This is a genomic window from Kineosporia babensis, assembly GCF_021129305.1.
GTDB classification, from domain to species: Bacteria; Actinomycetota; Actinomycetes; order Actinomycetales; family Kineosporiaceae; genus Kineosporia; species Kineosporia babensis.
In genome coordinates this window covers 510,137-622,086 of sequence record NZ_JAJOMB010000001.1, presented here as the reverse complement: position 1 = coordinate 622,086, position 111,950 = coordinate 510,137, and the positions used below count along the sequence as shown (strand labels likewise).

The 111,950-nt window shown below is 68.8% G+C and carries 113 protein-coding genes, 1 tRNA gene and 1 riboswitch (1 of these 115 cut by a window edge); of the genes, 65 read left to right on the top strand and 49 right to left on the bottom strand.

Annotated features, from left to right (window positions below; genetic code table 11):
* The 3 genes from fliD to LR394_RS02870 form a co-directional block, all read right to left on the bottom strand.
* A protein-coding gene (gene fliD, locus LR394_RS02880) for a flagellar filament capping protein FliD (protein WP_231438741.1) crosses the window boundary here: on the bottom strand, positions 1–801 show its start. 1,104 nt of this gene lie to the left of the window's left edge; only the first 801 of its 1,905 coding nucleotides appear in the window; its start codon is at positions 799–801; the stop codon falls past the left edge of the window.
* 139 nt (positions 802–940) lie between these two features.
* Positions 941–1,756, bottom strand: coding sequence for a flagellin N-terminal helical domain-containing protein (locus tag LR394_RS02875; protein ID WP_269328482.1), 816 nt, complete (start codon positions 1,754–1,756; stop codon positions 941–943).
* Positions 1,757–1,907: 151 nt separating this feature from the next.
* Positions 1,908–2,804, bottom strand: coding sequence for a sigma-70 family RNA polymerase sigma factor (locus LR394_RS02870; RefSeq protein ID WP_231438740.1), 897 nt, complete (start codon positions 2,802–2,804; stop codon positions 1,908–1,910).
* Positions 2,805–3,146: 342 nt separating this feature from the next.
* Here LR394_RS02870 and LR394_RS02865 point away from each other — a divergent pair, with 342 nt between their 5' ends.
* The 5 genes from LR394_RS02865 to csrA all read left to right on the top strand — a co-directional run bounded on the left by LR394_RS02865 (position 3,147) and on the right by csrA (position 7,104).
* Positions 3,147–3,644, top strand: coding sequence for a flagellar protein FlgN (locus tag LR394_RS02865; RefSeq protein WP_231438739.1), 498 nt, complete (start codon positions 3,147–3,149; stop codon positions 3,642–3,644).
* A gap of 4 nt (positions 3,645–3,648) precedes the next feature.
* Complete coding sequence (gene flgK / locus LR394_RS02860) at positions 3,649–5,067, top strand: flagellar hook-associated protein FlgK (RefSeq protein WP_231438738.1); 1,419 nt, start codon at positions 3,649–3,651, stop codon at positions 5,065–5,067.
* A 4-nt stretch (positions 5,068–5,071) separates the two neighbouring features.
* On the top strand, positions 5,072–5,929 hold the full coding sequence (locus tag LR394_RS02855; protein ID WP_231438737.1) for a flagellin N-terminal helical domain-containing protein: 858 nt from the start codon (positions 5,072–5,074) through the stop codon (positions 5,927–5,929).
* 86 nt (positions 5,930–6,015) lie between these two features.
* Positions 6,016–6,444, top strand: a complete 429-nt coding sequence (locus tag LR394_RS02850) for a flagellar assembly protein FliW (RefSeq protein ID WP_231438736.1) — start codon at positions 6,016–6,018, stop codon at positions 6,442–6,444.
* A 102-nt stretch (positions 6,445–6,546) separates the two neighbouring features.
* Positions 6,547–7,104 carry a carbon storage regulator CsrA gene (gene csrA, locus LR394_RS41185; protein WP_331283036.1) on the top strand — a complete coding sequence of 186 codons (558 nt, stop codon included), beginning with the start codon at positions 6,547–6,549 and terminating at the stop codon, positions 7,102–7,104.
* A gap of 167 nt (positions 7,105–7,271) precedes the next feature.
* On the opposite strand, the gene LR394_RS02840 is transcribed toward csrA, so the two are convergent.
* Together LR394_RS02840 and LR394_RS02835 are read right to left on the bottom strand one after the other, a co-directional pair.
* Complete coding sequence (locus LR394_RS02840) at positions 7,272–9,527, bottom strand: (Fe-S)-binding protein (RefSeq protein WP_231438735.1); 2,256 nt, start codon at positions 9,525–9,527, stop codon at positions 7,272–7,274.
* Between the two features lie 124 nt (positions 9,528–9,651).
* Positions 9,652–11,130 carry an acetyl-CoA carboxylase carboxyltransferase subunit alpha/beta gene (locus LR394_RS02835; protein WP_231438734.1) on the bottom strand — a complete coding sequence of 493 codons (1,479 nt, stop codon included), beginning with the start codon at positions 11,128–11,130 and terminating at the stop codon, positions 9,652–9,654.
* A gap of 362 nt (positions 11,131–11,492) precedes the next feature.
* On the opposite strand from LR394_RS02835, the gene LR394_RS02830 reads away from it, so the two are divergent.
* Complete coding sequence (locus tag LR394_RS02830; RefSeq protein WP_231438733.1) at positions 11,493–12,680, top strand: hypothetical protein; 1,188 nt, start codon at positions 11,493–11,495, stop codon at positions 12,678–12,680.
* A gap of 187 nt (positions 12,681–12,867) precedes the next feature.
* A complete protein-coding gene (locus LR394_RS02825) occupies positions 12,868–14,064 on the top strand; it encodes a hypothetical protein (RefSeq protein WP_231438732.1) in 1,197 nt (398 codons plus the stop codon).
* A gap of 55 nt (positions 14,065–14,119) precedes the next feature.
* On the opposite strand, the gene LR394_RS02820 is transcribed toward LR394_RS02825, so the two are convergent.
* Positions 14,120–14,350 carry a hypothetical protein gene (locus tag LR394_RS02820; RefSeq protein ID WP_231438731.1) on the bottom strand — a complete coding sequence of 77 codons (231 nt, stop codon included), beginning with the start codon at positions 14,348–14,350 and terminating at the stop codon, positions 14,120–14,122.
* Between the two features lie 178 nt (positions 14,351–14,528).
* On the opposite strand from LR394_RS02820, the gene LR394_RS02815 reads away from it, so the two are divergent.
* A complete protein-coding gene (locus LR394_RS02815; RefSeq protein ID WP_231438730.1) occupies positions 14,529–15,701 on the top strand; it encodes a damage-control phosphatase ARMT1 family protein in 1,173 nt (390 codons plus the stop codon).
* Positions 15,702–15,724: 23 nt separating this feature from the next.
* Here the strand turns inward: LR394_RS02815 and LR394_RS02810 are convergent, their stop codons facing one another.
* Positions 15,725–16,375 (bottom strand): response regulator, encoded by a 651-nt coding sequence (locus tag LR394_RS02810; RefSeq protein ID WP_269328611.1) that lies wholly within the window; start codon positions 16,373–16,375, stop codon positions 15,725–15,727.
* A gap of 73 nt (positions 16,376–16,448) precedes the next feature.
* Positions 16,449–17,567 (bottom strand): sensor histidine kinase, encoded by a 1,119-nt coding sequence (locus LR394_RS02805; protein ID WP_231438728.1) that lies wholly within the window; start codon positions 17,565–17,567, stop codon positions 16,449–16,451.
* 131 nt (positions 17,568–17,698) lie between these two features.
* Between LR394_RS02805 and LR394_RS02800 the strand changes: the two genes are divergently transcribed.
* Positions 17,699–18,688: an ABC transporter ATP-binding protein gene (locus tag LR394_RS02800; RefSeq protein ID WP_231438727.1), complete on the top strand. Its 990-nt coding sequence runs from the start codon at positions 17,699–17,701 to the stop codon at positions 18,686–18,688.
* 28 nt (positions 18,689–18,716) lie between these two features.
* Positions 18,717–19,571: an ABC transporter permease gene (locus LR394_RS02795; RefSeq protein ID WP_231438726.1), complete on the top strand. Its 855-nt coding sequence runs from the start codon at positions 18,717–18,719 to the stop codon at positions 19,569–19,571.
* 54 nt (positions 19,572–19,625) lie between these two features.
* On the opposite strand, the gene LR394_RS02790 is transcribed toward LR394_RS02795, so the two are convergent.
* From LR394_RS02790 to LR394_RS02780, 4 genes are all read right to left on the bottom strand, one after another.
* The gene (locus LR394_RS02790) at positions 19,626–20,015 is read right to left on the bottom strand and encodes a hypothetical protein (RefSeq protein ID WP_231438725.1); all 390 of its coding nucleotides are present in this window, start codon (positions 20,013–20,015) and stop codon (positions 19,626–19,628) included.
* Complete coding sequence (locus tag LR394_RS43550; RefSeq protein WP_407936971.1) at positions 20,012–20,212, bottom strand: type II toxin-antitoxin system HicA family toxin; 201 nt, start codon at positions 20,210–20,212, stop codon at positions 20,012–20,014. Before LR394_RS43550 ends, LR394_RS02790 begins: the two co-directional genes overlap by 4 nt.
* Positions 20,213–20,335: 123 nt before the next feature.
* Positions 20,336–21,028: a response regulator gene (locus LR394_RS02785; RefSeq protein ID WP_231438724.1), complete on the bottom strand. Its 693-nt coding sequence runs from the start codon at positions 21,026–21,028 to the stop codon at positions 20,336–20,338.
* Positions 21,025–22,653 carry a sensor histidine kinase gene (locus LR394_RS02780; protein WP_231438723.1) on the bottom strand — a complete coding sequence of 543 codons (1,629 nt, stop codon included), beginning with the start codon at positions 22,651–22,653 and terminating at the stop codon, positions 21,025–21,027. The genes LR394_RS02785 and LR394_RS02780 overlap by 4 nt, the downstream gene beginning before the upstream one ends.
* 171 nt (positions 22,654–22,824) lie before the next feature.
* Between LR394_RS02780 and LR394_RS02775 the strand changes: the two genes are divergently transcribed.
* The 6 genes from LR394_RS02775 (at position 22,825) to LR394_RS02750 (ending at position 30,296) form a co-directional block, all read left to right on the top strand.
* On the top strand, positions 22,825–24,207 hold the full coding sequence (locus LR394_RS02775) for a cation:dicarboxylate symporter family transporter (protein ID WP_231438722.1): 1,383 nt from the start codon (positions 22,825–22,827) through the stop codon (positions 24,205–24,207).
* Between the two features lie 477 nt (positions 24,208–24,684).
* Entirely contained in the window at positions 24,685–25,812 is a 1,128-nt protein-coding gene (locus LR394_RS02770) for a hypothetical protein (RefSeq protein WP_231438721.1), read from the top strand.
* 130 nt (positions 25,813–25,942) lie between these two features.
* A tRNA-Arg gene (locus LR394_RS02765) sits at positions 25,943–26,015 on the top strand.
* 838 nt (positions 26,016–26,853) lie between these two features.
* Entirely contained in the window at positions 26,854–27,720 is an 867-nt protein-coding gene (locus tag LR394_RS02760) for a DUF4352 domain-containing protein (RefSeq protein ID WP_231438720.1), read from the top strand.
* A gap of 157 nt (positions 27,721–27,877) precedes the next feature.
* Positions 27,878–28,741, top strand: coding sequence for a chitosanase (locus LR394_RS02755; RefSeq protein WP_269328480.1), 864 nt, complete (start codon positions 27,878–27,880; stop codon positions 28,739–28,741).
* A 112-nt stretch (positions 28,742–28,853) separates the two neighbouring features.
* Positions 28,854–30,296 carry a hypothetical protein gene (locus LR394_RS02750; RefSeq protein WP_231438719.1) on the top strand — a complete coding sequence of 481 codons (1,443 nt, stop codon included), beginning with the start codon at positions 28,854–28,856 and terminating at the stop codon, positions 30,294–30,296.
* A gap of 130 nt (positions 30,297–30,426) precedes the next feature.
* On the opposite strand, the gene LR394_RS02745 is transcribed toward LR394_RS02750, so the two are convergent.
* The 5 genes from LR394_RS02745 to LR394_RS02725 all read right to left on the bottom strand — a co-directional run bounded on the left by LR394_RS02745 (position 30,427) and on the right by LR394_RS02725 (position 36,315).
* Positions 30,427–31,431 (bottom strand): TerC family protein, encoded by a 1,005-nt coding sequence (locus LR394_RS02745; RefSeq protein WP_231438718.1) that lies wholly within the window; start codon positions 31,429–31,431, stop codon positions 30,427–30,429.
* Between the two features lie 183 nt (positions 31,432–31,614).
* Positions 31,615–33,138: an arabinosylfuranosidase ArfA gene (arfA, locus tag LR394_RS02740; RefSeq protein ID WP_231438717.1), complete on the bottom strand. Its 1,524-nt coding sequence runs from the start codon at positions 33,136–33,138 to the stop codon at positions 31,615–31,617.
* 17 nt (positions 33,139–33,155) lie between these two features.
* Positions 33,156–33,995 (bottom strand): carbohydrate ABC transporter permease, encoded by an 840-nt coding sequence (locus LR394_RS02735; RefSeq protein ID WP_231438716.1) that lies wholly within the window; start codon positions 33,993–33,995, stop codon positions 33,156–33,158.
* Positions 33,992–34,936: a carbohydrate ABC transporter permease gene (locus LR394_RS02730; protein ID WP_231438715.1), complete on the bottom strand. Its 945-nt coding sequence runs from the start codon at positions 34,934–34,936 to the stop codon at positions 33,992–33,994. Before LR394_RS02730 ends, LR394_RS02735 begins: the two co-directional genes overlap by 4 nt.
* Positions 34,933–36,315, bottom strand: coding sequence for an extracellular solute-binding protein (locus tag LR394_RS02725; protein WP_231438714.1), 1,383 nt, complete (start codon positions 36,313–36,315; stop codon positions 34,933–34,935). The genes LR394_RS02730 and LR394_RS02725 overlap by 4 nt, the downstream gene beginning before the upstream one ends.
* 231 nt (positions 36,316–36,546) lie before the next feature.
* On the opposite strand from LR394_RS02725, the gene LR394_RS02720 reads away from it, so the two are divergent.
* A complete protein-coding gene (locus LR394_RS02720) occupies positions 36,547–37,563 on the top strand; it encodes a LacI family DNA-binding transcriptional regulator (protein ID WP_231438713.1) in 1,017 nt (338 codons plus the stop codon).
* Between the two features lie 4 nt (positions 37,564–37,567).
* Here LR394_RS02720 and LR394_RS02715 read toward each other — a convergent pair whose 3' ends face one another.
* The 4 genes from LR394_RS02715 to map form a co-directional block, all read right to left on the bottom strand.
* Complete coding sequence (locus LR394_RS02715) at positions 37,568–38,077, bottom strand: hypothetical protein (protein WP_231438712.1); 510 nt, start codon at positions 38,075–38,077, stop codon at positions 37,568–37,570.
* A 21-nt stretch (positions 38,078–38,098) separates the two neighbouring features.
* Complete coding sequence (locus LR394_RS02710; protein ID WP_231438711.1) at positions 38,099–39,283, bottom strand: trypsin-like serine peptidase; 1,185 nt, start codon at positions 39,281–39,283, stop codon at positions 38,099–38,101.
* Positions 39,284–39,487: 204 nt separating this feature from the next.
* Positions 39,488–41,335, bottom strand: coding sequence for a dihydroxy-acid dehydratase (gene ilvD, locus LR394_RS02705; RefSeq protein WP_231438710.1), 1,848 nt, complete (start codon positions 41,333–41,335; stop codon positions 39,488–39,490).
* 192 nt (positions 41,336–41,527) lie between these two features.
* Positions 41,528–42,304, bottom strand: coding sequence for a type I methionyl aminopeptidase (gene map, locus LR394_RS02700; protein ID WP_231438709.1), 777 nt, complete (start codon positions 42,302–42,304; stop codon positions 41,528–41,530).
* 59 nt (positions 42,305–42,363) lie between these two features.
* Between map and LR394_RS02695 the strand changes: the two genes are divergently transcribed.
* A complete protein-coding gene (locus LR394_RS02695) occupies positions 42,364–42,639 on the top strand; it encodes a helix-turn-helix domain-containing protein (protein WP_231438708.1) in 276 nt (91 codons plus the stop codon).
* A gap of 187 nt (positions 42,640–42,826) precedes the next feature.
* The gene (locus tag LR394_RS02690; RefSeq protein ID WP_231438707.1) at positions 42,827–43,687 is read left to right on the top strand and encodes a PP2C family protein-serine/threonine phosphatase; all 861 of its coding nucleotides are present in this window, start codon (positions 42,827–42,829) and stop codon (positions 43,685–43,687) included.
* On the opposite strand, the gene LR394_RS02685 is transcribed toward LR394_RS02690, so the two are convergent.
* The gene (locus tag LR394_RS02685; protein ID WP_231438706.1) at positions 43,684–44,166 is read right to left on the bottom strand and encodes a MarR family winged helix-turn-helix transcriptional regulator; all 483 of its coding nucleotides are present in this window, start codon (positions 44,164–44,166) and stop codon (positions 43,684–43,686) included. The genes LR394_RS02690 and LR394_RS02685 overlap by 4 nt on opposite strands.
* A 109-nt stretch (positions 44,167–44,275) precedes the next feature.
* On the opposite strand from LR394_RS02685, the gene LR394_RS02680 reads away from it, so the two are divergent.
* Positions 44,276–44,653 (top strand): DoxX family protein, encoded by a 378-nt coding sequence (locus LR394_RS02680; protein WP_231438705.1) that lies wholly within the window; start codon positions 44,276–44,278, stop codon positions 44,651–44,653.
* 9 nt (positions 44,654–44,662) lie between these two features.
* Entirely contained in the window at positions 44,663–45,238 is a 576-nt protein-coding gene (locus LR394_RS02675) for a mismatch-specific DNA-glycosylase (RefSeq protein WP_231438704.1), read from the top strand.
* On the opposite strand, the gene LR394_RS02670 is transcribed toward LR394_RS02675, so the two are convergent.
* The 3 genes from LR394_RS02670 to LR394_RS02660 are packed head-to-tail and all read right to left on the bottom strand — an operon-like array spanning position 45,235 to position 47,637.
* On the bottom strand, positions 45,235–45,648 hold the full coding sequence (locus LR394_RS02670; RefSeq protein WP_231438703.1) for a Fur family transcriptional regulator: 414 nt from the start codon (positions 45,646–45,648) through the stop codon (positions 45,235–45,237). The two genes, LR394_RS02675 and LR394_RS02670, sit on opposite strands and share 4 nt — an antisense overlap.
* 27 nt (positions 45,649–45,675) lie before the next feature.
* On the bottom strand, positions 45,676–46,377 hold the full coding sequence (locus tag LR394_RS02665) for an alpha/beta fold hydrolase (RefSeq protein ID WP_231438702.1): 702 nt from the start codon (positions 46,375–46,377) through the stop codon (positions 45,676–45,678).
* A gap of 48 nt (positions 46,378–46,425) precedes the next feature.
* Positions 46,426–47,637, bottom strand: a complete 1,212-nt coding sequence (locus LR394_RS02660) for an endonuclease (RefSeq protein ID WP_231438701.1) — start codon at positions 47,635–47,637, stop codon at positions 46,426–46,428.
* A 47-nt stretch (positions 47,638–47,684) separates the two neighbouring features.
* Between LR394_RS02660 and LR394_RS02655 the strand changes: the two genes are divergently transcribed.
* Positions 47,685–48,227 carry a GNAT family N-acetyltransferase gene (locus LR394_RS02655; protein WP_231438700.1) on the top strand — a complete coding sequence of 181 codons (543 nt, stop codon included), beginning with the start codon at positions 47,685–47,687 and terminating at the stop codon, positions 48,225–48,227.
* Between the two features lie 74 nt (positions 48,228–48,301).
* On the opposite strand, the gene LR394_RS02650 is transcribed toward LR394_RS02655, so the two are convergent.
* Positions 48,302–50,146, bottom strand: coding sequence for a bifunctional metallophosphatase/5'-nucleotidase (locus LR394_RS02650; RefSeq protein ID WP_231438699.1), 1,845 nt, complete (start codon positions 50,144–50,146; stop codon positions 48,302–48,304).
* Between the two features lie 146 nt (positions 50,147–50,292).
* Between LR394_RS02650 and LR394_RS02645 the strand changes: the two genes are divergently transcribed.
* Both LR394_RS02645 and LR394_RS02640 read left to right on the top strand, forming a co-directional pair.
* A complete protein-coding gene (locus LR394_RS02645; protein ID WP_231438698.1) occupies positions 50,293–50,910 on the top strand; it encodes a 5-oxoprolinase subunit B family protein in 618 nt (205 codons plus the stop codon).
* A complete protein-coding gene (locus LR394_RS02640; RefSeq protein WP_231438697.1) occupies positions 50,910–51,797 on the top strand; it encodes a 5-oxoprolinase subunit C family protein in 888 nt (295 codons plus the stop codon). Before LR394_RS02645 ends, LR394_RS02640 begins: the two co-directional genes overlap by 1 nt.
* Here LR394_RS02640 and LR394_RS02635 read toward each other — a convergent pair.
* On the bottom strand, positions 51,772–52,116 hold the full coding sequence (locus LR394_RS02635) for a MerR family transcriptional regulator (RefSeq protein WP_231438696.1): 345 nt from the start codon (positions 52,114–52,116) through the stop codon (positions 51,772–51,774). The two genes, LR394_RS02640 and LR394_RS02635, sit on opposite strands and share 26 nt — an antisense overlap.
* 97 nt (positions 52,117–52,213) lie before the next feature.
* On the opposite strand from LR394_RS02635, the gene LR394_RS02630 reads away from it, so the two are divergent.
* A complete protein-coding gene (locus LR394_RS02630) occupies positions 52,214–53,047 on the top strand; it encodes an LLM class F420-dependent oxidoreductase (protein ID WP_231438695.1) in 834 nt (277 codons plus the stop codon).
* 11 nt (positions 53,048–53,058) lie between these two features.
* Here LR394_RS02630 and LR394_RS02625 read toward each other — a convergent pair whose 3' ends face one another.
* Entirely contained in the window at positions 53,059–54,444 is a 1,386-nt protein-coding gene (locus LR394_RS02625; RefSeq protein ID WP_231438694.1) for a uracil-xanthine permease family protein, read from the bottom strand.
* A gap of 345 nt (positions 54,445–54,789) precedes the next feature.
* Here LR394_RS02625 and LR394_RS02620 point away from each other — a divergent pair, with 345 nt between their 5' ends.
* Both LR394_RS02620 and LR394_RS02615 read left to right on the top strand, forming a co-directional pair.
* Complete coding sequence (locus LR394_RS02620) at positions 54,790–55,668, top strand: oxamate carbamoyltransferase subunit AllH family protein (protein WP_231438693.1); 879 nt, start codon at positions 54,790–54,792, stop codon at positions 55,666–55,668.
* Between the two features lie 1,308 nt (positions 55,669–56,976).
* The gene (locus tag LR394_RS02615; protein WP_231438692.1) at positions 56,977–58,101 is read left to right on the top strand and encodes an IPT/TIG domain-containing protein; all 1,125 of its coding nucleotides are present in this window, start codon (positions 56,977–56,979) and stop codon (positions 58,099–58,101) included.
* Between the two features lie 93 nt (positions 58,102–58,194).
* On the opposite strand, the gene LR394_RS02610 is transcribed toward LR394_RS02615, so the two are convergent.
* The 4 genes from LR394_RS02610 to LR394_RS02595 all read right to left on the bottom strand — a co-directional run bounded on the left by LR394_RS02610 (position 58,195) and on the right by LR394_RS02595 (position 61,485).
* Complete coding sequence (locus LR394_RS02610; protein WP_231438691.1) at positions 58,195–59,958, bottom strand: hypothetical protein; 1,764 nt, start codon at positions 59,956–59,958, stop codon at positions 58,195–58,197.
* Between the two features lie 109 nt (positions 59,959–60,067).
* Complete coding sequence (gene mmuM, locus LR394_RS02605; protein ID WP_407936962.1) at positions 60,068–60,967, bottom strand: homocysteine S-methyltransferase; 900 nt, start codon at positions 60,965–60,967, stop codon at positions 60,068–60,070.
* Between the two features lie 2 nt (positions 60,968–60,969).
* A complete protein-coding gene (locus tag LR394_RS02600) occupies positions 60,970–61,245 on the bottom strand; it encodes a DUF4235 domain-containing protein (protein ID WP_231438689.1) in 276 nt (91 codons plus the stop codon).
* Between the two features lie 87 nt (positions 61,246–61,332).
* Positions 61,333–61,485 carry a hypothetical protein gene (locus LR394_RS02595; protein WP_231438688.1) on the bottom strand — a complete coding sequence of 51 codons (153 nt, stop codon included), beginning with the start codon at positions 61,483–61,485 and terminating at the stop codon, positions 61,333–61,335.
* An 80-nt stretch (positions 61,486–61,565) separates the two neighbouring features.
* Positions 61,566–61,671, top strand: a riboswitch (TPP riboswitch).
* Between the two features lie 50 nt (positions 61,672–61,721).
* On the opposite strand from LR394_RS02595, the gene LR394_RS02590 reads away from it, so the two are divergent.
* From LR394_RS02590 to LR394_RS02580, 3 genes are read left to right on the top strand one after another with little or no spacing between them, the layout of a single operon-like run.
* Complete coding sequence (locus LR394_RS02590; RefSeq protein ID WP_231438687.1) at positions 61,722–62,492, top strand: ECF transporter S component; 771 nt, start codon at positions 61,722–61,724, stop codon at positions 62,490–62,492.
* Positions 62,485–64,011 carry an ABC transporter ATP-binding protein gene (locus LR394_RS02585; protein ID WP_231438686.1) on the top strand — a complete coding sequence of 509 codons (1,527 nt, stop codon included), beginning with the start codon at positions 62,485–62,487 and terminating at the stop codon, positions 64,009–64,011. Before LR394_RS02590 ends, LR394_RS02585 begins: the two co-directional genes overlap by 8 nt.
* A gap of 8 nt (positions 64,012–64,019) precedes the next feature.
* On the top strand, positions 64,020–64,799 hold the full coding sequence (locus LR394_RS02580; protein ID WP_407936970.1) for an energy-coupling factor transporter transmembrane component T family protein: 780 nt from the start codon (positions 64,020–64,022) through the stop codon (positions 64,797–64,799).
* A 117-nt stretch (positions 64,800–64,916) separates the two neighbouring features.
* Here the strand turns inward: LR394_RS02580 and LR394_RS02575 are convergent, their stop codons facing one another.
* The 6 genes from LR394_RS02575 to LR394_RS02550 all read right to left on the bottom strand — a co-directional run bounded on the left by LR394_RS02575 (position 64,917) and on the right by LR394_RS02550 (position 70,514).
* A complete protein-coding gene (locus tag LR394_RS02575; RefSeq protein ID WP_231438684.1) occupies positions 64,917–66,167 on the bottom strand; it encodes an NADH-ubiquinone oxidoreductase-F iron-sulfur binding region domain-containing protein in 1,251 nt (416 codons plus the stop codon).
* Positions 66,164–66,775: a ferric reductase-like transmembrane domain-containing protein gene (locus tag LR394_RS02570; RefSeq protein ID WP_231438683.1), complete on the bottom strand. Its 612-nt coding sequence runs from the start codon at positions 66,773–66,775 to the stop codon at positions 66,164–66,166. Before LR394_RS02570 ends, LR394_RS02575 begins: the two co-directional genes overlap by 4 nt.
* Positions 66,772–67,779, bottom strand: a complete 1,008-nt coding sequence (locus tag LR394_RS02565; RefSeq protein ID WP_231438682.1) for an FAD:protein FMN transferase — start codon at positions 67,777–67,779, stop codon at positions 66,772–66,774. The genes LR394_RS02570 and LR394_RS02565 overlap by 4 nt, the downstream gene beginning before the upstream one ends.
* Positions 67,779–68,282 carry a hypothetical protein gene (locus LR394_RS02560; protein ID WP_231438681.1) on the bottom strand — a complete coding sequence of 168 codons (504 nt, stop codon included), beginning with the start codon at positions 68,280–68,282 and terminating at the stop codon, positions 67,779–67,781. The genes LR394_RS02565 and LR394_RS02560 overlap by 1 nt, the downstream gene beginning before the upstream one ends.
* 172 nt (positions 68,283–68,454) lie before the next feature.
* Positions 68,455–69,825 (bottom strand): HAMP domain-containing sensor histidine kinase, encoded by a 1,371-nt coding sequence (locus tag LR394_RS02555; protein WP_231438680.1) that lies wholly within the window; start codon positions 69,823–69,825, stop codon positions 68,455–68,457.
* A gap of 2 nt (positions 69,826–69,827) precedes the next feature.
* Positions 69,828–70,514: a response regulator transcription factor gene (locus LR394_RS02550; RefSeq protein WP_231438679.1), complete on the bottom strand. Its 687-nt coding sequence runs from the start codon at positions 70,512–70,514 to the stop codon at positions 69,828–69,830.
* 100 nt (positions 70,515–70,614) lie between these two features.
* On the opposite strand from LR394_RS02550, the gene LR394_RS02545 reads away from it, so the two are divergent.
* From LR394_RS02545 to LR394_RS02520, 6 genes are all read left to right on the top strand, one after another.
* Positions 70,615–71,592 (top strand): hypothetical protein, encoded by a 978-nt coding sequence (locus tag LR394_RS02545; protein WP_231438678.1) that lies wholly within the window; start codon positions 70,615–70,617, stop codon positions 71,590–71,592.
* 144 nt (positions 71,593–71,736) lie between these two features.
* Positions 71,737–73,608, top strand: a complete 1,872-nt coding sequence (dnaK, locus tag LR394_RS02540) for a molecular chaperone DnaK (protein ID WP_231438677.1) — start codon at positions 71,737–71,739, stop codon at positions 73,606–73,608.
* Positions 73,608–74,405, top strand: a complete 798-nt coding sequence (gene grpE, locus LR394_RS02535) for a nucleotide exchange factor GrpE (protein ID WP_231438676.1) — start codon at positions 73,608–73,610, stop codon at positions 74,403–74,405. Before dnaK ends, grpE begins: the two co-directional genes overlap by 1 nt.
* A 74-nt stretch (positions 74,406–74,479) precedes the next feature.
* Entirely contained in the window at positions 74,480–75,547 is a 1,068-nt protein-coding gene (locus LR394_RS02530) for a DnaJ C-terminal domain-containing protein (protein ID WP_231438675.1), read from the top strand.
* Between the two features lie 29 nt (positions 75,548–75,576).
* Complete coding sequence (locus LR394_RS02525; protein WP_231438674.1) at positions 75,577–76,053, top strand: heat shock protein transcriptional repressor HspR; 477 nt, start codon at positions 75,577–75,579, stop codon at positions 76,051–76,053.
* Positions 76,054–76,064: 11 nt separating this feature from the next.
* On the top strand, positions 76,065–76,547 hold the full coding sequence (locus tag LR394_RS02520; protein ID WP_231438673.1) for a heme-degrading domain-containing protein: 483 nt from the start codon (positions 76,065–76,067) through the stop codon (positions 76,545–76,547).
* 70 nt (positions 76,548–76,617) lie between these two features.
* On the opposite strand, the gene LR394_RS02515 is transcribed toward LR394_RS02520, so the two are convergent.
* Positions 76,618–77,136 carry a hypothetical protein gene (locus LR394_RS02515; RefSeq protein ID WP_231438672.1) on the bottom strand — a complete coding sequence of 173 codons (519 nt, stop codon included), beginning with the start codon at positions 77,134–77,136 and terminating at the stop codon, positions 76,618–76,620.
* Between the two features lie 98 nt (positions 77,137–77,234).
* Here LR394_RS02515 and cpaB point away from each other — a divergent pair, with 98 nt between their 5' ends.
* The 10 genes from cpaB to LR394_RS02465 all read left to right on the top strand — a co-directional run bounded on the left by cpaB (position 77,235) and on the right by LR394_RS02465 (position 85,862).
* Positions 77,235–77,993 (top strand): Flp pilus assembly protein CpaB, encoded by a 759-nt coding sequence (cpaB, locus tag LR394_RS02510; protein WP_231438671.1) that lies wholly within the window; start codon positions 77,235–77,237, stop codon positions 77,991–77,993.
* Positions 77,990–79,567, top strand: a complete 1,578-nt coding sequence (locus LR394_RS02505; RefSeq protein ID WP_231438670.1) for an AAA family ATPase — start codon at positions 77,990–77,992, stop codon at positions 79,565–79,567. Before cpaB ends, LR394_RS02505 begins: the two co-directional genes overlap by 4 nt.
* Positions 79,558–79,923 (top strand): hypothetical protein, encoded by a 366-nt coding sequence (locus tag LR394_RS02500; RefSeq protein WP_231438669.1) that lies wholly within the window; start codon positions 79,558–79,560, stop codon positions 79,921–79,923. Before LR394_RS02505 ends, LR394_RS02500 begins: the two co-directional genes overlap by 10 nt.
* Positions 79,914–81,230 carry a CpaF family protein gene (locus LR394_RS02495; RefSeq protein ID WP_231438668.1) on the top strand — a complete coding sequence of 439 codons (1,317 nt, stop codon included), beginning with the start codon at positions 79,914–79,916 and terminating at the stop codon, positions 81,228–81,230. Before LR394_RS02500 ends, LR394_RS02495 begins: the two co-directional genes overlap by 10 nt.
* Complete coding sequence (locus LR394_RS02490; protein WP_231438667.1) at positions 81,227–82,141, top strand: type II secretion system F family protein; 915 nt, start codon at positions 81,227–81,229, stop codon at positions 82,139–82,141. The genes LR394_RS02495 and LR394_RS02490 overlap by 4 nt, the downstream gene beginning before the upstream one ends.
* Before the next feature lies 1 nt (position 82,142).
* Positions 82,143–83,048, top strand: coding sequence for a type II secretion system F family protein (locus tag LR394_RS02485; RefSeq protein ID WP_231438666.1), 906 nt, complete (start codon positions 82,143–82,145; stop codon positions 83,046–83,048).
* Complete coding sequence (locus LR394_RS02480; protein ID WP_231438665.1) at positions 83,045–84,199, top strand: sensor histidine kinase; 1,155 nt, start codon at positions 83,045–83,047, stop codon at positions 84,197–84,199. Before LR394_RS02485 ends, LR394_RS02480 begins: the two co-directional genes overlap by 4 nt.
* A complete protein-coding gene (locus LR394_RS02475; protein WP_231438664.1) occupies positions 84,192–84,839 on the top strand; it encodes a response regulator in 648 nt (215 codons plus the stop codon). The genes LR394_RS02480 and LR394_RS02475 overlap by 8 nt, the downstream gene beginning before the upstream one ends.
* 88 nt (positions 84,840–84,927) lie before the next feature.
* Complete coding sequence (locus LR394_RS02470) at positions 84,928–85,122, top strand: hypothetical protein (RefSeq protein WP_231438663.1); 195 nt, start codon at positions 84,928–84,930, stop codon at positions 85,120–85,122.
* 17 nt (positions 85,123–85,139) lie between these two features.
* On the top strand, positions 85,140–85,862 hold the full coding sequence (locus LR394_RS02465; protein ID WP_269328478.1) for a pilus assembly protein TadG-related protein: 723 nt from the start codon (positions 85,140–85,142) through the stop codon (positions 85,860–85,862).
* Here LR394_RS02465 and LR394_RS02460 read toward each other — a convergent pair.
* The 3 genes from LR394_RS02460 to LR394_RS02450 are packed head-to-tail and all read right to left on the bottom strand — an operon-like array spanning position 85,852 to position 88,666.
* Complete coding sequence (locus LR394_RS02460; protein WP_231438661.1) at positions 85,852–86,796, bottom strand: hypothetical protein; 945 nt, start codon at positions 86,794–86,796, stop codon at positions 85,852–85,854. The genes LR394_RS02465 and LR394_RS02460 overlap by 11 nt on opposite strands.
* On the bottom strand, positions 86,796–87,386 hold the full coding sequence (locus tag LR394_RS02455; protein ID WP_231438660.1) for a hypothetical protein: 591 nt from the start codon (positions 87,384–87,386) through the stop codon (positions 86,796–86,798). Before LR394_RS02455 ends, LR394_RS02460 begins: the two co-directional genes overlap by 1 nt.
* Complete coding sequence (locus LR394_RS02450) at positions 87,374–88,666, bottom strand: hypothetical protein (RefSeq protein WP_231438659.1); 1,293 nt, start codon at positions 88,664–88,666, stop codon at positions 87,374–87,376. The genes LR394_RS02455 and LR394_RS02450 overlap by 13 nt, the downstream gene beginning before the upstream one ends.
* Positions 88,667–88,750: 84 nt before the next feature.
* Between LR394_RS02450 and LR394_RS02445 the strand changes: the two genes are divergently transcribed.
* The 13 genes from LR394_RS02445 (at position 88,751) to LR394_RS02385 (ending at position 96,681) form a co-directional block, all read left to right on the top strand.
* On the top strand, positions 88,751–89,080 hold the full coding sequence (locus LR394_RS02445; RefSeq protein ID WP_231438658.1) for a DUF192 domain-containing protein: 330 nt from the start codon (positions 88,751–88,753) through the stop codon (positions 89,078–89,080).
* A 232-nt stretch (positions 89,081–89,312) separates the two neighbouring features.
* Positions 89,313–89,603, top strand: a complete 291-nt coding sequence (locus tag LR394_RS02440; protein WP_331283034.1) for a DUF3592 domain-containing protein — start codon at positions 89,313–89,315, stop codon at positions 89,601–89,603.
* A gap of 124 nt (positions 89,604–89,727) precedes the next feature.
* Positions 89,728–90,120 (top strand): hypothetical protein, encoded by a 393-nt coding sequence (locus LR394_RS02435; RefSeq protein WP_231438657.1) that lies wholly within the window; start codon positions 89,728–89,730, stop codon positions 90,118–90,120.
* Between the two features lies 1 nt (position 90,121).
* The gene (locus LR394_RS02430; protein WP_231438656.1) at positions 90,122–90,334 is read left to right on the top strand and encodes a hypothetical protein; all 213 of its coding nucleotides are present in this window, start codon (positions 90,122–90,124) and stop codon (positions 90,332–90,334) included.
* 394 nt (positions 90,335–90,728) lie between these two features.
* Positions 90,729–91,118, top strand: a complete 390-nt coding sequence (locus LR394_RS02425) for a hypothetical protein (protein WP_231438655.1) — start codon at positions 90,729–90,731, stop codon at positions 91,116–91,118.
* A gap of 14 nt (positions 91,119–91,132) precedes the next feature.
* Positions 91,133–92,257, top strand: coding sequence for an OmpA family protein (locus LR394_RS42655; RefSeq protein ID WP_231438654.1), 1,125 nt, complete (start codon positions 91,133–91,135; stop codon positions 92,255–92,257).
* Entirely contained in the window at positions 92,254–92,871 is a 618-nt protein-coding gene (locus LR394_RS02415; RefSeq protein ID WP_231438653.1) for a hypothetical protein, read from the top strand. Before LR394_RS42655 ends, LR394_RS02415 begins: the two co-directional genes overlap by 4 nt.
* 5 nt (positions 92,872–92,876) lie before the next feature.
* Entirely contained in the window at positions 92,877–93,251 is a 375-nt protein-coding gene (locus LR394_RS02410; protein WP_231438652.1) for a hypothetical protein, read from the top strand.
* Positions 93,252–93,265: 14 nt separating this feature from the next.
* The gene (locus tag LR394_RS02405; RefSeq protein ID WP_231438651.1) at positions 93,266–94,384 is read left to right on the top strand and encodes an OmpA family protein; all 1,119 of its coding nucleotides are present in this window, start codon (positions 93,266–93,268) and stop codon (positions 94,382–94,384) included.
* Positions 94,381–94,992, top strand: a complete 612-nt coding sequence (locus LR394_RS02400) for a hypothetical protein (RefSeq protein WP_231438650.1) — start codon at positions 94,381–94,383, stop codon at positions 94,990–94,992. The genes LR394_RS02405 and LR394_RS02400 overlap by 4 nt, the downstream gene beginning before the upstream one ends.
* Positions 94,989–95,654 (top strand): hypothetical protein, encoded by a 666-nt coding sequence (locus LR394_RS02395; RefSeq protein WP_231438649.1) that lies wholly within the window; start codon positions 94,989–94,991, stop codon positions 95,652–95,654. The genes LR394_RS02400 and LR394_RS02395 overlap by 4 nt, the downstream gene beginning before the upstream one ends.
* The gene (locus tag LR394_RS02390; protein WP_231438648.1) at positions 95,651–96,250 is read left to right on the top strand and encodes a hypothetical protein; all 600 of its coding nucleotides are present in this window, start codon (positions 95,651–95,653) and stop codon (positions 96,248–96,250) included. Before LR394_RS02395 ends, LR394_RS02390 begins: the two co-directional genes overlap by 4 nt.
* Positions 96,250–96,681, top strand: a complete 432-nt coding sequence (locus LR394_RS02385) for a hypothetical protein (protein WP_231438647.1) — start codon at positions 96,250–96,252, stop codon at positions 96,679–96,681. Before LR394_RS02390 ends, LR394_RS02385 begins: the two co-directional genes overlap by 1 nt.
* Positions 96,682–96,691: 10 nt before the next feature.
* Here the strand turns inward: LR394_RS02385 and LR394_RS02380 are convergent, their stop codons facing one another.
* The gene (locus tag LR394_RS02380; RefSeq protein WP_231438646.1) at positions 96,692–97,294 is read right to left on the bottom strand and encodes an LURP-one-related/scramblase family protein; all 603 of its coding nucleotides are present in this window, start codon (positions 97,292–97,294) and stop codon (positions 96,692–96,694) included.
* Positions 97,295–97,765: 471 nt separating this feature from the next.
* On the opposite strand from LR394_RS02380, the gene LR394_RS02375 reads away from it, so the two are divergent.
* Positions 97,766–98,479 (top strand): LmeA family phospholipid-binding protein, encoded by a 714-nt coding sequence (locus tag LR394_RS02375; RefSeq protein ID WP_231438645.1) that lies wholly within the window; start codon positions 97,766–97,768, stop codon positions 98,477–98,479.
* A gap of 153 nt (positions 98,480–98,632) precedes the next feature.
* Positions 98,633–101,302, top strand: a complete 2,670-nt coding sequence (clpB, locus tag LR394_RS02370) for an ATP-dependent chaperone ClpB (RefSeq protein WP_231438644.1) — start codon at positions 98,633–98,635, stop codon at positions 101,300–101,302.
* Between the two features lie 59 nt (positions 101,303–101,361).
* Here clpB and LR394_RS02365 read toward each other — a convergent pair whose 3' ends face one another.
* Both LR394_RS02365 and LR394_RS02360 read right to left on the bottom strand, forming a co-directional pair.
* Positions 101,362–103,425, bottom strand: coding sequence for a S8 family serine peptidase (locus LR394_RS02365; RefSeq protein ID WP_231438643.1), 2,064 nt, complete (start codon positions 103,423–103,425; stop codon positions 101,362–101,364).
* Positions 103,426–103,633: 208 nt separating this feature from the next.
* Entirely contained in the window at positions 103,634–104,416 is a 783-nt protein-coding gene (locus LR394_RS02360; RefSeq protein ID WP_231438642.1) for an exodeoxyribonuclease III, read from the bottom strand.
* A gap of 241 nt (positions 104,417–104,657) precedes the next feature.
* Between LR394_RS02360 and LR394_RS02355 the strand changes: the two genes are divergently transcribed.
* From LR394_RS02355 to LR394_RS02345, 3 genes are read left to right on the top strand one after another with little or no spacing between them, the layout of a single operon-like run.
* Entirely contained in the window at positions 104,658–107,171 is a 2,514-nt protein-coding gene (locus LR394_RS02355; RefSeq protein ID WP_231438641.1) for a putative bifunctional diguanylate cyclase/phosphodiesterase, read from the top strand.
* Positions 107,132–107,704 carry an orotate phosphoribosyltransferase gene (gene pyrE, locus LR394_RS02350; RefSeq protein ID WP_231438640.1) on the top strand — a complete coding sequence of 191 codons (573 nt, stop codon included), beginning with the start codon at positions 107,132–107,134 and terminating at the stop codon, positions 107,702–107,704. The genes LR394_RS02355 and pyrE overlap by 40 nt, the downstream gene beginning before the upstream one ends.
* Before the next feature lie 12 nt (positions 107,705–107,716).
* On the top strand, positions 107,717–108,397 hold the full coding sequence (locus LR394_RS02345) for a LemA family protein (RefSeq protein ID WP_231438639.1): 681 nt from the start codon (positions 107,717–107,719) through the stop codon (positions 108,395–108,397).
* Between the two features lie 115 nt (positions 108,398–108,512).
* On the opposite strand, the gene LR394_RS02340 is transcribed toward LR394_RS02345, so the two are convergent.
* On the bottom strand, positions 108,513–109,133 hold the full coding sequence (locus tag LR394_RS02340; RefSeq protein ID WP_231438638.1) for a DedA family protein: 621 nt from the start codon (positions 109,131–109,133) through the stop codon (positions 108,513–108,515).
* A gap of 55 nt (positions 109,134–109,188) precedes the next feature.
* A complete protein-coding gene (locus LR394_RS02335; protein ID WP_231438876.1) occupies positions 109,189–109,896 on the bottom strand; it encodes a DedA family protein in 708 nt (235 codons plus the stop codon).
* A gap of 176 nt (positions 109,897–110,072) precedes the next feature.
* Between LR394_RS02335 and LR394_RS02330 the strand changes: the two genes are divergently transcribed.
* Positions 110,073–110,717: a TrmH family RNA methyltransferase gene (locus LR394_RS02330; protein WP_231438637.1), complete on the top strand. Its 645-nt coding sequence runs from the start codon at positions 110,073–110,075 to the stop codon at positions 110,715–110,717.
* Here the strand turns inward: LR394_RS02330 and LR394_RS02325 are convergent.
* Together LR394_RS02325 and LR394_RS41175 are read right to left on the bottom strand one after the other, a co-directional pair.
* Entirely contained in the window at positions 110,695–111,531 is an 837-nt protein-coding gene (locus tag LR394_RS02325) for an RNA polymerase sigma factor (protein WP_231438636.1), read from the bottom strand. The genes LR394_RS02330 and LR394_RS02325 overlap by 23 nt on opposite strands.
* Positions 111,532–111,611: 80 nt before the next feature.
* Complete coding sequence (locus tag LR394_RS41175) at positions 111,612–111,737, bottom strand: hypothetical protein (protein WP_269328477.1); 126 nt, start codon at positions 111,735–111,737, stop codon at positions 111,612–111,614.
* Positions 111,738–111,950: the final 213 nt, after the last annotated feature.

Genomic DNA, 111,950 nt, shown 5'->3' with positions numbered 1-111,950 from the left:
GACCGCGCTGCTGACCGTCACCCCGCTCTCCACCTTGCTGACGCTGAACGAGATGCCCTGGGCCACGTCGTTGAAGGTGTTGGTGGCGGAGGAGATCTCGTAACCGGCGTCCGGGTCGTCTGGGTCCGCGCCGACCACGATGGTGGCGTTGGCCCCGACCACGAGGTCCTTCATCTTGCCGGCGGTGGTGGCTCCGGTGCCGCCGGCGAAGCCGGACAGGCCGTCGAGCTCGAACTTCGAGGCCTCACCGGTGCTGCTGGAGACCACCTGGAGCCGGTAGTTGCCGGGGGAGGTCTGCACGGCCGAGGCGGTGACGCCGGCGTTCGCACCGTTGATCGCCGAGACCACCTCGCCCAGTGAGCCGGTGCCGACATTGATCTTGGTACCGGTGGTGGAACCACCGGTCTTGAGGGTGATCTCACCGGTGCTGGCGACCTTGGCCCCGGTCGAGGCGACCGAGCCGTCCGAGATCATCGTGTGCGCCCGGGCCACTGCCTTCACGTCGAAGGAGAGCGAGCTGGAGACGCCCCCGGTGGCGGTCGCGGTGACCGCGGCGGAAGAAGAGGTGGCCGCCGTCGTGGACCAGGCACTGGTGTTGGACAGCGACTTCAGCTGGCCGACCGTGGTGCTGATGCCGCTGAGCATCGAGCTGTAGGCACTGACGGCGCTGTTGCGGGTGGCCTGCTGGTCCTTCAGCAGGGTCTGCTGGTTGCCCTGGACGGCCACCAGCTGCTTGATGATGCCGGCGGTGTCCATCCCGGAGGCGATACCGCTGAACGAGACTGTGGGTGCTGATGCCATGGGAACGTGGTCTTCCTGTGCACTGTGCTAGGGCGGGGGCGATGGAGGATGGGCCGGGCAGGAACTCTGCCCGCCCGGCCCATCTCCGTTCGTGAAACGACTCCGGGCAAGACCTTTCAGGTCACTGCCCGGACCCTGATCACTGCAGCAGCTTCAGGATGTTCTGCGGCTGCTGGTTGGCCTGCGCCAGCATGGCGGTACCCGCCTGCGACAGGATCTGCGCCTGGGTGAAGCTCACCATCTCCGAGGCCATGTCGGTGGCCTGGATCCGAGCGTTGGAGGCGGTCATGTTCTCCACCGCAACGTTCAGGTTGGTCACCGTGTGCTGGAACCGGTTCTGGTAAGCACCCAGGGTGGCGCGGGTGGTGGACACGCTGTTCAGGGCGTCGTCGATGGTCGCGATGGCCGCGTCGGCGCCGGTCGCCAGATCGATCGCGTCGACACCCAGGGTTGCGGCGTCGACGTTGGTGCTGATTCCGACGGTCAGGTTCTCACCGCTGTTCGCACCGATCTGGAACGTGCCCGTGTAGGAGCCATCCAGCAGGTTCTGACCGTTGAACTTCGTGGTCGCGGAGATACGGGTGATCTCCTGCGCCAGCTGGTCGAACTCGGTCTGCGATGCGCTCGCACCGTTCGCGCCCTGCGATCCGGTGGAGGCCGCCTGGACGGCCAGGTTACGCATACGCTGCAGGATGGCCTGCGTCTCGTTCAGGGAACCGTCAGCGGTCTGGACAACGCTGATGGCGTCCTGCGCGTTACGCACGGCGACATTGAGACCACCGATCTGCGCCTGCATGCCCTGCGAGATCGCCAGGCCGGCCGCGTCGTCAGCCGCACGGTTGATGCGGTAACCACTGGACAGCTTCTCGAGTGAGCTGGCCTGGCTGGTCTGGGTCGCGTTCAGGTTACGGTAGGCGTTGAGGGCCGCAATGTTGCTGGTGACGTACATGCCCATGGTGATCCTCCTTGGTGTGGGCCGAATCCCGATCCATCCGTGGACCGGTACAGCAGCTCCATCGGCGCTCCGGCCGCGCTCTTGAAGGGTTTCCGGAGAAGATTTCTGATTCCGGGGCCGTCCGGGTTACCGCGCGCGCGGTATTGAGACCTCAGACGTCGGAAAGGGAGCTCAGGTAGCGCCCGACGTCAACTCGCCGGTTCACCGTGGAGCGCCGGGCCACGGCGTCCACGTAGGCGTCCCGCCGCCGCCCGCGCGCGCCCTGCCCGTTGGCCCCGCCCGGGCCGGCCTTGGCATCGGCCTCCAGCAGCCGCGAAAGGGCCTCGCGCAGCAGCTCCAGACCCTCGGCCCGCAGCTGCGAGACCCGCGACTGGGTCACGTTCAGCTCGGTGGCCAGCTCGGTGAGCGGCCGCTGCTCGAGGTAGTACCCGCTGACCACCATCCGCAGCCGATCCGGCAACTCGGCGATGGCATCGCGCAGGTACCCGACCCGCTCGGCCGCCACCAGAGCGTCCTCCGGCTGCGGGGCCGGGTCGCGCAGGGTCGCCGCCAGGCCCTCGCCCTCGGGCGTGAACGAGTCCAGCGACAGCAGCGAGGCCCGGTCCTGACCACCGCGGATCTCGCCGATCTCGCTCTCGGTCAGACCGGAGGCGGCCGCCAGTTCGCTGTCGGCCGGCGTGCGCCCGAGCGCCACGGTGAGGGCCTCGGAAGTGGCTGCCAGAGCCCGGGCCCGGCTGCGCAGCGACCGGGTGGCCCAGTCCCGCTGACGCATCTGGTCGATCATCGCGCCGCGGATCCGGGTGTTCGCGAACCGGGCGAACGGCACGCCCAGGCTGGGGTCGAAGGACTGCGCCGCCTGCACCAGTGCCAGTGCCCCGGCCCCGGTGAGATCGTCGGAATCCAGGTGCCGCGGCAGGCGGGACGAGGTCTCCCTGGCGATGTATCCGACCAGGGGCAGGTTCTCGCGGACCAGCGCCTCCACCTCGGCCGCCGTACGGGGCGAGGCGGGTTTGCCGGCCGGCTGGGGTGAGTTAGGAAGTTCGGCCACGCTTGGTCTTCGACCGGCACGACCTTCGGCTCGACTGTCCTACAGGGGTTTTCCGGCATTGCACCCCCTCGGAGCAACCGGCCGGACCCGGCTGGAGCAGTGCCTGTGAGCACGCTCGTGCGGCGGTTGCTGCGATTGGCTGACCCGCCGGGCTCAGGTCCGCCACCCGGATGCCGACAGGCTTTGCAAGCGTCCGGACGAACGGACCGCACCACCGGTGAAAGGGAAGCCGCCAAGCGGGTGACCGGATCACCGCCGCGGTCAGGATCCTGCTCCGGGGGCCGATCGAATACCTGAACCGCTTTCTGCCGTGCAGAAGACGCCTTCTTTGGAGATCTCCCGATGAGCCTTCCCGATCTTGCCGCGGTGCTCTGGCGCCAGCGCGAACTGATCGAACGGCTGTGCTACCGCCTGGAGTGCGAGCAGCTCCTGCTCGCGGCCGGCCGGATGAACCGCATCGCGTTCGCCGTGTCCGAGGTGGAAACCGTCGTCGAGGATCTCCAGGTGCTGGAACTGCAGCGGGGGGAGACGGCAGACCGGGCCTCGGCCGAGCTCGGTCTGCCGGCCGGCAGCGGGCTGTCCGACCTGGCCGCGGCGGCCCAGCCGCCGTGGACCGGGGTCCTGCTGGAGCACCGGGCGGCCCTGATCGCGCTCACCGCCGAGTTGCACGCCCTGGCCGATGCCAACAAGACCATGATCAGCAGCGGCATGGCGCTGGTCGAGGCCGCAATGAATTCCCTCGGTTCGCTCTCCCCGCACCAGGCGGTGGGCTACGACGCGACCGGCCATGCCGATCCAGTTACCGGGCGCATGCCCGCTGTCATCGATCGGGTGCTGTGATCACATGAGTTTCAACATCCTGGGCAACGGATTGACCGGGTTGCAGGCCTCCCAGCAGGCCCTGAATGTGGTCAGTCAGAACATTGCCAACGCCGCCACTCCCGGATATGTCCGCCAGCGGGCGATTCTGGAGAGTCAGCAGACGGCGCCGGGGACCAACGTCTACACCGGCAACAGCGCTCAGTTCATGGGCGTGAAGGTGACCGGGGTGGAACGGATCTCGAGCACCTTCAAGACGGCGGCGCTGAACAGCGCGGTGGGCAAGCAGGAAGCGCTCGAGGCCCAGGCCGCACCGCTGGACAACATCCAGGGCCTGCTGCAGGAGCCGGGGGACACCGGCCTGCAGGCCGGGATCACCGAGTTCTACCAGAGCTGGACCACTCTCGGGAACAATCCCACCACCGGCAGCTCGAACGGCGGGGCGGCCCTGAACGGCGCCGCCGCCGGGGTGGTGATCGAGGACGCGATCTCGATCGCCACTCAGCTGAACAGCCTTTCCCAGGGCGTGGCCGAGGAGTTCGGCAACCAGTACGCCAACCTGGAAGGCATCGTCGAGCAGGTCAATGCGGCCGCCACCAAGGTCGCCGAGCTGAACCAGCAGATCATGCAGGGCACGGCCGGCGGCAACAACATCAATGCCCTGCTGGACCAGCGGGATTCCGCCGTCACCGACATCGTCCGGCTGACCGGCGCCACCGCCACCCCGCTGGACAACGGCTCGGTGCAGGTGGCGGTCTCCGGCGTCACCCTGGTTTCCGGCCCGGCCACCAACACGATGACGGTGGGCGGGGCGAACACCATCGAGGAGTCCGGGACGAACCCGCCCTCGCTGATGATCGGCACGGTGAAGGCATCCCCGTCCGGGGGCCAGGCGGCCGGCGTGCTCTCGGCCCTGAACACCGACCTACCGGAGATCAGCGGTCGGCTGGACATCGTGGCGAACGGTATCCGCGACGCGGTGAACTCCGTTCACAGCTCGGGTTACACGTTCGACGGTACTCCAGGTGGGGAGTTCTTCGCCGGTGAAGGGGCCAAGGGGCTCACGGTGGCGGTCACTTCGCCCGAAGAACTAGCCATCTCGTCCCAGGCCGGAGCTTCGGTGGACGGGTCGAACGCCCTGAAGCTCGGTGACCTGGTGCGCGACAGCGAGGCCTCGGCCGCGCTCGGCGGGGCGGAGTCACCGCAGTCGCAGTACGCCCGGATGGTCACGGGGATCGGTACCCGGTTGCAGAGCCTGAACACTGCGATCGAGTCGCAGGCCGGCGTGGTCGCGACCGCTCAGGCGGCGGTCGACTCGGAGTCCGGGGTCGACCTGAACGAGGAGCTCACCAACATGATCCTGTTCCAGCGCTCGTTCCAGGCGAACTCCCGGGTGATCAGCGCGGCCAACGAAATGCTCCAGACTCTGATCGGAATGGTGTGACGACATGGCTAGGGTGACCACGCTCGGCCAGATGAACCAGTCTCTGGCCCAGATCCAGGCGAGCATGACCGCGACCAACAAGCTGCAGGAGCAGGCGGCCAGCGGCAAACGGGTCAACAAGCCCAGCGACGACCCGACCGCCGCTGCCATCTCGATGCAGCTGCGCAATCAGCAGGCCGCCAACGTCCAGTACGCCCGCAGCGCCGACTACGCCAACGGCCAGCTGGGCACGGTCGACAGCACCCTGCAGTCGATCTTCTCCCGGCTCAATCAGGTGCGCAGCAACGTCGTGGCCACCGCGGGCACCTCCAGTCAGCAGTCCCGATCGGCTCTTTCGGCTCAGGTCGAGCAGATCAAGGGCGAGCTGCAGGGCCTGTACAACACCCAGTACCAGGGCCGCTCGATCTTCGGCGGCACCTCGGCGGTCGGGGCGGTGGACGCCGACGGCAACTACACCGGTGACGGCAACGCGGTCCTGGTCCGGCTGAACGCCTCCTCCACCGTCCGGGTGGACGTCGACGGAACCTCCATCGGCGCAGGCGAGTTCAGCGCGCTGCTGGACGACATCTCGGCCGGCATCCTCGACGGCACCGCCGCCGACCGGCTGGGCGACCTCGACGGCCTGATGGACCAGGTGATCACCGCCACCGGCCGGGTGGGTGCGGTGCAGAACCGCGTCACCTCCAGCGTGAGCGCGATCGCCAAGCAGAACAACGACCTCACCGTGTCGCTGGCGCAGAACGAGGACGTGGACTTCGCCGAGGTCCTCACCAAGTTCTCCTCGCAGCAGGTGGCCTACCAGGCCGCCCTGGGCGTGACTGCCCGGATCAACCAGACGTCCCTCCTCGATTTCCTGCAGTAACCACCAGAAAGGGTGCGCGCAAAAGCGCGCATCGTTGCCGAGAGGTGCCCCGGCTCGCCCGGGCGCCAGGATGGGGTGACAGGTCCATGCATCCTGCTCTTCTCACCAACAGCAATTCCGGGACAGCAAGGACTGACGTCCCAGAGATCAATTTCGTCCGGCCGATTCCCGGGTTCAGCGATTTGCGGCACTTCGCGCTGGCCCGGATCGACGACCGGGAGAGCCTGATCTCGGAGCTGCGTAGTCTGGAGCGTCCGGATGTTCGTTTCGTTGTGACGACGCCGGCGATCTTCTTCAGCGACTACGTGGTCGAGCTCGATGACGAGGACTGCGAGCAACTGGGGCTGGAGTCGGCCGCGGACGCCTTGATCCTCACCGTGCTCACGCCCGGCGAGGACGCCAAGACCACCACCGCGAACCTGCTGGCGCCGATGGTGATCAACGCGAAGAACCGGGCCGCGGCTCAGGTGATCCTGACCGGCTCGGACTGGCCGGTGCGCGCGCCACTGGGTTGATCGGTGCTTACTATCCGCTAGCCTCTCCTCACGGCCCGAAATCGGCCGTGGTCGCGGCCCCTTGCTGTTCGCGGCCCAACGGGGTCCAGGGAGGGAGCCGCGGTGCTGGTACTGACCCGCCGAGCCGGCGAGAGCATCGTGATCGGGGACGACGTGCGAGTCGTGGTCCTCGACGTACGGGGAGACACAGTGCGCCTCGGGATCGAGGCCCCGCGCAGCATCCAGGTGCATCGCGCCGAGGTCTACGCCGAGGTCCAGGCCGCCAACGCGGCCGCGGCGTCCTCCGGGGAAAGCCTTGAGGAGGTCGCCGAACGGTTGCGCAGACTTGCGCGCCCGGTGGTTCCCCAACGGCGTAACGGTGGTTCGGGCCGGTCGTCGACGCCCAAACCCGGTCCACCGCCCGGCTCGCCATCGAACCAGCCGCCCACGCCGGGGTCAGCGGCCCCGGCCGGGCCGCCGGCATCAGGTGCAGCGTCGCGCCCGGTGCCGACACCACCTGCCCGAGGAACGAGCCAGCACGAACAGCGGGGTGTCCGGACCATGCGGGCATCACGGCCCGTTCCCGCGCCACCCCGGTCGGGGGTACCCAAACCCGGGCCGATCGGTCCGATCCCGAGGCCCGGCACACCCGCCGAGGAGACCGACGCCGAAGGCGTCTGAAGGTCATCACCTCTCGTGAACAGCAAGCCGCCCGGTCCGGGTTCTCCCGGGCCGGGCGGCTTGTTTTCACTGCTTTTGGACGGTGTGCGCACCGGTTGCTCTTGGCACACCGGTCGTTGGGGGACCGGTTCTGGAAGCCGGGCCCCCGTCAGCCAGGGGTCTGTGACCTACCCAGCCACCTCGTCCGTTGCCTTACCTCTCTGGACCGCCGCGAGCAGCATCTGCGCCACGTCGAGAACCTGAACCTCATCGCGGGCAGCGCCTTCGGACTTCTTGGCGGTGAGGCCGTCGGAGAGCATCACGTGGCAGAACGGGCAGCCGACGGCGATGGTGTCGGCTCCGGTACCGACCGCCTCCTCGGTGCGGGTGGTGTTGATCCGCTTGCCGAGCTTCTCCTCCATCCACATCCGGGCCCCGCCGGCGCCGCAGCAGAAGGAGCGTTCCTGACTGCGCGGCATCTCGCGCAACTCGATCCCGGGCAGCGAACCGATCAGCTCGCGCGGCGGTTCGTAGATGCCGTTGTGCCGGCCGATGTAGCAGGGGTCGTGGTAAGTCGCTGCACTGGTGCTGCCCCCGGCCGGCGAATCGACCGGCGCCACCGGGGTCAGCTTCTTCTCCCGGACCAGGCGGTTCAGCAACTGGGTGTGGTGCACCACCTCGTAGTGCCCACCCAGCTGCGGGTACTCGTTCTGGATGGTGTTGAAGCAGTGCGCGCAGGAGACCACGATCTTCTTGGCCTTGGACTCGTTCAGCACCTCGACGTTCTGGGCCGCCAGCTGCTGGAACAGGAACTCGTTGCCCGAGCGCCGGGCCGAGTCGCCGGTGCAGGCCTCACCGTCGCCCAGCACCGCGAAGTCCACCCCGGCCTCGTTCAGCAGGGTGGCGATCGCGACCGTGGTCTTCTTCTGCCGGTCCTCGTAGGCCCCGGCGCAGCCCACCCAGAACAGGTACTCGACCTCGGTGAGGTCCTCGATGTCGGTGCCGACCTGCTTGACCTCGAAGGGCAGCTTCTTGGCCCAGTCCATCCGCAGTCGCGGCTTCAGGCCCCACGGGTTGGCGTTCTTCTCGAGGTTCTTGAACAGGCCGTTCAGCTCGTTCGGGAACGCCGACTCGATCAGCACCTGGTAGCGGCGCATGTCCACGATGTGGTCCACGTGCTCGATGTCCACCGGGCACTGCTCCACGCAGGCGCCGCAGGTCACGCACGACCACAGCACGTCCGGGTCGATCACGCCGCCTTCGGCGTCGTACGCGCCCAGCGGGTTCTCCAGCTCGTAGCCGGTGGCCCCGATCAGCGGGCGCTCGGCGATGCTCTGGGCCGCCTTCAGCAGGTCCGGGCCGTTCTCGGCCTCCTTGCGGGCTTCCTCCGAGGCCAGCAGCCAGGGCGCCTTGGCGTAGGCGTGGTCGCGCAGCGACATGATCAGCAGCTTGGGCGAGAGTGGCTTGTCGGTGTTCCAGGCCGGGCACTGCGACTGGCAGCGCCCGCACTCGGTGCAGGTGGAGAAGTCCAGAAGCCCCTTCCAGGTGAACTTCTCCACCGCGCCGACCCCGAGCGCCGCGTCTTCGTCCAGCTCGTCGGCCTTCTCGAAGTCGAGCACCTCGCCGTTGATCGAGATCGGCTGCAGCGGGCCCAGGCTCGTGGTGCTGTCGTTGACCCGGGTCGGCGTGGGATTGCGCTTGAACCAGATGTTCGGGAAGGCCAGGAACCGGTGCCAGGCCACCCCCATCGTGGTGTTCAGCCCGATCGTGATCGCCCAGGACATCGAGATCGCGATCTTGATCCCGGCGATCAGCACGATCAGGTTCTCCAGCGTGCTCTCGGACAGGCCGGTGAAACCCGCCCCGATCAGCTGGCCCAGCGGGAAGTGCAGGGCGCTGGGGTCCAGCGCGTACTCCAGGCCGCGCAGCAGCAGGATGCAGATCACCACGCCGAGGATGACCAGCTCGACGAAGTAGGCCTGCCAGAAGGTGGAGCCGAAGAACCGGCTGGAGCGCCCCTGGCTGCGCGGGTGCTGCTTCTGCCGCACCGCGATCAGCAGGATGATCCCGGCCAGGCCGGCCACCGAGATCAGCTCGGTGACCCACTCGAACGGCAGGAACGAACCGAGCAGCGGCAGCCGGAAGTGCGGGTCGAAGATCTGGCCGTACGCGGTGACCAGGGTCAGGAACAGGAAACCGAAGCTGACCATGGTGAACCAGTGGGCGATCGCCACCACCGGCAGCCGCGCCATCCGGGTGTGCCCCAGGAACTCCCGCACCAGCGTGGTGCTGCGCGCCACCGGCTCGTTCGTGCGTGATCGGTCCGGCTCGCCGAGGCGGATCACCTGCACGAAGCGGTTGACGGCACGGGCCAGCAGAGCGACCCCCGCCACGGTCATGGCAAGGCTCACCACGATGACCGCGATCTGGAGCGGAGTGTTCATCCGGGGTGGTACTCCTGTCGGGATACGCGCCCGGCTTCCGGGCCGGGGGCGCGCGTCGGTGTGATGCGGATCCAGCTTACGGACGCCGGAACCGCGGGCATTCACCCGTACTGTGACCCAAGTCTCACATGCCGATCTGACGGTAGCGCTGCAGCCGGCGGGTCATCCGTTCGTCCGGATCGGCCTGCCGCACCCGCAGCACCTCATGTTCCAGTACGCCGCCCACCCGGCGCAGGAACGCATCCGGGTCGTCGTCCGAGAACTCACGCACCACCGTGTCCACGATCCGGTTGCGCAGCAGGTCACGCGAGCGCACCCCCTGGGCGTGGGCGAGCTCCGGCGCCCGGTCCGGGGCCCGGTAGAGAATCTGCGCCGCCCCTTCCGGCGGCAGCGGCGAGATCCAGCCGTGCTGCGCGGCCACGACTCGGTCGGCAGGCAGCAGGGCCAGCGCCATTCCGCCCGCTCCCTGCCCCAGGACCAGGCACACGGTGGGCGCGGACAAGGTGGTCAGGTCGGCCAGGGACCGAGCGATCTCCCCGGCCAGGCCACCTTCCTCCGCCTCCCGGGAGAGCGCGGCCCCGGCCGTGTCCACGATCGAGACCAGCGGCAGGCCCAGTTCCGCGGCCAGGCGCATGCCCCGCCGAGCCTCCCGCAGACCGGCCGGCCCGATCGCAGTGCCACGATCGTGCCCCAGCACCACGCAGCCCGCGTTGCCGAACCGGGCCAGGGCCAGCAGCATCGCCGGGTCGGCCTCGCCCTGCCCGGTGCCGTTCAGCGGTACCACGGTGTTGGCCGCGACCTCCAGCAGTTCCCGTACTCCTGGCCGTTGCGGATCACGGGAGCGGACGATCGACTCCCAGGCCGGTACGTCCGGTAGCTCGTCCGGATCGGACGTGACGTGTTCTGGTTGGCGGCCTGGGTTGTCGGTCTTGGGGGCGGCCAGGACGCTCAGCGCCGAGATGGCCACGGTGCGCAGCTCCTCGGGCCCGACCACTGCATCGATCAGGCCGTGGCGGAACAGGTTCTCCGCGGTCTGCACCCCCTCGGGAAACGGCTCCCCGTTCAGTGCCTCGAACACCTTCGGCCCAAGGAAACCGATCAGCGCCCCCGGTTCCGCCGCGCACACGTGCCCGAGCATCCCCCAGGAAGCCAGCACGCCTCCCATGGTCGGATTCCGGAGGTAGACCAGATAGGGCAGTCCCGCGGCACGATGTGCCGCTACTGCCGCCGAAATCTTCACCATCTGAAGAAAAGCGACCGTGCCCTCCTGCATCCGGGTACCGCCCGATGCGGGGGAGGCGATCAACGGCAGCCGGCGCTCGCGAGCGATGTCGGCCGCCGCCACGAAACGCTCGGCGGTAGCCACCCCGATCGAGCCGCCGAGGAACGAGAAATCGCCTACGACCAGCGCCACCGGCCGTCCGTCGAGCCGGCCTTCGCCGGTGACCAGCGACTCGTCCAGGCCACTGCGCTCGCGGGCTGCTTCCAGGGCCGCGGCGTACGCATCGTCGATCGTTGTGTACCGGTGATGCTGCGCCGGGGTGTCCCAGGAGGTCCAGCTACCCGGGTCCAGGATCTGCGCAATCAGTTCGTGAGCTCGCACCCGACCAGTGTGCAACCGCGCTGCACTTGCGAAAAAGCGCAAATTGTCCACTATCTGAATAGTGGACGTCCGGCATCCGGGTGGCCGCCGAACCGGACGGTAGTTCTGGGGTCACCTAAAAGAACCGGCGATCCGATGCAACGCCAGGTACTTCCGTCCGCGTCTGCAACACGCTGCGCCGAAACCTGCGAAGGAGACCACCGATTGCGGTCCGGAAAACGAACCGGCCTCGGAAACTGCCCGTTGGGCGGTAGTTGTGCCGGGCTGTCGTATCCGTCCGCTACGGTCGGGTACCGAACGGGGTGGTCAGCAGATCGGCAACGTAAGAACCGAAGCAGTAATCCAGAACAAGGGGTGGGGTAGTGACCACGCGTTCCAAAGTCATGGCATTCGCAGGCTTCGGCCTGGCGGCCGCGGTCGGGATCAGCGGCTGCGGATCGAGTTCGGGCGGTTCCGGTGACTCCGGTTCCGGTTCGGACAACGGTGGCGGCACGCCGAAGGACAAGGTGGTCTCGGCCTTCCAGGCCCTGAACGACTCGTCCAACGCCGGCTTCACCCTGAAGCTGGACAGTTCGGTGGCGGACATCGAGAAGATCAACGCCGCGCAGGACGCCGACGACAAGATCGACGCCAGTGACCAGCAGGCCATCGAGAAGGTCCTGGCCGGCAAGGTCACCATGAACATGAGCGCGCCGGACGGCAAGACGTTCGGTGACCTCACCAAGGAGTCCACGGCCAACCAGGACGCGCAGGCCCTGCTGAAGGACCCGGCCGCGCTCGAGGCCGCCCTCAAGGGTCAGGGCTCGTTCGCGATGTCGGTCGTCCTGGACGAGTCCGGCCTCTTCGAGTTCGTCACCAAGGACGGCGTGGTCTACGTCCGCGCCGACGTGGACAAGATCGCCGAACTGGCCGAGCAGAACGCCTCCGCACTGGAGTCCCAGCTCGGCCAGCTGCCGCCGGTGATCGCCACCCCGGTGCAGAAGCTGCTCGACGGTGAGTGGGTCTCGCTCGACCTGATCGCCACCGTCAAGATCCTCGACGAGCAGGGTGTGCTGGACCAGCTGCCCACCGAGACGGTGAGCCCCACCGTCGACGAGGCCAAGGTCCAGGCCTTCATCGACTCGCTGAGCGCCTCCTTCGAGGCCGACGCCACGGTCACCGAGATCGACGGCGGCGACCAGGGCGACGGCTACCAGGTCACCGTCCCGGCCAAGAAGATCGCCACCTCGGTGCAGGACGACCTGATCGCCGTGGTCGGCCAGGAGTCGGCCGACGACATCCGCGACTCCATCCAGGAGATGCCGGACAAGGACGTCAATGTCGAGGTCTTCGTCAAGGACGACAAGCTCAGCGGCATCAACCTCGACCTGATCCAGTTCCTGGACAAGCCGGTCGAGGACGCCACCTTCGCGGTCAACCTCGGGGTGGACGCGAACGCCGGCGCCGTCCAGGTGCCGGGCAACGCCACCGCGGTCGACGTCAAGGGCATCTTCAACCTGATCCCGGCCGACTCGCTCGCCGGCCTGGCCGGCGGCAGCGCCGGTCTGTAACGCCTGTCGCGGACCGGAACCCTTACGGGTTCCGGTCCGCTCGCGTTTTGCGCCGGGTCTGGCGCGGCCATGGTCAAATCGTGATCAGGGAGCATTGGGGTAAAAACGCAAACTATGTGCCAACTGTGAAAATTTTCGCTAGCGTCCGATTCAGGATCGAAACGACTAGCAAGGATGAGAATTGGCCATGCGTTCCACCCTCACGACTTTCGCCGGCCTCGGCCTGTCCGCCGCCCTGGTCCTCACCGGGTGCGGCTCGGGCTCCGACTCGGCGGACGGCGAAAACGGTTCGGGTGCCGACCAGACCACGTCCGCCGCGAGCACGCCCAAGGAAAAGGTCGTCGCTGCGCTGGACACTCTGCAGCAGAGCAACAGCATCGGCTACACGCTCGCGGTGAACAGCACGCCCGAAGACCTGAAGAAGATCGCCGCCGCGCAGCCGAAGACCGGCGAGGACGCGTTCACCCGCGCCGACATCAAGGAGCTGGAGTCGCTTCTGGGCGGTAAGGCGACGTTCGCCCAGACGCTGCCCGAAGGCAAGACGCTGGGTGACCTGACCCAGGTCAACGCCGGCCCGCAGACCGTCGCCGAGTTCTTCGACCCGGCGGTGGTGGAGAAGTCCCTCAAGGACGCCGGCTCGTTCAGCATGTCGCTCTCGCAGGACGACGCGAACCTGTTCGACCTGGCGGCCAAGGACGGTCTGCTCTACCTGCGTGCCGACGCCGAGAAGGTCGCCGAACTGGGCGAACTGGGCGACGTCAGCCAGGCGCAGGCGATGCTCGGCCAGCTGCCGCCGGTCATGGCCACCCCGGCCAAGGCCGTGCTCGAGGGCAAGTGGGTCTCGCTGGACCTGGTCGAGACGGTGAAGCTGCTCGACGAGCAGGGTCTGAGCGACATGCTGCCGAAGGAGGCCGCCACTCCCGCGGTCGACCAGGCCAAGGTGCAGGACTTCGCCGAGGCGCTGTACGCCTCGATCGAGGCCGACTCCGAGGTCACCGAGATCGACGGCAACGAGAAGGGCGACGGCTACCGGGTCACCGTCCCGATCAAGAAGGTGGCCGAGGCCACCCAGGAAGACCTGATCGCGATCTTCGGTGAGAAGACCGGCGGCGACATCCGCGACAGCATCAAGGAGATCTCCGCGAGCGACAGCGTCGACCTCGACGTGTTCGTCAAGGACGGCAGCCTCGGCGGGGTCAGCTTCGACATGACCCAGGCGCTGGAGAAGCCGGTCGAGGGTACGACTTTCACCATCGACGTGGACGTCGACCCGAAGGCCGCCCCGGTCGAGATCCCGGGCGACGCCACCGCGGTCGACATCAAGGGCATCATGGGCCTGATCCCGGCCGACACCTTCGCCTCCGGGCTCGGTAGCGGTCTCTGATCGAATCTCTCGCTGCAGGGCCGCAATCGGTGACGATTGCGGCCCTGTTCGCGTTCTACAGCAGTGGGTGCTGGTCGGCGAAGTCCACCAGCACCAGCCACAACGCGATGATCTCGCCGCACACGGCCACGAAGGCGACCGTGGTCTGCACGCCGCGCGACTGACCGGGCAGCATCGCCTTGGCCGCGGCCCGGTTGAACCGCCAGAGCTTGTTCCAGAGCCAGTTGACCATGTCGACGAAGACGAAGAACGTGTCCCGGACCAGCCTGCCCGTCGCGTCGATCATGTCCGCTCCTTCCGGTCGATCACCAGATCCTCATTCTGCGCACGCGGCCCGCCCGGCCGGGATGCACCGGCGCTGTCGAGCCGTGCGCCCGGATGGCACCGCCCCCATTGTCGCAATTTCGTGGTTCGTTCCCCAGGGCCGAAGAGCCGAGGAAACTCACAGCTGACAGGCTGGGCGCATGGACCTGGAACCCGGCGCCCCGATCGCAAAGGCACCCGTCATCACCAGTGAGGACGGCTTCCCGCACAGCGTGCTGCGCGAACGCCACCCGGAACTGCTGGCCAAGGTGCTGGGCGGCGTCCCCTATCCGCCCGAGATCCGGCTGGCCGTGAACGGCCTGGCCCAGGAGATCGAGGGCCCGATCCTGCCGCTGTCCGACACCCACGGCGATGCGGCGCAGTGGGCGGTCTGGGCGGAGCCGTACCTGGGCAAGTCCTGGTACGAGGTGCCGTTCCTCTGGGCCGAGAACTACTTCTACCGGAAGCTGCTGGCGGCCACCGGCTGGTTCGGCCCGGGTCCGTGGCAGGGCGTCGATCCCTTCGGCCCGCAGAAGGATGCCGAGCTGGCGGGTGCTGCGGTGCAGGCCGAGCTGGAGGCTCTGGCCGGGCTCGCTTCTGTGCCTCCGGCCGAGCTACTGGACTCGCTGCTCCTGGGCGCGCTCTGGGGCAACCGGGCTGACCTGGGCTTCCAGCTGCAGAGGCCTGCGGGTGGCGAGGAACGGCCCGCCGACGCCAATCTGATCTGCGACCACCGCCCAGCTCTCCTGCCGGTGCTGTCGGGCGTGGACCACCTGATTCTGGTCACGGACAACATCGGCCGCGAACTGCTGCCCGACCTGGTGCTGGCCGACCAGCTCCTGACCCTCCGGCCGGATGCGGTGGTGCATTTCCACGTCAAGCCCAGCCCGTACTTCACCTCGGACGCCACCCCGATCGATGTGCTGAAGACCGTGCAGCGCTTGGTCGAAGGTCCGGCCGCGGCGGCAGCCATCGGAACCCGGTTGCGGGAGTACCTGTCCGCCGGACGGCTCACCCTCACCGCGCACCCGTTCTACGTAGCGCCGCTGACGTTCGACCAAGCCCCGGCCGACCTTCAGAAGGCCTATGCGGCGGCTGATCTCACTGTGCTCAAGGGTGATCTGAATTACCGCCGTCTGGTCGGTGACGTGGCCTGGCCGGCCACGACGGCCTTCGAGGAAGTGACCAGTTACTGGCCGGGCCGGGTCGCCGCCCTGCGCACGCTGAAGTCTGACGTGCTGGTCGGGGTGGACCAGGCCCGGCTCGCCGAACTGGATGCTGGTGAGGCGAATTGGCGTACCAGCGGACACTACGCGGTCATCCAGATGAACTGAGCGGGTCAGCAGCCTTGCCGTCCTCACCGTTCCAGCCCGGACTGGATCGCGAACACCACCAGCTGAGCCCGGTCGCGCGCCTGCAGTTTGACCATGGCCCGGCTCACGTGGGTGCGCACGGTATCGGCCGAAACGAAGAGCTCCTCGGCGATCTCGGCGTTGGAACGACCGGTGGCGACCCAGGACACGATCTCCCGCTCGCGCTCTGTGAGATCCTTCAGCCGCGGATGCACCTGCTTCGGCCTTGACCCGGCCCCGAACTCCGCAATCACCCGCCGGGTCACCGAAGGAGCCAGCAACGACCCGCCGTCCGCCACCACCCGAACGGCCTCGAGAAGCCGCGCCGGAGAAGCATCTTTCAGCAGGAACCCACTCGCCCCGTGTCGCAGGGCCTCGAAGACGTACTCGTCCAGCTCGAAGGTGGTCAGCATGACCACGCGCACCCCGGACAACGAGGGATCCGCCGTGACCTCGGCCAGCAGCCCCAGCCCGTCCAGCACCGGCATCCGGATGTCGCACAGCACCACGTCTGGCTTGACCCGGCGAATCAGCGCCATGCCTTCGCGCCCGTCACCCGCCTCACCGGCCAGCTCCAGATCGTCCTCAGTCGCGATCAGCGTGGACAAACCCATCCTGACCAGCGGCTGATCGTCCACCAGCGCCACCCGGATCAAGAACGCCACCCCATCAACTCGGCACCGCAATCATCCCGCTCGATCGACTCGGTTCGGGCAGCGCCGTGCTCGATCAACTTGGCACCGGAATCGTCGCACTCACCACGAAACCCGATGCCACCTCGGGCGTCTCGAGATGGCCGGCAAGGTTCTCCACCCGTTTTCGCATCCCCGCAATCCCCATCCCCGCCAAAGGTTGCGCGCCTGCACGGCCCACGCCATCGTCGGCAATGGTGACCGTAAGCCGCCCACTCGAAAGCCGGAAGGTGACCACCGCCCGCTGCGCGCAAGCATGCCGCAGCACGTTGGTCAGCGACTCCTGGATCACGCCGTACACCACCTGCCCCACATCGTCAGGAACCTCCGAGGCCGACGGAATGTCCGAAGGGAGCTCAACCACCAGCCCACCCGAGCGCACCCGATCAAGCAGGCCCCGGATCTCGGCCAGCCCCGGACCAGGCGTGCGCGCGGCCTCACCCGAGCTCATCAGGGCCAACTCGCGGCGTAACGCGTCCAGCGAGTCCTGGCTGGAGGAACGGATCGCGTCCAGACTCTGCCGTAGCCGCTGCGCGTCCTGCTCCGGCAGCGAGGTCTTGTCCAGCACGTGCATGGCGACCTGAGCGTGCATCGCGATCACCGCCAGACCGTGCCCCACCCCGTCATGCAGCCCTTGGGCCATCCGCAGCTGTTCTTCGGTAGCCGAGCGTTTGGCCTGTTCAGCCCGCAGTTCCTGCCGTTCGCTCAGGCGCAGCCCGGCCAGACTGGCCCCCAGCGTCAGTGCCGTCACACCGAGCGCCTGCCAGGCCGTTATGTGGCCTGGCGCGTCGTGCAGGATCGCCCGCAGCGCCAGCCCGACAATGGTCATGATCAGCGCGGGGATGACCGCGGGCCAGAGGGTGTGCCAGCGCAGCCGTTGGGCGGCGATCAGCGCGGCCATCGGGATGACCACGAAGAGCGGCCCGTTCGGCAGGCCCAGCGCGAAGTAGGAACCCACCGCCACCCCGGCCGTGAGCATGGCCTGGCGGGGATGCCACCACGCCGCCGGCAGGCACACCGTGGCGATGCCGGCCAGGACCAGCACCGGAAGGACCTTGTCGCCCTCTTCGTGGGTGGAACCGATGGACCCGATGAACAGCAGCGCGGCAACCAATGGCGTGTACCAGGAGCCGCGTGCAGGGCCGGATTCGGTCATGAAGCGAGACTAGGTGTGGCCACCGACAAACTTGTACGCCCGAGCGCGGCCTCCGTGTACGCAGATCTGCGTACACGGAGGCCGCTGCTGGTCGGACGCTGCGAGAGATCAGCAACGAGAACGTTGGGGCCATGACGAATTCGGGTGATGTGGTCGTAGCCACCGACCGGCTGACCAAACGCTATGGCAAGGGTGAGGGAACCCGGCTCGCGGTGGACGCCGTCAGCCTGACGGTGCGCCGCGGCGAGGTGTACGGGTTCCTCGGCCCCAACGGCGCAGGCAAGACGACAACGCTGCGCATGGTGCTCGGCCTGATCAGGCCCACATCCGGCACCGCAACCGTGCTCGGACGTCCAGCCGGCGGTCCTGAAGTCACCGAGCGGGTGGGCGCCCTGATCGAAGGCCCGGGCTTCTACCCCTACCTGTCCGGCCGCGACAACCTGCGGGTGATGGCGCGCTACCGAGGCCTGTCCAGCGACGCCGCCGAGATCGCGCTGGAACGTGTTGACCTGGCCAAACGCGGCAACGACAAGTTCAGGTCCTACTCCCTGGGCATGAAGCAACGGCTGGGCGTGGCCTCGGCCCTGATGGGTGACCCGGAGCTGATCGTGCTGGACGAGCCCACGAACGGCCTGGACCCGGCCGGGATGCAGGACATGCGCCGCCTCATCGTCTCGCTGGCCGAGAGCGGCACCACGATCGTCCTCTCCAGCCACCTGCTCGCCGAGGTCCAGGAGATCTGCGACCGGGTAGGGGTGATCAATGGGGGACGTTTGTTGCGCGAATCCACTGTCACTGAACTTCGCGGGGGAACGCTTCTCCGAGTCCGCGCCACCCCGCCGGACAAGGCACTGGCCGTGGCGATGCGGATCGCCGGCGATGACGGCGTACGCCGCATCGGCCCTGTGGAAAACGGCCGCGGCCCGGTGGACGATGTGGAAACCCTGGTCCTCAGCCTGCCGCCCGCCATGGCCCCCGAGGTCGCGCGTGTCCTGATCGCCGAGGGCGCCGACATTCACGAGATCGCGCTTCTGGAGCGCAGTCTCGAAGAAGTGTTCTTCGAGATGACCACCCCGGTGGCCGCGACGCCGACGGTGCCCGCAAGCGTCCCCAATCTGTGAATAAACCTGTGGATAAGGAATTACAACAATGAACGCGATCCTGAACAGCGCCCGGGCCGAACTCCTGCGGCTGCGCAAGTGGCCTGCGGTGTGGGTGACCCTGGTCGCCTGGCTTCTCCTCGCCTCCTTGTTCGGCTACGTTTTCAATTACGTCGCCTACAAGACGGGCGGCAGTAACTTCGCCAGTGAAGAGCTCGGCAACGCGCAGATATTCGCTGCGCTGCTGCCCGAGAACCTTCCCGCTGTGCTGGTCCAGGGCATGCCGATGTTCGGCGGAGCGCTGATGATGGTGCTCGGCGCCATCGCCGCCGGCAACGGTTATGCCTACGGCAGCTGGAAAACCGTCTACACCCAGGGTCCTTCCCGCTCCGCGGTCACCGCCGGCTCACTGCTCGCTCTGACCCTCTTCGTGCTCGGCGTCCTGCTCGCCACCCTCGCCCTCTTCGCCACCTACACCGGACTGATCGCCGCCACCGAAGCCAACACCATTGTCTGGCCAGCCTTCTCCGAGGTGGCCAAGTCCTTCGGTGCCGGATTCCTCGTTCTCGAGATGTGGATGCTCGCCGGCTACTTCCTCGGCACCGTCGCCCGAGGCCCGGCCTTGTCCGTCGGCCTGGGCCTGGTGTGGACCTTGGTGCTCGAGATGCTGCTGCGCGGCGTGGGCGGTCTGCTCGGCCCCGTCGAAACCTTCACCCAGGTGCTCCCGGGCACCGCAGCCGGTTCTCTCGTCGGCGCCATCGCCAGCGGCGACCCGTCCGCAATGGACACCCCGGGCGTCCTCAATGTGCTCTCCGGACCTACGGCTGCGGTCTCGGTGGGCATTTACCTGGTCGTTCTCGCGCTCGGGACGATGCTGCTGATCCGGCGCCGGGATGTGGCCTGACCGGCGAGCAACGAAAGGGTGGGAGACATTGTGCGTCTCCCACCCTTTCGCAGCCTAGGCGTCTTTCTTGATCAGTTGCGAAACGCGCTGGGGGGATACCCCGAGCACGCGAGCAACCTCGAGGCCCGCAAGGCCGGATTGCTTCAAGGCTTTCGCTGTGTCGCGGATGGCGCGGGCAGCGACCTTCTGCGCCTGTTCCGCTTCCTCCTGCGCTCGCTTGGCGCCTTCTACCTGAACGGCCATCCCTGAGCCGGGGTCGATGCTGACCAGGTCTACGCGGACGCGCTCGGCGGGAACATCTCGCATCAGTGACACGTAGTCCCTGACCATCTCATCGACATCGCCAAGCGACTTCGCCTGGGTTACGCCATCGGCCATGCGCAGTACCCACCACTTGCCTTCGCGCTGAGCGCTCACCTCAACGGTGACGTCCACGCTGGTCATCGCAACCACCCCTTTGATCCACAAGCGATGTCGGCCCTGATGTTGTCCACGACGCCGGGTGATATTTCCCGGTGCCGCGGTACCGCCGTCTGATGACTGCCGCCGCAGCTGCACACCCAGACTGTGTGTTTGCCCCCTTCGCGGAGTACCGCGCAGCCAATTGCGCGTAAGGCTCGCTCGACCGCCCGCCTCTTCATCGACGCCGTCATAGTCTAGTCCCCCTAGATCAATCAATCTAGGGGGACTTTATTCGAAGAATGGTGGAAGGTGACGCCGGGGGCATGCGCGCTCGAACTGAACGGCGTTCGAAGCGCGGAGGCTCAGGGAGCGCCCCGCCAGCGGTACTCGATCTCCGGCCGCCCCGTACCTCCGTACCGCGAACCTCGCGTGGCCAGACCGGTTTCGACCAGATACTCGAGATATCGCCGAACCCCGACTCGTGACATCCCGATCGCCTCGGCCGCCCCAGTAGCGGTCAACGCAGCCGCGGCCGTCCGCAGCGCCCCGATCACCCGCTCCAGCGAATCCGCGCTCATCCCCTTGGGCAACTGCTGCTCGGTAGCGCCACCGCGCAGATCGCCGAGCATCCGGTCCACCTCACGCTGATCGATCTCCTCGCCCGAGCCCCCGGCCCGGCTGACCTGGGCGCGGAACTCGGCGTAGCTGGTCAGGCGGTCGCGGAGGGTGGCGAAGGTGAAGGGCTTGAGCAGGTACTGGGCCACGCCGTTGGCCACCGCGCCGCGCACGATGGCCAGGTCGCGGGCCGAGGTGACGGCGATGACGTCGGCCTCCACCCCGCGGGCCCGCATGATCCGGTGCACCTCGAGGCCGTGCAGGTCGGGCAGGTTCATGTCGAGCAGCACCAGGTCGACCGGTTGATGGGTGACCTCGTGCAGGGCTGCGGCGCCGGAGCGGGCCAGGCCCACCACGGTGAACTGCGGCAGGCGGCGCACGTATTCGGCGTGGGCGCGGGCGGCGAGCTCGTCGTCCTCGACCACGAGGGTTCTGATCATGCCGGGGCCACCGGGGGCAGGGGCAGGGAAACTTCGAAAACGGTCTCGTCCAAGTCCTCGTCGCGATACAGGGAGATCGAGCCGCGGTTGCGTTCCACGGCCTGCCGGACCAGAGCCAGGCCCAGTCCTCTTCCGGCGCCGGACTTCTCCGCCACCCCGTTCAGGCCGAAGCCCTCGGCCGACTTCGTGCTCCAGCCGCGCTCGAAGATCCGGTCCGGGTCGGTGATCGGAGGGCCGGAATTGCTCACGCGCAGCCGCAGTTCGGAAGGCGCGTCGCAGACCCGGGCGCCGACCGAGACCCGCCGCTCGCCCGGCGTCGAAAGCGTTGCCTCGAAGGCATTGTCGATCAGGTTGCCCAGCACGGTGAGCAGGTCCCGGGAAGGAAGGACGCCGTCGGGCACCTCGAGATCGGTGGGGAACTCCAGCCGGATGCCCCGCTCCGCGGCCTCGGCGGCCTTGCCCAGCAGCAGCGCGGCCACCACCGGCTCCTGAGCCTGGCTGATCACCAGGTCGGTGAGCTCCTGCACGCCGGCCAGCTCGGCGGTGGCGAACTCCAGGGCCCGGTCGGTCTCGCCGAGCTCGATCATGGTGATCACCGAGTGCAGCCGGTTCGCGGACTCGTGGGCCTGCGAGCGCAGCGACTCGGTCAGGCTGCGGGTCTGGCTCAGCTCGTCCGACAACGCAACCAGATCTGTGTGGTCGCGCAGCGTGACTACGCTGCCCAGGGTGCGGCCGTTCCACCGGGCGGGCGACTGGCTGACCACCAGCACACCTTCGCGGGTCAGCTGCAATTCGTCGACCTGCGTGTCACCCCGGCCGATCGCCTCGCTCAGGCCGTCGGGCAGCGGCAGCTCGTCCAGGCGTCGCCCGATCGCGCTGTGGTCCAGCTCCAGCAGGCGCATCGCCTCGTCGTTGATCAGCTGCAGCCGGCCCTGCCGGTCGACGATCAGCAGGCCCTCGCGCACCGCGTGCAGCACGCCCTCGTAGAACTCGAACATCCTGGTCAGCTCGGCCTGGCCCATGCCCAGGGTCTGCCGTTTCAGGCGCCGGCCCAGGGCGTAGGCCACCACGCCACCCGCGGCCAGGACCCCGGCGCCCACGCCGAACAAGGGCGGCAGCTGCTCCTTGACCAGTTCTCCGACGTTGTCGATCGTGATGCCCACCGAGACCAGCGCAACCACCTGGCCGCGATCGTCCTCAATTGGCGCCACTGCCCTGACCGAGGGGCCGAGGGTGCCGGTATAGGTCTCGCTGAACGCCTGGCCGGCGATCGCCGGCTCGGTGTGTCCCAGGAACTTCTTCCCGATCAGCGCCGGATTGGTGTGCGTGTAGCGGGTGCCGTCGGGGCTCATCACCGTGATGAAGTCGACCTCGGTGGCATTGCGGATCTCTTCCACGTAGGGCTGCAGCGGAACCGAGGGGTCCTCCTCGTCCAGGGCCTGCAGCACGGTCGGCTCCAGCGCGATCGTCTCGGCCAGCGCCAGCACCTCGTGCGCGGTCGCGTCCCGAGCCCGGTCGTGCGTCTGCAGGTAGGCGGCCACCACGGTCGATCCGACCAGCAGCACGACGGCGGCGGCGACCAGCCCGAAGGCCTGCCGGGCCACGCTCCAGTGCCGAGGGTCCATAGGCACAGTCTGCCGATGTCATCGCCTTACTCAATGAACGAAAGCGCGACCATCGCCCGATGGGCGGGCACCCTCATCGCTAGTGGCGCAGTTCACAACGGTCTGATCGCAGATCCGCAGGTGGACGTGCGCAGGTGAAAGACACCTCACTCGACGACGCAGGAGGCGGCCATGTCCCAGACCGACACCCCCCAGCCACCCGGCCCAGCAGCTCCCAAGCAGCGCAAGGACCGGACGCACTTCCTCTATCTGTCGGTCATCGCCGCCGTGATCCTCGGTGCGATCGTCGGCCTGGTCGCCCCCGACCTCGGCAAGGAACTGAAGCCGCTCGGAACCGGCTTCGTCGCGCTGATCAAGATGATGATCGGCCCGATCATCTTCTGCACCATCGTCCTGGGCGTCGGCTCGATCCGGGAGGCCGCCAAGGTCGGCAAGGTCGGGGGGCTGGCCCTGGGCTACTTCCTGGCGATGTCCACCCTGGCCCTGGCGATCGGCCTGGCGGTCGGCAACTTCCTGCACCCGGGCAGCGGTCTGGACATGACCGGCCTGGAGGGCTCCGGCGCCGAGCAGGCCGGTGACGAGCACACCAGCACCACCGACTTCATCCTCGGGATCATCCCGACCACGATCGTCTCCTCGCTGACCGAGGGCCAGGTCCTGCAGGCGCTGCTGGTCGCCCTGCTGGTCGGCTTCGCGGTGCAGCAGATGGGTGAGACCGGGCAGAAGGTGCTCGGCGCGATCAGCGTGATCCAGAAGCTGGTCTTCCGGATCCTGGCGATGATCATGTGGCTGGCCCCGATCGGCGCCTTCGGTGCGATCGCCGCGGTGGTCGGCGCGACCGGGGTGGACGCCCTGGTCAGCCTGGCCCGGATCATGATCGCGTTCTACGTGACCTGTGCGCTGTTCGTGTTCGTGATCATGGGTGCGCTGCTCAAGGGCGTCACCGGCCTGAACATCTTCTCGCTGCTGAAGTACCTGGGCCGGGAGTTCCTGCTGATCGTCGGCACCTCCTCGTCCGAGTCGGCGCTGCCCCGCCTGATCGCCAAGATGGAGCACGTCGGGGTGTCCAAGCCGGTCGTCGGCATCACGGTGCCCACCGGTTACTCGTTCAACCTGGACGGCACGGCCATCTACCTGACCATGGCCTCGCTGTTCATCGCCGAGGCGCTGGGCGACCCGCTGAGCATCGGCGAGCAGGTCTCGCTGCTGGGCTTCATGATCATCGCCTCGAAGGGCGCCGCGGGGGTCACCGGTGCGGGTCTGGCCACGCTGGCCGGTGGCCTGCAGTCGCACCGGCCTGACCTGCTGGACGGTGTCGGCCTGATCGTCGGCATCGACCGGTTCATGTCCGAGGCTCGCGCGGTCACCAACTTCGCCGGCAACGCGGTGGCCACCGTGCTGATCGGGCACTGGGTCGGCGAGTTCGACAAGGAGCAGGCGCTGCGCACCTTCCGCGGCGAGAGCCCGTTCGACGAGACCACGCTGGTTGACGACCACGCCCCGGCTCCCGCGGTGGCCAGTGGCGATCAGGAGAAGTCGCCCGCGGCGGTCTGATTTTCGGTCTGATTTTCCGGCGACGAACGGCCTGGGGACGCTTCCCCGGGCCGTTCGTCGTTTGCCGGGCCTTCAGGGGTGCATGGGTCGAACGGCCCGGTGTAGCCCTAGGTGAAAGGTTGCTCTTCCCGATGGAGCACTGCGCCCGGCGTGTCCAGTTCGTACCTTTCTTTTGTGGAACGACGTTTCAACCCGCCGCCCGGATGGCCCCGGCCACCGGAGGGCTGGCTGCCGCCACGGGGGTGGCAGCCAGACCCGGAATGGCCCCCGGCGCCGTTCGGGTGGCGGTACTTCGTCGAAGATCAAATGGGGGACGTCCCAGAGGCTTCCGAGGTCGCCGGCGCCGTTGAGGGCTCCGAGTGGCTTAAGGACGTGCGGGGTCACCGATCGCCGTCGGGTGCGGCTGACGTTGTGGTTGGAGAACCCCCGGCGGTCCAGGCAGCCCGGGCCGCACAGGTAGCGCGGCAGTGGGCAGGGTTGGACGACAAACCCCCGGCCCACGAGTTCGGCGCCGTCCGCTGGGCAGGGGAGGGTGACACCCCCGACGCCGGACTGCACCTCTCCCGCCCTGAGCCCTCCGAGTCGTGGGTAGGCGTGAACTCCCTCCCCGCCGGCGTCCTGCCCGCAGGGGGACGTCACGGCGAGCCACTCATCGCACCGCCGAACACCCCACCTGCACCCCTGGCCCCCGCCGACGTCTCCGACTGGCTGGACCGGCTCTACGGGCCTACCGCCAGCCCGGAGGTGGCAGAACACGATCTAGGCTCCCTGAGTCGCCCACCGCGCCGCGCAGGCATCCCCGCTCATGCCGCCAACGACCCCGGCCGGTTCCGCGACCTCATCGAGGCAGACCTCCCCGCCACCGACACCGGTGCGATCCCCAGCACCCCCGAGCGCCGCAACTGGCCCCGGAAGCGGATCGTCCTACCCATGGTCGTCCTGCTCGGCGTGGCCGGGTTCGGCGTAGGCCGCTCCGCCCTGCAAGCCGTAGACCCCTCAAACGCCCAAGTCACCCTCGCCGACCCGCCCCTCCTGGTGGGCCAGAAGGGCCCCAGCGGCACCCTCGTAACCGCCGCCCCAAAGCCCAAGGCGCCCCCCACGTCCTCTGCTTCTAAAACCCCCGCTGGGAAGCACAAGGCCGAAACCCCGTCCCCCGAAGCCACCAAGGCCGAACTCAAGGCCCAGGCCGAATCCACCGCCAAGCCGACCGAGCCCAAGGCAGGCGCCGAGCGCCCCCGAACCACCATCACCACCTCAACCCTGGCCAGCCCCAACCCGGTGTGGTCCAAGGCCAGCAAGGAGTCCTCCTCGTCTTCGTCGGCCAGGGACTCGAAGTCGTCCAAGTCCACCAAGGACGACGGCGAGTACGACCGCCGAGGCCGCCACCGCAAGCCCGACCCCCGCCCCAACCGCAATACCCCCTGGCAGTGCGACCCCAACTACGCCGGCAGCTGCGTGCCCATCGCCTCCGACGTCGACTGCCTCTCCAGCGGCGGCGACGGCCCGGCCTACCTCGCCGTGCCGGCCCGGGTGGTGGGCCGCGACATCTACAACCTGGACTCCGACGGCGACGGCTGGGCCTGCGAGTCCTGGCAGAACCGGTGATGCCTGCCCAGCACAGAGTGACGGCCAAGGCGATATGGACCCATCCGTCCACCCGGCGTTCAACGATTTCGTACTTGGGCGCCGGAACCGCTAAGGTAGTCATCGCTCGCCTCGGTACAGGGAAGAGCAAGCGCCCGTAGCTCAACGGATAGAGCATTTGACTACGGATCAAAAGGTTAGGGGTTCGAATCCCTTCGGGCGCACTCGTTGAGACAGCGACGCCACCGGCCCTGATCTGCGGAAACGCATCGATCGGGGCCGGTTGCGTTTGGCGGGTGCGAGGACCTGGAGTCGGACCGAGCCATATTGGACCCAGATAGTTCGGCGAACCTCTTTGAGGATTACGCCAGTTGGGTTGTTGCTCCGTGTGACCAGTGTTGGGGTTAGTAGCGGCGTCGCTTCACATCGTCGTAGGGATCCGGGTCACCCTTCCTCGGTCGACTGTCGTCCCAGTACTTGCGGGGTGCGACGCGCATGAGGACCAGTGCGGCAACGATTCCGGCTACACCGAGGGCTACGCCCCACCAATCGATCTCCATCCAGGCATCATGCCCACCGGGCAGAGGAGCGCATCTCGGGCTTATCGGTGATCGGGCCCAGGGCGCTGGCGGCCTTGGGTCTTGCCTGGTGCCGCCGAAAGTACGTGTCCTGGGCGATGCTGATCCGCCTGCGTCCGAACTGGTCGACCATCTCGCGCTCGGTCAGGCCGCCAGCTACGTGCTGACCCGAAGTCGTTCGTGGGCTACCGCGATAACGCCAATCGCTTTTCCTGGCTCTGGACTCATGGAATCTCGGGCTCGTCGAGCCGCTCCCAGAACGCGATCCTTCTACGAGGTCGAGATCGATGTCTGGCCCAGCGGCCAGTAAGGCAACGAAGTAGATAGCTGGCAGTGTCGATCGGCGTTACAAGGTTCCTGCGTTCGGCGGGCCGCGGACTGGCGACGTGACACAGCGCTGATCGGTGAGCCGCGATGAACGTTTCGCGCGCGTCCGATGGGAGGGCTGGATCTTCCATGCTTCAACATCTTTGGAACGTCCCCGATGGTTAGCCAACTCGTCGGCACAGCAGGGGGTTGGCGCATGTCGAATCAACAGCAGTCGGGTCAGTGGGGCCCACCGCAAGGAGCGCACGACCAGCAAGGAGCGCCGCAGCAGTGGGTTCCGCAGCAAGCTCCGCCGGTGCAAGGCCAGTGGGGGCCACCGCAAAGCCCGCCAGCGCAAGGACAGTGGGGCCCGCCGCAAGGTCCGCCTCAAGGGCAGCAGTATTGGGGACCGCCGCCCAAGCGGCGTCGTAGGCGAGGCTGGCTTCTGGCTGGAGCAGCGGTTCTGGTTGTCATCGTTGGTGTTTCGGTAGCGAACGAGCCTGTTGAGGACGACGCGGGCACCGCATCCGCCGCTGGCAACCCGTCCGAAGCAGCCGTAGACAAGAAGGCTGGCGCAGACAGGAAGGCCGAGGAAGGCGCGAAGGCCGGCGTAGAGAAGGTCGGTGGCTCGGGCGCTGCTGACACTTCCGCTCCAGGCATCGGCGACCCGGTCCGCGACGGCAAGTTCGAGTTCACCGTGACCAAGGTCCGCAAAGGGGTCAAGAAGGTCGGCGGGGAGTTCCTGAGTGTCGAGGCCCAAGGGCAGTTCGTGCTGATCAACATCACTGTCGAGAACGTCGGGGACGAACCTCGGGCGTTCTCGTCGATGGCCCAGACTCTGTACGACGCCAAGGATCGGGAGTTCAGCGCTGACGACACGGCGTCCCTGTACCTGGACGACTCGAACAGCTTCTACACCGAGATCAATCCCGGCAATCAGGTCAAGGGGGTCGTGGCCTTCGACCTGCCCAAGGGGGTTGCCCCGGCGCGGCTGGAACTGCACGATTCGCTATTCAGCGGCGGGGTCGACGTCGAGCTGAACTGATGCCAGGGTGCGGGGTAGGAAGGTCTTGGCCACGGCAGGTGCCCCGCCTCAGCCGGATGTACCGGACTTAAAGGGCAAAGTCATCCCCGCTTAAGTCAGCTCTGCCTAGCGTGAGGCCTTCGTTCCCCCTGAAGGAACGGAAGGAGAAGACCCAAGCATGCTCACCCTGAGAGCAAAAGCCGGGGTCCTGGTCGGTGGTGTGGCGGCAACAGCGCTCGCCGCAGGTGTCGCCATCGCCGTGGTGAACCCTGCCCAGGCCAACCCCGCCAAGACGTCCGCCTCCCCGAGCGAGAGCAGCCAGGCTGCAGCAGACCTGGACTCGCCGGCGAAGAAGGACATTGCGATGCAGCTCGTCTCGACGGCGGAGAACTCTTCGCTGGACTGGCGGGCGCAGTACGGCTACATCGAGGACATCGACGACGGCCGCGGCTTCACCGGCGGCATCATCGGGTTCACCTCGGGCACGTACGACATGCTCGAGCTGGTCGAGCGCTACACCGACGAGCACCCGGGCAACGGCCTGGAGCCGTTCCTGCCGGCGCTGCGGGCGGTCAACGGTTCGGACTCCACGGAAGGCCTGGGCGACGCCTACATCCGGGCCTGGAAGGCGGAGGCCGCCAAACCGCAGTTCCAGGCGGCGCAGGATTCGGAGCGCGATCGGGTGTACTTCGATCCGGCGGTTGCGCAGGCCAAGGAGGACGGGCTGCGGGCGCTGGGGCAGTTCGCCTACTACGACGCCATGGTCATGCACGGGCCGGGCGATGATCCGGTGAGTTTCGGCGGCATCCGGGCCACGGCCCTGCGTAACGCCACCCCGCCGTCGCAGGGCGGCGACGAAACCGCCTATCTGGACGCGTTTCTGGACGCCCGCAAGGCCGCGATGCTGACCGAGGAAGCGCACTCCGAGACCGGCCGGGTGGACACCCAGCAGCGCAAGTTCCTGCGTGAGGGCAACCTCGACCTGGATCCGCCGCTGCGCTGGACGGTGTACGAGGGCGACCCGGTCTGGGAAATCCTCTAAAGCGCCGGGTAGTCAATCGATTACGGTCAGGCTCCTGTCTGGATTGGGGTTAGTGCCCCGATTTAGGCAGGGGCCTAGCCGCGCTTAATGCTGCTCTCAAGATCATGCCGCCATGCGTACTCCCTCCACCGCAGGCGGCGGTAAGCCCTGGCGCCGGCTGACCATCGGGCTCAGCGCGGTGGCGCTGGCCGTGGCCGGCACCACCGTGGCGCTGCAGTCGGCCTCCGGCCAGCCGGCCGGCTCCAGCACCTCCGCCGAGGTCAAGGCCGCCTCGAGCGCCAGTCAGAACTCCGCCGCCAATCAAGCACCGAGCGCTGCCGACGCGGCTTCCGGGGCGGCTGAGAAGGTCCAGAGCGCCAAGGTGGTCGAGAGCTCCGAAAGCTCCACCACGGTCGCCACCGCCGCGGCCAAGTGCTCACGCACGGCGTCCAAGACCGCCAAGACCAAGGTCACCAACGTCAAGCTGCCGACCAAGGTCAAGGGCTACGGCTCCGAGGGCGACACCGAGGTGCTGCCGATGGCCATCGCGGCGGCCCCCAACGGCCAGTCCTGGCTGGCCTGGGTCGGCACCGACGAGAAGGTCTACCTGGGCAAGCTGGGCTGCAACGACAAGCTGGTCGGCAAGCCCACCAGCTTCAAGGGGATCGACCTGCAGGACGTGGCGGCCGACGCCAAGGGCGGCGCCCTGCTGATCACCAAGAAGGGCCAGTGCGGGACCGGCCCGCTGTGCGGCGGCACCTCCAGCCCGTGCAACACCATGCACCTGATCCGGTTCAACACCAGCGGCAAGCTCGTCTTCGACAAGCAGGTCACCAACCTCACCAGCTCGCGCAAGGGCTACAGCAACGGCGCCCGCTTCGTCTGGTGGTACCAGCACCACGGTCGGCTGGCCTTCGACGGCAAGAACTACGCGGCCTACTTCGGCACCGCGATCACCGTGAAGAACGGCAACTGCGTGGACATCCACCAGGGCGACCGGATGCAGGTGGTCAACGCCTCCACCGGCAAGATCGTCAAGGCCAAGAGCGTGGACGTGGGCTGCAGCCACGCCTGGAACTCGCGGATCGTCTACGACCCGGCCAAGAAGAAGTTCGTGATGACCTGCGCCACCGACAACGAGTGCCGGATCGCCCAGCCCAACCCGTACCGCACGGTCGCGGCGAGCAAGTGTGACGGCACCCTGTTCGGCGGCGACCTGGTGCTGGCCAAGGCCGGCTACTGGAACGCCTGGAGCCAGGGCAACTCGGTGAAGCTGTCCCGCTTCACCACCGGCAAGGCGAACAAGACGGTCAGCCCGGGCGTCAGCAGCCAGCACCCGCACCTGGTCAAGTACGGCAAGAACCGGATGCTGCTGAGCTGGGGCTCCGGTGCGAACACCAAGGCCAAGATTCTCAACCGCTCCACCGGCGCGAGCATCGGCTCGACCCTGACGATCAAGGTCAAGGACCACAACTACACGGCGTTCAAGGAGTACAAGGACGGCAGCGTGGCCTACCCGGCCGCGGGCAGTTCGACCTCGCACATCAAGATCGCCCGGGTTCTCCCGATGAGCTGACCACGAGCGTACGGAACCGGCAAAACCGAGGCGCCCACACCGTCCTTGATTGGAGGACGGTGTGGGCGCCTTTGGTCTGTTCAGCTCGCTTCAGGCTGCATTCAGGTTGCCTAGGGCAAGCTGGATGCGGTCAGACAGCCCGGCGGTCGGCGTTGTCCACCGCGTCGTCCTCGGCGCCCTTGCGGCGGGCCGCCACGAGGCTGGCCACGGTGGTGATGACCAGGGTGCCGACGATGACGCTGAGCGAGAGCCAGATCGGGATCTCGCCGCCGAACGGGGCCCAGTCGGCCCAGTGGTACTCGTGCAGGGCGTGGAACACCAGCTTGACGCCGATGAAGGCCAGGAGGAACGACAGGCCCAGCGAGAGGTAGACCAGCTTCTGCAGCAGGCCGCCGATCAGGAAGTACAGCTGGCGCAGGCCCATCAGCGCGAAGACGTTCGCGGTGAAGACCAGGTACGGCTCCTCGGTCAGGCCGTAGATGGCCGGGATCGAGTCCAGCGCGAACAGCAGGTCGGTGCTACCCAGGGCGATGATCACGAAGAGCATCGGGGTGATCAGCTTCTTGCCGCCCTGACGGATCGTCATCGCCCGGCCGTGGTAGTCGTCGGTCGAGGGGTAGCGGCGCTTCACGAAACGCATCAGCGCGTTGTCGACCATCTCGTCCTTCTCCTCGTGAGCGCGGTACTCACGGAAGAGGTTGACGGCGGTGTAGATCAAGAAGGCGCCGAAGAAGAAGAACACCCAGGCGAACTGCTCGATCACCGCGGCACCGAGCGCGATGAACACCGTGCGGAAGATCAGCGCCAGGATGATCCCGATGGTCAGGGCGTACTGCTGCAGGTGCCGGGGCACCGCCAGCTTGCCCATGATGATCAGGAAGATGAACAGGTTGTCGACCGAGAGGCTCTTCTCGGTCAGGAAACCGGCGAAGAACTCGCCGCCGTACGTGGCGCCGGAGGTCATCCAGACGCCGATGCCGAAGACGACGGCCAAGCCGATGTAGATCGCCGTCCAGATGCCGGCTTCCTTCATCGACGGTTCGTGGACGTTGCGCCCGATGACGAACACGTCCAGCGCGATGACGGCGATCGTGACGATGACCGTGATCGCCCAGGTCGTGGTGGAGACGTCCATGCACAGGCCTTCCGATTTGCGGGTGGTCAGGCAGCCAAAGCTGAGATGGCCGGGTAGGCGTAGCGTCCCACCCAGCCGGAACCTCAACGGTGTCCGGACACGTCAAAGTTCCGGAGTCAGGGCCCGACGCGACTCAAATCACACCGCAAATCGGAAGATTCTGTATTCGGTTGCTCGGAAGAACTATTGCGCGACGAGCCGGACGGCGTTCCAGGACACCGCCGGAAGTTCGATCTTCAGCACCCCTTCGGTCACCGAGGCCTCGTGCGACTCCACCGGTACCACCCGGTCCGGCTGCTCGGCCGTGTTGGAGGCCGAGCGGTCCTCGTCGGTGAGCGTCCACGCCTCGGCGACCGCGAACGTCCGTTGCTCGAAACCACCCAGCTCGATACGCAGGGTGACCGACTCTGTCTGGTGCCGGTTCACCGCGAACACGCTGACCTCGCCGGACTCCGGGTCGTGGGTGGCAACCGCATCCACCACCGGCACCTCGCCGAAACGCTCCGTGTCGTAGGTCGGCCCTTGCGGCTCCACCCGCAGCACCTCACCCCGGGCCAGCCGGGAGGTGATCGCGAACGGGTGGAAGATCGTCTGCCGCCAGGCCGGCCCGTTCGCCTCGCTGCGGATCGGCGCGATCACGTTCACCAGCTGTGCCTGGCACGCCGCCGTCACCCGATCGCTGTGCCGCAGCAACGAGATCAGCAGGTTGCCCACCACCACCGCATCGGTGACGTCGTACTCGTCCTCGATCACCCGGGGCGCAATCGGCCATTCCTGGGGGTCGGCCGCCTTGGCGGAGGCAGCGAACTTGCTCTGCCGCCAGACATTCCACTCGTCCACCGAGACCATGATCTTCTTCTTGCTTTTCAGCTTGGCCCCCACACTGTCGGCGGTGGCGACCACGCTGTTGATGAAGTGATCCATGTCGACGGCCGACGCCAGGAAGCTGGCGACGTCACCATTCAGCGGTTCGTAGTAGGTATGGGCCGAAATGTAGTCCACCGCTTCGTAGGCTAGTTCCAGCACCTCTGCCTCCCAGGCGGCGAAGGTGGGCATCCCGGAGTGCGAACTGCCGACCGCGACGAGCTCCAGGTCGGTGTCCACCGAACGCAGGGCCCGCGCCGTCTCGGCCGCGAGCCGTCCGTACTCGTAGGCCGTCTTGTGCCCGGTCTGCCACGGGCCGTCCAATTCATTACCCAGGCAGAACATTTTCAGACCGTACGGTTCGTCTGCCCCGTTCTTGCGGCGGAGTTCAGCGAAATGGGTACGGTCAGGCTGATTTAGGTACTCATGCACGTCGAGCGCTTCCTGGACGCCGCGGGTGCCGAGGTTCAGCGCGTACATCACCTCCACTCCCGCCTTGCCCGCCCAGCGCATGAACTCGTCGATGCCGACCTCATTCGTCTCCAGGCTGTGCCAGGCGGCATCGCGCCGGACCGGACGGTCGGCGACCGGGCCGATGCCGTCCTCCCAGCGGTAGCCGGAGACGAAATTGCCTCCGGGATAACGGACGACCGAAACGCCCATCTCCCGGGTCAGTTCCAGGACGTCCTGGCGAAAGCCGTCCTCGTCGGCGGTCGGGTGACCGGGTTCGTAGATGCCGGTGTACACGCAGCGGCCCATGTGCTCGACGAACGAGCCGAAGGTGCGGCGCGAGACCGGTGCCACGGTGAAAGCGGGATCGAGCCGGAAAGACGCCTTGAGCAAGGTTTCTCCTTCAAGAGCTACTTGAGACTGCCCATCGTCAGGCCGCCTTGCCAGTACCGCTGCAGGGTGAGGAAGGCGATGACGAGGGGGACGACCGAGACCAGCGAACCGACGATGATCAGGGTCCAGAGCGACTGCCCGCTGTTGTTGTTCGCGGTGGCCAGTTGCGACCACAGGCCGATGCCGACCGGGAGCGAGTAGAGCTTGGAGCTGGAGAGCATGATCAGCGGCAGGAAGTAGTTGTTCCAGGTGGAGACCACCGACAGCAGCAGCACGGTGATCACCCCGGGCCGCATCAGAGGGAACCCCACCTGCCAGAAGATCCGCAGCTCACCGGCGCCGTCGATGCGGGCCGCATCGATCAGCTCGTCGGGGATCGAGTTCGCCGCGTAGACCCGCATCAGGTACACCGCGAACGGGCTGAGCAGCGAGGGCAGGATCACCGCCCAGATGGTGTCGGTGAGCCCGGCGTTCGAGAACATCACGAACGTGGGGATCACCAGGGCGGTCAGCGGCACCATGACCGAGCCCAGTACCGCGGCGAAGAACACCGAGCGACCGGTGAACCGGTACAGCGCGAAGCCGTAGCCGGCCAGCACCGAGATCACCGTGCAGCCCAGCCCGCCGACCCCCGCGTAGAGCACCGAATTGCCGAGCCAGCGCAGGTATTCGCCGTTGTTGAAGCTGAACAGGTTCTTCAGGTTCTCGAACAGGTGGAAACCGTCGAACCACAGCGCGCTGGACCCGGAGAACAGGCCCTGACCGTTCTTGGTACTGGCCACCACCAGCCACCAGACCGGCAGCAGGAAGTAGCAGACCAGGGCGAGCAGACCCAGCTTTACCCCGACGCGATTCATGAGAACAGGCCTCCTCGCTTACGGGTGGCGAACATGAAGAGGCCGACCGCCAGGAACACCACGAAGCCGAGCGTGAACGAGATGGCCGAGGCGTAGTTGAACTGGGCGTAGTTGAAAGCGGTTTCGTAGGCGTAGATGTTCGGGGTGAAGTCCGGCGTGATCGAGCCGTTGGCGATGTTGCGCAGGATCTGCGGCTCGGCGAAGAACTGCAGGGTCCCGATCAGCGAGAAGATCAGGATCACCCCCAGGGCGGGCCAGACCAGCGGCACCTTGATCCGCAGGGCGATCTGCGGGGAACTGGCGCCGTCGATCCGGGCCGCCTCGAACAGGGTGTGATCGATGCCCTTCAGTGCGGCGTAGATAATGATCATGTAGTAGCCCGACCACTGCCAGGTGACCACGTTGAGCAGGCCGTAGAACACGTTGCCCTGACTGAGCAGGAACGGTGCCTGCACGTTGAACAACGAGGCGATCTGCTCCAGCGGGCCGAAGCTCGGGCTGTAGAGGAAGCCCCACATCAGCGCGCCGATCACGGCCGGGACGGCGTAGGGCAGGAAGATCATCAGACGGCTGAAACCGGCCAGCCGTCCGGTGATCTCGTCCAGCAGCAGGGCGGCCAAGAGCGCCACCAGCATCTGCAGCGGGATCACCACCAGGCTGAACTTGAGGACGAACCACAGGCCTTTGCGGAACGACGGGTCGCCGAACGCGCGGGTGTAGTTGTCGATCCCGGCGAAGGTGGTGCCGGTGGCCAGGCCCTTGGTGTAGAGGCTGAGGTACCCGGCGTACAGCAGCGGCGCCACCAGGAAGGCGATGAACACGACCAGGAACGGCAGGGTGAACAGCCAGCCGATCTGGTCACGCTTCCTGATTTGGGACGCTCGCGGCAGCCGGGTCTTTCGGGCGGGGGTTACCGGGGTGGTGGTCTGGAGATCGGTCATTTCACGTTGAAGCCTTGGCCTTTGGCGTACTTCACGATCTCGGCGTGCAGATCGGTGGCCGCCTGTTCACCGGTGACCTGCCCGGCGTTGATCTTCGCGATCTGGGCCTGCAGTTGGGCGTAGTAGTAGACCGTGAACGGGCTGTAGACGGCTCCGGCGTAGGCGTTCTCGGCCGGGACGTAAATGTCCTTGTTCGCGGTCTGGCCGTCGAAGAACTCGACCTCGGCGTTGACGAACTCGTCCGACTTCAGCACGTTCTGGTTCAGCGGGAAGATGGTCTGGGTCTTCCAGCCGTCCTCCAGCGAGGCGTCGTCGGCGTACAGTTCCATCGCCACCTTGGCCGCGGCCTCCTTGTCGCCGGTCTGGCTGGTCACCGCGAAGGTCGAGCCGCCCCAGTTCACCGAGACCGGGTTGGCCGGATCCCACTGCGGCAGTGGGGCGACGGCGAAGTTGCCGCTGTCCTTGCCCTGGCCCACGCCCTGACCGGTCAGGTAGCCCGGCGCCCAGGCGGCCGAGACGTAGGTGGCGTACTTACCGCCGACCATGCCGGTGATGTAGTCGGTGTTGAACTGGTCCTCTTTGCCGATCAGACCCTTGGCGACCAGGTCGCCCCAGTAGGTGAGGACGTCCTTGGTCGCCTGGTCGTCCAGCTTGATCGTGATGTTCTGCTTGTCCGAGAGGTCGTACTGGAACGGCTGGGCGCCCTTCTGGATCATCAGCGCGGTCACCGCCGAGGGCACGTTGCTGCCGAAGTCGCCGAAGGCCGGGCCGCCGGCGTCCTTCATCTGCTGGGCCGCCTCGGCGTACTCGTCCCAGGTCGTGGGGATCTTCTCGATGCCGTACTTGTCGAAGACGTCCTTGCGGTAGATCATCGCCATCGGGCCGCCGTCGACCGGGATCGCGTAGACCGCATCACCCTGGGAGACATCCTTCCAGGCCCCCTCGCTGAAGTTCGCCTTGACCTGGTCGGCGCCGAACGGGGCGAGATCGACCAGTGCATCCTGGATCTCGAAGCCCACCAGCTGCTCGGTCTCCAGCATGATCACGTCCGGCGCACCCTTGCCGGCCGAGATCGCGGTCTGGAACTTGGCGTACTGCGGCTGGCCCTGACCGGCGTTGGTCCAGCAGACCTGCACGTCGGTGTTGGCCTTGTTGAAGTTGTCGACGACCTTGGCCATGTTCGGGTACCAGGCCCAGACCAGGACCTTTTTGGCGTCCGGCTGCAGGATCTTGTTGGTGCAGTTGGTGGCCTCGGCGGCGGTCCCGCCCTCGGATCCGCCGCCCCCACCGTCGTCGCTGCCGCCTCCGCAGGCCGCCAGGGCGATCGCCGCGAACAGGACCAGGGGTGTGCTTGCTTTCAGGGCTTTACGCGCGGGCATGTCGATGCCTCCTTTGGTCATGACATGTCTGGCCGCCGTCGGCAACTACGCATGGTGACGCATGGACAGTGGGGCCCCTAGCGGGCCTGGTCGGGCAGTATGCGAGTTTGAGGCCGATTGCAGCGCTGCAAAGGAGTATGCCTAGAGTTTCTGGTGGGTGACAAGAGGTCACTTGCCCGAAATACGATGGACGGGCAGGCGCACGGGCGCCGCGCTGACTGAGGGGTGCCCATGAGGGAAGCTACGTTGCGTGACGTCGCCGAGTTGGCCGGCGTATCTCCGCGCACCGTCTCGAACGTGGTCAACGGCTACGCGAAGGTCACCGAGCTCACCCGCGAGAAGGTGGAGCGGGCGATCGCCCAGCTCGGCTACCGGCCCAACGTGCTGGCCCGGCACCTGGCCACCGGCCGCTCCGGGCAGATCGTGGTGATGGTGCCCTACCTTGACACCCCGTACTTCGCCGAGCTGCTGCAGGCGATCATCCCGGTGGCCCGGCGCGAGGGTTACAACGTGCTGATCGACCAGTCCGACGGTGACCGCGAGCACGAGGGCCAGCTGATCGGTCAGGCCTCGCATCACGCACTTTTCGACGGCATGATCTACAGCCCGCTCGGCCTTTCCCAGGAGGACCTCTCCGGCCGGGACCCCGCCCTGCCCCTGGTCGTCCTCGGAGAACGCACCTCTGAAGCCAATTTCGACCACGTCGGGATCGACGACGTTGCCGCCTCGACCGAGGCCGTGCAGCATCTGATCGGGCTGGGCCGCTGCCGGATCGCCGCCATCGGTGACCAGCCCTATCCCACCGGCGAAGCAGCCCAGCGCCGCACCAAGGGTTTTCGCGCAGCGCACGCCGCCGCCGGCCTCGCGGTCGACGAATCCCTGGTGATCGGAACTCCCCGCTTCAATCGGGTGGACGGCGCCCAGGCGATGGAACGACTTCTGGCGCTGGAGAATCCGCCGGACGCGGTGTTCTGCTACAGCGACCTGGTGGCCCTCGGCGCCGTGCACACGCTGGTGCGCCGAGGGTTTCGCGTTCCTGAGGATGTCGCCGTGATCGGCTACGACGACATCGAGGACGGCCGCTACGGCCTACCCACGATCAGCACGATCGCTCCCGACAAGCAGGAGATCGCCCGCCTGGCGGTGGAGCGGCTGGTGATGCGGATCAAGAGCAAGGAGCCGGTGGCCGGCGTGGACCTGCGCGCCGGGCACCGGCTGATCGCCCGGCAGAGCACGCTGGCGCAGTAGCCAGTCAGCTGCCGTCGCGGATCTCGCGTTCCGCCAACGGTGATTCCAGCGGGACGACGATCTCGAAAGGCGCTGCGATCATGGCTCTGCGGCCGCTGCAGTCGGCTCCCGGGAGCGGGCCGACCAGCAGGGTCACGGTGACGGTGGATGCTTCCTCTTCGACCTGGGCCCGGCCGAGCTGCTGGCAGGGCGGTCCGGCCGAGGTGAACTCCAGTCGCACCGAACGGCCGTCCGCGGCTGGGATCGCCCGTGTCCACGGGTGCGGTGTCAATTCAGTTACCTGCGGGTCGGGAACGGCCTTGTTCCGGGCCAGGGCCGGGTGCGAGGGGTTCGGCTCCACTTCTGCTCCTACGCTGGGTGGGTCGGTCGGACGATCCGGCGGTGCCGCGGCCCCGCAGGCGGTCAGCGCGCAGATCAGGGCGGTGGTGGCGACCCGCTGCAGCCGACACCGGTGAACCCGGTGCCGGCTGCGCGCCCGGCCAGTCGGATCATCAACTGGACCGGTGGTTTTCATTCCTCATCCTGGTGTCGAGGCTCAGAGGTACCGGACCGCGTTGTAGAGAGCCTCGGCGTTGCTGCTGAAGTAGGGCGAGTACATGTGCGGATCTCCTTCGTAGCCGTAGCTGTTCAGGCCGTTGATCCACCCCAGGCCGGTGTTGCCGTCGAACCAGCGTAGCCAGGCTCCGCCGCTCGACCCACCGGTCATGTCGCACGGCAACTTCAGGGTGTTCGCCGACCAGGGCCCGAAGACCCACTCCGGCGCGGTGACCCCGGAGCAGCCGAGGAGCTTGCCACCGTCGAAGGGCGGAGCGGCCGGGTAGCCGAAGGCATTGGCCTCGTAGTCCTTCGAGTAGCCCCAGGCGATGCCCTGAGCGCCGACCCGATCGACGATCGACAGCCCGTCGTTCTGGAACAGCACCGCGGCGCCCAGGTCATTGCTGAAGTCGGTCGAGTTGGTCCAGGCCTCCAGCGACCACAGTTCCCGGGCGCTCCAGAAACCGTAGGGTGCCGTTCCGTAGTAGTAGGCGGGAACGAAAACCCAGTTGGCATGCCAGTTCTGGCCAGCACCGCCGTGCACGCAGTGCCCGGCGGTCCAGACGATGTTGCGGCCTTCGCTGTTCACCACGGTGCCCGAGCACACGTAGTTGAGGTTGTTGGTGGTGTCGGTGAAGAAGACCTTCCCGGAGGTCGCGGCCAGCTGCGCGTTGGCCGGCTCCCAGGCCCGGGGCTGCCGGTCCTGAGCGGTGCCGGTACCGCTGTCCGCGGCCAGCTTGGAACCGGCGGCCGGCGCCTGAGGTGGTGCGGAGCGGCCCTTGTCCACCCGCAGCGACTTGGCCTTGTTGTGCATGCCGGGCTGCGGGTTGGCCGGTTTGCGCCCCTGCTCCACGGCGTCCAGTTGAGCCTTCGACAGGCCCTCCTGGGTAGAGCCGGCCTCGGCCAGGCCGGGCAGCTGGTCGGCCGGGAGGGCTGAGCGCATCCGCTCGGAGCTCCAGAACTTCTTCAGCGCCCGTTCGGTGGCCTCTTCACCCTTGCCCTTGCGGAACTTCGCTGCCGTCTTGGTCAGGTCGGCACTGGAGCTGGTGGCCTCGGGCAGCAACGGCCGCGGGCTTTCGCCCGGTGCCGAAACCGCGCCTTGAGCCGACGCCCCCAGGCCGGCCACCATGAATGCGGCGACGGTCAGGGCCAGGCCCTGGCGTCGGCCGTGTCGGAACGAGAACACAGGCTTCTCCCATCATCTCGAACACGCTTCCCCCTGCACCGGCCGATTCGGCCGGCGGGACAACTCTCCGCAAGGGCATGTCCCGGCCACCAGGGACAAGAATCCCGAAAGCCGCGATTCCGGCGAGTAAGTCAGGGACGATGGGATGGCAAAACAAAACGCGACGTCCCGGCCCGGGACGTCGCGTTCGTTTTTTGCTCGGTTCTACTCCGGCACGCGGCGGTAGGCGCCGTCACTGGCCGCGGTGGCCATCGAGGCGTAGGCCCGCAGGGCGGCCGAGACCGGGCGCTGGCGGTCGAGCGGGGAGTAGGGCTTGTCCCGCTTCTCCTGGGCGGCCCGGCGCTCGTCCAGGACGAGTTCGTCGACATCCAGCGAGATCCCGCGGTTGGGGATGTCGATGGTGATCTGGTCGCCGTCCTCCACCAGGGCGATCAGGCCGCCGCCGGCCGCCTCGGGGGAGACGTGGCCGATCGACAGGCCGCTGGTCCCGCCGGAGAACCGGCCGTCGGTGATCAGGGCACACTTCTGGCCCAGGCCCCGGCCTTTCAGGAACGAGGTGGGGTACAGCATCTCCTGCATCCCCGGGCCGCCCTTCGGGCCCTCGTAGCGGATCACCACGACCATGCCCTCGGTGACCTTCTTGCCGAGGATGCCGGCCACCGCGTCGTCCTGGCTCTCGAACACGATCGCGGTGCCGGTGAAGTTCCAGACCGCCTCGGGCACACCGGCGGTCTTGACCACGCAGCCGTCCGGGGCCAGGTTGCCGAACAGGATGGCCAGGCCACCGTCCTTCGTGTACGCGTGCTCGATGTCGCGGATGCAGCCCTCGGCCGCGTCCGTGTCCAGCGAGGCCCAAACGTTCTCGGTGGAGAACGGCTCGGTGGTGCGCACGCCGCCGGGCGCGGCCTTGAACAGGGCCAGCGCGGTCTCACTGGCCGTGCCGGAGCGGATGTCCCACTCGTTCAGCCAGGTCTCCATGTCCGGGGCGTGCACCGGCTTGACGTCGGTGTGCAGCAGGCCGCCGCGGTTCAGCTCACCCAGGATGGCCGGGATGCCGCCGGCCCGGTGGACGTCTTCCATGTGGAACTTCGGCGAGTTGGGAGCCACCTTGGACAGGCAGGGCACCCGGCGCGAGATCGCGTCGATGTCCGAGACGGTGAAGTCCAGCTCGGCCTCGCGGGCGGCGGCCAGCAGGTGCAGCACCGTGTTGGTGGAGCCGCCCATCGCCACGTCCAGGGCCACGGCGTTCTCGAAGGCCGAGCGGTTGGCCACGTTGCGCGGCAGGACCGACTCGTCGTCCTTCTCGTAGTACCGCTTGGCGATGTCCACGACCGTGGTGCCGGCGTCCTTGAACAGCTGACGCCGGGCCTCGTGGGTGGCCAGCGTGGAGCCGTTGCCGGGCAGCGACAGGCCGATCGCCTCGGTCAGGCAGTTCATCGAGTTGGCGGTGAACATGCCCGAGCAGGAACCGCAGGTCGGGCAGGCCGAGCGCTCGATCGTGTCCAGCAGTTCGTCGCTGATCCGCTCGTCCGCGGCCGCCACCATCGCGTCCACCAGGTCGAGCTTGGAGTGCACGATGCCCTCGATCGCGGTGGTCTTGCCGGCCTCCATCGGGCCGCCGGAGACGAACACCGTGGGGATGTTCAGCCGCAGCGCCGCCAGCAGCATGCCCGGGGTGATCTTGTCGCAGTTGGAGATGCAGACCAGGGCGTCGGCGCAGTGCGCGTTGACCATGTACTCGACCGCGTCGGCGATCAGCTCCCGGCTGGGCAGGGAGTAGAGCATGCCGCCGTGGCCCATCGCGATGCCGTCGTCCACCGCGATGGTGTTGAACTCCTTGGAGACCGCCCCGGCCTCCTGGATCGACTCGGCCACGATCTGGCCCACGTTGCGAAGGTGCACGTGACCGGGCACGAACTCGGTGAACGAGTTGGCGATGGCCACGATCGGCTTGCCGAAGTCGCCGTCTGTCATCCCGGTCGCTCGCCAGAGCGCCCGGGCCCCGGCCATGTTGCGACCCATGGTCGAGGTGGCGGACCGAAGCTGTTTCATCCTGGAGATCTTCTTCCTGCGTCTTCAGGCCGCCGCGGCCCGGGGCAGGACCGAAGAGGGCGGCCAGGTGTCTGGTCGACGCACGGTGCGGCCCGGGTCGGCCACGCGCGTCTGCGCCCGGTGCTGGGGGACGGTCGCTTATGGCGACCCGTCGATCCTAACTCGGGCGCCGCACGAAGTACTCCTGAACGGTCACTGGTCGCGGGCGGTGAGGATGATCGGCCCGTCCTCGGTGACCGCGATGGTGTGCTCGAAGTGCGCGCCGTTCGAGCCGTCGGTGCTGCGGATGGTCCAGCCGTCGTCGTCGATCTTGTACTCGTCCACCCCGCCGGCCATGAACCAGGGCTCGATCGCCATCGTCAGCCCGGGGCGCAGCCGCAGGCCCCGGCCGGGCCGGCCGTCGTTGGGCACGTGCGGGCCGTCCTCGTGCATGGTGCGCCCGACGCCGTGCCCGCCGAAGTCGGTGTGCAGGCCGAACCCGGCCTCGCGGGCGTGCGAGCCGATCAGCGCGCAGATGTCGCCCAGCTTGGCGCCGACCACCGAGGCCTCGATCGCGGCGTACAGCGCCTTCTCGGTGACCTCGAGCAGCTTGGCGTCGGCCGCGGAGGTGGTGCCCAGGCAGAACGAGATGGCCGAGTCACCGGTCCAGCCGTCCAGGGTGGCGCCGCAGTCCACCGCCAGCAGGTCGCCGTCGCGCAGCTTGTACTTGGTGGGGAAGCCGTGCAGCACCGCGTCGTTCACCGATGCGCAGATCACGCCGGGGAACGGGGTGTCGGCGAAGGTGGGGGTGTAGCCGAGGAACGGGGAGGTGGCCCCGGCCTCCTTGATCACGGTGTGGGCGACCTCGTCGAGGTGCTTCAGGGTGACTCCGACGGCGGCCTCGGCCCGCACGGCCGTCAGGGCGGCGCCGACCACGGCCCCGGCCGCGCGCATCGCCTCGATCTCGCCGGGTGTCTTGTACTCGACCACGGTGGTGCCTCCGAACCTACTGCAAGCGTGATTGTTATCCCGGTATTAGTATCACGGTCATGGTGCGACCGATGCTTACCCCGCAAGAGCGTGAACGCGGCCGCCGGCTGGGCGCCCTGCTGCGTGAGGCCCGCGGGGCGCGCAGCATGGTCGAGGTCGCGGCGGCTGCCGGGGTGCCGGTGGAGACGCTGCGCAAGATCGAGAGCGGCCGGGTGCCCACCCCCGCCTTCTTCACCGTGGTGGCGCTGGCCGGGGCGCTAAGTCTGGACTTGGCGGCGCTGGTGACCGAGGTCGAGCTGGCCGCAGCTGAGGAACTCGACGCCGCCTCGGCCTGAGTGAAACCGCCGAAATTGTTGCATTCGGTGTTCGGCCGATGTGGCGGGCGTGTCGGATGACGCCTGATCGGAGCACGAAGTGAACGTTCAGGTGTCGCAACTTGTCACGATTGCACACCTTTAGCTCACTTCTGGGCTCTAGCCCAAAAAGGAGTTGAACAGTAATCTTCGTCGGCAAGATCGCAGAGTGAGCGGAGGCGCAATGGCGCTGCGGATTCGTGCGTGCGTCAAGACGCATCCCGGCTTGCGCCGTACCAACAACGAGGACTCGGGGTTCATCGGCCGCCGGCTCTTCCTGGTCGCCGACGGCATGGGCGGGCACGACTTCGGTGAGGTCGCCAGCGCCATCGTCGCCCGCACGGTCGCCTACCTGGACGATCACCTCTCGATGTTCGGGCCCGAGCGGGACATCTGCGGCGCGGTCGAGTTCGCCGACCAGCGCCTGGCCCGGGCGATCGAGAACAACCCCAGCCTGTCCGGGATGGGCACCACGCTCACCGCGATGCTGATCCACCACGACACGATCGCCCTGACCAACGTCGGCGACTCCCGGGCGTACGTGCTGCGCGACCGCGAGATGATCCAGCTCACCCACGACGACACGTACGTGCAGATGCTGGCCGACAAGGGCTGGCTCGACCCCAAGCTGATTCCCCAGCACCCCCAGCGCAGCGTGCTGCTGCGGGTGCTGCGCGGCGGGGACGACGGCACCACCGCCGAGGTGTCCCTGCACCACGCCGAGCCGGGCGACCGCTACCTGCTGTGCAGCGACGGCCTGAGTGACTACGTGGCCGGCGATGCGATCCACAAGGTCCTGGCCGGCACCAAGCATGCGGGCAAGGCGATCGACAAGCTGATCGCGCTGGCGCTGAAGGCCGGTGCTCCGGACAACGTGACCTGCGTGGTGGGCGACGTGGTGGACGACGACGAACGACCGGGGGACGGGGAGTTCGTCGGCTCGGCCCAGGAGCTCGGCGAGGGCGCCATCGAGGCGGCCGAGCAGAAGGTTGCCGAGGCCAAGGCCGCCGGGTACCTCAAGACGGCCTAGCTCCGGCGGGGGATGTCCAGTCCCAGACCGCCGGTGATCCGGAGCCCGATCTCGCGTAGCTGCTTCACCTGGGCCCGGGTGAGCGGGTCCAGCACCAGTTCACGTACCGCTTCGACGTGCCCCGGGGCGGTGGCGACGATCTTGTCCCAACCCGCCTCGGTGAGCTGGGCGACGGTGAAACGCCCGTCCTGCGGATCGGGCGTCCGTTCGACCCAGCCCTGCCGCTCCAGCCGTTTCACCACGTGCGACAGTCGCGACAGCGAGCCGTTCGCCAGCTGTGCCAGGTAGCTCATCCGCAGCCTCCGGTCCGGAGCCTCGGACAGCGCCGCCAGCACCGTGTACTCGAAGTGCGTGATCCCCGCGTCCCGCTGCAGCTGCGCGTCCAGGGCGGCCGGAAGCGCGAAGACGATCCCGGCCATCGCCATCCAGGCCTGCCGTTCCTCGTCGTTCAGCCAGCGGGGTTCTGCCGTGCTTGTCATTCGGCCAGACTAAACCACAGCTCAGAGGGCAGTAATGAGTTGACGCTTCAACTCATGAGCCCTACCTTTCAGTTGAAGCATCAAGTCGTCATCGAATGGGAGAAGAGATATGAACGTAGTGCTGTGGGTGCTGGCGGCCGTGCTCGCCGGAGCGTTCGCGATGGCCGGCTCGATGAAGCTGGCCAAGAGCAAGGAGCAACTCCAGGCCAGCGGCATGGCCTGGACCGAGGACTTCACCCAGGGGCAGGTCCGGGCGATCGGTGCGATCGAGGTGCTCGGCGCACTCGGCCTGATCCTGCCCGCCGCGTTCGGCATTGCCCCGATCCTGACCCCGCTGGCCGCGGCTGGCCTGTTCCTGGCGATGGCCGGGGCGGTCGTGGTGCACCTGCGTCGCGGTGAAGGAATCGGCGCCGCAGCCCCCGCGCTGGTGCTCGGCCTGCTGTCCCTGTTCGTCGCGATCATGCGGTTCGGCCCGAACGCGTTCTAACCTTCTGGGGTGGCAGATGCGAAATTCACTCGGGAGCAGTTGGAGTCCTATCGCGACGCCACGGTTGCCGATCTGCTCGCCCCGGACCTGAAACTGCTTTTCGTGGGCATCAATCCGGGTCTGTGGACGGCAGCGGTGCAGGCGCACTTCGCCCGGCGGGGCAATCGGTTCTATCCCGCCCTGTACCGCTCCGGCCTGACCGACCGGCTGATTGATGCCTCGTCCGGCTACCGCCCGGAAGACCTGCAGCATCTGCTGGAGCGCGGGCTCGGAGTCAGCAACATGGCCCACCGGGCCACGGCCCGCGCCGATGAACTCGCGCCGGAGGAACTCCTCGAAGGCGCCCGGCGACTGGACGAACTCGTGGCTCGCGAGCGTCCCAAGGTAGTGGCTTTTCTTGGAATCACCGCCTACCGAACGGCCTTCGCGAAACCCAAGGCGAAAGCCGGTCGGCAGGAGGGAAATCTGCGCGGCGCCGAGGTCTGGGTACTGCCCAACCCCAGCGGGCTGAACGCGAGTGTGCAACTACCTGAGCTGGCCGAGAAGTTCCGCGAGGTCGCGATCGCGGCCGGCATCACGATTTAAGCCTGGCTGAGGGCGCAATCGGTGCAGGTGCCCCACCAGATCAGCTCGGCCTCGTCGACCCGGGCGAAACCCGGCGCGGCCGCGGGCGACAGGCAGGGCGCCTGCCCGGTGTGGCAGTCCACGTCGGCCACCGTGCCGCAGGACCGGCACACCACGTGGTGGTGGTTGTCGCCGACCCGGGTCTCGTAGCGGGTCGGCGACCCGGCCGGCTCGATCCGGCGCACCAGGCCTGAGCTGGTCAGATCGTCCAGCGCGTTGTAGATGGTCTGGCTGGACAGCTGGCCACCGACCGCCTGCGACAGATCGGCGGCGGTGGAGTGCGGCCGGGTGAGCAAAGCCTCGAGGACGGCGCGGCGCGGCGCAGTGCTGCGCAGGCCGGCGCCGCGCAGCAGGGCCGTGGGATCCGTCATGCCTCCACTATGCGCAAGTTCTTTTGATCATGTCAAAAGAACCGGGTGTCGCTCCAGCCAGGCCAGGACTGCGGCGGTGAACTCCTGCGGGAGCTCCTGATGCACGAAGTGCCCACCGCCCACGGTGACCAGTTCGGCCTCGGGGATTCGGGCCGCCGCCTCGGCCAGCCAGGCCTGGGGCACGGTGCTGCTGGCGCCCCCGCCGATCAGCAGGGTCGGCGCGGCCACGGTGCTCAGCTGTTCGCGCAGCTCCAGCGCCCCCGCATCGACCTGCGGGCGGATCGCCTTGAGCATCTCCCAGTCGAACGGCAGCTCGCCCTCCGGCCGCTCGGGCAGCTCACGCGGCGGCGTCGGGTCGCCCGGCGCCACGTCCTCGGTGATCAGCCGGGCCACCAGATCGGGCCGCTCCACCGCGAGCTGATAGGCCACCATGCCGCCGAGCGAGTGCCCGAGCACGGTGGCTTTCTGCAGCTTCAGCGCATCGAGCAGTTCGACCACATCGGCAAACATGGTCTGGTAGCTGTAATCACCGGGATAGGCGCTGGGCGCATGCCCCCGCAGCGTCACGTTCACCACCCGGTGCCCGGCCTCGAACGCCGGCAGCACGGGCTGCCAGTTGGCCTGGCTGTCGCCCAGGGCGTGCAGCAGTACGAGCACCGGGCCCTCCGGCGTGCCGGTGTCGGAGTAGCTGATCCCGACGCCGCCAGAAGTGGTGAAAATGGTTGTCATGGAACGAGGCTAGCCCACGGGTCCGACCGAAACGCAGAGTTTCTGCGCTCAGCCGAAGACCTCCGCGGCCCATTCCGGGTGATCGATGAACGGGTTACGGTTGTTCTGGAAACGCTGGTGGATCAGGTCGTTCCGGCGCTGCTCGAAGCTGTCCGGCGGGTCCTCGGCGTGCCATTCCAGCAGGGTGGACAGCTTGCCGAAGCGCGGGGCCTTGCCACCGGTGGTGTTCTCGTCCAGGGTCAGGTCGGCGAAACCGTCGTTGCCGTCGTAGCGCACGGCCATGTAGAAGATCATCCGGGCCACGTCGCCCTTCACCGCGTCGCGCGGTTCCCAGGAGTCGTTGTCGGTGAAATTGCCCGGGGCCTCGCCGGATTCACTGCCGCCGTCGTCGAAGTCCTTGTTGCTGCGGTCGGCGTTCACCGTGACGTCTTCCGGGCGCAGGTGGTGCAGGTCGGTGCCCGGGCCGGTGGCGGTGCCGAAGTCCCCGTGCGACTTGGCCCAGACGTGCTCGCGGTTCCAGTCGTCCGGATCGCCGCCGTTCAGGCTCTTCGACCGGCTGGTGCCGCTGTACAGCAGAATCACGTTGCCGGAGTTCTTCGGGTCCTCGTCGGTGACCTTCAGGGCGTCCCAGACCGCGTTGTACGACAGCGCCTGCGCGTCGGTGGAGATGATCTGGTGCAGCGCCTGGTGCAGGTCGTTGCCGGTTTTTCCCTCGGCCGCGGCGTAGTAGTCGCCCGGGTTGCTGGTGGCGGAGGTGGTCGGGGTGGTCGGGGTGGTCTCCCCAGCGCCACCACCGGCGCCGGCGAGAGCCAGGGCAGTGGGCGACTTCAGGCCCGGATGCGCGAAATAGGCCGTGAGAGTGCCGGTCACGTCCAGCTGGGTGCCGAGCCCGGCCGGGTTCGACTGCAGCCCGAACTCGCTGCGGTAGGCGCCGGTGAGCTGCACGAAGAGCATCGCCGCGGGATCGGTCTCGGCGGCCGAGTCGGCCAGGGCGATGGCCGTGTCGGCGGTGAAGTTGCCGGTCAGCACCTTGTCGGCGTTGGTCGGCTGGCCCACCACGTAGCCGCGCACGCTCTCGCTGCTGCCGTTGTTCAGGTCGATGGCCTGGGCCACGGTCAGCGGGGACGCCTGGGCGACCTGCTCGGCGGTGGGCAGGTCGGGGGCCACGGTGGCGGTCGGCTCCGCAGAACAGCCGGTCAGGCCGATCAGCAGAGCAACGGGAAGAGCTAGCCAGGCTGTGCGGCCCGGTGCGGTAGTCACGAGCGGCTCCGATCATCTGCAATATCGGTGCGACAGTATCTAGGAGTATGAGCACCGAGCACCTGATTCGTTCGGCGACCCCTGAGGATGCGGCCGCCTGCGCCGCGATCTACGCGCCGTACGTCCTGGACACCACGATCAGCTTCGAGGAGGTCCCGCCGACCCCGCAGGAGATGGCCTCCCGGATGGCCGCGGCGCTGGAGAAGCACGCCTGGCTGGTCCTGGAGGACGAGTGGGGCCGGGTGATCGGGTACGCCTACGGGGGGCCGCTGGGCAAACGGGCCGCCTACCGCTGGTCCTGCGAGGTCAGCGTGTACCTGGATCAGGATCGCCGGGGTAAGGGCGGTGGGCGGGCGTTGTACCAGGAACTGCTGGTGCAGCTCGAGGAGCTCGGCTTCCGGCAGGCGCTGGCCCTGGTCTCGGTGCCGAACGAGGCCAGCATCGCGCTGCACGAGCGGCTGGGCTTTCACCAGGTGGGGCGGCACGAGAACGTTGGCTTCAAGCACGGGAAGTGGCTCACCATCGTCTACCTGCAGCGCTCCCTCGGTGAGGGAGCCGACAGCGTGCCCACCAGCGTCCTCAAGCAGTAAAGCCCTTACAAACTGAGGACGTCTCTGGTCACCGCGAAGGCGACCAGAGACGTCCGTTGCTGGTGCAGTTCAGATCAGTCCAGCACCGTCACCCGGTTCGGGGTCGGGCCGGTGACCGGGGAGTTCGCCTTCAGGTAGGCGTTGAACGCCTCCAGGTCCTCGCCGCCACCGGCGCGGTTCGTGCCCTCGGCCAGCACCGTGAAGCCGTCGCCGCCGTCGGCCAGGAACGAGTTCACCGTGACCCGGTAGGTGGTGTCCGCCTGGATCGTCTCGCCGTTCAGCTTGATCGAGCTCGCGTCCACCTTGCTGCCGATCGCCGCCGACTTCGAGTAGCTGTAGGTGAAGCCCTCGGAGACGCCCAGGTGCAGGAACTTGGTGGAGCCGTCGGCCTGCGCGGACCACTGCTGCTCGAGCATGGTGTCGATCTGCTGGCCGGTCAGGTCGATCGAGACCAGCAGATTGCCGAACGGCTGCACCGTGAACGACTCGCCGTAGGTGACCTTGCCGTCGCCCTCACCGGCGTCCGAGCCGGCGAAGCTGAGGTCGGCCCGCACGCCACCGGGGTTCATGAACGCCATCTGCGCCCCGCCGTCGCCGGCGGCCTTGGTGGCATCGAGCTGGGCGTCGGCGATCAGGTCGCCCAGGCTGGACTCACTGTCGCGGCTCTCGCTGCGCTTGATGTCGGCGGTGATGTCACCCACGACCTCGTTGGCGATCGGGCCGGCCAGCTCCTTCCACTTCGCGATCAGCTTGGTCTGCGCTGCGTCCTTCTTCTGCTTGTGCCCGACCACCACGTTCTTGGCCTTCGACTTCGACCGGATCACGTCACCGGTCTTCTTGTCGATCTTCAGGTCGATCTCGGTGACCGTGCGGCCGTACGAGAGGTTGCTGGTGACCAGGCGGGGGTTGCCGTTCGGGTCCTTGATGTCGCACACGTAGGAGTTGTGCGTGTGGCCGCTCAGGATCACGTCGATGCTCGGGCTGAGATTCTGCGCGATGTCCACGATCGGGCCGGACAGGTTGGTCTTGCCGCCGGTGTTGCACTTGTAGTCGAAGGGGGCGCCCTCGGTGGTGGGGGTACCGCCCTCGTGCACCAGCGCGACGATCGTCTTTACCCCACGCTTGCGCAGGTCCTTGGCGGCCAGGTTGGCGGCCTTGACCTCGTCCGTGAAGGTGACGTCCTTGATCCCGGCCTGGGCGACCAGCTCGGGGGACTCCTTGGTGACCACGCCGATGATGCCGACCTTGACGCCGTTCACGACCTTTACCGTGGTGGGCGGCAGCACCGTCCTACCGGTCGAGCTGCTGAACCAGCTGCCGTACTTCTTGGCGTTCTTCGGCTTGGTGACCTTGGCGTTCTTCTTGTACTTGACGTTGCCGGCCAGCATCTTGAAGTTCGCGCCCGGGTAGTTCGTCTTGCCGAACTTGCCCTCGGTGGGGTGGTTGCCGCCGTACTGCATGCGCAGCAGCTCGGGGACGCCCTCGTCGAACTCGTGGTTGCCCACGACGGCCGCGTCGACCTTCATCTTGTTCAGCGCGTCGATGCTCGGCTCGTCCTTGAACAGGCCGGACAGGAACGGCGAGCCACCGATCTGGTCGCCGGTGGCCAGCGTCAGGCTGTTCTTCTCGCCCTTGCGCAGGGTGCTCAGCTTGGTCGCCAGGTACTCGGCGCCGCCGGCCTCGACCTCGCCCGTCTTGGTCAGCACGGTGCCGGCGCTGTCGGACTCGAGGTAGCCGTGGAAGTCGTTGAACCCGAGGATCTGCAGGTCCACGGTCTTGGCGGGCTTCTTCTTGGCCTGGGCCGAGGGGCTGCCGTCGGCGGCCTGAGCGGGCGTGGCAGGCAGGGCGAACAGGGCGGCAACGGTGCCCGCGGCCACGGCCGCGGTGATTCCGCCTCTACGCAAGGGGGAGGACGTCATGAGCGAAAACTATCCGTGACCGCGCGGGCGATCCAGGACTAAAGCGATAGAAGGCGCCCCGAACGCAAACATTGACCTATCGTTCACAAAAGGCCACCCGAAGAGCCTTCTGGGCTGAGTGGCCGGCACCGAGTTGAATGGTGGTCATGGCACGCTGGACGGCCCGCCGGGCGGGGGAGAACGGTTACCTGGTCGACGTGCCGGACGCGGATCCGGCCCAGCTCGCCGACGGGGTGCGAGGGCTGTGCCAGGAGCGGGGCATCGGTCTGGTCGAGGTGGTCCCGGGGATGAGCACCGTCCTGATCGTCTTCCAGGACCCTCGTGCGGTTCAGATCGAGACGCTGCTGGCCGAGGTCGATGCCGCCCCGGCCAGCGGTGAGGTCGGCACGCTCACCATCGACGTGCAGTACGACGGACCGGATCTGGCCGAGGTGGCGGCGCTGACCGGTCTGGCCGAGCAGCAGGTGATCGATCTGCACACCCAGACCGAGTTCCGGGCCGCTTTCAGTGGGTTCGCTCCCGGCTTCGCCTATCTCACCGGGGTGCCGCAGCAGTTGCGGGTGCCGCGCCGGCCCGACCCCCGGCCGGTGGTGCCGGCCGGTTCGGTGGCCCTGGCCGATGAGTTCACCGCGGTCTACCCGAAGCGGCTGCCGGGCGGATGGCAGCTGATCGGGACCACGCAGCAGCCGCTTTGGATCATGCGCCGGAATCCGCCGGCTGTGATCCGCCCGGGGATGACGGTCCGGTTCCGGCAGGTCGGCTGATGGTCTTCTTCCGGGTGCTGGACCCTGGCGTGTTCACCACGATGCAGGACGAGGGGCGGCCGGGCCATGCGCATCTCGGTGTGCCCCGGTCCGGCGCCCTGGACCAGGAGTCGTACCGCCTGGCCAATCGTCTGGTCGGGAACCGCTCTGGGGCAACCGCTCTCGAGACCACCATGCGTGGCCCCAGGTTGCTTTGGGACGCACAGCAATTTGAGGACGTTTCCGAGCCGGTTTGGGTCGCGGTCACCGGAGCGCCGGTGCCGGTTCGGATCAACGGACGTCCGGCCGCCTTCGCTGCTGCGGTCCGGTTGCTGCCTGGTGAGGTGCTCGAGATCGGTACCGCAGTGGCCGGGTTGCGCAGCTACGTTGCGGTTTCGGGTGGGTTCGTGAACAAGAGCCCGCTGAGGAGCGGTTCCACCGACGTTCTCAGCGGGCTGGGGCCCCCGGCGCTCGCGGTCGGGCACGAGTTGCCGGTCGGGCCGGCCGCCCCGATACCGAGCATCGAATTCGTCGTGCCCACCGGCGTCTTCCATCAACCGGTTCTCGATCTGATTCCCGGACCGCGGGCCGACTGGTTCACCCCGGAGGCGCTGATGCTCCTCGCCCGGACCGCGTGGCAGGTCTCGCCGACCAGCAACCGGGTGGGCCTGCGCCTGGAAGGCCCTGCCCTGGAACGGGTCCGGTTCGGCGAACTACCTTCCGAAGGCATGATGACCGGCAGTGTGCAGGTCCCGGGCAACGGCCGGCCGGTGCTGTTCCTGAACGACCACCCGGTCACCGGCGGCTATCCGGTGATCGGGGTGGTCACCCGGGCTTCGCTCGACCGGGCCGCGCAGGCGGCGCCGGGCACCACCCTGCGGTTCAGGCTCCGGACAGCATTGCGCTGATCGCCGTACGGGCCCGGTGCACCTGTGCGGCCTGGGCGTCGAGCTTGCACAGTTCCTTCTGCAGCACGGCCACCACCGAATCGCAGGTCTGAACCTCGAGCTTCTGGTTCAGCACACAAGGCAGCACCTGCTCGATGGCGGCCAAAGGCAGACCGGCGGCCAGCAGCGCCCGGATCCGGGCCACCGTCTCGACCGCACAGTCCGGGAACTCGCGGTAGCCGTTGCTCCGCCGCTCCGCGCTGAGCAGGCCGTTCGCCTCGTAATGGCGCAGCGAGCGGACACTTGCCCCCGTGCGTTGCGCCAGTTCGCCGATCCGCATCGTCGCCCCCAGAGGTCCGCTGCTTGACCCTGACGCAGGTGTCAGTGTTTACCGTAACGGCCGTCCGAGCGGAATTGCTTCCCTGGTGAGTGGCGCGATGCAGACCGGCATTTTCACGGCCATCACCGATGAGCAGATGCACCCGGCCGAACTGGGCCGCCAGATCGAGAGCCTGGGCTTCGAGTCGTTGTTCGTGCCTGAGCACACGCACATCCCAACCCGTTTCGCCACCCCCACGCCGGACGGCAATCCGCTGCCGCGCGACTACTACCGCAACCTCGACCCGTTCATCAGCCTGACCGCGGCGGCGGTGGCCACCACCCGGCTGCGGCTGGGCACGGCGGTGGCCCTGGTGGTGCAGCGCGATCCGATTCATCTGGCCAAGGAGTTGGCCAGCCTGGATCTGGTCTCAGGAGGCCGGGTGGAGCTCGGGGCGGGAGCGGGCTGGCTGCGTGAGGAGATGCTCAATCACGGTACCGATCCGGGCCGGCGGGTCACTCTGCTGATGGAACGGCTGGCCGCGGTGAAGACGATCTGGACTCAGGAGGACGCCGAGTTCCATGGCCGGTTCGTCGATTTCGATCAGCTGAGGATGTGGCCGAAGCCGGTCCAGAGTCCGCATCCGCCGATCTGGGTGGCGGGCTGGGGGCCGAGTACCTTCGCCCGCGTGGTGGCCTCGGAGAACGGCTGGATGGCGCCGGTGGGCCTTCCGCTGGACGAACTGGAGCGTGGGATGAAGGAACTCGCCACGGTGGCGGCGCGCAGCGAGGCCGCGGTGCCGCCGGTGCTGGCCACCTTCCACGGGCCCTCTCAGCACGATCTGGAGAGGGCCCGGGAACTGGGTGTGCACCGGGTACTGCTGGCACTGTGGCCGGTTCAGGGCCGCTCGGAGACTCTGCGGGCCCTGGACCGCTACGCGCTACTTCTCTGAACTGGTCGTTCTCAACGGCGTTCGGCCCGGAGCTGCTGCTTCAGGTGTGCCGGGGCCACCGCGCGGGCCAGGTGCCAGCCGACCACCGCGACGATCGTGCCCAGCGAGATGCCGGACAACGAGAAGTCGTCGGTGACCACCAGCGAGGTGTCGCCGATCGCGATCACGATGCCCGCGGCCAGCGGCACCAGGTTGACCGGGTTGCCGAAGTCCACCCTGTTCTGCACCCAGATCTTGGCGCCGAGCAGGCCGATCATGCCGTAGAGCACCACCGTGATCCCGCCCAGCACACCGCCCGGGGTGGCCGCCACCAGGGCGCCGAACTTGGGGCAGAGGCCGAACAGGATCGCCACGATCGCGGCCACGTAGTACGCCGCGGTGGAGTACACCCGGGTCGCCGCCATCACGCCGATGTTCTCGGCGTAGGTGGTGGTCGGGGAACCGCCGACCGCGCTGGCCAGCACCGTGCCCACACCGTCACCGGCGATCGCCCGGCCCATGTACGGGTCCAGGTCCTCGCGGGTCATCTCGCCGACCGCCTTCACGTGCCCGGCGTTCTCCGCGACCAGGGCGATCACCGCGGGCAGGACCAGCAGGATGAAGGTGCCCGAGAAGGTCGGGGTGTGCCAGCCAGCGATCTCCAGGCCGTCCGGGCCGATCACGGTCTTCTCCGGGAAGCCGAACCAGGCCGCGCTCTCGACGCCGTCCCAGACCACCCGCCAGTGCGTGTCCACCTCGCCGGTGCCCGCGTTGAAAGCGGTGATCTGGCCGAAGGTCTGGTCGAACACCCAGGACAGGACGTAGCCGAAGACCAGGCCCAGGAAGATCGCGATCCGGCCGATGAAGCCGCCCACGGCCACGCTCAGCACGATCACGAACAGCATCACCAGCAGGGCCACCCACTGGTCCTGCGGCCAGTAGGTGTCGGCCACCACCGGCGCCAGGTTGAAGCCGATCAGCATCACCACCGCACCGGTCACGGCCGGCGGCAGGATCTCGTTGACCACCCGGGCGCCGGCGAAATGGATCACCAGGCCCACCGCGATCAGCACCAGGCCGGCCACCAGGATCGCCCCGGTGACGTCGGCGGAGTCACCGCCCTGGGCCCGGATCGCGGCCACCCCGCCGATGAACGAGACGCTGGTGCCCAGGTACGAGGGCACCTTGTTCTGCACGATCAGCAGGAACACGATCGTCGCGATCCCGCTCATCATGATCGCCAGCTGCGGGTTCAGGCCCATCAGGACCGGGAAGACGAAGGTGGCGCCGAACATCGCCACCACGTGCTGGGCGCCGAGCCCGATCGTGCGGTCCCAGCTGAGCCGCTCGTGCGGTGCTACGACATCGCCCGGAGCCAGCGTCTTGCCGTCTCCGTGCAGCTTCCAGCCGATGGCCATTGCGGTGTTTCTCCTCTTGACGGGGTGGTGCTCTCCGACGCCGAAGCGTAGGAGGGGGTGGTACAGCGCGTCACTCGGCTGTAGATCCTTTTAACCCGATCCTCACAGACACCTTGCTTGAGGACGCGGTGCGCACCTTGATCACACTGGTTGCCGGAGGCACCGGCGGGCCGCTTTGTGACCGCTCAGTAGCGAGCCGTCGCCTTCCGTGGACCGATCGGAGGCCCTCCGCGAGTCTGACGATGCGGATGCCCGATCTGTCGCCCCCGTCCGGTAGTTTCAGTCGGGTTCCTCAGACGTGCTGTTGTCCGCTGAGTCACTTCGCGGACGTTCGGAGGTAAGAAAATGACGGCCGCGAGCCTGACCCTGTTCCCTCTCCTCTCCGGTCCGATCCGGCCGGCGCGGGTGAGCGCGATCGTGTCAGGGGCTGTCTACCTGGAGTTGGATCCGGTGACCGGGGAGGACGGTAAACAGCTGCCCGGTGCCGTGGTGGCCCTGCTGGACCCGGCCGCGGTGCAGCTGCCGATCGGCCTGACCCTGCCGCCCGGCGTGGCCGATCTGGTCCCGGTGATGGTCAACGGCACGCCGGTCTCCCCGGGCCCGATCGAGTTCGGCTACGGCGCGGTCTCCATGGCCGGTACCCGGCTGCCGGTGCTGCGCTGGTGGAACCCCACCCAGCCCAAGCAGGTGCTGCCCCCGCCGGCCCCCGAGCTGCTGCCGACCACGCTGCTGGACAGCCTGCTGGCCGAGGCCGCGGGCCCGCTCGACGAAGGCCTGGACCTGCTGCGCCAGGGCGAGGCCGAGGCCGCCTTCAAGGCCCTGCTGGGCGTAGGCCCCGGCCTCACCCCGGCCGGCGACGACGCCCTCATCGGCGCCCTCGCCGCCCTCGCCGCCTGGGCCCCCCGCTCCACCACCCACCGCCTCCTGGCCGACGGCGTGGCGGGTGCCGACGGCCGCACCACCGCCATCAGCGCCGCCCTGCTGCGCTCCGCGGTCAAGGGCGCGGTCGTGCCCCAGCTCATCCGCTTCGTCGGCGCCCTGAGCACCGGAGACCCGGCCGCCATCCGCCCCGCCCTGGACCAGGTGCTCCCGGTCGGCGCCAGCTCCGGCGCCGCCATGGCCGCCGGGGCGGTCGCCCAGCTCACCTGCCTGATGCAGGGCCCCACCCGGCGCCGCGCCGCAATCGACGCCACCGGCCCGATCGGCGCCATCGCGGTCTCCTGACCTTTCCTGATCCAGCCGTTCGCCCCGCTGGAGCCGCTCTCAGACGCGGCTCCAGCACCCCGGCCCTCAGCACCAGAGCCTCGGCACCCGGACCTTCAGCGCCTGGGCCTCGGCACCCGGGCCCTCGTGACAAGGTCAGCAGCGCGAGACCGACAGCTCTGGTTCGGCAGCACGAGGCTGGCAGCACCGGGCTGGCAGCACGCGGGCTCTCATGACTAGTGGTGCCGCTGATGTAGTTCACCGTCGGCGGCGGACTAGGCCGCGCAATCCGGGATTTGTTTTCCTTGCCCGGTGACGGTGGGCGCATCCCAGGATCGGGGCAATAAAGTTTGCTATATCCAGATTTTATTGCCCCGATGTAGCGAACCGCCCCCTTGGATCGCGGATCGTGGCACGGGCTTCGGGGAGCGGGGAAAGCCACTGGCGAACTCCCCTTCGGCCCGCGCAACGCACTCGCACTGCATGACGCCTGCGCCTAGGTACGTCCGGGCAGAACCGCACCCGCCGCAAGGGCAGAGTCCAGCTCGTTGAGGTCAGAGCTCTGGCGGAGTCGATTCAGCGCACCGAGGTTGCCGCGCCACCCACGGTGCCCAGATTTGGACACTGCAGCCGATCGGCACCAGACCAGCCGCAGCGCCACTGGAACGTTGCCGGATCGCTATCGGTTCGCCACGGTCCCTGCCATGGTCGCCAGCACTGCCTCGCCCCGCCGCCGACATCCCTCGGGACCCGGCGCCCGACCGTTAAGACTTCGAGCCCTCACGCCCGGTCCGTTTAACAGTGCACCCTGCCAAGGAAGCACTGACAACGTGTACATCGAGTCCACCCGGTACCAGACGTACACGATGTACACATTCACGCCCTTGCTCCATTGCCCGGGCTCCGACGGCGAAGGCCAATCCGCAGCCATGGCCCATCTCTGAAACGCCGCCGCCCGACAAACCCTCAAGGCACGCGCAACCATCTGCGAAACCCCAGACCCCACCTGGCAAAATCCTTGAACTTCGCCTCTCGAGCGCCAGGCCGCCGACGATCCCGACCCGCGCCAGAAGTGCACCCACTGAGTGCTTTTGGGGCGACATCCGACCTCGAGACAGGCCAAACCGTCCCCCGACTGGGCTACGTCCGCGTTACATAGAACCCGCTAAAGATCACTGGATTCGCCCGTCCGCACGCCAACCGTCACGGCGTGCAACATTTCCCGGGTATTGCCGCACCCTGTCCCCCGAAAGGGGTTGCGCAATCGGCAATTTCCCCGGGGAAACCGTCGCGGTTCGTAGCCTTACGCCCGCGTAGGGGTGAGGCTACGTGCTGGACGTTCATCCGACGGGGAGGGCGTCGATAAGGCATCTCGGTGGGGCTTCACAGATGGGGCCCCGGGAGCTCTCACGCGGAGGAAACGCAATGCGCACCCCTAAATTCACGGCCAAGCGAGCCCTCGGCCTGACTGCTGCTGCCGCGCTCGCGGTGGCGGGCACCCTGACCATTGCAGGCACGTCAGAGGCTGCCGCAACGCCGCTAAAGCTCAACAAGGTCACTGGCAACGCCGCTGGTGGAACTCAGATAAGCGTCACTGGCAAGGGCTTCCAGGATAAGCTGGGTGAAGATATCGCCAAAGCCGCCGTCTTCTTCCCCGGTGCCGCATGTCTCGCCGCAGATGCGGCGACCGGAGTTGATGCAGCGGCGTTCAACGTGGTGAGCGCCACGAAAATTACTTTGACGACGGATGCGCTCACCGGTGGTTCCTGGACACTCTGTGTCTTCGACGGCACTACCGCTGCGGCAGCATCTCTAGGATCAGGCGCTTTTAAGACCGCAGCAGCGCCCACCGCGACAACCATCTCTGGTGGTACGGGCGGTATCGCGAAGGCTCCAGTTAAGGGCGGAAATACGGTCACCGTAACTGGAACCGGATTCACGGCCAAGACAACCGCCACCGTGGACGGTGTGAAGGCAACGGCCACATATGTCGATGCGAATAGGCTCTCCGTCAAGTTGCCTGCGCACGCACCGGGTGCAGGTTTCCCCGTCCGAGTCACGAGCGAGTACGGATCTGCCAACACTACGACCGATACCCTGACATACGTCCCCGTTGTTAGTGTGAAGCCGGCCGTCGGGGACGGTACGGCAAACCGTGTTGTCACCGTGACCGGTGCGGGCTTCGACAAGCTCACGTTCGGGGGCGCTGGTGCAAAGGTGGTCGTGGCTTTCGTTCCCGGCGGTACAACCTTGACTGCGAACACCACTGACACGGCTGATCTCTTCCCCTGCACCGGGGTCATCGTCGAGAGCGACACATCGTTGACCTGTAAGACGGCTGCATTGAGCGGCGCATTTTCGGTCCAGTTGCTGAACGCAACAGCTGCTGGCCTCTACACCTCGGAGGTAACCCCGGTGTCGAAGACTGCGACCTACACGGCTGCCATGTTCTGATCCAGAAAGGCAGCACACACCGCTTCTTCTGAAACGCACCGAAGCCCGGCCCCCGCGAGGGGACCGGGCTCCGGCCTTTTGCGGCTGAGGGGGTCAGCCGTTGTTGCTGACCGTCAGCACCGACTTGCTGGTGAACACCTGGTTGGCGCCGGCGAACGGGGAGGCCGGGGCGAAGGTGATCTGGTAGACACCTTCGGCCAGGGCCGGGATGGTCAGGGTGCCGGACTTGCCCTTGGTGTCCAGCTTGACCTTGTCGGCGGCGAGGGCCGCGTCGGCCGACAATGCGCTGCCGTCGGCCTTGGCGATGTTCTTCAGGGTGAAGGTGCCGGACAGGCCCACGCCGTTGATCTTGACGTCGCCGCCGGCCGTGGTCAGCACGTTCTTGGTCAGGCCGGTGATTGCGGCGTCGTACTTCAGGTTGAACGAGTCGATCTCGACGCCGTTGCGGTACACGGTGATCGGGACGGTTTCGCCGGGGGTGCCGGTCGGGATCGCGGCCTCGACGGTGTCCTTGTCGATGTACTTCAGGGCGATCGTCTTGAAGCTGTCCTTGCCGTTGACCGTGACCTTGCTCTTGGCGCTGAACCTCAGCGAGTTGAAGGTCTTGACGTCGGCCCCGAGGATGCTGCCGGCCACGGTGAGCCGGGCCCCGCCGCCGTTGCCGCCGATGTTGGCCAGGCCGGTGACGTCGGCGGAGGCCACGGCCTCGATGCGCTCGGTGGGCTTGCTGCTGGCGACGGTCTCGCCCAGGCCGCTCTTGAGCACCACGCGGTAGGCGCCGGTCGCGATCGGGCTCGGCACGCTGGTCACCGGCGTGGCGATGACGATCTGGGTCTGCTTGCTGCTCTTGATCGTGGCCTTGATGTCGGTGCTGGCGTCGACGGCGGCGACCGGGCGCAGGAAGACACCGTAGGAGGCAGGCGTCGTGGTGGCGGCTTCGGCGACGGCGCCCAGGTTGGTTCCGTAAACCGTTACGTCGCTGGTGGTTGCGGTGTTGAACGCGGCCGCGGAGAGCCGGGTGAGCTTCGGGGCCACGAACTTGGTGTCGAGCTTGGTGGCCGGGGAGATCGCGGCGAGCTGGAAGCCGGTGGTGTAGGTGGTGGCCAGGCGCCAGGCACCTTCCTGGCCGGTCACGTTGGCCGGGAGCTTGACCCGTACCTCGGTGGCGGTCTTGGTGTAGCCCTCGGCGGCCGCGGTCAGCGCAGCGAGGTCGGCGCGGGAGGTCAGCGTGAGTTCCTGCGCCGACGCGTCACCGGCGACGGTGGTGGCCAGCTTCAGCCCGGTGATCTTGTCCAGTCCGACGCCGCGGATCGTGCCGATCCGGGATCCGTCGGCGCCGTCCAGCTTCCACATCACGCTGGTGATCTTGCCTTCGTACTTGATCTCGGCCTCGCCGGTGTCCACCCCGTCCTTCTTGAACGTGATGGTCGCCGCGGTGCCGGCCTCACCGGCGGGCAGCGCGACCGTGACCTTGGTGGCGGAGACCCAGGTCACCGGGATGGTGCGGGAGTTGACGACGGCCGTCCACTTGGCGGCCCGGAAGTCGGCCAGGCTGGCCTCGAAAGTGTCGGTCGTCGCGGTGATCTCGAGCTTGCCGTTACCGGCGGCGGGGTTGTGCACGGTGGCGGGGGTGTACGTGGCGGGGGCGGCCACCGGCGCGGCGTTGACCAGAACGTTGTTGCCGGCCGAGGCCGCCTGGAACGCGGAGCCGGGAGCGGCGGCACTCGCCGAGGGGGCGAACAGGCTGACGCCAAGGGCGGTGGCGATCAGCGAGCCCACGACCCGGTTGCGCGTCAGGCACTTCCGGTTCGCCGAGTCCGTGGCAGTTTCGTGGGCGGTGACGTTGTTCAAGCTCATGTGACAGATAGTGATTCAGGGCTAGCTCAACGTGAACCACCGAATGAGTGAACGCCGCACGCCCCGTGCTCGCCGACTCACTCGTCCGGCGCAGCGATCTGCAAGAAACTCAGGCGAGATTCTCAGCCAGGGCTCTGGTCTGGGCCGGTCCTACCCGGCAACAACCACCGATGATGCGCGCTCCCGACGCAACCCAGCCGTCTACGTCTCCAAGCAAACCCTGAGAGCTGGAGGCGGGCGTCCAAACTCGGCGGACCGTGTCCCAACCCTCCCCGCTGTTCGGATAAACCACGCCGGGCTTGCCGCTGGTGTCAGCGGCCAGTGCTACGGCAGCCCCGGCGCCCACGGGATCGGTGCAGTTGATGCCCACCGCGATCAGCGAAGCGGCAGAACCGGCCATTGCGAAGGCTTTTGCGGCTGGTTCATCGCGTCGAGTAAGAACACCAACTGGGGACGTTTGGGTGGTCAGGGAGAGCCAGGCTGGGTGACCGAGGCGGTCCAGTTCCAAGAGAAGAGCCTCGACCTCGAGCAGCGAGGGCACGGTTTCGACCGCCAGGACGTCAATTCCGGCCTCGGCCAGCAGTTCTAGCCGGGGGCGATGAAAGTCGCGCAACGAGGACAGGCTGATATCCCCGTACTGCCCGGTGTATTCGGAGCCGTCGGCCAGCATGGCGCCGTAGGGTCCGACCGAGCCGGCGATGAAAGCCTGGCGGCCGGACTCGTCGATGGCCTGTCGGGCCAGCTCGACCGAGCGGCGGATGAGCTGCTGGGCCGTGGCGGATGAGTACCCGGCGCGGGCGAAGCCCTCCAGGGAGGCCTGGTAGCTGGCGGTGGTGATGATGTCGGCGCCGGCGTCGAGAAAAGCCCGGTGCGCCGCGACCACGGCGGAGGGCGCATCGAGCAGCAACTGGGCGGACCAGAGCTGCCCGGAGATGTCGTACCCGCGATATTCGAGTTCGGTGGACAGGCCTCCGTCCAGGAGCAGAGGCCTGTCACCCAACGGCAGCACGATCAGTCCCGGATCAGGGCCTTCGGCATCTTGCCGGTGGACTTCACGTAGTACGCCGCCGCCTTGCGGGTGGCGAACATCCGGGCCACCCCCATGATCGCGCCGGACAGCGCGGCCCAGGCGATGGCTTCCTTCCAGGTGGTCTCCGGGTCCTCCGGGACGGTCGGCGGCTGGTTGCCGGTGGCGCCCTTCCAAATCAGGTTGAGCGTCTGGTTGGCCGCCTGCGCCGCCGCGATCGCGGAGACTGCGGACAGGACCTTCCACATCACCGAGTTCATGCCTGCTCTCCTTCACCGCGCCACATACGTCCGGACTGTGGATCAATCCTGTCGTAAATGCCGCGGCCGAGCATCGTCAAAGGGCCCTCAGAGCAGATCGAAGACCCAGCGCAGCATGGGGATGAGAACCGGGGCGGTGATCCCGAGCATGCCGATCAGGCACAGTAGAGCGAGCAGCCGGGCCAGCGGGCTGGGCCCGGTGCCGGACTCAGTGGTGCTGCGCAGCATCCTGAGGATCATCGCAACAGGGTGACAGATGCTGAGCGCACTGTCAGCGCAGAAGTGGTCTCGGCGCCGAGCGCTAAGTAGGTGTAACGTCACAGGTGCGACAGGGGAGCGCCAAAGGGGCGCTGAGAGTGCGGGTGACCGCAGACCCTCGAACCTGATCCGGGTCATGCCGGCGAAGGGAGTCGAGCCGTCCTCGGCCGTTTGCCCACGGGCAGACGGCACCCCTCCGATACCGGAGGAGCGCCACGATGAACCAGAAGGAACCGGAAAAGCCCTGGAACGGCCCCCGCTTGTACGTAGCGGTCGGCGCGGTGGCCCTGGGCGTGTTGATCTACCTGATCGGCCTACCTGGCAGCGTCAGCCTGTTCGGTACCCCGCTGGCCGACCTGACCGTGCCGATCGCCCTGTTTGTCGGCACCGCGGGGGTAGCGATCACTGCCTCGACGGCCAAGGCCGGACGCTGGCGGGTGGTCGACATCGTGGTGGCCAGCGTGCTCGGTGTGGCCGGCGGCCTGATCTTCGCCGCGTGGAACGTCGCCTCTACCCCGCTGCGCGAGGCCATGGTCCCGCCAGTGTCTGCGCTGGTGGTGGGCGTCTGGCTGTTCCCCGCGGTGCTCGGTGCGCTGGTGGTACGGCGTCCGGGAGCAGCGGTGTACACCGAGCTGGTGGCGGCGTCGTTGTCCGCGCTGGTCGGTAACGAGTGGGGCTTCAGCACGGTCTGGTACGGCATCGTCGAGGGTATGGGTGCCGAAGTGGTGTTCGCTCTGCTGCTCTACCGCAGCTACGGCCTCGTTACTTCCCTGCTGGCGGGTGCCGGGGCGGGCGTGGCGGTCGGCCTCCTGGACACGGTGATCTATTACCCCGAGCTCGCCGCCGGTACCAAGTTGGTCTACGTAGTGGTCGCGATGGCTTCCGGCGTGGTGATCGCCGGGCTGGGGTCATGGCTGCTCACCCAGGCACTGGCGCGCACCGGAGCACTCGCGCCGTTGGCTTCGGGCCGGACCGCAGAACGTGTCTGAACCCGGGCCGCCCCTGGTCGAGGCGCGCGGCTGGGGCTGGCGCCACTCCACGCGCAAGGCCTGGGCGGTGCGCGGGCTGGATCTGCGGATCGAGCCGGGCGAGCGAGTGCTGCTGCTCGGCGCCAGTGGGGCGGGTAAGTCGACGCTGCTGGCGGGGCTGGCCGGGCTGCTGGATCCGGACGAGTCGGGCGGCGACGAGGAGGGCGTACTACTGATCGACGGTGTGCAGACGCGCCGGGCGCGGCAGGAGGCAGTACGCGACGGGCACGCCGTGACCGGGCTGTTGCTGCAGGATCCGCAGGCGCAGACCGTGCTGGCCCGGTGCGGCGACGACGTGGCGTTCGGCCTGGAGAACCACGCCGTGCCGGAGACCGAGATCTGGCCCAAGGTGCACAAGGCGCTCGACGGGGTGGGATTTCCGTACCCCGTCGAGCATTCGACCGGGCAGCTCTCGGGCGGGGAGCGGCAGCGGCTGGCTCTGGCCGGGGTGCTGGCGCTCGGCCCGGGGTTGCTGCTGCTCGACGAGCCCACGGCAATGCTCGACCCGGAGGGCGCCGATCAGGTTCGGCAGACGATTGCCACGGTGCTGGAGATGACTGGCGCGGGCTGCATTCTGATCGAGCACCGGGTGGAGCCCTGGCTGCCGCTGATCGATCGGGTGGTGGTGCTGGAGCCGGGCGGTGGGGTGTACGCCGACGGGCCTCCGGGACGCGTGTTTGCGGAGCAGACGGATTCGCTGGCCGCGGCGGGGGTTTGGGTTCCGGGTAATGGGGGACGTAGCGGCGCGGCGGGGCGTGTAGGTGTGGGTAAACAGGTGGTTGCTGTGGGTAGGTCGCCCCTGCTTACGGCGCAGGGATTGGCTGCTCGGCGGCCGGGCCAGGAGCAGCCCCCGGTGCGGGACGTCGACCTGGTGGTGCGAGCCGGTCGGGCCTTGGCCATCACCGGTGCGAACGGGGCTGGCAAATCCACGCTTGCTTTGGCTCTGGCCGGTCTGACCGCACCGGCCGCGGGCAAGCTGACCGCCTCGGATGCCCTGGCCAAGGGCGCCGGCCCGGACCCGCACAAGTGGCGAGCCGGACAACTGGTCAGCCGGATCGGCACCGTGTTCCAGGACCCGCAGCACCAGTTCGTCGCTCCCACCGTGGAACAAGAGCTCGCGGTCGGGCCGGAACGGGTGGCCAGCCAGAAGAAACGTCTCTTCGGAAAGGCAAACCCAGCAACAACGTCTCAAATTGGGGGTTTGCTCGAACGGCTCCGGCTGGACCATCTGGCCCGGGCCAACCCGTACACCCTCTCCGGCGGCGAACAGCGCCGGCTGTCGGTGGCGACCGTGCTGGCCACTGCGCCTGACGTACTCGTGCTCGACGAGCCGACTTTCGGTCAGGACGCTCGCACCTGGGCCGAACTGGCCGCCCTGCTGGTGGAACTGCTCGGTGAGGGCAAGGCCGTGGTGGCCGCCACCCACGACGCCGAGCTGGTCGAGCTGCTGGCCGCGCACGGAGAGGTGGTGAAGCTGTGACCGTGCTGCTGACCGGCCTGGATCAACGGGAGGCCTCGACCGCGCCGATCGGCCGGGCCAATCCGGCCGCCAAACTGTTGGTGGCTTCGATCATTTCGGTTGCGCTGATCCTGACCGTGGATCCGGTCACCGCCGGCGTGGCTCTGGCCCTGGAGCTGGCCGCGCTGCCCTGGTGCGGCCTGCCGTTGCGAAAGCTGTTCCGCACCAGCTGGATCATCCTGCTCGGAGCGATTCCGGCGGGCATCTTCACCCTGCTCTTCGGCGTGGACAGCGGCTCGACCCTGCTGGGGCTGGGGCCGGTCACGATCACCGAAGGCTCGCTGGAGTCGGCGGTTGCGATCACCCTGCGGATCCTGGCCATCGGCCTGCCCGGGGTGGTGCTGCTGGCCACCACCGATCCCACCGACCTGGCTGATGCGCTGTCCCAGAACCTCAGGCTGCCGCACCGTTTCGTGCTCTCCGCCCTGGCTGCCCTGCGCCTGGTCGGGCTGCTGGCCCAGGAGTGGCAGACCCTGAGCATGGCCCGGCGAGCGCGCGGCCTGGAGCAGGGCGTACGGGCGTTCGGCGGGCAGGTGTTCGCGTTGCTGGTGATCGCGATTCGCCGGGGAACTGTGCTGGCCACGACCATGGAGGCTCGGGGATTCGGGGTGGATGCTCCGCGTACCTGGGCCCGGCGTGCGCACTTCGGCCGGGGGGACTGGCTGGTGGTGCTCGGTGGGGTGGGTGTTGCTGCGGTGGCGACCACTGCTGGGGTGCTGGCCGGGACGTGGAATCTGCTCCTGACCTGAACTCTGCTGTGGCGCTTGCCAAAGGAGGCCGTGGGGACTGACGCGCGATGTGTACACACGGGGCATCTGGTACCAGGTGGCCTGGATGTACACGTTCAAGGGTGGGCCCTGCGGCTCCTAGGCGTAGTGGCAGTACCCGTCCACGTGGTTCTCGATCTCGGCGGCGAATGTGTCGAGCATCGAGCCGACCAGCCGGGCCGTGCCGTCCGGATGTGCGCACGCCCCGCGGCCGGTGACCAGGCCGGTGAGTTCCTTGATCCGCTGCACCAGATCAGCGGATTCGCGGCGCGAGCGCACTCCCGGCAGTCGCATGCAGGCGCTGGCCAGGGCGGGCAGACCGTTGGTGCACGGCCCGCAGCGCTTGGCCCGCTGCTGAGCCAGGTAGTCCACGATCTGTGCGGTGTAGCTCAGCGGGCAGTCGCCCGGCAGCATCGGCAGCAGCACCCCGGCGCCCAGCCGGGCCCCGAACCGGGCGATGTCCTGGCTGCTCAGCGTGCAGTTGGTGACCTGGTACGGGGCCAGCCAGGTGCCGTGGTAGCCGCCTAGCAGCAACGGCCGGGCCGGGTCGTAGCCGCACAGGCTGAGCAGCTCGGCCAGCGGCACCCCGTACGGCGCCTCCAGCACCAGCCCGCCCGGGCCGTCGGCCGCGATCGACAGCAGTCGGGTGCCCGGCTCGGCCGCCGTGCCCTGCGCCATGTAGGTCTCCGGCCCCAGGTCGCTCACCGCCGCCAGGTGGGCCAGGGTCTCGGCGTTGGACAGCATGGTCGGCCGACCGCGCAGCCCCGCGACCGCCTCCGGCTCCCGAGCCGTGACCGGCAGATTGTCCCGCCCGGAAACCATTTCCAGCACCGCGCGGGCCTGCCCACCCACGAAGCCACCGCTGGTGACGTGCAGCTCGAACGCCACTGCCTTACGCCCGCGCCGCCGCTCCCGGATGGCCGCCTTCACCGCCTGCACCACGCTCAGCCGCTCACCCGGCACCGAGATGTGAACATGGCCGATCTCCAGCGCCTCGGCCAGCAACTGCGCGCCGTCCAGCACCAGGTGCGGCGCGGCCAGCATCAGCGCGCTGTCCTTGGCGCTGGCCGGCTCGCCCTCGGAACAGTTCACCACCAGTTCCCGCTTGCGCCCGGACTCGACCGCGGTCTGCAGCTTGCGGGCGAACGGGAACTCCGCCCCGCCCCGACCGGTCAGCCCGATCTTCCAGCTCAGCTCGATCAGCTGCTGGGCGGTCCGCCGGGCCGGCTCGTCCCACAGCTCGCGGTGTGCCGGCAGGCTCGGCCCGTGGGCCAGGCCGCGCAGCAGCAGCGGCCCGTCGAGCACCGAGACGTCACCGTGAAAACCGGCCTCCAGCAGCGCGTTCGTCATCTGCGGCTCCGGCGGGGGCGCTCGGCCGCGCCGCGGCGTTCCAGCTGCCGTTCCTGCCCGAGCGTGCTCAGACGGACGGCGATCGCCCCCGCCACCACCCCCACGCAGACGATGCTGATCGCCACCGACCAGGGTTCGCGGCTGTCGGTGCCGATCCCGAAACCGTGCACCAGCCCGGCGCCCCAGCCCAGGTACGAGGTCAGGTGGATGGTCCGCCAGGTGCGCGAGCGGAACCGGGTCCGCGAGAGTCCGGTCAGCACGGTGATGATCACCAGGTCGGTGGCCACCGTGCCCAGTCCCAGCCACAGCGGCTGGTACTCGCCCAGGAACGGCACGAACGCGTCCCACCAGCGGATGTTCACGTACTCGTCGACCACTGCCAGGGCCGCGTGCGCGATCAGCAGGGCGACCGACAGCAGCGAGACGTTGCGGTGCAGTTGCTGGGTGACGAAGCGGGGCCAGAACACCGAAGAGGCGCGCACCGTGGACAGCACGCCCAGGCCCACCGAGACGGTCATCAGCACCAGCAGGATGACGCCGGTGCCGCGGTTGAGGAACCACAGCAGCCGCTCGTCCTGGAACGCCTCGGTGAAGAACTCCAGGTTCATGCGCTGACGAGCACGTTCTCGGGCCAGCCGGCCACCCGGTGCACCGTGCCGTCGGCCCCGACCAGGCGGGCGGCCACGTCCTCGGCCTCCAGCCAGGCCCGGGCGGCGCTGCCGCGCACGATCGAGGAGGTGCTGATCGCGTTCGCCTCCACACAGGAACAGCCGCAGGCGGTGACCGTGCGGAAGGCCGCGTCGACCGGACGCCCGGTGCGCGGGTCGAGCAGGTGGTGCACGTCGCCCTCGTTCCACCAGCGCCGGGCCAGTACCGAAGAGGTGGCCATCCCACCCTCGTGGATGACCACGATCTCACTTCCGGCGGTGGCCACGTTCTCGGGCAGTTCGGTGACCGAGACCCGCCAGGGATAGGTGCCCGGCTCGGTGCCCGGCAGCAGGCCGACCGCGATGTCACCGCCCAGGCTGATCACCAGATCGGTACCGGCCTCGGCCGGAACCGTCTCGGCGATCAGGTCGGCGGCGAACGCCTTGCCGGTGGCGCCGAGATCGAGCGAGACGTCGTTGGGCACCCGCACTGCCCCCTGCGGGTCGATCTCGATCTCCCGCCAGGCGTCGGTGCGGACCGGGTAAGAGGTCTGCGCGGGGTTGGCCGAGACCAGGCCGGGGGCGATCAGCGAGTCGACCGGCTGGCCGGTGGCCATCGACCGGCGCAGTTCCTCGATGTCGCGGTCGTAGCCCAGAGCCAGCAGTTGCCGGCCCAGGGTGGGGTCGACCAGGCCGTCGGTGAGGTCGGCGGCCCAGACCGCGGCCGACAGCGCCCGGCACAGCAGCGGGGCCACACCCACCCACTGACCGGCGTAGCGGTTGGCCCGGGCCAGATCGGAGTCGGTGCGGAAACGGCTGGCGGCACGGTCGATCTCGGCCAGGATGCGTTCGCAGGCCAGGCGGGCCGCGTCCAGCCGCTCGGCATCGGCCACCACCAGCGCGGCGTACGTACCCAGGGCGTTCCACCGGGCGGTGCCGTACTGGGCCGCCTTCTCGGCGGGCATCAGGAGGCGCTCGTCGGGACCACCGGTGGGGTGGTGGTCTCGGCCGGCTCCGTGGCCTCTTCGGGAGCGGAGGTCTCCTCGGTGGCTTCGGGGGTGCTCGCCTCGGGCTCCGAGGTGGTGGTTTTCGTCTTGGTGCTCTCAGAACTGGGGACGTCGGTGGCCGGCTCGGGCGCGTCTTCGGCCGTGGGCTGGGTGGCCGGGAGATCCTCGGTGCCGCTGGCCGTGGTCGGCGCCGTGGTGCTGTCCGCCTGCGGTTTCGGCCGCTTCTTCTTCTTTTTGCGCGGCGCCTGCTCGGTGGGTGTGGCCTCGGGCTGAGCCTCCTGCTGCTCGGCCACCAGCTGGGCCTGGGCCTGCGCGGCGGCGGCCCTGACCGCGTCCTGCTCACGGGTCTGCGAGGCGGCCAGGGCCGTGGTGCCGCCGACCGCGACCAGGGTGATCGCGGTGACGGCACCGGTCACGGCGCCGGCGACCCGAAGGCCGCGGTCTCGGTCGTCAGGGCTCACGGAACGCACCCGCCCACTGTGGATCGGATCAGGTGAAGAGCCGGTCATTCAACCCTCAAATGAACCTCAACCACCTGCGAACTTGCAGGTGAGGGCGGGTATTCGACGGCAGTGCGGGGGTGACGGGGGAATTACCCGGTGTGGTTGCTCCGGGTGATCCTCCCCCGGCCCCTCAGGAGGAGGAACCGATCTTGGTCAGCTTGCGCAACCGGTCGGTCAGCCCGCCCCCGGCGGAGCTGCGCCGCTGGCGCATCCGCTCGCGGGTACGGGTCTCGGCCGGGCTGAGCACGACCTGGACCTTGGCCCCGCCGAGGCGGGAACGGCCCAGCTCGAGGCGGCCGCCGGAGGCGATGGCGGCGCGCCGCACGATGTCCAGACCCAGCCCCGAGGAGCCGGCGTTGCTGTGCCCCCGGGCCACCACGTCGGCCCCGGGCAGACCCGGCCCGCCGTCCTGCACCGCCAGCACGATCTCGTGCGCGGCGTTGGTGTTGACCGTGACCTCCAGCGGCACGCCCTCTTCGGTGTGCGCGAACACGTTGTCGATCAGCACGTCCACCACGTCGGTCAGCTCGACCGTGTCGATCCGGGCCCAGGTGGGCCGGCTCGGCAGCCAGGTGCGCAGCGAGCGGCCCTGCTCGTCGGCCAGCGCCGACCAGAACGCCACCCGCTCGCCGACCAGCGCGGCCACGTCGCAGCGGGAGGTCACGTTCGCCTTCACCGGGCGCCGGGCGTCCTGCACCACGGCGTTGACCGTGCGCTCCAGGGTGGCCACGTGCTCCTCGATCCGCTGCGCCAGCTCCGGATCGGTGATGCTCTCCACGTCCAGGCGCAGCGCGGTGACCGGGGTGCGCAGCCGGTGCGAGAGGTCGGCCACCGACTCGCGTTCGGAGATCAGCAACTGCTCGATCCGGGCCGAGAGCCGGTTCAGCGCCCCGGCCATCGCCACCACCTCGGGTGGTCCGTGCTCCGGGCTGCGGATGTCCAGGCGGCCGTCGCGGATCGAGTCGGCCGCGGCCGCCAGGTCCTTGATCGGATCGCTGAGTCTTCGGGCCAGCGTGTCGGCCGCCCCGACCGACAGCGCCAGCAGCAGCGTGCCCAGGGCGCCGAGGATCCAGCTGGCCCGGCCCACTCCGCGGTGCAGCTCGTCCCCGCTGACCTCGGTGCGCACGATGTAGGCGCCCTCGGTGGTCAGCGCCGGGGCGTAGACCACCGCGTGGCCGTCCTCGCGGTTGGTGAAGGCCAGACCGCGCTTGGCCTTGTCGATGTTGGCGCTGTCGTCGCCGACCTCGGCACCCAGCACGTCCCCGTCGGGCAGGAACACCGACACCGTGCCCAGCGGGTTCTCGGTGTTCTCGAGCTCGGCCGCCGCCCCGGTGGCGCCGTAGTTGGCGGCGATCTGGGCCAGGTTGGTGGCGTCGGCGGTGACCGTGGCCAGGGTGCGTTCCTCGGCCAGTGAGCGCAGCAGCAGGGTCAGCGGGATCAGGAAGGCCAGGACCACCGCCGAGGTGGTGGCCGCGACCAGCAGGGTCAGCCGCCAGCGCATCTCTAGTCGGTTCCGGGGGCGACCAGGCGGATCCCGACGCCCCGGGTGCTGTGCAGGTAACGCGGTTCCGCGGCCGACTCACCGAGCTTGCGGCGCAGCCAGGACAGGTGCACGTCGATCGTCCGGTCGCCACCGCCGTAGGGCTGCTGCCACACCTCGGCCAGCAGCTCGCGCTTGCTGACCACCTCGCCGGCCCGCTGGGCCAGGGCCAGCAGCAGGTCGAACTCCTTGCGGGAGAGCTCCAGCGGCTCGCCGTCCAGGGTGGCGACCCGGGTCCGGGCGTCCAGCGCGAGACCGCCGACGGTGAGCGGGCCCTCGGTCTTCTGCGGACCGCCGCGGCGCAGCACCGCGCGGATCCGGGCGTCCAGGTGGTCGGCCCCGAACGGCTTGGTGACGAAGTCGTCGGCCCCGGCGTCCAGCGCCTTCACCGCGTCCTGGTCCTCGTCGCGGGCGGTCACCACGATCACCGGTACCTCGCTCACCGCGCGCAGCATGGTGAGCACCTGGATGCCGTCGACATCCGGCAGACCGAGGTCGAGCAGGACCACGTCCGGCCGATCGTCGATCACCGACTGCAGACCGGGAAGACCTCCCGGCTGCCATTGCACTGCGTGACCGCGATCGGTCAGAGCTCTGGAGAGGGCCGCGCGGATACCCGCGTCGTCCTCGATGATCAGAATGACCGCCACGTGCGCGACGGTACCGGCTGAGAGCAGGTTCGGGACATTCTGAATGTCCGGATCTACACCCGCCCGGCTCAACGCTAGGGTGCCCGAGGAGGTGATTTGGGTGAAACGCCGGATCGTCGGCGGACTGCTCGGCTGGCTCGCCGGAGTCGCCGTGGTTGCCGCGATCGCCACGTTCGCGATCGGCTCGGCCAACCGTCAGGTCACGTCGCAGCAGCTGACGTCATCGTCACCGCTTGCAGTTCCGGCGTCGCAGTCGCCCACCCCAGTCACTGACGGTGGCCTTCCCCAGGGCCGGACCGGCTCGTCCGGGCAACCGGCCGAGACGGGGAGTACCAGCCGGTCCGTACGTGCTGCCGGGGGCCGCGTGCAGGCCCGGTGCGCCGGATCCCGGGTGGCCGGTTACGCCCTGCCGGACGCGGGCTGGCAGGCCCGGATCGCGGCCGCCACCGAGCGCCGGATGCAGGTCGTCTTCTCCCTCGGCAGCGAGCGAGCGCTGCTGGTCACGGCGGTTTGCGAGGAGGGGACGCCGGCCTTCAGCCAGGCCGCGCTCGACCCGCAGGATCTGTCGGTGACGGCCCCTACCACACCCCCGAGCCCAGATGTGACGGACGTCTCACCGAATCCGGCGGATCCGACGGCATCCTCTGCCCCCACGAACACCCAAAAGCCGACTCCTTCGGGCAGTAACGCGACCGAGTCGCCGGGGCCCACGATCTCCGCGCCGACGCCGTCGGGACCCACCGAGACCGTGACCACCCCGCCCTCGGCCACTCCAACCGGTCCCCCCGACGGGCCGACCGACTCGATCCCCTCCGACCCGCCGGCCGTCACGTCGCCGGAGGAGTCCCCTTCGGGTTCGGCGCCGGACGCGGATCGCTCCGGTGAGGCCACTGAGACGGCCGAGCCGGAAGAGGCCGGCAGTTCCACGGAATCCCCGGCCGCTGCCGCCGGATCGCCGGCGCAGTGCCCTTCCGGCTCTTCGGGTGCAGCTTCGGTGCAGTCCACGGCGCCCGACTGTGTGACAGGTGTTGCGGAGACCGGCGGCGAGACCCCGCAGGGGCCCACCCTGGGGATGTAAGTGCCGCCGACCGGGAACACGGCGGGTTCTTCGATAGTTGAGCCAAGCAGACTCAGGTTAAGTCAGTCTCGAGTTGACTACCCGGGCGAGGCGTATCAACCTGAGTGAGGGCCACTCAGCTCTTATCGAAGGGAACCAAAGATCATGGCAAGAGCGGTCGGAATCGACCTCGGAACCACCAACTCGGTCGTGTCCGTGCTCGAGGGTGGCGAACCCACTGTCATCGCGAACGCCGAGGGCGGCCGCACCACGCCGTCGGTCGTGGCGTTCGCCAAGTCCGGCGAACCGCTGGTCGGTGAGGTCGCCAAGCGCCAGGCCGTCACGAACGTCGAGCGGACCATTCGCTCCGTCAAGCGGCACGTCGGCACGGACTGGAACATCGCGATCGACGACAAGAAGTACACGTCGCAGGAGATCTCCGCGCGGGTGCTGCAGAAGCTCAAGCGCGACGCGGAGGAGTACCTCGGCGAGACCGTCACCGACGCGGTGATCACGGTCCCGGCCTACTTCAACGACTCGCAGCGCCAGGCCACCAAGGAAGCCGGCGAGATCGCGGGCCTGAACGTGCGCCGGATCATCAACGAGCCCACCGCCGCGGCCCTGGCCTACGGTCTGGAGAAGGGCAAGGCGGACGAGCGCATCCTGGTCTTCGACCTCGGTGGCGGCACGTTCGACGTCTCCCTGCTCGAGGTGGACGTGGAGGAGGGCGGCAGCACCGCCATCCAGGTCGTCTCGACCGCCGGTGACAACCACCTCGGTGGTGACGACTGGGACCAGCGGGTGATGGACCACCTGGTCAACACGGTCAAGAGCTCGACCGGCGTGGACCTGTCGAAGGACAAGATCGCCATGCAGCGGCTGCGTGAGGCCGCCGAGCAGGCGAAGAAGGAACTCTCCAGCGCGACGTCCACGACGATCTCGCTGCAGTACCTCTCGATGACCGAGAACGGCCCGGTCCACCTGGACGAGAAGCTCACCCGGGCGCAGTTCCAGCAGATGACCGCCGACCTGCTCGAGCGCACCAAGGCGCCGTTCCAGTCGGTGATCAAGGAAGCCGGCATCTCGGTCTCCGAGATCGACCACATCGTGCTCGTCGGTGGTTCCACCCGGATGCCGGCGGTCAGCGAGCTGGTCCGCGAGCTCACCGGTGGCAAGGAGCCGAACAAGGGCGTCAACCCGGACGAGGTCGTCGCCATCGGCGCCGCCCTGCAGGCCGGTGTCATCCTCGGTGACCGCAAGGACGTCCTGCTGCTGGACGTCACCCCGCTGAGCCTGGGCATCGAGACCAAGGGCGGCGTGATGACCAAGCTCATCCACCGCAACACGGCGATCCCGACCAAGGCCTCCGAGGTCTTCACCACGGCCGACGACAACCAGCCGCAGGTGCTGATCCAGGTCTTCCAGGGCGAGCGTGAGCTGGCCCGGGACAACAAGCCGCTGGGCAACTTCGAGCTCACCGGTATCGCTCCCGCCCCCCGTGGCGTGCCGCAGATCGAGGTCACCTTCGACATCGACGCCGACGGCATCGTGAACGTGTCCGCCAAGGACCGGGGCACGGGCAAGGAGCAGGCGATGCGGATCACCGGCGGCTCGGCCCTGAGCAAGGACGAGATCGACCGGATGGTCAAGGAAGCCGAGGCGCACGCCGAGGAGGACCGGGTCCGCCGCGAGGAGGCCGAGGTCCGCAACGGCGCCGAGCAGCTGGTCTACTCCACCGAGAAGTTCCTGCGCGACAGCGAGGACAAGCTCCCCGAAGAGGGCAAGGCCAAGGTCAACACCGCGATCGCGGAGCTGAAGACGGCGCTCGAGGGCACCGACATCGCCGAGATCAAGGCCAAGCAGGAGGCGCTGTCCACGGCCAGCCAGGAACTCGGCGCCGCGCTGTACGCGCAGCAGTCCGAGGGTGCGCCCGAGGGTGCTGCTCCGGGCGCCGGTGCGGGTGCGGCCGGTGGCGCCGGGGCCAAGAAGGACGACGACGACGTGGTTGACGCCGAGATCGTCGACGAGGACAAGTGATGGGTGAGCAGACTGTCGATCCGTCGGACGACCAGGGCCCCTCGGGCCCGGTCATCCGCGACCGACGTCGGCTCGATCCGGAAACCGGTGAGGTGCGCGAGGAATCGGCCGGCTCGAAGGAGCCGGCCGAGGCCGCCGGGCAGGCCGGCAAGAACGGTGGCAAGCACGCCGCCGCGGCGCCTGCCGCCGAACCGGACGAGGCCGACGGTAGCGACACCGCCGACCAGGAAGGTCCGGCCGAGGGAACTGATCGTGCTGATCAGCCGGAGCCGGACGAGAACGACGAGAAGGCCGAAACGGTCGAGGACGGAGAAGACGTGACGGCTGAGGAGGTTTCGCTGGACGGGATTCTGGCCGACCTCGACGCCGCCCGTTCCTCGGCTGCCGAGCGGCTCGACGACCTGCAGCGTCTGCAGGCCGAGTTCGTGAACTACCGGCGCCGGGTCGACCGTGACCGGGACGTGGCCAAGGAGACGGCGATCGCCGGAGTGCTGGAGGCGCTGCTTCCGGTGCTGGACGCCGTCCACCTGGCCCGTCAGCACGGCGACCTGGAGTCCGGGCCGTTCGCGGCGATCGCCGAGAAGCTCGAGGCGGTGCTCGAGCGGTTCGGTCTGGCTCGCTACGGCGAGGCCGGGGAGGCCTTCGACCCGGAGGTGCACGAGGCGCTCATGCACACCGAGGCGGAACTGGCCGAGGGCACCACGACGACCACCGTCGTCCAGGTGCTCCAGCCCGGTTATCGCAATGGTGACCGGGTGCTGCGGGCAGCCCGGGTCGCCGTCGCCGACCCCAACTGATACCCGGCCGGACCGGCCCGGGAGACCTGGTTCTCCCGGGCCGGTTCGGGTAGGCGGCGCTAGGAGAGAGACACATGGCGGGCCAGGACTGGTTCGAAAAGGACTTCTATTCCGTCCTCGGGGTGCCGCAGAACGCCACCGCGGCGGACATCAAGAAGGCGTACCGCAAGGTCGCCCGCACCCACCACCCGGACGCCAATCCGGGTGACCCGGCGGCGGAGAAGCGGTTCAAGGAGGTCGGCGAGGCGTACGCGGTGCTCTCCGACCCGGAACAGCGCCAGCAGTACGACGCGATCCGCGCGATGTCACGCGGCGGTGCGCGGTTCACGGCCGGCGGCGGTGGGCCGACCGCGGGCGGCGGGGCCGCCGGTTTCGAGGACCTGCTGGGCAACCTGTTCGGTCAGGGCGGCGGTATGCCCGGCGCCGGTGGCCAGCAGCGGGTGCGCTACAGCCCCGGGGCCGGGGCGTACGGCGGCGGAGCTGAGTCCCCGATCTTCGAGGACATGCTCAGCGGCCTCTTCCCGCCCGGAAGTGCTACCGGCAACGGCAATTTCCGTTCCCCGCGCGGTCCGATGCGCGGCGGCGACCTGAACGCCACCGCCACCCTCACCTTCCGTCAGGCGATGGAGGGGGCCCAGTTGAACCTGCGGGTCGACGACCCGCAGTCGGGCCTGCGCAACATCACCGCGCGGATCCCGGCCGGGGTGCGCGACGGCCAGAAGGTGCGGCTGCGCGGCAAGGGCAAGACCTCCGAGATGGGGGGCGAGCCGGGCGACCTGTGGGTCACGGTTTCGGTCGAGCCGCACCCGATCTTCACCCTGGACGGCGCCGACGTGCGGATCACCGTGCCGGTCACCTTCCCCGAGGCGGTCTTCGGCACCGAGATCGAGGTACCCACCCCGGACGGTTCGCGGGTGAAGCTGAAGGTTCCGGCGGGCACTCCGTCCGGGCGCACCCTGCGGGCCCGCGGCCGCGGCGTGAAGACTGCCAAGCGCACCGGTGACCTGCTGGTGATGCTGCAGGTGGCGGTGCCGCAGCGGGTCGACGGCAAGGCGCGGGAGGCGCTGCGCACCTTCGCCGAGGCCACCTCGGGCGAGAACCCGAGGGCTGATCTGTTCGCCCATCTCGACGACTCCCGCTGAGCGGTTCGCAACGACACGGAGGCCAGGTCATGGCTGACGAAGGCAAGGCCCGCACCCGCCGGGTCAAAGTGGACTACAACGTCGACCCGGACGCTCCCATCTTCGTCATCTCGGTGGCCGCGGAACTGGCCGGGATGCACCCGCAGACCCTGCGGCAGTACGACCGGCTCGGCCTGGTGACCCCGGGCCGGTCGGCCGGCCGGGGCCGGCGCTACTCCGCCCGTGACGTCGCGTCTCTGCGTGAGGTGCAACGGCTTTCCCAGGAGGAGGGCGTGAACCTGGCCGGGATCAAGCGGATCCTGGAGCTGGAGTACGAGAACCGCGCCCTGCGGGGACAGCTCGACCAGCTGATCGACGAACTGCGGCTGGCCCAGGCCAAGCTGCGCAGCGGCGGCCGGGTGTTCGCGGCCGGGCCCGGCGGGGACATCACGGCGGTGCCCCCGGGCCGGCGCCCGCAGCGCCCCACCACCTCGACGGCGCTGGTCGTCTGGCGGCCGAGCCGGTAAGACTGAGCAGCATGAGCGAACTTGATGCCTTGATCGAGGAACTGGAAGATCAGGAGCGTCGCCTGCGGCTGCCCGGCTTCGACAACGACGACGCCTGGCAGATCGGCATCATCCTGGTCGAGCTGGCCGCCGCCCGCCGCGCCCCGGTCACGGTCGACCTGCGCCGCAACGGCCAGCAGCTCTTCCACTACGCCCTGCCCGGTACCAGCGCCGACAACGACGCCTGGATCCTGCGCAAGGCCGCGGTGGTGGACCGCTTCGGCCAGTCCTCGCTACTGGTCGGGCGGCGGGCCGCGGCCGACGGGGTGAGCTTCGAGGAGCGCTTCCGGCTCGACCCGCAGCGCTACGCGGCGCACGGCGGCTCGTTCCCGGTGCACGTGCACGGGGTGGGCACGGTCGGCACGGTCACCGTCTCCGGCCTGCCCGAGGTGGAGGACCACATGATGGTGGTGGCCGGGCTGGAGCAGTACCTCGAGGACCTGAGCAAGAACTGAGAAACCCGACCAGAGGACGTCGGTGACCGGCCCGCGCGGGCCGGTCACCGACGTCCTCTGCTTTGAACGGTTACCGCGCGCCCCAGCGAGCACTGAACGCGATCGCCGGCAAAGACGTCCCCAGAAGCAAGAGAAAACCCGGCCACCCACCGCCGCCGATCAGACCGTGCACGGCGATCCCCACGGCCACCAGAGCGGGTGGGACCAGCGCGGTACGCAGGCTGTCCAGCTGATCCAGCTCGGCCCGGCGCAGTTCCCGGGCCGCCACGAATGCCCCTGAGCTGCAGGCGAACCCGACCACCAGAACGGACAGCAGGGTGAAGCCGATGCCGCCGGCGCGCCCGGAAGTGTAGTCGGCGGTGCCGAAGGCGATCGCGATCAGCAGGGTCTGGGGCACCAGGAAGGCGACCACGGTGGTGGCCAGGCCGATGCTGGTGCCGATCAGGATGCGGGCCGGGGTGGGCTCGGCCCCGTCCTCCTCCGGGAACGACCACCAGCGGCGGGACAGAGGTGTCCCGCCGCTACGAGGGGTGTCGCTCAGGTAACGACCGATGACCGATTCTCCGGCTTTGCCCGTTTGATTACACAATCCTCTGTTACCTTACTTCAACTCAAGGTCACTGACGGGGCCCGGCCGGGCCCATTGAGGGCCCAACCTGGTGGTTTACGCGCTGGAGGGTGGCAGGGATGAATCCGCGACAGCGGCGCGGCGTGCTGCTCATGGCGGTCGCCGTGCTCGGGGCGGTCGCGGTGTTCGTGATGATCGCCGGCTACGTCACCGACATCGGCCGCCAGGTCGGGCCGATGACCACCAGCTACCGCTTCACCAGCGACGTCGCCAAGAACGAGCCGATCACCGAGGATGCGGTGGAGGAGGTCGAGCTGCCCTCGAAGTGGTTGCCGGAGGCGGCGATCCAGTCGTTCGACACCTCACGCGGCCTGGTCGCCACCACCGACATCCCCGAGGGGGCGATGCTGCAGGAGGGGATGGCCGCCTCGCCGCCGGAGCTGCAACCCGGGCAGAGCGAGATCGCCATCCTGATCGACGCCGAGACCGGGGTGGCCGGGAAGATCCAGAAGGGTGACCTGGTCGACATCTACGGCACCTTCAAGGTCCGTAGCACCAACTCCGACGGCGCCACCCAGGACGTGGACCAGGCCCGGGTGATCGTCAGCAACGCCCAGGTGCTGGCGATCGGGGCGCTGCAGCGGGTCGACGCACCCGATCAGGAGGCCGGCGACTTCCAGCAGAACGAGGTGGTGCCGGTGACCTTCGCGCTCGACCGGGACGACAGCCTGAAGGTCACCTACGCCGAGAGTTTCGCCACCAAGGTGCGCCTGGCCCTGGTCGCCCCGGGGACCCGGTCCAAGCAGCCGGGCGCCGCCGACGTGCTGGACGGGCAGAAGATGCTGGGCACCACCAAAGCGGCGGGGAACGGGCCATGAACCGCAGATTGCTGCTCGGTAGCGCGGACGACCTGACGGTGCAGCGGGTTTCGTCGGTGGCCGAGGAACTCGGCGACGAACTGGTCCACGTCAGCGCCACCTCGGCCGAGGTGGCCGACGCAGTGGCGGGTTTCCAGCCCGACGTGCTGATCGTCTCCGAAACCCTGGGCCCGATACCGGTGCTCGACCTGATCCGGCAGATCGCCCGGCAGGACCCGTTCGTCGGCATCCTGCTGCTGTCCTCCACCTCCGACCCGGAGCTGTTCCGGGTGGCGATGGAGGCCGGGGCTCGCAGCATCGCCCCGCTCGGCTTCACCATCGACGACCTGGGCCAGCGGATCGAGAGTGCCGCCGCCTGGGCCGGTCTGGTGCGCAGCCACATCGCCGGGGACAACGCCCGGGTGCTCGGCAGTGGCCACGTGCTGGCCCTGGCCGGCAGCAAGGGCGGGGTCGGCACCAGCACCATCGCCGTGCACACCGCTCTGGAGGCGGCGGCCGCCGGGCGCCGGGCCTGTCTGGTCGACCTGGACCTGCAGAGCGGCGACCTGGCCACGCTGCTCAACATCACCCATCGCCGCGACATCACCGACCTGATCGGCCTGGTCGGGGAGATCTCCGCGCAGACCCTGGACGACGTCCTGTTCCGGCACAGTTCGGGGTTGAGCGTGCTGCTCGCCCCGCGCGAGGGGGAGCGGGGCGAGGAGATCACCGAGGCGGTGGGCCGGGCGGTGATCGGCGCGCTGAAGTCCCGCTTCGACGTGGTGGTGCTGGACCTGGGCAGCGTGCTCACTCCGGCCGGGGCCTCGGCGGTCGAGATCGCCGACCGGGCGGTGCTGGTGGCCACCCCGGATGTGCTGAGCATGCGCGGCTGCCGGCGCACCGCCAAGTTGTGGGAAAGGCTGCGGCTACGGCCCGAGAAAGACGTGACGGTGCTGCTCAACCGCATCTCGCGCGGCGTCGAGGTGCAGCCCGACCTGGCCGCCCGCCTGGCCCGGCTGCCGATCAGCGAGTTCGGGGTGCCGGCCGCGTTCCGGGCCTTCGAGGCTGCGGCCAACACCGGCGAGCCGCAGCGGCTGGTGGACCGGGACACTCGCCGCGCGCTGGCCCGGGTGGCCGAATCGCTGGGCGCCCGGCAGCCCGCCGAACCGGTGGCGGCGACGGGCCGGAGGGCTGCTCGGAAACGGGACGCTGGGCAGGCGGCGGTCGAGTTGATGGGCCTGCTGCCGCTGATCGGCATTCTGCTGGCCTGCCTGGTGCAGGGCGTGATGATCGGCTACAGCCATGTGCTGGCCGGGCAGGCGGCCAGCGCGGCGGCCCGGGTGGCGGTCTCACCGGAGTACGGCTTCGGCGACATCGAGGCCCGGGCCCGAGCCGAACTGCCCGGAGCCTGGCAGGACGGCGCCCAGGTGACGCTGGGCGGCGGGGGTGGTGATCCGCGCTGGTTCGATCCCGATTCCGAGGTCACCGTCCAGGTCACCACCCCGGCCTTCATCCCCGGCGTGGCCGCGCTGTTCGGCGATGCGCTGAACGCGACCTCGACGGCGCAGATGCGATTCGAGGGCAGATGGCCGTAAAAGACCGGGGGCAGGCCAGTATCGAGCTGCTGGGGGCGATTCCCTACCTGGCCATCGGCCTGCTCGCCGCCCTGCAGCTCACCATTGCCGCCGCCACCGTGCAGGCGGCCAGCGCAGCTTCCCGGGCCGCGGCCCGAACCGTCAGCCAGGGCGACGGTGATCCGGAAACCTCGGCCCGGCGCTCGGTTCCGGACTGGCTGGAGGACGGGATGCAGGTTTCGCTGCAAGGCGGGGAGAGCCCGTCGGTGCGGGTGACACTCCAGATGCCGATCATCGTCCCTGGTCTGTCGGTCGGCCCGGAGGTCTCCCGAACCGCTTGGTTCGAGTCGGAACAGGCGGTGCCGCCGTGGGGCTGAAAGATCTGCGCTCGGCCGGCGACCGGGGCAGCCGGGAGGATGCCGCCCGGCAGTTCGAGGCGCACGTCGAGCGCTACCGCCGGGCCCTGCTGGAAGAGCTCAACCTGGCCGAACTCTCGTCGCTGGAACCGGCTCAGCGGCGCACCCGGCTGGAACGGGTGCTGGCCCGGATCCTGAGCCGCGAGGGCCCGATGCTCTCGGGCACCGAACGCACCCAGCTGATCCGCCGGGTGATCGACGACTCGCTCGGCCTGGGCGTGCTGGAGCCGTTGCTGGCCGACCCGTCAGTCACCGAAATCATGGTGAACGGGCCCAAGGACGTCTACATCGAGCGGTCGGGACGGCTGGAACGCGCCCCCTTCGCCTTCGCCAGCGAGGAGCAGCTCTACCAGACCATCGACCGGATCGTCTCCACCGTGAACCGCCGGGTGGACGAGTCGAGCCCGATGGTGGACGCTCGGCTCGCCGGCGGTGAGCGGGTGAACGTGGTCATCCCGCCCCTTGCGCTCACCGGGCCCACGCTGACCATCCGCCGCTTCCCGGCGCCGATCCCGATGGCCCGGATGGCCGAGATCGGCGCGGTCGACACCAGCACCGCGATGCTGCTGGCGGCGATGGTCCGGGCCCGGTTCAACGTGCTGATCTCGGGTGGTACCGGTACCGGCAAGACCACCATGCTGAATGCGCTTTCGGCGTTCATCCCGGCGCACGAGCGGATCATCACGGTGGAGGACGCGGCCGAGCTGCGGCTGGAGCAGGAGCACGTGGTCAGCCTGGAGGCCCGGCCCTCCAACATCGAGGGCCGGGGCGAGATCACCATCCGCGACCTGGTCCGCAACAGCCTGCGGATGCGGCCCGACCGGATCATCGTGGGGGAGGTCCGCGGCGGCGAGACGCTGGACATGCTGCAGGCGATGAACACCGGCCACGAGGGCTCGCTGGCCACCGTGCACGCCAACTCCACCCAGGACGCGGTCTCCCGGCTGGAGACGCTGGCCACGATGAGTGAGCTGGAACTGCCCTTCGCCGCGATCCGCGACCAGATCAACAACGCGATCGACGTGATCATCCAGCTCTCCCGCTTCGGCGACGGCTCGCGCCGGGTGGTCGAGGTGATCGCGGTGACCTCGAAACGCCGCGAGGAGTACCGGCTGGAGCGGCTGATGCACTTCGAGGCCGAGCCGACCGGCGCCGACCGGGTGGTGAACGGCCGGTTCATCTGCCACCGCCTGCCCGCCGCCCTGGCCGACCGGCTGATCGTGCGCGGCGAACTGATCCCGCCGCAGTTCCTGGAGTACCGGCGATGATCCTCGGGGCCGCCTTCGGCGTACTGGCGATCGCCGTGCTGGGCTATTGGCAGTGGGTTCTGGGCACCAACGAACGCGAGACCCTGGCCCAGCGCACCGCCCTGGACGTGGTCGAGCGCTCGTCGGCCCGCTGGATCAACCGGTTCGACGTCCGGCTGCGCCGCACCTGGCACGGGCGCCGCCTGCAGCTACGGCTGGACCGGGCGGGCGTGCGCTGGCGGATGGCCGACATCTGGCTGGCCCTGGCCGCCCTGGCCGGGCTCACCTTCGTCTTCTCCTCCCGCCTGCTGAGCTGGTGGTTCGCCCTGTTCGCGGCGGCCGCCGCGGTCCGGCTGGCGCTGACCGTGCTGGACCGGCGCGAGGCCCGGCGGCGGGAGGAGTTCGTGGGGCAGCTGCCGGAAGTGGCGCGGGTGCTCTCGAACGCCACCTCGGCCGGGCTCGCCCTGCGCTCGGCGATCCGGATGGCCGGGGAGGACCTGGACGATCCGGCCGGTACCGAGATGGCCCGGCTGGCCCACGAGCTCGACATCGGCACCCCGCTGAACGACGCGCTGGACCACCTGCAGGAGCGCCTGCCGAGCCGCGAGCTCTCGCTGCTGACCCGGACCCTGATCATCCAGGCCCGGGCCGGTGGTGCCGTGGTCACCGCCCTGCGCGGGATGTCCGAGACCCTGGAGGCCCGCAAGGATCTGCGCCGCGAGGTCCGCACCATGCTGTCCGGAGCGGTGTTCACCAGCTGGATCGTGCTCTTCCTGGGCGCCGGCTCGCTGCTGATGATGAACGTGATCGCCCCCGGCACCCTGAACAAGGTCACCTCCTCGCTGATCGGCCAGGTGATCCTGGTGATCGCCCTGGTGATGTACGCGGGCGGGTTCTGGATGATCCGCCGGACCACCCGGATCGACATCTGAGATGAACACCACCGCGGTCACTTTCGCCCTCAGCGGACTCCTGGTGTACCTGTTCGGCCTGTACGGGTGGCAGCTGCTGAAGGCCCCGCCCGACGTGTCGCTGCTGGACACCGGTTCCCTGCCGATGGTCGGCCGCGGACCGGTCGGTGCCCGGATCCCGCTGGTGGCCGGTACCTACCGGCTGCTCGGCCGGCGCACCGGTCCGGCGATCAGCGGCATGCTCGGCCCGCGCTGGCGGCTGGAGGTGCGCAACCTGCTCGCGGCGGCCGGCCAGCCCCGCAACATGGACGTCGCCGGATTCGCCGAACTGCAGGGCGCCTACGCCGTTCTGGCCCTGCTCGGCGGGTTCACGCTGCTGATCCGGGAACTGCCGCTCCTCGCCCTGCCGGCGGCGTTGCTGCTCCTGGTCTACCCCTCGGTCTGGCTGTACAGCGAGGCGCAGCGCCGGCAACGCCGGATCGAGCTGGAACTGCCGGATTTCCTCGACGTGCTGGCTATCACCGTCACGGCCGGGCTGGGCTTTCGGGCGGCGATGGAACGGGTCGGCGAAACCCTGGAGGGACCGCTGGCCGAGGAGGTCCGCCGGACGATGCACCGGATGGAGGTCGGGGTCCGCCGCCGCGACGCCTTCCTCGAACTGCGTGAGCGCAACCCCCGCTCGGCCACGATGGGCCTGTTCGTCACCGCGATGATCCAGGCCGAGGAACTCGGGGCCCCGCTCGCCGACACGCTGAACCAGCTGGCCGAGGACATGCGCCGCGAGTTCGCCCAGATCGCCCGGCGCCGGGCCTCCCGGGCCGCACCCCGGGTCAGCCTGATCATCACCATGGTGATCATGCCGGCCGTGGTGGCGCTGCTGGTGCTGGCCCTGTTCCTGGGCTCCGACGTGGATCTGGGTTCACTATGAACGGCCCGCCCCCGGACGCGGTGGGGCGGCTGGCCCAGTACGTGCTGATCCCGCGGATCGCCGCCCCGGGCCTGAGTGTGGTGGCGCTGCGGACCAACCACGACCCGGCCGTGGCCCTGATCCTGGTACTGCTGATCATGATGGCGCTGAACTACCTGGCGCTGCGCTACTGGACGCTGCTGAAACGGGCCCGGCGGCCACTGGTGCTGGTGCTCGACCAAGGGGTGGCGCTGATCGCGCTGGGCCTGGCCGGGCTGGGTACCCCGATGGTGCTGTACGTGGTGGCGGGCGGGGTGCTGGCCGGCCTGATTCATCGCGCGCGGCCGGTGCTGGCGGTCAGTCTGGCCGGGGCCCTGACGTACGGTGTGCTGCTGGTGTTTCAGGCCGGATATGTGCCCGGCGGCAGCGATTTTCACACCACGATCACTTTGCCGGCGCTGGTTCTGGCGGCGGGTCCGGCCGGGGTGGCCCTGCGTCGGCTGCTGAACGAGCAGGAGCGAACCGCGAGCCAGCTGTGGAAGTTGCGGCGCACGGCTGCGGTTCGGGAAGAACGGCTCCGGGTGGCTCGCGAGCTGCACGATTCTTTGACCAAGGATCTGCACGGGGTATGGCTTTTGAGCCAGACGTTGCGCAGCTCCTTGGAGCGCGGTGATCTGCGGTCGGCCCGGGAGGCGGCCGGAGTGATCGGGGAGACCGCCGAAGGGCTGGCCGGGCAATCGCGGGTGGTGATTCAGGGCTTGCGCGAAAACGGTTCCAGCAGCTTGGTTCAGGCGCTGCAGGAGCGGGCCGGGGTGGCCATTGCCGGGCATCCATTGAGCGTCGAGGTGCACGACGAGCGCAAGTCGCCTCGGGCCGGGCCTGATGCGGCGGGCCGGAGCACCATGCTGGCCGTGACGTCGGAGGCGCTGCACAACGTGGTCAAGCACGCGCAGGCGCATCTGGTCACGCTCACGCTGGCGGCCTCCGGTGGTGAGGTGGTCCTGCAGATAACGGACGACGGGCGCGGGTTTGATGTCTCGGCCGGGCATCCGGGGCACTTCGGGTTGCTCGGGATGACCGAGCGGGCGAACCGCAGCGGGGGAGGTCTGCAGGTGACGAGCAGTCCGGGGATGGGTACCACCGTGCGGCTGGTTCTGCCCGGCCATGGCTGAGCATCCGGTGACGGTCCTGGTGGCCGACGACAACCCGGTGATCCGGATCGGCCTGCGCCATCTGCTCACTGCGGATCCGGCCACGCAGCTGGTGGGTGAGGCCTCGGACGGGAGCGAGGCGTTGCGCCTGGCCCGGGAGCTGAAGCCCGACGTGGTGCTGCTGGATGTGCGAATGCCGGGCACCTCCGGGCTGGAGGTGCTGCCCGAGCTGGCCACCTTCACCTGCGTGCTGATGCTGACCTCGTCCGAGGAGGACGAGACGGTGCGGGCGGCGGTGCGTTACGGGGCGCGGGGTTACCTGGTGTACGGCACTTTCGACGAGAACGCGGTGGTGCAGAACATTCTGGCCGCGGCCGGGGGTGGGTCGGTGTTCAGCGCCTCGGCGGTGCGGGTGCTGGCCGGTACCCCGCCGCCGCCCGAGGCCGTACCGGCGGCCGATCCGGCGGTGGCTGCGCTGTTGTCCGAGCGGGAGGCCGGGGTGATGCAGTTGCTGGCCGCCGGGCGCACCAACGGCGAGATCGCCGGGCTGCTGTTCCTGGCCCCGAAAACCGTGAAGAACCATGTAAACCGGATCTTCGCCAAGCTCGGGGTGACGTCCCGGGCCCAGGCCGTGGCGGTGTGGGTGGGTACCGCGCGATGAGGGTTTTGGGCCCGCGACTGGGCCCGGGGGCCCTCGTCCCGGATTGGTGGTTGGCCCTAGCGTTCGGCGACAACGAGGGGAGTGCCGGATGATCATCCGCTTCTACTGCGGCCTGCAGCGTCACGTGGGCGGGCGCGAGCGGGGGCAGACCGCGGCCGAGTACATGGGCATCGTCGTGATCGTGGCGATCATCATCGTCGCGATCGCCACCAGCAACATCGGGCAGACCATCGCCACGAACATCACCAACAAGATCAACGAGATCTTCGGCGCGGGAGGCTGACGACGCGGCCGCACCGGATGAAGTCACCGCATCCCGTGCGGCCCCGACGTCGTCCAGAAGAGGAGGAGGGCCAAATCGCGCCGGCCCTCCTCCTCGTCGTGGCCGCCCTGCTCTTTCTCGGCCTGCTCTTCGCCCAGGTGGGCAGCGCCTCGGAGCAGAAGACCCAGACCCAGACGGCCGCCGACTCGGCCGCGGTGGCGGCCACCCATCAGATGCGTGACGCGGCCATCCTGCAGTCGGCCGGCGAGATCCCCTGGCGCCTGAACCTGCTGTTCGCGCCGCTGGGCGGTTTCGAGGCAGACCTCACCGGCGCGGCCTGCGCAGCGGCCCAGCGCAACTGGGGCGACAACCCGCACTCAGCCGGTCTGGGCTGCGGGGACGTCTATCTGGCCGGTACCGGAGACGGGGTTCAGGTGGGGGTGCTGGCCCCGCCCGGGCAGGTGATCGACGGGCCGGCCGATGTGCAGGGCTCCCGGGCCCAGGCCGCCGCTACCACCCGGATCGTCTTCGAGCAGTGCCCGGACCTGGGTCAGCTGAACCGGACGGCTCTGGCGCACTGGCTGATCGACACCACCATGGCCCGGTTCGGGACGGACTCGGACTGCTTCACCTTCGCCGACGCGATGCACCTGGAAGTCCTCGAGATCCTGCCGTTCCCGGAGGTGTCGATCGTGCTGGGGCCGCCCGACGAGGTGCTCGACGCGGTCCGCGAGAGCATGCGCATCGAGATCATCGGCTGACCACCACGTAGCCGCAGAACACACAGCGCGAGGCCGACGTGGCCAGCGCCGCCCCGCACCAGTCGCAGGGCGAATGCGGCTGCACCGGAACGCGTTGCGCAATCCAGGCGGCCGGGTCCTTGGGCACTGCGACGATCTCGGTGGCCTCTTCGTCGCCCCAGAACCCGGCCAGGTCGAGTTCGGTGCGCACCCGGTGCGGTACGTCGGTGACCCCGGTCAGGACCTCGAGCTGCGGCGGCAGGGCCAGCGGGCCGGCGATCAGCACCCGGGACTCGATCGTGCCGAAGGTGGCCCGGGTGAAGCCCTCGGCCAGAAGATCTTTGGACACCGAACGGACGAGTGGGTGCGGGGTGAGCTGGACCGCGAACTGGCGTTGCCCGGGCAGCAGCGAAGCCAGGTGATGCCCCACCCCGACGCCGGGGATGTCCAGCCCGGTGACCGAGTGCAGCACCGCCACGTTGACCAGTTCGGCCGCCAGGGTGGGCAGGATCGAGACCACCAGCGAGGTCGGCCGTCCGGCCACGCTCAGCGCCTGCTCGGTGATCCGGGCCACCGCGTACTGGCCGAGCGGGCCGCCGGGCAGCGCCACCACCGTGATCTCGACCTCCAGCGCGGCCCGGGCCAGCGCCATCTGCCGGTTCACCTCGGCCTCGGCGCCCTCGCTGCACAGCATGATCAGCCGGGCGCCGTCGCCGGCCAGATCCTCCAGCCGGGCCAGCCGGGTGGCCGACGAGATCCGCAGCAGGCCGCCCGGGCTCGACTCCTCGGCCCAGGTGCTCAGATCGTCGGCCAGCAGGATCCGGCTCGGGCGTTCCCGCAGCGCCGGCCGCAACGGCTGGCGCAGGATCTGGGTGGGCTGGGTGATCGGGGCCTGGCCGCTGATCGGCTGCGGCCCGGGCAGCTGCGGCCGCTGGGGTTCGGCGTGGCTGCTCATCACGACCTCTGCAGGGTGGAGGCGATCTCCTCCAGCCGGCACGAGGCGATCGTGCTCACCGGCCCGGCCACGTTCAGCGAGATCAGGGTGGACTCCTCGGTCAGGAACTGCCGGACGAACAACGCACCCGGCGCACTGCTCAGATCGCCGGGGATGATCGGGTACTGGCTGTGCTGGCTGACTCCGGACATCGTGCCGGGCACCGGATCGATCGGCTCGTTCAGCCTGATCTCGCCGCCGGGCTCGCGGCCGGCCGCGAACGCCGCAATCGCCGCCGCGGGGAAGGCCCCTCGGTAATCCGGCTGCTCACCGGCGATCACCACACACCATTGACCGTCCGGCGCCGGAGCCCGCCAGGTGCGCACCTCGGCCCCCTGCTCGTCGGCGCTGGTGCTCAGCGGTTCGTAGTCCACGTCTTCCGGAAGCTGGAAACTCAGCGATCCGAAACCCGCCGTGTAGTGCTTCAGACCGGACAACGGCAGTAGTTGCTTACGGCCGTCGTTCAACGGTTCTGGGTCGCGCTCGCGCACCGGTGGACTGGAACATCCGGCCAGCAGCAGGATCAGCACGGCCGTGATCAGGACGCGCACGTCTGCCACCTGACCAGCCCCTGGCCGGGCGCGTAGTAGAAGTCGTCACCGGGCAGGGCCCCGCGCACGGTCAGCCCACCCTGCATCCCCAGCACCGCCTCGGTCGCATCGCCAGGGCTGGTCCGGTAGGCACTCACCGTGAAAGAGCCACCCGGAGATCCGGAGTCGAGCAACTCGTACAGCTCCTGCACCGGATCTTCGGCCAGGACGGAGTCCGGACGCAGGTCGGTGTCGCCCAGGTTCAGCAGCAGCGGTATCCCCAGCCGGTGCAGGGCATCGGCAGCGGCGTCGGCGACTTCGGTGCGCATCAGGTCGATCCGGATCACCGCCCGCCCGGTGAACGGTTCGGGTTCCTGGTTCGCTGCCGGCTCAGCCGGATCCGAGGAATCGTCGGCCTGGTGGACGTCCAAAAGCGTTCCCAGCAGACGCGTTGGTGCCTCGGCGGTGGGACCGAGCCACCCCCGCAACCGGCCCGCCGTCTCGACCACCAACTGCCGGGGTCGGCCCAGGTCGTCGAAGGTGACCCCGGCGACCGTCTTGCCGGCGCCCGAGCCGAGCCCGAAGGCTTCGGCCGCTTCACTGGTGAGTTCCACGAAAATGGTTGTAGCCGGGGAGTCCTGGCGGGTGACCCGAACCTCGGCCACTCCGCTCACCCCGCCACTGATGATGCTACCGCCAACTCCCGAACGAGCCTGCGCGCCGAGATCCAGAGCCGAACCCGCGTCCACGAAATAGGCGTGCGGTTCGGGAACCATCGCCCGGGGCAGCGGATGGCCGTCGACCGTGTCGGCGATCCGGGCCAGCAACCCGGTCGGATCCGCCTCCTGCAGCCCTAGCCGGACCGGTTCGTGCTGCGCCGCGGTGATGTAGGCGCGCGCCGCGCTCTCGGTGGGGAACTCGGTGAGTTCACCCCCGCGCACCGAACCGGGCACGTCGTCGCGCCGCACGAACCAGTGAACCACCGCGTTCTTGTCCACCGTCCGGCTCAGCGTCAGCCGCCCGGAGCCGCCCAGATCGTCGGTGAACACCACCGCGTCGTCCGGCACCACGTCGGCGTGGCTGAGCACCCGGCAGGAGACCGCGGCCACGGCCGGGGCACGGCAGGCCGAGTCGTCCTCGGCGCAGAAGGCGCTGCGTACCCCGTGCCCGGCCAGCGGCATCAGCACCGCCGTGACCAGCACCGCCAGGCAACTGCCGCTGAGCACGGCGAGGTACCGGATGGGCGAGGGGCCGGCGTCCGGGAGCGCCGTTCGGTCCGGGCGACGAACGATCAGGCTCATCACTGGTCACTGTGCCGTACCGGACGATTACATGGTGGCGATTCGCGTGATTGTTACCTTTGCGACTGATATGAGGGACGAGTGATGGCGGGACTGCGGCTCGATGGCATCCAGATCGCCCGGGTGGAGGTGGCCACCAGCTACCGGCAGCGCTCGAAGGGGCTGCTGGGGCGCGACGGGATCGGGACCGGCCTGGTGCTGATGCCGGGCAGCAGCGTGCACACGTTCGGGATGCGGTTCGCGATCGACGTGGTCTACGTGCGGCGCGACGGCCGGGTGATCGCGGTGACGACCATGCCGCGCAACCGTCTGGGTCTGCCCCGACTGCGCGCGGCCTGGATTCTGGAGCTTGAGGCCGGGCGGGCGGCGGCCTGGGGGATCGTGGCGGGGAGCGTGCTCAGTCTGGATTCGTGATCGTCAGTCGGCTGCCGGGTTTCAGAGCCCAGCCGGCGAAGGTGCGCCGGCCCGGCTCAGATAGGTCCCGTGGCGGCTGGCAAGCTGTGGACGCTGTGTGGTCGTTCCGTCTCGGACTCCCGTTCAAATCCCGGACCTGCCGTAAGAGATTTCTGACCGTGGGTCATCAGGTTCTCGCATCGGACGTGAGGCCCTTCACTTGGCCTGCATTTTCGCTGGTTAGGTCTTTACAGTGGGGCCGGGCCTGAACTCGGCCGGAACCGGCAACCTTCAGCCTGTGGTGCGCTACACGACTGCCCAGGGGCAGACCTTTCACCTCAGGCGCCGTGGCGGAGTGAAGATCACGATACCGGTGAGCGGCCGAAAGGTACCGGTTTGGTACGACCCGGAGCACCCGGAGCAGTTTCAGGTCCAGGTGATCTGGATCGAGCGGCACGGCAGCCTCTGCTTCGTCGCCGCCGCCGCGCTGGTCGCTTTCGTAGGCCTGCTCCTGCTGCTACCTACTCTCACGGGAGCGGCGTGAAAGTTCTTTCCTGGGGCTACCTCCGACGGCGCCCGTCCGATGGTGGATTTCGCCAAGCGCGACTGATGGGCGACGATGCGACCGATCCGACGATCGGCGACCGCAACCGAAGGACGAACTGCAGATGACCATCTTCCTGCGCTCTTGGCTGGCTGCAGGCCTGATCTTCGTGGCCTACTCTTTGGTGCTCGGGATCTTCTGGGGCGACACGGTGATGTCGGACGGCACGGCGACCGTGATGAACCTGGGCAGTCACGCACTAGCGGTGGCGGCGGCCGGACTGCTGTACCGGCGCCGGGCCGCCGAGAGGCCCTCCATGGCGGGCTTTGCCGTGTCTGCGATCCTGGTGTCGTTGCTGTGGCACCTGCTCTCGGTGTGGATCTGGCTGAGCGTGGACGTGGCCGGCAACACCGTGACCCAGCGGACGTTCACCTGGCTGATCACGGTCGTGGCGGTCGCGGTGGCCCTGTGGTTCGTGCCGGTTCGGCGGGCCGCGCAGCCGGCGGCCTACCGCTGAGATGTACGACACCGACAACACCATGCTGATGGTCCGCGCCGTACTCGGCGGACTGCTGATCCTGAGCCTGGGGACCGGTCTGCTGCGCCGCAGTCGGCAGAACGATCCGCGGCGCTTCCAGGCCCAGGTGACGGTGGTGGACCGGCACGGCACGGTCGCCTTCATCGTCACCGGGATCCTCGCTGTGTTCTTGATCCTGGCTCTGCTTCCCTGAGGCGCAGCGCTTTTCGTTCCGATAAGCTGCCCGGAGCGGGGAAGCAAGGTATTGGCCGGCGACTTCGGAGGGACGTCGCCGGCCAATACTGTTGCCGCGGTGAACAGTTCATTCCCCGGGTCTGATTTGTCGGGCTTTGGCGCTGGTAAACGCAAAGTAGTCAAGCATTTTCGGACCAGCGTCCTATTCTCCACGGTGTGTAGACCTGGCCTGACCAAGGGTCGCGAATCGCCCGCATCGGACGTGACGTCGTTCACGGGAAGTGTTCAGCCGCTGGACGGCTCTCTAGAGTGAGCCGCCGCCGGGGGGCATGTGCGGGCGGGCAGTCGCGAGGGGCCTCGGGCCACGGTTGATCGGCCGGACCCACGGTTTCAGCGTCCAGGAGGAGTCCTTCGTGAGTGAGTACGACCAGTTCCAGCCGCCCCGGGTGATGCCGAAGTCGCTGCGCTGGGTACGCGGTCTGCTGTACGCGGTCGGGATTCTCGGCGTGCTGTCGGCCGTGCTGTACGTGGCTCTGTTCGAGACCGGCGCCGAAGAGCTCGGGGCACTGACCTGGGGCACCTGGCCGTCGGTAGTGGCGTTGTTCCTGGCTCGGCGGGTGCATCGGGGCAACCGCAAGACCTTCATCTGGATCGTGGTGATCGCCTCGGTCCTGATCTTCATGGCTCTCGGTGCGCTGGGCCAGGGCGATCCGCGCGGCCTGACCTCGCTGATCCTGCCGATCGCGATCCTGATCCTGGTGAACCAGCGGGCGGCCAAGAGCTACCTCAAAGGGCCGAGGTGAAGGCTTTAGCCGCCGTGGCAACGGCTTTGGCGCTGACCCTGGTCTCCGGCCCGGCGCAGGCCACGTCGACCCCCACCCCGACTTCCACAGCTGAGGCCGATGCTGCGCGCGCCGCGGCCGAGGTGCCGGTGCTGGGCCGGACCACGATCACCGGGGGCGCCGCGATCATCACCGGTGACGAGGAGATCCAGGGAGTTCAGGCGACCGTGCTGGTGCACGGGCTGCGCCGGGTCCCGGGCGGCACGGTGCTCTACTACTCGGCCGGGATCCCGGCCGGAAGCGGTCCGGCGTCGTGGGGCAACTTCAAGCGCAACCACTTGGACCGGATCAAGGGCAGTTCGTCGTTCAGCAACATCCGGCTGCTCGACTTCGACGGCCGCAAGGCCTACCTGCCCCTCTACCTGCCCAAGGGCGGGGACGAGCGCGTCGACCGGCTGCTGGTCTCGCCCTACCGGGCCTGGCCACCGGAGAGCACGGGCGGCACCTTCTACACCTTCTACCTGGTCATGGCCGAGTTGCCGCAGAGCCTGAGCGCGATCGACATCCAGCTCGGCAACGGCGACATCGTGCCCGATGTGCCGATCGAGGACGGCGTGCTGGAGCCCGCGGTGGTGCAGGACGACGAGAACCCGACGATCCGGCTCGGGGAGGGCTGGCCCGCGATCGATCTGGCCGACGTCTCCGCCGCGGCGGCCACCCAGGCCGAGTCGGTGATGTCGCTGCACCTGGAGACCTCGGACATCGAGGGCACGGTCACCGAGCGCAGCAGCGCCGAGGACACCTCGGTGGACATCGCCTCGGACGTGCTGTTCGCAGTGGACTCGGCCGAGCTCGGCCCGGACGCCGACCAGGCCCTGAGCAAAGCTGCGGCTCAGGTGAACTCCTCGGCGGCCGGCGGCGAGATCGAGATCGTCGGGCACACCGACAGCACCGGCACGGCCGCGCACAACGAGAAGCTGTCCAAGCGCCGGGCTCGTGCGGTGGCCCAGGCACTCGAGCCGTTGATCACGGTTCCCGGCGTCACCTACGGAATCTCCGGTAAGGGCGCGCGAGAGCCATTGGAGGAGAACAGCACGGCGGAGGGACGTCGGCAGAACCGCCGCGTCAGTGTTGTCTTCGCGCCGAAGGAGCAGAATTGAGGACGCGTCTGCGCACCGGGGTTGCCTTTGCGACGGTTGCGCTCCTGCTGGGTGCGGTGTCCGCCTGCTCCTTCGGAACCGATACTCCGGCACCGGTGACCACCGAAAAGGAAGAGCGCTCGAGCGGATCGTCCGTGGCCGACCTGGAGAAGCTGTACCTGGCTGACGGCCCGCCTGCGCGGGAGGTCCTGGCCTCAGGTGAGGGTTTCTTCTACGGCTATCAGAACGGCAAGCAGGGCGAGGTCGCCGAGATCCCGGCAACGCTGCGGGTTCATGAGGTGACGGCCGGCCCCGCGTCCACTCACGTTCGGGTCTCGGTGGTGGCCGAGCAGGCGAGTGATGTCCGGGCGATCAACTACGCCAGCAAGTTCGGCCTGCGTGAATCCGCCCTGGAGATCAGTGCGCCGCAGCAGGATCTCAAGCTGCTGCGCAGCACCTGGCGCTCCGACAACGGCCTCTACTCGATGTGTGCCTGTGCCTCGCTGCCCCAGCGGTTCACCCCCGAGCCGATGGAACTGAGCGGGATCTTCCCGGCTCTGCCCGAGGAGACGACCGAGATCGAGGTCTCCTACCCGGGCTTCGATCCCGTCACCGCACCCGTCACCAGGAAGTGAACCCGATGACTCAGAAGCCGGCGATGCCGGACGTCGACACCGTCCGAACCTGGTGGCACGAGCTGCTGAACGGCAGCCGGTCCCGGGACGAGGTGCACGCGCTGGCCGCACCCTGGGTGGAGGGTACCGCGGTGGTCTCGGACGCGCTGGCCGACGCCGGGCTCTGGGATCTGTACGGCGCCAACCTGAATCACGCCGGAGACGGCGGATTCCGGCACGGCGGCGCACCGGATCCGGTGCACTCGATGGACGATCTGGCCCAGCAGTTCTTCACCTGGTCCGAGAGCGTGCGGGTGCGGGCCGAGGATCCGCAGGCCTGGGCGGCGTTGCTGCTCGCCCAGCGGCGCCAGATGCGCTCGGCGCGCGACAACCTGCGCTGATGCGAGGAGCAGCAATGTCTTTGCGAACGAGCCTCGGTGTGGCCGGCCTGGCTGCGGTGCTGCTGGTGCCGACGTCCGCGCAGGCCTCGAGCACACCGACCCCCACCCTCACCGCGATGCCGGCCGAGCAGCTGAGCGCGCAGGAGGTGCCGGTGCTGGGCTCCACGACGCTCTACGACGAGATGGACGGGACCAAGCCCACGGCAACGGTTCTGGTGCACGGCGTACGCCGGATCGCCGGGGCAACGGTGGTCTACTACTCGGCCGGTCTGGCCGAAGGTGCCGATCCGCAGGCCCTCTACAAGTTCAACTCCTCCTCGCTCGACCGCAACATCACCGCGGGTGGTGCGGGCGCCGTCCGTCTGGTCGATTTCTCGGGGGAGAAGATCTACACGCCGCTCTTCGCGGACAACGACACCTCGTCGGGCCGGTTGCTGGCCTCGCCCGCCCGGTCCTGGCCCGCGCACGAGCCCGGCGGCGTCTTCTGGACGTTCTACGCGGTGATGCCCGAACTGCCAGCCGAACTCAGCACGGTGGACGTGATGGTCGGCCACGGCGACGTGGTGCAGAACGTGCCGATCGGGACAGGGCTGCTGCAGCCGTCGGTGCCGCAGGAAGAACCGATCCGGATGGGGGAGGCCTGGCCTCAGGTCAACCCGATCGACCAGGCCGAGGCCGCCTATTCGCTGCGGCCGCAGGACTCGATCCGCCCGCTCACCCTGAGCGTCGCGAACGCCGACGGCACGGTGGTCGAGGAGACGACGGAAGAGACCGTCACGGTGGACATCTCGTCGGACGTGCTGTTCGCCGTCGACTCCGCCGAGCTGGACGGGGCCGCATCCGAGGTGCTGCAGCAGGTGGCCGACAAGCTGAACGAATCGGCCGACGGCGGGGAGATCCTGATCGTCGGGCACACCGACAGCACCGGCAGTAAGCAGCACAACCTAAAGCTCTCGAGGGAACGGGCACGGGCTGTGGGCGAGGCCCTGACCCCGCTCGTGAAGGTTCCCGGCACCTGGCTGAAGATGACCGGCCGGGGCGCGGAAGAACCGGTGGCGAACAACAGCACCGAGGCCGGACGTAAGCAGAACCGCCGGGTCAGCGTGATCTTCAAGCAGGAGGGTGCGAAATGAAGCGGGTAGCAGTCCCGGTCGCGCTCGTTCTGGCGCTGCTGGTGGGCATCGGAGCCGTCTTCTACTTCCGGGACGAGCCGGAAACCGTTCCGCAGCAGCAGGCCGTCACCGGGGACCTGACCGTGGGTGAGGCCACCGAACGCTTTCTGAGTGCCGAGGCGGTCCGGCCTGAACCGGTGGCCAGCAGTTCCGGCGTGATCTACGCCCGGCCGGCTACGGGCGGCAGCGACTTCGAGGCCCCGGGCACGCTGGAGATCCTGGCCGTGGACGTCAGCGAGACCTCCACGCACGTGCGGTTCGCGATGAGCGCCCAGACCGAACTGAAGCTGGATCTGGGCGGTTACGTCGAGAACACCCAGCACGGCTTCAACACCGTGCGGCTGATCGCCGAGCAGGCCGACCTGTCGATGTCGGGGGCTCGCTGGACCGGGGCCAAGGACCTCGGCTCGGACTGCACCTGCGGGCGCCGGCCCGAGGTGATCGACGACCGGGGCGTGCAGGTCAGCCTGCTCTTCCCGGTGCTGCCCGAGAACGTGACCGAGATCCAGCTCAAGGTGCCGGGCTTCGTGCCGCTGACGGCGCCGGTCAACCGAGTAGGAGCACCGTGAAGCACGTGATCGCACTGGCTCTGGTCGGGGCGTTGACCTCGGCCGGGGCCCCGGATCCGGCAGTGCCTGAGGTACGAGTGGTGGGATCCACCGTCCTGAGCCAGGAGATGGAGTCCGAGGCGGTCAAGGCCACCGTCCTGGTGCACGGCGTCCGCCGGATCCCGGGTGCGACGGTCGTCTACTATTCGGCCGGACTGCCCCAGGGGGCCGAGCCGCAGAGCTGGTCCAGCTTCAGCGCCACCGCCTACGACCGGGCCTCGAAGGCCTCCGGCAGCGTCGGCAGCGTGCGGCTGGTCGACTACTCCGGCGAGAAGATCTACGCCCCGCTGGCCCGGCAGAACAAGTACGGCAGTGAGGAGCTGATGGTCTCGCCGTCCGTGGCCTGGCCCTCGGACCAGCCCGGCGGCAACTTCTACACGTTCTTCGCGGTGCTGCCGGAACTGCCCGGGGACCTGGAGACGGTGGACCTGATGATCGGCCACGGCGACATCGTGCACGATCTGCCGATCGAGGACGGCGTACTGGAACCGGCCACCCTGCAGGAAGGACCGCTGCAGCTGGGTTCGGCCTGGCCGCTGATCGATCAGACTGCGGCAGCGCAGTCGTCCGCCCCTGAGGACTCGGTCCGGCCGTTGGTGACCAAGTCGCAGGACGAGCAGTGATCAGCCGGGACGTACGCCGGATCGGCCTGGTGCTGCTGGTCGGCCTGGCCGTGGTGGCGGTGGCCGCGACGGTGTTTCTGCGCAGCGACGGTCTGGCCAGATGGCGTGGCGGCGGCGAGGAACTGGCCGTCCAGGAAGCCACCGACCGGTACCTGGCCCAGACCCCCGAGCGCGGCGAGCCGGTGGCCTCGGCGCAGGGCGTGATCTACGCCCTCAACTCGGACAACTACCAGACCTACGAAGACACCGGCACCCTGGACATCCTGGCGGTGGACGTCAGCAAAACCTCCACCCACGTGCGGTTCGTGCTGAGCGCGGAGTCGGAGCACGCACTGAGCCGCAGCCGTTATGCGGACGGCGGGGACGCGGGCTTCCGCACCGCGGTCCTCACGGCGGGCGGCCAGACCGTGCGCAGCGCGCAGTGGACCGGGGCCGCCGGCGGCTCCTGGGACTGCACCTGTGGCCGCTTCCCCGAGACGGTCGGGCCGAGCGGGATCGAGATGAGTCTGCTCTTCCCGGCCCTGCCCGAATCCGTCGACGAGGTGCAGCTGTCGATCCCCGGCTTCGCGCCGCTGACCGCGCCGGTCGAGCGCTGATGCTGCGCTCCGGAATCGTCACCTTGGGCGGCTGGCTGGCCGCGGTGCTGGGCGCAGTGGCGTTGGGTGCGCTCTACCTGGCGGCGCTGGGACCGGAACTGGACATGACCGAAAATACGGCGCGGCTGGCCCGGTTCCTGCCCGACACCGTGATGATCGGCGCGGCGGCGACGGTGTTCGCCTACGGCGCGCACCAGCGTCGGCCCGTTCACTACCTCGTCACGGTGCTGGGCGTACCGGTCGCGGTGGAGGGGTCCGCCGCGTACTTCTCCAGTAGCGCCGGGGGCCTGACCCTCACCGAATACCTGGCGGAAGCTCCGGAACACCTGGCCTTCAAAGCCCTGATCTGGGCAGTCGTGGCCGGCCTCGGCTGGTTCGTGATCGGCCGGATCCGGACCTGGCCGTCGCCCGGTCCGGATCAGCGTCCTTGAGGAGCCGGGTTCAGCGGGACTGCAGCGCGTCCAGCGCCACGGCCATCGCTGCCGCCAGCCGCCCGTCCAGCCGGGCGCCCGGCACCTCGACCTCGTAGCGGTCGCGCAGCGAGCGCTTGCGCTGTGAGGTGAGCAGGATCGTCCCCTCGGGGTCGGTGAAGTCGAAGTGGAACAGGAACGGCGAGGGCAGATCGTTGATGAACGGGATGAACTCCCACAGCCGCCGCGCGATCGCGATGTTCTTGTTCCGCTCGGTGCCGAACAGCTCCACCGGGCTGTTGGCGAAGCCCAGGTGCCAGGAACTACGCAGCAGGGACTTGCCGAAGTCCTTGCGGAACCAGCCGATCGGCTGCCCGGCGCCGTCCAGCACGTCGTAGGTGGCGCCCAGGTCGATGCGCTGGCGGGCCTTGAAGCCGAAGACCGCCTGGGTGCGGTTCTCGTCGGCGTAGAACGTGACCTCTTCCTTGAACGCGAAACGCTTCTGCTGGGCGAACGCCAGCAGGTCGCCGGTGCTGCCGTCGGGAAGCAGCTCACGGATTTCGTACCGGTTGACCAGCATCGTGATCTTCTGGTTCACCGCGAAGCGCTCGGCCGTGCGTAGGTCCGTGACCATCAGGTCTCCAGGTGAGATGTCCGCTTGGTGGCGGTCATTGTGTCGTAGGTCCGGTTCGGCCGCAGCTATTACCGAACGTCACCAAGCTCTGCGATCGCGTCGATATGACCCCAATACACCTTGACGCCGGAATGGGCCATCTGAGAACTTCTACCTGCACGGTTCTTCCGGTTCGGCAACGACCAGGCAGGACCGACCCAATACCCAGCTCGGCGGTAAGGCAACTCTGCGTGAGGCAACGGCCCGCATGAGTCCTCTCGACCGCGGGGTCTGGGTGGCGCGACCTGAGCGCGCCGCCCAGGCTCCGCCCCCAATCTGCACTCCTGGGTCCCTGAGTGGCCGCCGGCGGCCGATCGCGATCTCATACCGACCAGTGGCCCCGGCTGTCACTGGGTGGCCCGGGTATGTCACGGTTACCCGGCGGTGCGCCGGTGGCGTCACCGGTTGCCCGCCCTCGCGAAAGGTTTGGTCGTGATCATCCGTCGGCTCGTCGGGGTCGTCCTCGTGCTGCTGGTTCTGCTCGTCATCGTGGATCGCGTGACCTGGTGGGCGGCCAAGCGCGTGGTGGCCGACAGAGTGCAGAGCGCGGCCGGTCTGGCCGAGCGTCCCGAGGTCGAGGTGCACGGCTTCCCGCTGCTGACCCAGGCCGCCGCAGGTAAGTACGAGCAGGTCAACGCCAAGGTCGACGACCTCACGGTGCAGGACGGGCTGACCGTCGACGAGCTCGACGTGGAGATGCGCGGGATCTCGGCCAGCTTCAGCGACCTGCTCAACCACCGGCTCGGCGACGTCCCGGTCGACTCGGCGGTGGCCGACGCCACGGTCGGCTTCGCCTCGATCGATGCGGTGGTCGCCGAGAACCTGCCCGACAACAGCCTGGAAGTGGAGTTCACCCAGGGTCAGGGCGGCTCGGTGGCGATCACCGGGACCTACCAGAACTCGCTGGGCAGCACCCAGCTCTCCGGGGCCGCCACGGTCCGGATCCAGGACGGCGACCTGCTGCTGGAGCTCACCCAGGACTCGCTCACCGACGTCCCGGCCGAGCTGCGCCCGCAGGTGGCCTCGCTGCTGAACCGCTCCTACCACCTGCCCGACCTGCCGTTCGGCTTCACTGCCCAGGACGTGACGGTGGGCCAGGACGGGGTCACCGTGCGGGCCACCACCACCGAGGTCAAGCTCGGCTGATCAAGTCCGCCGCAGGGCCGCCGAACTCCGAAGGGGTTCCGGCGGCCCTTTTCGTTGTGCCCTGGTATAAAAGTTGAGCGGAACAGACTCAACTAAGTACGCGTTGTTCATCGTGACCGATCCGGCCAGCCGAAGCGGAGGAAACTGAGAAGCATGGATCTGAAGCTCACCACTCGCAGCCAGGAGGCAATGGCCTCCGCCGTCCGGCGGGCGGCCACCGACGGTGCGCCGCAGGTGGAGCCGGCGCACCTGCTCGGTGCGCTGCTGGAGCAGCCCGACGGCGTGGCCCCGGCTCTGCTGCAGGCGATCGGCGCCGACCCGCAGGCTCTGCGGCGCGCCAACACAGCCGCGCTGGAAGGGCTGCCGCGCACCAGCGGTGCCTCGGTCAGCACCCCCAACCTGGGCCGCGCCACCTACCAGGCGATGACCGCGGCCGGGGAGGCCGCTCGCGAGCTCGGTGACGAGTACGTCTCCACCGAGCACCTGCTGATCGGTCTCGCGGCCGGCGACAACAACGTCCTCAAGGGCATCACCCGCAAGCATCTGCTCGAGGCGCTGCCCAAGGTCCGGGGCAACGCGAAGGTCACCAGCCCGGATCCGGAGGGCACCTACAAGTCCCTGGAGAAGTACGGCGTCGACCTGACCGCCGCGGCCCGGGACGGCCGGCTGGACCCGGTGATCGGCCGTGACGCCGAGATCCGCCGGGTGGTGCAGGTGCTCAGCCGCCGCACCAAGAACAACCCGGTGCTGATCGGTGAGCCCGGCGTGGGCAAGACCGCCGTGGTCGAGGGTCTGGCCCAGCGGATCGTGGCCGGTGACGTGCCCGAGTCGCTGCGCGGCAAGCGGCTGATCAGTCTCGACCTGGCCGCGATGGTGGCCGGGGCGAAGTACCGGGGCGAGTTCGAGGAGCGGCTGAAGGCCGTGCTGGAGGAGATCAAGTCCAGCGAGGGCGAGGTCGTCACCTTCATCGACGAACTGCACACCGTGGTCGGCGCGGGCGGCAGCAGCGACGGCTCGATGGACGCCGGGAACATGCTCAAGCCGATGCTCGCCCGCGGTGAGCTGCGGCTGGTCGGCGCCACCACGCTGGACGAGTACCGGGAGAACATCGAGAAGGACGCCGCGCTGGAGCGCCGCTTCCAGCAGGTCTACGTGGGTGAGCCCAGCGTGGAGGACACGGTGGGCATCCTGCGCGGCCTGAAGGAGCGCTACGAGGCCCACCACAAGGTCGCGATCACCGATGCCGCCCTGGTTGCCGCGGCCGCGCTCTCGCACCGCTACATCCCCGGCCGGCAGCTGCCGGACAAGGCGATCGACCTGATCGACGAGGCGGCCAGCCGGCTGCGGATGGAGATCGACTCCTCGCCCGAGGAGATCGACGCCCTGCGCCGCCAGGTGGACCGGCTGAAGATGGAAGAGATGGCGCTGGCCCACGACAGCGACCCGGCCAGCCGGCTGCGGCTGGAGAAGCTGCGGGCCGACCTGGCCGACCGTTCCGAGCAGCTGGCCGGCCTGACCGCGCGCTGGGAGCAGGAGAAGGCCGGCCTGAACCGGGTCGGCGACCTGATGAAGCGGGTCGACGAACTGCGCAGCCAGGCCGAGAAGCTGCAGCGCAGCGGCGATCTGGCGGCCGCCTCCCGGATCCTGTACGGCGAGATCCCGAGCATGGAGCGGGAGATCGCCGAGGCCCAGGCCGCCGAGGAGGTCATCGAGGACCAGCTCGAGCCGATGGTGAAGGACGAGGTCGGCCCGGACGACATCGCCGACGTGGTGGCGGCCTGGACCGGGATCCCGGCCGGGCGGCTGCTGGAGGGCGAGAGCGCCAAGCTGCTGCGGATGGAAGAGGTGATCGGCGGCCGGCTGATCGGCCAGAAGAGCGCGGTGCGGGCGGTTTCCGACGCGGTGCGCCGGGCCCGGGCCGGGATCAGCGACCCGGACCGCCCGACCGGCTCGTTCCTCTTCCTCGGCCCCACCGGGGTCGGCAAGACCGAGCTGGCCAAGGCCCTGGCCGACTTCCTGTTCGACGACGAGCGGGCGATGGTCCGGATCGACATGAGCGAATACGCCGAAAAGCACAGCGAGGCCCGTCTCATCGGCGCCCCGCCCGGCTACGTCGGCTACGAGAGCGGCGGGCAGCTCACCGAGGCGGTGCGTCGCCGGCCGTACAGCGTGGTGCTGTTCGACGAGGTGGAGAAGGCCCACCCCGACGTGTTCGACGTGCTGCTGCAGGTTCTCGACGACGGCCGGCTCACCGACGGCCAGGGCCGCACCGTCGACTTCCGCTCGACCATCCTGGTGATGACCTCGAACCTGGGCTCGCAGTTCCTGGTCGACCCGACGCTCTCGGACGAGGCCAAGAAGGACGCGGTGCTCAGCAGCGTGCGCACGGTGTTCAAGCCGGAGTTCCTGAACCGGCTGGACGACGTGGTGGTGTTCGAACCGCTCGGGATGGAAGAGCTTTCGCACATCGTCGAGCTGCAGATCGGTCTGCTGGCCCGGCGGCTGGCCGACCGGCGGCTGGAGCTGCAGGTCACCGCGGGCGCCCGGGACTGGCTGGCGCTGACCGGCTACGACCCGGCCTACGGGGCCCGGCCGTTGCGCCGGCTGGTGCAGCGCGAGATCGGCGACAAGCTGGCCAAGGCGTTGCTGGCCGGTGAGATCCACGACGGCGACGGGGTTCTGGTGGACGCCGCCCCCGGGGCCGACGGTCTGGTGGTGCGCCGGCTGGAGCCCGGCGAGACGGTCGAGGCAGTACCCGGCTCGAGCCCGCACCAGGACGAGAACGGTGGCCTGATCGAGCTGGAGTCCGGCCCCTCGATCTGAAAACCACAATGGGGGACGTTCCTACGCAAGTTGCGTAGGGACGTCCCCCATTGGTGGTTCTACTGGGCGGTCCAGACCACCTTGCTGTCGGTCTTCTTCACCAGTTGCAGCGTGCCGTTGTCCCGCAGCCGCAGCTGGTCGGCGCCCTTGCCCGCGGTCTTGGACTGCCAGACCGTCTTGCCGCTGGAGTTGACCAGGGCGAGGTTGCCCTTGCGCAGAGTGAGCCAGTCGGCGTCCTTCTTGCCGGTGCTCCAGACCGCGCCCGCACCCTTCTTGGTGACAGCCAGGTTGCCGTCGGCCCGCAACGCCAGCGTGTAGGTGCCGTTCTTCGAGGTCAGCGTGTGCCCGCCGCGGTACAGCGCCGCGCCCAGGTCCATCGTGGCCTTGCCCTTGGCGTTCTGCTTCGGCGCGGACTTCTGCGCCTTGCCGCTCTTCCACAGCGTGCTGCCGCCGGCGTTGCGCACCACCGAGGCCACACCCCGGTTGTCGAGCTTCAGCGTGGCTGCCCCGCCGCTGGTGCCGGACGACCAGACCCGCTGGCCGTACTTGTTGTACGACACCAGGTTTCCGCTCGAGGTCATCCGGGTCCAGGCCGCGGACTTGTTGGTGCGCCACAGCACCTGGCCACCCGGCCGGGTCAGGGTCAGGTCTTTACTGGTCTGGGTGAGCGTGTACAGGCCGTTCGGGCTGGTGATCTTCTTGCCGCTGAGCAGCGCCCGGCCGGCCGGGATCGAGGACTTCTTGGTGGTGGCGGCCGGGGCCTTGACCGGCTGCGGGGCGAACAGCAGGTTGCGCGAGAACTTGGTGCTCACCTTGCCGACCACGTTCTTGCTGGCCGCCCCTGCGAGTGCGGCGTGCACCTGCTTGGGCGTGGCCTTGGGGTGGTTCTGCAGGTAGAGCGCGGCCACCCCGGCCGCCTGGGGCGCCGCCATCGAGGTACCGGAGACGGTGTTGGTCGAGGTGTCGCTGTCGGCCCAGGCGGACTTGATACCCAGGCCCGGGGCGAACAGGTCGACGCAGGCGCCGTAGTTGGAGAAGCCGGTCTTACGGTCGCTGCGGTTGGTCGCCCCGACCACGAGCGCGGCCCTGACGTTGCTCGGCGAGACCCCGCAGGCGGGCACGCCCTGACCGGCTGCGTCACCGTTACCGGCCGCGATCACCACGGTCACCCCGTCGGCGATCAGCCGGCTGACCGCGGCCTCCAGCACCGGGTCGGCGCCGCCCTCGTTGGTCAGGCTGAGGTTGGCCACGGCCGGCTGACCGGAGCGGTGGTCCGAGGCGATCCAGTCCAGGCCCTCGGCGACGATCGAGCTGGTGCTGTAGCCCTTGCAGTCCAGCACCCGGACCGGAACCAGCGTGGCCTCCTTGGCCACCCCGTAGACCGAGCCGCCGATCGCGCCGGCCACGTGCGTGCCGTGACCCTCGCAGTCCTGGGTGCTGCGGTCGTTGCTGAGCGTGGACTTGCCGGCGCCCACCCTGGTCTTCACCTTGGCCCCGGACAGGCTGGTGGTGAACTCGCGGTGCGAGCTGCGGATGCCGGTGTCGACCACGTAGGCGGTGACGCCCTTGCCGGTGTTCGTGTAGTAGTACGAGCCGCTGAGCCTGCTGGAGCGCTGGTCGATCCGGTCCAGGTTCCAGACCGGGTCGGGCTGGGTGGTGGCGATCTTGTAGCGCTGGTTGACCGCCACGTACTCGACCGCCGGGTCCTCCCGGATCTCCTCCAGCTGGTCCTCGGTGAGCTCGGCCGCGTAGCCGCGCAGCTGCTCGAACCGCTTCTGCACGGTGGCACCGGCCTCTTCGCCCCGCTCGGCCGCCTGGGCCACGAACTGCCCGGCTGCCTCACCCGCGCCGTCCACCCCGGCCGCGCGCAGACCCGCATCGTCCTTCAGCATGACCAGGTACTCGCCCTCGATGGCGCTGGCGCTGCCCGCCCCGACCAGCGGCGCCGAGCTCACCGTGCTGCCACCGAGGGCGGCCGGCAGGGCGGAGGCCACCGGGGTCAGCGTCACGGCGGTCGCGGCCACGGCGGTGACGCCCACCGCGATCCCGGCCGTCAGGGTCCGACGACGGTTGAGTTTGCCTCGGAGGGGGAAGGGCCGCCGAGGGGCGCGAGGTTCCGTCACGCCCCGAAGACTACGGGGGGCCACCGACAGAATGTGGGTACGTTCGTGCGGGGGCACGGCCAAAAATACGCGGAACGTAGTCGACCCCACCACTTTCGGTGAGGTCAGGAGTAGTCCTTCCGGGCCACCTAGTTCCCTCTTGACCGAGATTTAAATTGTGCGCCGGGACACATCGGCGTGTCCCGGCGCAACTGCCCCACGATGAGCGTCAGGTGAGTTCGACGATCACCGGGGCGTGGTCCGAGGCACCCTTGCCCTTGCGCTCCTCGCGGTCGATCGCCGCCGTCTTCACCCGGGACTGCAGCGCCGGCGAGGCCAGCACGAAGTCGATCCGCATGCCCTGCTTCTTGGGGAAGCGCAGCTGGGTGTAGTCCCAGTAGGTGAAGGCGCCCTCGGTGTGCGGGCGCACCACGTCGGCGAAGCCCGCCTCGAGGACACCCTGGAAGGCCTCGCGCTCGGGCCCGGACACGTGGGTGCTGCCCTCGAACGCCGCCATGTCCCACACGTCGTCGTCCTGCGGGGCCACGTTCCAGTCGCCGACCAGCGCGATCTGCGCATCCGGCTGGGCGGTCAGCCAGTCCTGGCCGACCGAGCGCAGCGCCTTCAGCCACTGCAGCTTGTACTGCAGGTGCGGGTCGTCCAGGGTGCGGCCGTTGGGCACGTACAGGCTCCAGACCCGCACCCCGCCGCAGATCGCCCCGATCGCCCGGGCCTCCGCCACCGGCTCGTCACCCCAGGTGGGCATCCCCGGGAAGCCGTGCTGGACGTCCTCGATCCCGACCCGCGAGATCAGCGCGACCCCGTTCCACTGCGAGTGGCCCAGGTGTGCCACCTGGTAGCCGATCTCCTCGAAGCGGGCGGTCGGGAACTGCTCGTCCTTGCACTTGGTCTCCTGGACCGCGAGCACGTCGATGTCGCTGCGCTCCAGCCAGGCCACCGCCCGGTCGACCCGGGCCCGCATCGAATTCACGTTCCAAGTAGCGATCCGCACCGGGCGAGCGTACCTGCGGCCGCGCTACCCGAAAGTCGGCCGACCGTTCGGGGCCACCGCCTCACCACGCGTGTCAGCCCAGCTCGCCAAGGGCCTGCAAAAGCCCACAAAAGCTGTGGGTCCGACTGCTCCAGACGGGTGAGGGAATCGGCCTTTCGAGTGCTAGTGATTACCCCAGGGTGACGATTCACCACGCACTGCGGTGAACTCATCGCCTGATCAACACTGACTGGATGGAGCGATGGGACATCTCTGGGTAACCACGAAGCGTCCCGCGACCCGCTGGGCCCTGCCCGTGGCCGCGGTCGTGGTCCTCCTGGCCGGTCTGGTCCCGCTGTTCCTGCCACGACCGGACGCGCTGGCCGGGGTGAGCACCCTGCCGTGGTGGGCATTCGCGCTCGCCTTCGCCGCCGCCGAGGTCTGCGGGCTGAACCTCGAGGTTCGGGGCCGGCGCTACTCGATCGCGCTGAGCGGCATCCCGCTGGCGGCTGGGCTGTACCTGTCCGATCCGGGTTCCCTGCTGTTGGGCCGGCTGGCCGGCACGCTGCTGATCGGCGCCTGGTACCGCCGCCACACCCCGCTCACCCTGGTCACCAACGCGGTCGCGGTGACGGCCGGGACCACCGTGGCCGAACTGCTGTTCCGGTCCCTGGTGCTGCACCACCCGCTGCTCAGCTACCCGGGCCGGGTACTGACCCTGGTGGCGGTGGTGGGCGCCGTGCTGGCCGAGATCGGTCTGCTGCTGTGGGTGCACCGGGCGTTCGATGCCGGGGCCCGGCTGCTGGCCCGGGCGGTGGTCGCGGGCGTGCTGGGTGCGGCGATCGGCCTGATCCCGGCGCTGTGGATCATCCACGGGGAGCCGCTGGTGACCGGCGCCGTGCTGGGCCCGGGCCTGGTCCTCGGCTTCGGGGCCTTCGCCTCGCTGTCCGAGCGGCACCACCGCCTGCGCCGGATGTACGAGCTGTCCGACGCGCTGGCCCACGCCCCCGACCCGGCCCGGGCGATCCCGCTGGTCCTGGAACGCTCGGCCCAGCTGCTGCGGGCCGAGCACGTCGAACTGATGCTCAGCGACGCCCTGCCCGCCAACCGGCCCTCGCCCGGCCCACGGATGTGGATGCGGCGTGCGGGCCGGATCATCGGCCCACGCACCCCCGGCGCCGACCTGCTCGAGCGCACCCCCGGCCGGGGCGAACTGCTGGCCCCGCTGCGCAACGGCGGGCAGACCATCGGGCACCTGCTGGTCGGCGAGCGCGGCGACGGCGTACGGGGCTTCGTGACCAGCGACCTGAACACCCTGCAGGCAGTGGCCGAACGGGTCGCGGTCGCCCTGGGCAACGGCCACCTCCTCGAGCGCCTGCAGTTCGAGGCCCGGCACGACGAGCTCACCGGCCTGCCCAACCGCCTGGACTTTCGGGCCCAGCTGGACGAGAGCGTCGAGGACCTGCTGGCCGGCGGGCGCCAGTGCACGGTGATGCTGCTGGACTTCAACGGGTTCAAGGCGATCAACGACACGCTCGGGCACCAGGCCGGTGACCAGCTGCTGCGCGAGCTGGCCGGGCGCTTCGGCCAGGTGGCGGGCAAGGGCGTGACCATCGCCCGGCTCGGCGGCGACGAATTCGCTGTGCTGGCCCCCGGAATGGGCGACGGCGCGGCCCGGGCCCTGGCCCGCCGCCTGCTCTCGGCCTTCGACGAGCCGGTCCGGCTGGCCGGGAACGAGCTGCGGGCCGGTGGTTCGCTGGGCGTGGCCATCGGCCCCGAGCACGGCAGCACCGGCGCCGAGCTGCTGGGCCGGGCCGACGTGGCGATGTACGTGGCCAAGGCCGGCGGGGGCGGCTACCGGATGTTCACCCGCTCGATGGACCTGCCCGGCGAGCAGGTGCACACGCTGGCCGTGGCGCTGACCGAGGCCCTGCGGGACGGGCAGATCCAGATCGCCGTGCAGCCGATGGTCGACCTGGTCAACGGCCAGGTACACGCGCTGGAGGCGCTGGCCCGCTGGCACCACCCCGAACTCGGCGAGGTACCCCCGGAGGACTTCTTCGCCGCGGCCGAGCGCAGCGGCCAGGTGGTCGAGCTGTCCCGCCGGGTGCTGGACCAGGCGCTCGCCGCCGCCCGGCAGTGGCAGGAGGCCGGGCAGCAGGTGCGGGTGGCGATCAACCTGGCGCCCGGCTGGCTGGCCGACCCCAGCCTGCCCGGCCAGATCCGCAGCGCCTTGGCCCGGCACGGCCTGTCCGCCGACGTGCTCAGCCTGGAGGTGGCCGAGTCCGACGTGATCGACGAGCCGGAGATGCTCCTGGCCCTGACCCGGCTGCACGAGATGGGGGCCCGGCTGTCGGTGGACGACTTCGGCACCGGCTACTCCTCGCTCACCTTCGTCAGCCGGCTGCCGGTCGACCAGATCAAGATCCACCAGTCCTTCGTGCAGCAGCTGCGGGCCGACGGCCGGGCCCGGGCAGTGGTGCAGTCGATCATCGACCTGGGGCGCAACCTCGGCCTGGAGGTGGTGGCCGAGGGGGTGATCGACGCGTACACCCGGATCGAGCTGAAGCGGATGGGCTGCCGGTTCGGCCAGGGCTACTACTTCGACGCCCCGATGCCGGTGCAGGAGCTGTCCTGGCCCACCGGGCGGCGGCCCGCCGGACCGGCTGCATGGCTCGATCGCCCGGTGCCGTTGCAGTCCGACCGGGTCGTCGGTTCGCTCGATACCCTGGCCGAATGCGCACCGACGAAGACTCTGCCGCCATCGCTCCCGTGAGGGACGAACTGCGCGAGCTGATCAAGAAGCTTGCTGTCGTCCACGGCAAGGTCACCCTGGCCAGCGGCAAGGAGGCCGACTACTACGTCGACCTGCGCCGGATCTCGCTCGACGGCCAGGCCGCCCCGTTGGTCGGCCGGGTGATGCTCGACCTGGTCAAGGACTGGCAGTTCGAGGCGGCCGGGGGCCTGACCCTGGGCGCCGACCCGGTGGCCACCGCGATGCTGCACGCCTCGGCCGCCGCCGGGGCCCGGCTGGACGCCTTCGTGGTGCGCAAGCAGGGCAAGGCGCACGGTCTGCAGCGCCGGATCGAGGGCGCCGAGGTCGCGGGCCGGGCCGTGCTGGCGGTCGAGGACACCTCCACCACCGGCGGCTCGGTGCTCACCGCGGTGGAGGCGCTGCGCGAGGCCGGGGCGAACGTGATCGGGGTGGCGGTGATCGTCGACCGGGGCACCGGGGCCAAGGAGCGGGTCGAGGCCGAGGGCCTGGAGTACCGCTACGCCTACGACCTGTCGGACCTCGGCCTTTCCTGACAGGCTTTGCCCATGCTGATTGCGCTGATCGTGGTGGTGGTCCTGGTCGCCGGGGTGGGCCTGTGGCTGGTCACCGGCTACAACGGCCTGGTCCGGCTGCGCAATCAGGTGCAGGAGGCGTGGAACCAGATCGACGTCGAGCTGACCCGCCGGCACGACCTGATCCCCAACCTGGTGCAGACCGTCCAGGGCTACGCCACGCACGAGCGGGACACCCTGGACGCGGTGATCCAGGCCCGCAACGCCGCCACCGCGCCGGGTGCCTCGGTGGCTGAGCAGGCGGCGCAGGAGGGGCAGCTGTCCCAGTCGCTGGGCCGGCTGTTCGCGATCGCCGAGGCGTACCCCGACCTGAAGGCGAACCAGAACTTCCTGGGTCTGCAGAACGAGCTCTCGGCCACAGAGGACCGGATCGCCTCGGGGCGGCGTTTCTACAACGCGGTGGTGCGGGAGCTGAACACCAAGATCGAGTCGGTGCCGAGCAACATCATCGCCGGCAGCTTCAACTTCGCCCGGGCCGACTACTTCGAGGCGCAGAACGAGCAGGTCCGCTCCGCCCCGCAGGTCGACTTCGGCGGTTCCGGGCCGGCGGTGAGCTTCGGGGGCAGCGCTCGCCCAGGAGTGGAGCCGGGTGCCCCGGCGCCCGAGCGGGAGCTCGGCGGCTCTGACCCCGACTACGGGACCCCGAACCGCTGATACAGCGCTGGCGCCCACAACGTCTCAAATTAAGGACGGTGTGGGCGCCAGTGCTTTTGGCTTACGGACGTTTGTGAGCGCCTAGGTCCCACTGCTTACGGACGTAGGTGCTCGCCTAGGCTTCCAGGGCGGCTTTGCGCCGCATGCGTCGACGGTCCACCACCAGGGTGACGATCGTGGCGGTGATCGCGATCGCGGCGATGACGTACGCCGCCCACTTCACCCACGGGATGTTGTAGGCCGCGTACCCCAGCAGAATCATGCCCGCGCCCCAGATCAGCGCCCCGGCCACGTTCGCGACCAGGAACTTGGGGTACGGCATCCGGCCGATCCCGGCGATGATCGGGGTGAACGTGCGCACCCAGGGGATGAACCGGGCGATGATCACCGCCAGGGAGCCCCAGCGCTCGTAGAACGCCTCCGCCTTCAGCACCCGGTCGGCGTTCTTACCGGCCTTGCTCAACAACCATGGCCGGCCCAGCCGCCGCCCCGTCCAGTACCCCACCGCGTCGCCGGCGATCGCTGCCACTGCAGTACCCCCGGCCAGGAACGCCAGGTTCAGGTCGCTGGCCGGCTCGGCGGCCAGCAGGCCGGCGGCGAACAGCACGCTGTCGCCCGGCAGGAAGAACCCGACGAGTAACCCGGACTCGACAAAGACCAGGGTGAACACGACGACGTAGACCGTCACCGTGGTCATCGACGAGACGTCGGACAGGCTCGCCCACCAGTGCGCCATGGTTCTGTTTCTACACCCCGGCCCGCCTCAACAGGTAAGGGGCTCCTAACCCGGACTACTTACCGGGGTGCGGGATGGGCTCTTCGCCGGCCTCGTGGGCGGCTTCGGCGGTGGCCACCGGATCGGCGTTCTTCGCGCGGCGCCGGTGCCGCCAGGCCTCGAAGGCCATCGGGATCACGGTGAGCGCCACCAGGAGCAGCAGACCGGCCTCGAGGTGGTCGCGGAACAGCGGGATCCCGCCCAGCACCCGGCCCAGCAGGGTCAGCCCGGCGGCCCAGAGCACCGCCCCGATGAAGCTGTAGGTGAGGTAACGGCGCCGGTCCATCTTGCCGACCCCGGCGGTCACCGTGATGAAGGTGCGCACCAGCGGCACGAACCGGGCCAGGACGATGGCGACCGGGCCGTAGTGGTCGAAGAAGGCCATCGTCTTGTCGACGTACTCCCGCTTGAACAGCTTGGAGTCTTCCTTGGTGAAGATGGCCGGGCCGGCCTTGCGGCCGATCTCGTAACCCACCACGTTCCCGGCGAAGGCGGCCGCGGTGAGCACCACGCAGGCCAGCCAGATCGGGAAGTGGATGTCCCCGCGGCCGATGAACAGACCCACGCTGAACAGCAGCGAGTCACCGGGCAGGAAGAAACCGAGCAGCAGACCGCACTCGGCGAAGATGATCAGTGCGCTGACCCACAGCGCCACGTCGCCCAGGTTGGTGAGCAGGGTGTCCGGGGCCAGCCACTCCGGCCCCAGGGCCATCGGCACGCTCATCAGCACGGCGCCCAGCCTACGGGTCGGTCACAGCTGATTTCTGTGGGTTTCCCCAGCATTAGGCGCATGTTCGGAACCAACGTCGAATGCCCTGCCCGGCGTTCCCGATTGCGGCCGAAGTCATGCTCCGGGCGGACGGTGTCAGCCCCTGGGTGGAGGCTGCCAGACTCCTGCGGGTGAACGAGCGGTTGATCGAGGACGCCGGGGTGCCGGTCGGGGTGGGGCCGTGGGAGGGCCCGTGGCCGCAGGACCCGCGCTACGACCCGGAGCTGCTGGAGCACGGCGACCGGCGCAATGTCGGCGACGAGTTCCGGTACTGGAGCGTCGAGGCGATCGTGGCCGAGCTGGACACCCGCCGGCATCCGTTCCACGTGGCGATCGAGAACTGGGCGCATGACCTGAACATCGGCTCGGTGGTGCGCACAGCCAACGCCTTCAACGCGGCTGGAGTACACATCGTGGGCCGGCGGCGCTGGAATCGGCGGGGCGCCATGGTGACCGACCGCTACCTGCACGTCCAGCACCACACCGGGCCGCAGGAGCTGACCACCTGGGCGGCCGGAGCGGGCCTGACCGTGATCGGGATCGACAACGTGCCCGGCTCAGTGCCGCTGGAGACGGCCGTCCTGCCGAGCAACAGCCTGCTGGTGTTCGGCCAGGAAGGCCCCGGACTGTCCGAGGAGACGCTGGCGGTCTGCTCCCAGGTGCTCTCGATCACCCAGTTCGGCTCGACCCGCTCGATCAACGCCGGGGCGGCCGCCGCCATCGCCATGCACGCATGGGTCCGCCAGCACGCCGTCATTCCTCCCGCAGAGCACTGATCTTTCCGTCCGGGCCGAGCCGGACCCAGGCCATCGCCTGCCCGCCCGGGGTGGACCGGTTGAGGTGCTGCACCAGTTCCTCCGGGGTCCGGGTGACCAGCGGATCGCGCTCGCGCGTGTAGTCCCTGGTCTCCAGCGAGGCCGGCGGGTCGAGCACGAGTTCGGCCGGATCGGCCGTGCCCCCGTCGGGGGTGAAGGTGAGCCGGACCGAGCCCTGGGTGCTGCGGCCGGCGCTGATCCGGCCGAACGTCAGACCGCTCTCCAGCTGTGGGTCGGTCCCGATCGGGGAGTAATCGGAACGCGCCGGCCCGCTCGCCACCCGGGGCGCGGCGTCACCACCGCGGGCCGAAGGCGTCTCCGGAGGCATCCAGTTGCCCAGCCCGACCGCCAGGATGGCCGCCGCGACCACCGAGGCACCCGCTGCGGCCCAGCCCGCCGCCTGCCGCCGCCGCAGCCACCGGCCACGCCGGACGACTGCAGCCAGATCGCCGGGCTCCGGGTCGGGAATCTGGCCCGCCGGCAGCTCGGTCTCGTCGTCGAGGAGCACCTCGCGGCCCGGGGGCTGACGCTGCAGTACCTGCCGGGCCTGACCACGGGCGGCCGAGGAGACCCAGCCGACCGGGGTGTCACCGATCCGCGGCCAGCGGGCGTAGGCCCGGGCCAACGTGGCGTGGGCCACCTCCTCGGCGGCGCTGCGGCTGCCGAGTTCGCTGTGCGCGGCGGTGAAGGCCGAGCGGTACAGCTCGCCGAACAGCGAGCCGAAGTCGTCGTCGGCCCGTCGTCGGCCCGCCGGGGCCTGCGTCTCGGTCGTCATCCCGCCATCTCTCGCTCTGCTCCGGTCGGTCCGAGCAGGCTACTGACCCCGACTCGGGCATACGGCACGATCGCGACCGGTCAGCGGCCCGTCGGCGACAACTCGGCCGCAGGGCCCAGGTCGGCCTCGGGTGTACCGGTGATGGTGAGGAACGCCGATCCCAGTGCTGCTGCGGCCACCCCGACGACGAAGTGCTTGATGCTCATCCCTGCCCCCAGGTGAAACCGGTGAAACGGCCGCGCTGTGCAGCCCCTCCCCATAGACGCGGTGAGCACTGTTTCGAGGCACGGGGCGCGGTCACGATCTAATAACGACCGCCTGCTGCCGGTAAGCCCTGGTGCCGGGCTGGTGCGCCCTCCCTGCGTCGCTGCCTGCCCGGGGGATCGGCGGTGCACTGATGGTGTCGGCGTGTCGTACGG

Coding starts and splice junctions, on each gene's coding strand:
- LR394_RS02875 (WP_269328482.1), bottom strand. CDS start 1,756: ATGGGCATGTACGTCACCAGCAACATTGCGGCCCTCAACGCCTACCGT.
- LR394_RS02865 (WP_231438739.1), top strand. CDS start 3,147: ATGAGCCTTCCCGATCTTGCCGCGGTGCTCTGGCGCCAGCGCGAACTG.
- flgK (WP_231438738.1), top strand. CDS start 3,649: ATGAGTTTCAACATCCTGGGCAACGGATTGACCGGGTTGCAGGCCTCC.
- LR394_RS02855 (WP_231438737.1), top strand. CDS start 5,072: ATGGCTAGGGTGACCACGCTCGGCCAGATGAACCAGTCTCTGGCCCAG.
- LR394_RS02850 (WP_231438736.1), top strand. CDS start 6,016: ATGCATCCTGCTCTTCTCACCAACAGCAATTCCGGGACAGCAAGGACT.
- LR394_RS02840 (WP_231438735.1), bottom strand. CDS start 9,527: ATGAACACTCCGCTCCAGATCGCGGTCATCGTGGTGAGCCTTGCCATG.
- LR394_RS02825 (WP_231438732.1), top strand. CDS start 12,868: ATGCGTTCCACCCTCACGACTTTCGCCGGCCTCGGCCTGTCCGCCGCC.
- LR394_RS02820 (WP_231438731.1), bottom strand. CDS start 14,350: ATGATCGACGCGACGGGCAGGCTGGTCCGGGACACGTTCTTCGTCTTC.
- LR394_RS02815 (WP_231438730.1), top strand. CDS start 14,529: ATGGACCTGGAACCCGGCGCCCCGATCGCAAAGGCACCCGTCATCACC.
- LR394_RS02805 (WP_231438728.1), bottom strand. CDS start 17,567: ATGACCGAATCCGGCCCTGCACGCGGCTCCTGGTACACGCCATTGGTT.
- LR394_RS02800 (WP_231438727.1), top strand. CDS start 17,699: ATGACGAATTCGGGTGATGTGGTCGTAGCCACCGACCGGCTGACCAAA.
- LR394_RS02795 (WP_231438726.1), top strand. CDS start 18,717: ATGAACGCGATCCTGAACAGCGCCCGGGCCGAACTCCTGCGGCTGCGC.
- LR394_RS02790 (WP_231438725.1), bottom strand. CDS start 20,015: ATGACCAGCGTGGACGTCACCGTTGAGGTGAGCGCTCAGCGCGAAGGC.
- LR394_RS43550 (WP_407936971.1), bottom strand. CDS start 20,212: ATGAAGAGGCGGGCGGTCGAGCGAGCCTTACGCGCAATTGGCTGCGCG.
- LR394_RS02785 (WP_231438724.1), bottom strand. CDS start 21,028: ATGATCAGAACCCTCGTGGTCGAGGACGACGAGCTCGCCGCCCGCGCC.
- LR394_RS02780 (WP_231438723.1), bottom strand. CDS start 22,653: ATGGACCCTCGGCACTGGAGCGTGGCCCGGCAGGCCTTCGGGCTGGTC.
- LR394_RS02775 (WP_231438722.1), top strand. CDS start 22,825: ATGTCCCAGACCGACACCCCCCAGCCACCCGGCCCAGCAGCTCCCAAG.
- LR394_RS02760 (WP_231438720.1), top strand. CDS start 26,854: ATGGTTAGCCAACTCGTCGGCACAGCAGGGGGTTGGCGCATGTCGAAT.
- LR394_RS02755 (WP_269328480.1), top strand. CDS start 27,878: ATGCTCACCCTGAGAGCAAAAGCCGGGGTCCTGGTCGGTGGTGTGGCG.
- LR394_RS02750 (WP_231438719.1), top strand. CDS start 28,854: ATGCGTACTCCCTCCACCGCAGGCGGCGGTAAGCCCTGGCGCCGGCTG.
- LR394_RS02745 (WP_231438718.1), bottom strand. CDS start 31,431: ATGGACGTCTCCACCACGACCTGGGCGATCACGGTCATCGTCACGATC.
- LR394_RS02735 (WP_231438716.1), bottom strand. CDS start 33,995: ATGAATCGCGTCGGGGTAAAGCTGGGTCTGCTCGCCCTGGTCTGCTAC.
- LR394_RS02730 (WP_231438715.1), bottom strand. CDS start 34,936: ATGACCGATCTCCAGACCACCACCCCGGTAACCCCCGCCCGAAAGACC.
- LR394_RS02725 (WP_231438714.1), bottom strand. CDS start 36,315: ATGCCCGCGCGTAAAGCCCTGAAAGCAAGCACACCCCTGGTCCTGTTC.
- LR394_RS02720 (WP_231438713.1), top strand. CDS start 36,547: ATGAGGGAAGCTACGTTGCGTGACGTCGCCGAGTTGGCCGGCGTATCT.
- LR394_RS02715 (WP_231438712.1), bottom strand. CDS start 38,077: ATGAAAACCACCGGTCCAGTTGATGATCCGACTGGCCGGGCGCGCAGC.
- ilvD (WP_231438710.1), bottom strand. CDS start 41,335: ATGAAACAGCTTCGGTCCGCCACCTCGACCATGGGTCGCAACATGGCC.
- LR394_RS02695 (WP_231438708.1), top strand. CDS start 42,364: ATGGTGCGACCGATGCTTACCCCGCAAGAGCGTGAACGCGGCCGCCGG.
- LR394_RS02685 (WP_231438706.1), bottom strand. CDS start 44,166: ATGACAAGCACGGCAGAACCCCGCTGGCTGAACGACGAGGAACGGCAG.
- LR394_RS02680 (WP_231438705.1), top strand. CDS start 44,276: ATGAACGTAGTGCTGTGGGTGCTGGCGGCCGTGCTCGCCGGAGCGTTC.
- LR394_RS02670 (WP_231438703.1), bottom strand. CDS start 45,648: ATGACGGATCCCACGGCCCTGCTGCGCGGCGCCGGCCTGCGCAGCACT.
- LR394_RS02665 (WP_231438702.1), bottom strand. CDS start 46,377: ATGACAACCATTTTCACCACTTCTGGCGGCGTCGGGATCAGCTACTCC.
- LR394_RS02655 (WP_231438700.1), top strand. CDS start 47,685: ATGAGCACCGAGCACCTGATTCGTTCGGCGACCCCTGAGGATGCGGCC.
- LR394_RS02650 (WP_231438699.1), bottom strand. CDS start 50,146: ATGACGTCCTCCCCCTTGCGTAGAGGCGGAATCACCGCGGCCGTGGCC.
- LR394_RS02645 (WP_231438698.1), top strand. CDS start 50,293: ATGGCACGCTGGACGGCCCGCCGGGCGGGGGAGAACGGTTACCTGGTC.
- LR394_RS02640 (WP_231438697.1), top strand. CDS start 50,910: ATGGTCTTCTTCCGGGTGCTGGACCCTGGCGTGTTCACCACGATGCAG.
- LR394_RS02635 (WP_231438696.1), bottom strand. CDS start 52,116: ATGCGGATCGGCGAACTGGCGCAACGCACGGGGGCAAGTGTCCGCTCG.
- LR394_RS02630 (WP_231438695.1), top strand. CDS start 52,214: ATGCAGACCGGCATTTTCACGGCCATCACCGATGAGCAGATGCACCCG.
- LR394_RS02625 (WP_231438694.1), bottom strand. CDS start 54,444: ATGGCCATCGGCTGGAAGCTGCACGGAGACGGCAAGACGCTGGCTCCG.
- LR394_RS02620 (WP_231438693.1), top strand. CDS start 54,790: ATGACGGCCGCGAGCCTGACCCTGTTCCCTCTCCTCTCCGGTCCGATC.
- LR394_RS02610 (WP_231438691.1), bottom strand. CDS start 59,958: ATGAGCTTGAACAACGTCACCGCCCACGAAACTGCCACGGACTCGGCG.
- LR394_RS02600 (WP_231438689.1), bottom strand. CDS start 61,245: ATGAACTCGGTGATGTGGAAGGTCCTGTCCGCAGTCTCCGCGATCGCG.
- LR394_RS02595 (WP_231438688.1), bottom strand. CDS start 61,485: ATGATCCTCAGGATGCTGCGCAGCACCACTGAGTCCGGCACCGGGCCC.
- LR394_RS02590 (WP_231438687.1), top strand. CDS start 61,722: ATGAACCAGAAGGAACCGGAAAAGCCCTGGAACGGCCCCCGCTTGTAC.
- LR394_RS02575 (WP_231438684.1), bottom strand. CDS start 66,167: ATGACGAACGCGCTGCTGGAGGCCGGTTTTCACGGTGACGTCTCGGTG.
- LR394_RS02570 (WP_231438683.1), bottom strand. CDS start 66,775: ATGAACCTGGAGTTCTTCACCGAGGCGTTCCAGGACGAGCGGCTGCTG.
- LR394_RS02565 (WP_231438682.1), bottom strand. CDS start 67,779: ATGCCCGCCGAGAAGGCGGCCCAGTACGGCACCGCCCGGTGGAACGCC.
- LR394_RS02555 (WP_231438680.1), bottom strand. CDS start 69,825: ATGCGCTGGCGGCTGACCCTGCTGGTCGCGGCCACCACCTCGGCGGTG.
- dnaK (WP_231438677.1), top strand. CDS start 71,737: ATGGCAAGAGCGGTCGGAATCGACCTCGGAACCACCAACTCGGTCGTG.
- grpE (WP_231438676.1), top strand. CDS start 73,608: ATGGGTGAGCAGACTGTCGATCCGTCGGACGACCAGGGCCCCTCGGGC.
- LR394_RS02530 (WP_231438675.1), top strand. CDS start 74,480: ATGGCGGGCCAGGACTGGTTCGAAAAGGACTTCTATTCCGTCCTCGGG.
- LR394_RS02525 (WP_231438674.1), top strand. CDS start 75,577: ATGGCTGACGAAGGCAAGGCCCGCACCCGCCGGGTCAAAGTGGACTAC.
- LR394_RS02520 (WP_231438673.1), top strand. CDS start 76,065: ATGAGCGAACTTGATGCCTTGATCGAGGAACTGGAAGATCAGGAGCGT.
- cpaB (WP_231438671.1), top strand. CDS start 77,235: ATGAATCCGCGACAGCGGCGCGGCGTGCTGCTCATGGCGGTCGCCGTG.
- LR394_RS02505 (WP_231438670.1), top strand. CDS start 77,990: ATGAACCGCAGATTGCTGCTCGGTAGCGCGGACGACCTGACGGTGCAG.
- LR394_RS02500 (WP_231438669.1), top strand. CDS start 79,558: ATGGCCGTAAAAGACCGGGGGCAGGCCAGTATCGAGCTGCTGGGGGCG.
- LR394_RS02490 (WP_231438667.1), top strand. CDS start 81,227: ATGATCCTCGGGGCCGCCTTCGGCGTACTGGCGATCGCCGTGCTGGGC.
- LR394_RS02485 (WP_231438666.1), top strand. CDS start 82,143: ATGAACACCACCGCGGTCACTTTCGCCCTCAGCGGACTCCTGGTGTAC.
- LR394_RS02480 (WP_231438665.1), top strand. CDS start 83,045: ATGAACGGCCCGCCCCCGGACGCGGTGGGGCGGCTGGCCCAGTACGTG.
- LR394_RS02475 (WP_231438664.1), top strand. CDS start 84,192: ATGGCTGAGCATCCGGTGACGGTCCTGGTGGCCGACGACAACCCGGTG.
- LR394_RS02470 (WP_231438663.1), top strand. CDS start 84,928: ATGATCATCCGCTTCTACTGCGGCCTGCAGCGTCACGTGGGCGGGCGC.
- LR394_RS02465 (WP_269328478.1), top strand. CDS start 85,140: ATGAAGTCACCGCATCCCGTGCGGCCCCGACGTCGTCCAGAAGAGGAG.
- LR394_RS02460 (WP_231438661.1), bottom strand. CDS start 86,796: ATGAGCAGCCACGCCGAACCCCAGCGGCCGCAGCTGCCCGGGCCGCAG.
- LR394_RS02450 (WP_231438659.1), bottom strand. CDS start 88,666: ATGAGCCTGATCGTTCGTCGCCCGGACCGAACGGCGCTCCCGGACGCC.
- LR394_RS02445 (WP_231438658.1), top strand. CDS start 88,751: ATGGCGGGACTGCGGCTCGATGGCATCCAGATCGCCCGGGTGGAGGTG.
- LR394_RS02435 (WP_231438657.1), top strand. CDS start 89,728: ATGACCATCTTCCTGCGCTCTTGGCTGGCTGCAGGCCTGATCTTCGTG.
- LR394_RS02430 (WP_231438656.1), top strand. CDS start 90,122: ATGTACGACACCGACAACACCATGCTGATGGTCCGCGCCGTACTCGGC.
- LR394_RS02410 (WP_231438652.1), top strand. CDS start 92,877: ATGACTCAGAAGCCGGCGATGCCGGACGTCGACACCGTCCGAACCTGG.
- LR394_RS02405 (WP_231438651.1), top strand. CDS start 93,266: ATGTCTTTGCGAACGAGCCTCGGTGTGGCCGGCCTGGCTGCGGTGCTG.
- LR394_RS02400 (WP_231438650.1), top strand. CDS start 94,381: ATGAAGCGGGTAGCAGTCCCGGTCGCGCTCGTTCTGGCGCTGCTGGTG.
- LR394_RS02385 (WP_231438647.1), top strand. CDS start 96,250: ATGCTGCGCTCCGGAATCGTCACCTTGGGCGGCTGGCTGGCCGCGGTG.
- LR394_RS02380 (WP_231438646.1), bottom strand. CDS start 97,294: ATGGTCACGGACCTACGCACGGCCGAGCGCTTCGCGGTGAACCAGAAG.
- clpB (WP_231438644.1), top strand. CDS start 98,633: ATGGATCTGAAGCTCACCACTCGCAGCCAGGAGGCAATGGCCTCCGCC.
- LR394_RS02355 (WP_231438641.1), top strand. CDS start 104,658: ATGGGACATCTCTGGGTAACCACGAAGCGTCCCGCGACCCGCTGGGCC.
- pyrE (WP_231438640.1), top strand. CDS start 107,132: ATGCGCACCGACGAAGACTCTGCCGCCATCGCTCCCGTGAGGGACGAA.
- LR394_RS02345 (WP_231438639.1), top strand. CDS start 107,717: ATGCTGATTGCGCTGATCGTGGTGGTGGTCCTGGTCGCCGGGGTGGGC.
- LR394_RS02340 (WP_231438638.1), bottom strand. CDS start 109,133: ATGGCGCACTGGTGGGCGAGCCTGTCCGACGTCTCGTCGATGACCACG.
- LR394_RS02335 (WP_231438876.1), bottom strand. CDS start 109,896: ATGAGCGTGCCGATGGCCCTGGGGCCGGAGTGGCTGGCCCCGGACACC.
- LR394_RS02325 (WP_231438636.1), bottom strand. CDS start 111,531: ATGACGACCGAGACGCAGGCCCCGGCGGGCCGACGACGGGCCGACGAC.
- LR394_RS41175 (WP_269328477.1), bottom strand. CDS start 111,737: ATGAGCATCAAGCACTTCGTCGTCGGGGTGGCCGCAGCAGCACTGGGA.